This is a genomic window from Pseudomonas sp. RL_5y_Pfl2_69 (assembly GCF_963970465.1).
GTDB lineage: Bacteria > Pseudomonadota > Gammaproteobacteria > Pseudomonadales > Pseudomonadaceae > Aquipseudomonas.
Map to the genome: position 1 here is coordinate 173,014 of NZ_CAXAOU010000005.1, position 115,343 is coordinate 288,356.

General features: G+C 59.5%; 88 protein-coding genes and 1 riboswitch (2 of these 89 only partly in view). Of the genes, 36 read left to right on the plus strand and 52 right to left on the minus strand.

Going from position 1 to position 115,343, the window contains the following annotated elements:
* The 11 genes from AACY07_RS11000 to AACY07_RS11050 all read right to left on the minus strand — a co-directional run.
* A protein-coding gene (locus tag AACY07_RS11000; protein ID WP_019826237.1) for an adenylosuccinate synthase crosses the window boundary here: on the minus strand, positions 1 to 482 show its beginning. It extends 808 nt beyond the left edge of the window; only the first 482 of its 1,290 coding nucleotides appear in the window; its start codon is at positions 480 to 482; the stop codon falls past the left edge of the window.
* A gap of 54 nt (positions 483 to 536) precedes the next feature.
* Complete coding sequence (locus AACY07_RS11005) at positions 537 to 1,724, minus strand: ATP phosphoribosyltransferase regulatory subunit (RefSeq protein WP_339474802.1); 1,188 nt, start codon at positions 1,722 to 1,724, stop codon at positions 537 to 539.
* A gap of 416 nt (positions 1,725 to 2,140) precedes the next feature.
* A complete protein-coding gene (hflC, locus tag AACY07_RS11010) occupies positions 2,141 to 3,016 on the minus strand; it encodes a protease modulator HflC (RefSeq protein WP_133076640.1) in 876 nt (291 codons plus the stop codon).
* Complete coding sequence (gene hflK / locus AACY07_RS11015; protein WP_133076641.1) at positions 3,016 to 4,197, minus strand: FtsH protease activity modulator HflK; 1,182 nt, start codon at positions 4,195 to 4,197, stop codon at positions 3,016 to 3,018. The genes hflC and hflK overlap by 1 nt, the downstream gene beginning before the upstream one ends.
* A gap of 96 nt (positions 4,198 to 4,293) precedes the next feature.
* Positions 4,294 to 5,595, minus strand: coding sequence for a ribosome rescue GTPase HflX (hflX, locus tag AACY07_RS11020; RefSeq protein ID WP_133076642.1), 1,302 nt, complete (start codon positions 5,593 to 5,595; stop codon positions 4,294 to 4,296).
* 13 nt (positions 5,596 to 5,608) lie between these two features.
* Positions 5,609 to 5,869, minus strand: coding sequence for an RNA chaperone Hfq (hfq, locus tag AACY07_RS11025; RefSeq protein ID WP_016783304.1), 261 nt, complete (start codon positions 5,867 to 5,869; stop codon positions 5,609 to 5,611).
* Positions 5,870 to 5,959: 90 nt separating this feature from the next.
* Entirely contained in the window at positions 5,960 to 6,940 is a 981-nt protein-coding gene (miaA, locus tag AACY07_RS11030) for a tRNA (adenosine(37)-N6)-dimethylallyltransferase MiaA (protein ID WP_339474804.1), read from the minus strand.
* Entirely contained in the window at positions 6,940 to 8,853 is a 1,914-nt protein-coding gene (gene mutL, locus AACY07_RS11035) for a DNA mismatch repair endonuclease MutL (RefSeq protein WP_445261371.1), read from the minus strand. The genes miaA and mutL overlap by 1 nt, the downstream gene beginning before the upstream one ends.
* Positions 8,853 to 10,274 (minus strand): N-acetylmuramoyl-L-alanine amidase, encoded by a 1,422-nt coding sequence (locus AACY07_RS11040; RefSeq protein WP_219262197.1) that lies wholly within the window; start codon positions 10,272 to 10,274, stop codon positions 8,853 to 8,855. The genes mutL and AACY07_RS11040 overlap by 1 nt, the downstream gene beginning before the upstream one ends.
* Positions 10,275 to 10,276: 2 nt before the next feature.
* Positions 10,277 to 10,747 carry a tRNA (adenosine(37)-N6)-threonylcarbamoyltransferase complex ATPase subunit type 1 TsaE gene (gene tsaE, locus AACY07_RS11045; protein ID WP_339474805.1) on the minus strand — a complete coding sequence of 157 codons (471 nt, stop codon included), beginning with the start codon at positions 10,745 to 10,747 and terminating at the stop codon, positions 10,277 to 10,279.
* Positions 10,735 to 11,595 carry an NAD(P)H-hydrate dehydratase gene (locus AACY07_RS11050; protein WP_339474807.1) on the minus strand — a complete coding sequence of 287 codons (861 nt, stop codon included), beginning with the start codon at positions 11,593 to 11,595 and terminating at the stop codon, positions 10,735 to 10,737. Before AACY07_RS11050 ends, tsaE begins: the two co-directional genes overlap by 13 nt.
* 62 nt (positions 11,596 to 11,657) lie before the next feature.
* On the opposite strand from AACY07_RS11050, the gene queG reads away from it, so the two are divergent.
* On the plus strand, positions 11,658 to 12,725 hold the full coding sequence (gene queG / locus AACY07_RS11055) for a tRNA epoxyqueuosine(34) reductase QueG (protein ID WP_326397250.1): 1,068 nt from the start codon (positions 11,658 to 11,660) through the stop codon (positions 12,723 to 12,725).
* A 16-nt stretch (positions 12,726 to 12,741) separates the two neighbouring features.
* Here queG and AACY07_RS11060 read toward each other — a convergent pair whose 3' ends face one another.
* Positions 12,742 to 13,353: a trimeric intracellular cation channel family protein gene (locus AACY07_RS11060; protein WP_133076647.1), complete on the minus strand. Its 612-nt coding sequence runs from the start codon at positions 13,351 to 13,353 to the stop codon at positions 12,742 to 12,744.
* Positions 13,354 to 13,537: 184 nt separating this feature from the next.
* Positions 13,538 to 14,080 carry an oligoribonuclease gene (gene orn, locus AACY07_RS11065; RefSeq protein WP_133076648.1) on the minus strand — a complete coding sequence of 181 codons (543 nt, stop codon included), beginning with the start codon at positions 14,078 to 14,080 and terminating at the stop codon, positions 13,538 to 13,540.
* A gap of 106 nt (positions 14,081 to 14,186) precedes the next feature.
* Between orn and rsgA the strand changes: the two genes are divergently transcribed.
* Complete coding sequence (gene rsgA / locus AACY07_RS11070) at positions 14,187 to 15,218, plus strand: small ribosomal subunit biogenesis GTPase RsgA (protein WP_019826259.1); 1,032 nt, start codon at positions 14,187 to 14,189, stop codon at positions 15,216 to 15,218.
* Between the two features lie 107 nt (positions 15,219 to 15,325).
* Here rsgA and motB read toward each other — a convergent pair whose 3' ends face one another.
* Together motB and motA are read right to left on the minus strand one after the other, a co-directional pair.
* Positions 15,326 to 16,306 carry a flagellar motor protein MotB gene (gene motB / locus AACY07_RS11075; RefSeq protein ID WP_339474809.1) on the minus strand — a complete coding sequence of 327 codons (981 nt, stop codon included), beginning with the start codon at positions 16,304 to 16,306 and terminating at the stop codon, positions 15,326 to 15,328.
* Between the two features lie 3 nt (positions 16,307 to 16,309).
* A complete protein-coding gene (motA, locus tag AACY07_RS11080) occupies positions 16,310 to 17,161 on the minus strand; it encodes a flagellar motor stator protein MotA (RefSeq protein ID WP_219262136.1) in 852 nt (283 codons plus the stop codon).
* 152 nt (positions 17,162 to 17,313) lie between these two features.
* On the opposite strand from motA, the gene AACY07_RS11085 reads away from it, so the two are divergent.
* The 3 genes from AACY07_RS11085 to asd are packed head-to-tail and all read left to right on the plus strand — an operon-like array spanning position 17,314 to position 20,593.
* Complete coding sequence (locus AACY07_RS11085) at positions 17,314 to 18,852, plus strand: HDOD domain-containing protein (RefSeq protein ID WP_339474812.1); 1,539 nt, start codon at positions 17,314 to 17,316, stop codon at positions 18,850 to 18,852.
* Positions 18,853 to 18,889: 37 nt separating this feature from the next.
* Positions 18,890 to 19,717, plus strand: coding sequence for a rhodanese-like domain-containing protein (locus AACY07_RS11090; RefSeq protein ID WP_339474813.1), 828 nt, complete (start codon positions 18,890 to 18,892; stop codon positions 19,715 to 19,717).
* 9 nt (positions 19,718 to 19,726) lie between these two features.
* Positions 19,727 to 20,593, plus strand: coding sequence for an archaetidylserine decarboxylase (asd, locus tag AACY07_RS11095; RefSeq protein WP_339474814.1), 867 nt, complete (start codon positions 19,727 to 19,729; stop codon positions 20,591 to 20,593).
* 110 nt (positions 20,594 to 20,703) lie between these two features.
* Here asd and serB read toward each other — a convergent pair whose 3' ends face one another.
* A complete protein-coding gene (gene serB / locus AACY07_RS11100; protein WP_339474816.1) occupies positions 20,704 to 21,918 on the minus strand; it encodes a phosphoserine phosphatase SerB in 1,215 nt (404 codons plus the stop codon).
* A 132-nt stretch (positions 21,919 to 22,050) separates the two neighbouring features.
* On the opposite strand from serB, the gene AACY07_RS11105 reads away from it, so the two are divergent.
* Positions 22,051 to 23,601, plus strand: coding sequence for an AhpA/YtjB family protein (locus tag AACY07_RS11105; protein ID WP_339474817.1), 1,551 nt, complete (start codon positions 22,051 to 22,053; stop codon positions 23,599 to 23,601).
* Positions 23,602 to 23,669: 68 nt separating this feature from the next.
* Here the strand turns inward: AACY07_RS11105 and AACY07_RS11110 are convergent, their stop codons facing one another.
* The 9 genes from AACY07_RS11110 to AACY07_RS11150 all read right to left on the minus strand — a co-directional run bounded on the left by AACY07_RS11110 (position 23,670) and on the right by AACY07_RS11150 (position 32,897).
* A complete protein-coding gene (locus AACY07_RS11110; protein ID WP_219262140.1) occupies positions 23,670 to 24,374 on the minus strand; it encodes a PqiC family protein in 705 nt (234 codons plus the stop codon).
* Between the two features lie 179 nt (positions 24,375 to 24,553).
* The gene (gene parC / locus AACY07_RS11115; RefSeq protein WP_339474818.1) at positions 24,554 to 26,818 is read right to left on the minus strand and encodes a DNA topoisomerase IV subunit A; all 2,265 of its coding nucleotides are present in this window, start codon (positions 26,816 to 26,818) and stop codon (positions 24,554 to 24,556) included.
* An 11-nt stretch (positions 26,819 to 26,829) separates the two neighbouring features.
* A complete protein-coding gene (locus AACY07_RS11120) occupies positions 26,830 to 27,351 on the minus strand; it encodes a retropepsin-like aspartic protease family protein (RefSeq protein ID WP_339474819.1) in 522 nt (173 codons plus the stop codon).
* Positions 27,348 to 28,328 (minus strand): esterase-like activity of phytase family protein, encoded by a 981-nt coding sequence (locus AACY07_RS11125; RefSeq protein ID WP_445261372.1) that lies wholly within the window; start codon positions 28,326 to 28,328, stop codon positions 27,348 to 27,350. The genes AACY07_RS11120 and AACY07_RS11125 overlap by 4 nt, the downstream gene beginning before the upstream one ends.
* Positions 28,328 to 30,232, minus strand: coding sequence for a DNA topoisomerase IV subunit B (gene parE / locus AACY07_RS11130; RefSeq protein ID WP_133076660.1), 1,905 nt, complete (start codon positions 30,230 to 30,232; stop codon positions 28,328 to 28,330). The genes AACY07_RS11125 and parE overlap by 1 nt, the downstream gene beginning before the upstream one ends.
* Before the next feature lie 52 nt (positions 30,233 to 30,284).
* Positions 30,285 to 30,893 carry a YqiA/YcfP family alpha/beta fold hydrolase gene (locus AACY07_RS11135; protein WP_133076661.1) on the minus strand — a complete coding sequence of 203 codons (609 nt, stop codon included), beginning with the start codon at positions 30,891 to 30,893 and terminating at the stop codon, positions 30,285 to 30,287.
* 95 nt (positions 30,894 to 30,988) lie between these two features.
* Positions 30,989 to 31,804, minus strand: coding sequence for a 3',5'-cyclic-AMP phosphodiesterase (gene cpdA / locus AACY07_RS11140; protein ID WP_339474820.1), 816 nt, complete (start codon positions 31,802 to 31,804; stop codon positions 30,989 to 30,991).
* 32 nt (positions 31,805 to 31,836) lie between these two features.
* Entirely contained in the window at positions 31,837 to 32,289 is a 453-nt protein-coding gene (locus tag AACY07_RS11145; RefSeq protein WP_133076663.1) for a DUF1249 domain-containing protein, read from the minus strand.
* A complete protein-coding gene (locus AACY07_RS11150) occupies positions 32,280 to 32,897 on the minus strand; it encodes an NUDIX domain-containing protein (RefSeq protein ID WP_326427502.1) in 618 nt (205 codons plus the stop codon). Before AACY07_RS11150 ends, AACY07_RS11145 begins: the two co-directional genes overlap by 10 nt.
* Before the next feature lie 220 nt (positions 32,898 to 33,117).
* Between AACY07_RS11150 and AACY07_RS11155 the strand changes: the two genes are divergently transcribed.
* Positions 33,118 to 33,864, plus strand: a complete 747-nt coding sequence (locus AACY07_RS11155; protein WP_339474822.1) for an RsiV family protein — start codon at positions 33,118 to 33,120, stop codon at positions 33,862 to 33,864.
* Between the two features lie 103 nt (positions 33,865 to 33,967).
* On the opposite strand, the gene cytX is transcribed toward AACY07_RS11155, so the two are convergent.
* Positions 33,968 to 35,239: a putative hydroxymethylpyrimidine transporter CytX gene (cytX, locus tag AACY07_RS11160; protein WP_339474823.1), complete on the minus strand. Its 1,272-nt coding sequence runs from the start codon at positions 35,237 to 35,239 to the stop codon at positions 33,968 to 33,970.
* 141 nt (positions 35,240 to 35,380) lie between these two features.
* Positions 35,381 to 37,270: a phosphomethylpyrimidine synthase ThiC gene (gene thiC / locus AACY07_RS11165; protein WP_326397242.1), complete on the minus strand. Its 1,890-nt coding sequence runs from the start codon at positions 37,268 to 37,270 to the stop codon at positions 35,381 to 35,383.
* A gap of 154 nt (positions 37,271 to 37,424) precedes the next feature.
* A riboswitch (TPP riboswitch) is annotated at positions 37,425 to 37,530 on the minus strand.
* Positions 37,531 to 37,702: 172 nt separating this feature from the next.
* On the opposite strand from thiC, the gene AACY07_RS11170 reads away from it, so the two are divergent.
* The 3 genes from AACY07_RS11170 to AACY07_RS11180 all read left to right on the plus strand — a co-directional run bounded on the left by AACY07_RS11170 (position 37,703) and on the right by AACY07_RS11180 (position 43,938).
* Positions 37,703 to 39,139: a TolC family outer membrane protein gene (locus AACY07_RS11170; RefSeq protein ID WP_133076668.1), complete on the plus strand. Its 1,437-nt coding sequence runs from the start codon at positions 37,703 to 37,705 to the stop codon at positions 39,137 to 39,139.
* A gap of 120 nt (positions 39,140 to 39,259) precedes the next feature.
* A complete protein-coding gene (locus tag AACY07_RS11175; RefSeq protein WP_339474825.1) occupies positions 39,260 to 42,733 on the plus strand; it encodes a dermonecrotic toxin domain-containing protein in 3,474 nt (1,157 codons plus the stop codon).
* 14 nt (positions 42,734 to 42,747) lie between these two features.
* Positions 42,748 to 43,938: a hypothetical protein gene (locus AACY07_RS11180; RefSeq protein ID WP_339474826.1), complete on the plus strand. Its 1,191-nt coding sequence runs from the start codon at positions 42,748 to 42,750 to the stop codon at positions 43,936 to 43,938.
* Positions 43,939 to 43,940: 2 nt separating this feature from the next.
* Here AACY07_RS11180 and waaA read toward each other — a convergent pair whose 3' ends face one another.
* Complete coding sequence (waaA, locus tag AACY07_RS11185) at positions 43,941 to 45,218, minus strand: lipid IV(A) 3-deoxy-D-manno-octulosonic acid transferase (protein ID WP_326427505.1); 1,278 nt, start codon at positions 45,216 to 45,218, stop codon at positions 43,941 to 43,943.
* Between the two features lie 145 nt (positions 45,219 to 45,363).
* Between waaA and AACY07_RS11190 the strand changes: the two genes are divergently transcribed.
* From AACY07_RS11190 to AACY07_RS11205, 4 genes are all read left to right on the plus strand, one after another.
* On the plus strand, positions 45,364 to 45,696 hold the full coding sequence (locus AACY07_RS11190; RefSeq protein ID WP_094991926.1) for a DMT family transporter: 333 nt from the start codon (positions 45,364 to 45,366) through the stop codon (positions 45,694 to 45,696).
* Positions 45,697 to 45,888: 192 nt separating this feature from the next.
* On the plus strand, positions 45,889 to 47,064 hold the full coding sequence (locus tag AACY07_RS11195; protein WP_133076671.1) for an NAD(P)/FAD-dependent oxidoreductase: 1,176 nt from the start codon (positions 45,889 to 45,891) through the stop codon (positions 47,062 to 47,064).
* A complete protein-coding gene (locus AACY07_RS11200; RefSeq protein WP_133076672.1) occupies positions 47,061 to 47,873 on the plus strand; it encodes an aldo/keto reductase in 813 nt (270 codons plus the stop codon). Before AACY07_RS11195 ends, AACY07_RS11200 begins: the two co-directional genes overlap by 4 nt.
* Before the next feature lie 41 nt (positions 47,874 to 47,914).
* Positions 47,915 to 48,871 (plus strand): metal ABC transporter ATPase, encoded by a 957-nt coding sequence (locus tag AACY07_RS11205; protein WP_339474829.1) that lies wholly within the window; start codon positions 47,915 to 47,917, stop codon positions 48,869 to 48,871.
* Positions 48,872 to 48,991: 120 nt separating this feature from the next.
* Here the strand turns inward: AACY07_RS11205 and hldE are convergent, their stop codons facing one another.
* Positions 48,992 to 50,413: a bifunctional D-glycero-beta-D-manno-heptose-7-phosphate kinase/D-glycero-beta-D-manno-heptose 1-phosphate adenylyltransferase HldE gene (hldE, locus tag AACY07_RS11210; RefSeq protein WP_339474831.1), complete on the minus strand. Its 1,422-nt coding sequence runs from the start codon at positions 50,411 to 50,413 to the stop codon at positions 48,992 to 48,994.
* Between the two features lie 151 nt (positions 50,414 to 50,564).
* Positions 50,565 to 52,373, minus strand: coding sequence for a lipid A export permease/ATP-binding protein MsbA (msbA, locus tag AACY07_RS11215; protein ID WP_339474833.1), 1,809 nt, complete (start codon positions 52,371 to 52,373; stop codon positions 50,565 to 50,567).
* Between the two features lie 157 nt (positions 52,374 to 52,530).
* On the opposite strand from msbA, the gene AACY07_RS11220 reads away from it, so the two are divergent.
* A complete protein-coding gene (locus AACY07_RS11220) occupies positions 52,531 to 54,393 on the plus strand; it encodes an O-antigen ligase family protein (RefSeq protein WP_339474835.1) in 1,863 nt (620 codons plus the stop codon).
* Positions 54,394 to 54,437: 44 nt separating this feature from the next.
* Here AACY07_RS11220 and AACY07_RS11225 read toward each other — a convergent pair whose 3' ends face one another.
* From AACY07_RS11225 to AACY07_RS11255, 7 genes are all read right to left on the minus strand, one after another.
* Positions 54,438 to 55,058 carry a CatB-related O-acetyltransferase gene (locus tag AACY07_RS11225; RefSeq protein WP_339474837.1) on the minus strand — a complete coding sequence of 207 codons (621 nt, stop codon included), beginning with the start codon at positions 55,056 to 55,058 and terminating at the stop codon, positions 54,438 to 54,440.
* 15 nt (positions 55,059 to 55,073) lie between these two features.
* Positions 55,074 to 55,958, minus strand: coding sequence for a glycosyltransferase (locus tag AACY07_RS11230; protein WP_219262150.1), 885 nt, complete (start codon positions 55,956 to 55,958; stop codon positions 55,074 to 55,076).
* Positions 55,955 to 57,106, minus strand: a complete 1,152-nt coding sequence (locus AACY07_RS11235) for a glycosyltransferase (protein WP_133076679.1) — start codon at positions 57,104 to 57,106, stop codon at positions 55,955 to 55,957. The genes AACY07_RS11230 and AACY07_RS11235 overlap by 4 nt, the downstream gene beginning before the upstream one ends.
* Positions 57,103 to 58,545 (minus strand): PIG-L deacetylase family protein, encoded by a 1,443-nt coding sequence (locus AACY07_RS11240; RefSeq protein ID WP_339474839.1) that lies wholly within the window; start codon positions 58,543 to 58,545, stop codon positions 57,103 to 57,105. The genes AACY07_RS11235 and AACY07_RS11240 overlap by 4 nt, the downstream gene beginning before the upstream one ends.
* A 142-nt stretch (positions 58,546 to 58,687) precedes the next feature.
* Positions 58,688 to 59,584 carry an antimicrobial resistance protein Mig-14 gene (locus AACY07_RS11245; RefSeq protein WP_133076681.1) on the minus strand — a complete coding sequence of 299 codons (897 nt, stop codon included), beginning with the start codon at positions 59,582 to 59,584 and terminating at the stop codon, positions 58,688 to 58,690.
* The gene (locus tag AACY07_RS11250) at positions 59,584 to 60,714 is read right to left on the minus strand and encodes a glycosyltransferase (RefSeq protein WP_339474840.1); all 1,131 of its coding nucleotides are present in this window, start codon (positions 60,712 to 60,714) and stop codon (positions 59,584 to 59,586) included. The genes AACY07_RS11245 and AACY07_RS11250 overlap by 1 nt, the downstream gene beginning before the upstream one ends.
* Positions 60,698 to 62,455, minus strand: coding sequence for a carbamoyltransferase family protein (locus AACY07_RS11255; protein WP_133076683.1), 1,758 nt, complete (start codon positions 62,453 to 62,455; stop codon positions 60,698 to 60,700). The genes AACY07_RS11250 and AACY07_RS11255 overlap by 17 nt, the downstream gene beginning before the upstream one ends.
* Before the next feature lie 270 nt (positions 62,456 to 62,725).
* Here AACY07_RS11255 and AACY07_RS11260 point away from each other — a divergent pair, with 270 nt between their 5' ends.
* Together AACY07_RS11260 and AACY07_RS11265 are read left to right on the plus strand one after the other, a co-directional pair.
* The gene (locus tag AACY07_RS11260) at positions 62,726 to 67,015 is read left to right on the plus strand and encodes a membrane-targeted effector domain-containing toxin (protein WP_339474841.1); all 4,290 of its coding nucleotides are present in this window, start codon (positions 62,726 to 62,728) and stop codon (positions 67,013 to 67,015) included.
* Between the two features lie 150 nt (positions 67,016 to 67,165).
* The gene (locus tag AACY07_RS11265; protein ID WP_339474843.1) at positions 67,166 to 69,244 is read left to right on the plus strand and encodes a TonB-dependent receptor family protein; all 2,079 of its coding nucleotides are present in this window, start codon (positions 67,166 to 67,168) and stop codon (positions 69,242 to 69,244) included.
* A 109-nt stretch (positions 69,245 to 69,353) separates the two neighbouring features.
* Here AACY07_RS11265 and AACY07_RS11270 read toward each other — a convergent pair whose 3' ends face one another.
* From AACY07_RS11270 to glnE, 9 genes are all read right to left on the minus strand, one after another.
* On the minus strand, positions 69,354 to 70,796 hold the full coding sequence (locus AACY07_RS11270) for a lipopolysaccharide kinase InaA family protein (RefSeq protein WP_339474844.1): 1,443 nt from the start codon (positions 70,794 to 70,796) through the stop codon (positions 69,354 to 69,356).
* Positions 70,796 to 71,548 (minus strand): lipopolysaccharide kinase InaA family protein, encoded by a 753-nt coding sequence (locus AACY07_RS11275; RefSeq protein ID WP_339474845.1) that lies wholly within the window; start codon positions 71,546 to 71,548, stop codon positions 70,796 to 70,798. Before AACY07_RS11275 ends, AACY07_RS11270 begins: the two co-directional genes overlap by 1 nt.
* Positions 71,545 to 72,279, minus strand: a complete 735-nt coding sequence (locus AACY07_RS11280) for a lipopolysaccharide kinase InaA family protein (RefSeq protein ID WP_019825369.1) — start codon at positions 72,277 to 72,279, stop codon at positions 71,545 to 71,547. The genes AACY07_RS11275 and AACY07_RS11280 overlap by 4 nt, the downstream gene beginning before the upstream one ends.
* Positions 72,279 to 73,085: a lipopolysaccharide core heptose(I) kinase RfaP gene (gene rfaP, locus AACY07_RS11285; protein WP_339474846.1), complete on the minus strand. Its 807-nt coding sequence runs from the start codon at positions 73,083 to 73,085 to the stop codon at positions 72,279 to 72,281. Before rfaP ends, AACY07_RS11280 begins: the two co-directional genes overlap by 1 nt.
* A complete protein-coding gene (locus AACY07_RS11290; RefSeq protein WP_133076690.1) occupies positions 73,085 to 74,206 on the minus strand; it encodes a glycosyltransferase in 1,122 nt (373 codons plus the stop codon). The genes rfaP and AACY07_RS11290 overlap by 1 nt, the downstream gene beginning before the upstream one ends.
* The gene (gene waaC, locus AACY07_RS11295; protein WP_219262157.1) at positions 74,206 to 75,267 is read right to left on the minus strand and encodes a lipopolysaccharide heptosyltransferase I; all 1,062 of its coding nucleotides are present in this window, start codon (positions 75,265 to 75,267) and stop codon (positions 74,206 to 74,208) included. The genes AACY07_RS11290 and waaC overlap by 1 nt, the downstream gene beginning before the upstream one ends.
* Positions 75,268 to 76,302 (minus strand): lipopolysaccharide heptosyltransferase II, encoded by a 1,035-nt coding sequence (gene waaF / locus AACY07_RS11300; protein WP_339474847.1) that lies wholly within the window; start codon positions 76,300 to 76,302, stop codon positions 75,268 to 75,270.
* A 58-nt stretch (positions 76,303 to 76,360) separates the two neighbouring features.
* Entirely contained in the window at positions 76,361 to 77,284 is a 924-nt protein-coding gene (locus tag AACY07_RS11305) for a branched-chain amino acid transaminase (protein ID WP_019825360.1), read from the minus strand.
* A gap of 118 nt (positions 77,285 to 77,402) precedes the next feature.
* On the minus strand, positions 77,403 to 80,345 hold the full coding sequence (glnE, locus tag AACY07_RS11310) for a bifunctional [glutamate--ammonia ligase]-adenylyl-L-tyrosine phosphorylase/[glutamate--ammonia-ligase] adenylyltransferase (RefSeq protein ID WP_339474848.1): 2,943 nt from the start codon (positions 80,343 to 80,345) through the stop codon (positions 77,403 to 77,405).
* 383 nt (positions 80,346 to 80,728) lie between these two features.
* Here glnE and aceE point away from each other — a divergent pair, with 383 nt between their 5' ends.
* From aceE to msrA, 5 genes are all read left to right on the plus strand, one after another.
* Entirely contained in the window at positions 80,729 to 83,374 is a 2,646-nt protein-coding gene (gene aceE, locus AACY07_RS11315) for a pyruvate dehydrogenase (acetyl-transferring), homodimeric type (protein ID WP_133076695.1), read from the plus strand.
* 11 nt (positions 83,375 to 83,385) lie between these two features.
* On the plus strand, positions 83,386 to 85,023 hold the full coding sequence (gene aceF, locus AACY07_RS11320) for a dihydrolipoyllysine-residue acetyltransferase (RefSeq protein WP_339474849.1): 1,638 nt from the start codon (positions 83,386 to 83,388) through the stop codon (positions 85,021 to 85,023).
* 270 nt (positions 85,024 to 85,293) lie between these two features.
* Positions 85,294 to 86,679: an alkaline phosphatase D family protein gene (locus AACY07_RS11325; protein WP_339474851.1), complete on the plus strand. Its 1,386-nt coding sequence runs from the start codon at positions 85,294 to 85,296 to the stop codon at positions 86,677 to 86,679.
* 175 nt (positions 86,680 to 86,854) lie between these two features.
* The gene (locus tag AACY07_RS11330) at positions 86,855 to 89,548 is read left to right on the plus strand and encodes a putative bifunctional diguanylate cyclase/phosphodiesterase (protein WP_339474853.1); all 2,694 of its coding nucleotides are present in this window, start codon (positions 86,855 to 86,857) and stop codon (positions 89,546 to 89,548) included.
* A gap of 67 nt (positions 89,549 to 89,615) precedes the next feature.
* A complete protein-coding gene (gene msrA, locus AACY07_RS11335) occupies positions 89,616 to 90,263 on the plus strand; it encodes a peptide-methionine (S)-S-oxide reductase MsrA (RefSeq protein ID WP_133076699.1) in 648 nt (215 codons plus the stop codon).
* A gap of 109 nt (positions 90,264 to 90,372) precedes the next feature.
* Here the strand turns inward: msrA and AACY07_RS11340 are convergent, their stop codons facing one another.
* Positions 90,373 to 91,215, minus strand: coding sequence for a 23S rRNA (adenine(2030)-N(6))-methyltransferase RlmJ (locus AACY07_RS11340; protein ID WP_339474855.1), 843 nt, complete (start codon positions 91,213 to 91,215; stop codon positions 90,373 to 90,375).
* A 169-nt stretch (positions 91,216 to 91,384) separates the two neighbouring features.
* On the minus strand, positions 91,385 to 92,872 hold the full coding sequence (gene putP / locus AACY07_RS11345) for a sodium/proline symporter PutP (RefSeq protein ID WP_133076701.1): 1,488 nt from the start codon (positions 92,870 to 92,872) through the stop codon (positions 91,385 to 91,387).
* Positions 92,873 to 93,330: 458 nt separating this feature from the next.
* Here putP and putA point away from each other — a divergent pair, with 458 nt between their 5' ends.
* The gene (gene putA / locus AACY07_RS11350) at positions 93,331 to 97,284 is read left to right on the plus strand and encodes a trifunctional transcriptional regulator/proline dehydrogenase/L-glutamate gamma-semialdehyde dehydrogenase (RefSeq protein WP_339474857.1); all 3,954 of its coding nucleotides are present in this window, start codon (positions 93,331 to 93,333) and stop codon (positions 97,282 to 97,284) included.
* Between the two features lie 94 nt (positions 97,285 to 97,378).
* Here putA and AACY07_RS11355 read toward each other — a convergent pair whose 3' ends face one another.
* Entirely contained in the window at positions 97,379 to 98,317 is a 939-nt protein-coding gene (locus AACY07_RS11355) for a hypothetical protein (protein ID WP_339474859.1), read from the minus strand.
* On the opposite strand from AACY07_RS11355, the gene AACY07_RS11360 reads away from it, so the two are divergent.
* The 3 genes from AACY07_RS11360 to selO all read left to right on the plus strand — a co-directional run bounded on the left by AACY07_RS11360 (position 98,301) and on the right by selO (position 105,024).
* Positions 98,301 to 100,043, plus strand: a complete 1,743-nt coding sequence (locus AACY07_RS11360; protein ID WP_133076704.1) for a potassium/proton antiporter — start codon at positions 98,301 to 98,303, stop codon at positions 100,041 to 100,043. The two genes, AACY07_RS11355 and AACY07_RS11360, sit on opposite strands and share 17 nt — an antisense overlap.
* Positions 100,044 to 100,078: 35 nt before the next feature.
* Positions 100,079 to 103,426 carry a mechanosensitive channel MscK gene (gene mscK, locus AACY07_RS11365; protein WP_339474861.1) on the plus strand — a complete coding sequence of 1,116 codons (3,348 nt, stop codon included), beginning with the start codon at positions 100,079 to 100,081 and terminating at the stop codon, positions 103,424 to 103,426.
* A 134-nt stretch (positions 103,427 to 103,560) separates the two neighbouring features.
* Complete coding sequence (gene selO, locus AACY07_RS11370) at positions 103,561 to 105,024, plus strand: protein adenylyltransferase SelO (protein ID WP_339474863.1); 1,464 nt, start codon at positions 103,561 to 103,563, stop codon at positions 105,022 to 105,024.
* Between the two features lie 9 nt (positions 105,025 to 105,033).
* Here the strand turns inward: selO and AACY07_RS11375 are convergent, their stop codons facing one another.
* Positions 105,034 to 105,435 (minus strand): helix-turn-helix domain-containing protein, encoded by a 402-nt coding sequence (locus AACY07_RS11375; RefSeq protein WP_339474865.1) that lies wholly within the window; start codon positions 105,433 to 105,435, stop codon positions 105,034 to 105,036.
* Positions 105,436 to 105,440: 5 nt separating this feature from the next.
* The gene (locus AACY07_RS11380) at positions 105,441 to 105,728 is read right to left on the minus strand and encodes a type II toxin-antitoxin system HigB family toxin (RefSeq protein ID WP_339474866.1); all 288 of its coding nucleotides are present in this window, start codon (positions 105,726 to 105,728) and stop codon (positions 105,441 to 105,443) included.
* A gap of 304 nt (positions 105,729 to 106,032) precedes the next feature.
* On the opposite strand from AACY07_RS11380, the gene AACY07_RS11385 reads away from it, so the two are divergent.
* Positions 106,033 to 107,829: an SLC13 family permease gene (locus tag AACY07_RS11385; RefSeq protein WP_339474868.1), complete on the plus strand. Its 1,797-nt coding sequence runs from the start codon at positions 106,033 to 106,035 to the stop codon at positions 107,827 to 107,829.
* A gap of 52 nt (positions 107,830 to 107,881) precedes the next feature.
* On the plus strand, positions 107,882 to 108,322 hold the full coding sequence (trxC, locus tag AACY07_RS11390; protein ID WP_133076710.1) for a thioredoxin TrxC: 441 nt from the start codon (positions 107,882 to 107,884) through the stop codon (positions 108,320 to 108,322).
* Here trxC and AACY07_RS11395 read toward each other — a convergent pair.
* Positions 108,319 to 109,092 (minus strand): ParA family protein, encoded by a 774-nt coding sequence (locus AACY07_RS11395; protein WP_133076711.1) that lies wholly within the window; start codon positions 109,090 to 109,092, stop codon positions 108,319 to 108,321. The two genes, trxC and AACY07_RS11395, sit on opposite strands and share 4 nt — an antisense overlap.
* Before the next feature lie 304 nt (positions 109,093 to 109,396).
* On the opposite strand from AACY07_RS11395, the gene AACY07_RS11400 reads away from it, so the two are divergent.
* From AACY07_RS11400 to AACY07_RS11435, 8 genes are all read left to right on the plus strand, one after another.
* The gene (locus tag AACY07_RS11400) at positions 109,397 to 110,116 is read left to right on the plus strand and encodes a beta-ketoacyl synthase chain length factor (RefSeq protein ID WP_339474870.1); all 720 of its coding nucleotides are present in this window, start codon (positions 109,397 to 109,399) and stop codon (positions 110,114 to 110,116) included.
* Positions 110,092 to 110,904: a lysophospholipid acyltransferase family protein gene (locus AACY07_RS11405; protein ID WP_339474872.1), complete on the plus strand. Its 813-nt coding sequence runs from the start codon at positions 110,092 to 110,094 to the stop codon at positions 110,902 to 110,904. Before AACY07_RS11400 ends, AACY07_RS11405 begins: the two co-directional genes overlap by 25 nt.
* Positions 110,879 to 111,139 carry a phosphopantetheine-binding protein gene (locus AACY07_RS11410; RefSeq protein WP_133076714.1) on the plus strand — a complete coding sequence of 87 codons (261 nt, stop codon included), beginning with the start codon at positions 110,879 to 110,881 and terminating at the stop codon, positions 111,137 to 111,139. The genes AACY07_RS11405 and AACY07_RS11410 overlap by 26 nt, the downstream gene beginning before the upstream one ends.
* Before the next feature lie 9 nt (positions 111,140 to 111,148).
* Complete coding sequence (locus AACY07_RS11415) at positions 111,149 to 111,403, plus strand: acyl carrier protein (RefSeq protein WP_133076715.1); 255 nt, start codon at positions 111,149 to 111,151, stop codon at positions 111,401 to 111,403.
* Entirely contained in the window at positions 111,400 to 111,945 is a 546-nt protein-coding gene (locus tag AACY07_RS11420; protein WP_339474874.1) for a hypothetical protein, read from the plus strand. Before AACY07_RS11415 ends, AACY07_RS11420 begins: the two co-directional genes overlap by 4 nt.
* A complete protein-coding gene (locus AACY07_RS11425; protein ID WP_339474875.1) occupies positions 111,942 to 113,612 on the plus strand; it encodes an AMP-binding protein in 1,671 nt (556 codons plus the stop codon). Before AACY07_RS11420 ends, AACY07_RS11425 begins: the two co-directional genes overlap by 4 nt.
* A 188-nt stretch (positions 113,613 to 113,800) precedes the next feature.
* Positions 113,801 to 114,535 (plus strand): glycosyltransferase family 2 protein, encoded by a 735-nt coding sequence (locus tag AACY07_RS11430; RefSeq protein ID WP_219262171.1) that lies wholly within the window; start codon positions 113,801 to 113,803, stop codon positions 114,533 to 114,535.
* Positions 114,532 to 115,343 carry the 5' portion of an LpxL/LpxP family acyltransferase gene (locus AACY07_RS11435; RefSeq protein WP_133076719.1) on the plus strand. It continues 127 nt past the right edge of the window, so the window shows 812 of its 939 coding nt (coding positions 1-812); it begins with the start codon at positions 114,532 to 114,534; its stop codon lies beyond the right edge, outside the window. The genes AACY07_RS11430 and AACY07_RS11435 overlap by 4 nt, the downstream gene beginning before the upstream one ends.

Here is a 115,343-nt window from a genome sequence, read left to right on the forward strand (position 1 = left end):
TTGGCTTCAAAGCGCGGCATGTTCAGCAGATCGCCAACACGCAGGCCACGACGAGCAACCTTGTCTTCGTAAGCCGGGCCAATGCCGCGACCGGTAGTACCGATCTTCAGCTCGCCACGGGCCTTTTCACGCGCCTGGTCCAGCGCAACGTGGAAGGACAGGATCAGCGGGCAGGACGGGCTGATACGCAGGCGCTCGCGCACCGGTACGCCTTTCTCTTCCAGCTTGATGATTTCACGCAGCAGGGCATCGGGAGCAACCACGACACCGTTGCCGATCAGGCATTGCACGCCTTCGCGCAACACGCCCGACGGAATCAGGTGCAATACGGTTTTTTCGCCGTCGATTACCAGCGTGTGGCCAGCGTTGTGGCCACCTTGGTAACGCACTACAGCGGCAGCATGTTCGGTCAGCAGATCAACGATCTTGCCTTTGCCCTCATCACCCCATTGGGTGCCCAGGACTACGACATTCTTACCCATAACACTTGTCCTCATTCGCGCAAACTTGGTGCCGGCAGCCGCCGGCAGGAAAACTCAAGAAACCAGCGGCACTACTTGCCACAGGCCGTTCTGCTGAATCAATTGGCGGTCGCAGTCTGCCTCATGGGCCCCAGCCTGCTGTTGCCCAGGCAACGCCTGAACCACACGCTGACCTTCACTGCGAAGCTGGCAAACCTGCTGCCAGAGTGCCGCGTCTGTGCTGTCAGGCATCCAGATACCGCCAGACGGTAGCTCGACTTCAGCACGCCCCAGGGTCACCAGGGTTTTCAGATCGGTCGAGAAACCGGTAGCCGGACGGGCACGTCCGAAAACAGCACCGATATCGTCATAACGACCGCCCTGGGCGATGGAGTCCCCAACGCCCGGTACAAAGACCGCAAACACCACACCTGTGTGGTAGTGATAACCACGTAACTCACCCAGGTCAAAATACAGCGGCAACTGCGGGAAACGCACGGACAACCCCTCGGCAATCGCCACCAGGTCATCCAGAGCAGCCAGCACGGGGGCCGGAGCCTTTGCCAGACGCTCACGCGCAGCAACCAGCACTTCGCGGCCGCCACACAAACTAACCAATGCCTGAAGCATGCCTGCCAAATCAGCCGGCAAACCTTCGGTCAAGGCCGTTACTTCGTCGATCGCCTTGCGCTGCAGGGCGTCGAACAATTGTTGTTCCACTTCAACCGACAGGTTGGCCGCACGGGCCAGACCACGGTAAATACCAACATGCCCCAGGTCCATGTGCACATCCGGCACATCGGCCAGTTGCAGCATCGCCAGCATCAGGCTGATGACTTCAACGTCGCTGCTAGGGCTCGCATCGCCATACAACTCGGCACCCAACTGGATCGGGCTGCGCGAGGATGACAACGCACGCGGCTGCGCATGGAGCACGCTACCGGCGTAGCACAGACGGCTTGGGCCTTCGCGACGCAGGGTATGCGCATCAATGCGCGCCACTTGCGGCGTGATGTCGGCACGAAAACCCATCTGGCGACCCGTTTGCGGGTCAATAACCTTGAAGGTACGCAAGTCGAGATCCTGGCCAGCCCCTGTCAGCAGGGACTCCAGGTATTCGATATGCGGAGTGACGACGAACTCATAGCCCCAGCTCTGGAACAGATCCAACACCTGACGGCGCGCCACTTCGATGCGGGCTGCCTCAGGTGGAAGTACTTCTTCGATGCCATCTGGCAAGAGCCAGCGGTCTACCGTTGCCATTACGCCATTCCCCTATGATCCGGGCGGCCAGCCAGCAGGCGAGCCTTGAGTAAAGCAGAACGTGGCTGCGTCTTGAACGCGCACAGCAAAAAAGCCCAAGCGACAGGCTTACACAGCACATTCCTCGAAAAATCTGCCGATGCTGTAACAGCCATTCGGTCAATCAAACATGCAGACGCAAAAAAGCCGGGAATTTCCCGGCTGCCGCATCATACACCCGTTTTCTAAAAGGATCACCCCGCGAGGCCATTTGACCGCCCGGCGGAGTGAAAGCAGGGTCTGTGATGAACATGCCAACCCCTCTGAAAACAGTGTGGGAGCGGGCTTGCTTGCGATGGCATCAACTCGATTTATCAGACAGACCGAGTTGTTTGCATCGCGAGCTAGCCCGCTCCCACAGGTTTCAAGCGTTTTTACTACTGTGCAGGCTTGGATTTTTCCAGGTAGCGGAAGAAATCGCTGCTTGGGTCCAGAACCAGTACGTCGCTCTTGTTCGCAAAGCTTTCGCGGTAAGCGCGCAGGCTGCGATAGAACTTGTAGAACTCTTGATCCTGGCCATACGCCTTGGAGTAGATCGCAGCAGCCTGGGCATCACCATCACCGCGTGACTCTTCGGACTGGCGATAAGCCTCAGCCAAGAGTACGCGGGCCTGACGATCGGCGTCAGCACGAATGCCTTCTGCCAGCTCGTTACCCTTGGCGCGGTGCTCACGAGCTTCACGCTCACGCTCACTGCTCATACGCTCGAACACGCTGCGGTTAACTTCCTTCGGCAGGTCGATAGCCTTGACCCGAACATCGAGAACTTCGATACCCAGCTCTTTTTCAGCCATTTTGTTCAGCGATGCAGTCAGTTCTGCCATCAGCGCATCGCGCTCACCGGACACAACTTCGTGCAACGTGCGCTTACCGAACTGGTCACGCAGACCCGATTCGAGACGACGCGACAAGCGCTCGTCAGCAACCTGCTTAAGACCCGAAGTCGCAGCGTAGAAGCGACCCGCATCTTTCACACGCCACTTGGCGAATGCATCAACCATTACTGCTTTCTTTTCCAGCGTCAGAAAACGCTGAGTCGGTGCGTCCAGCGTCATCAAGCGGCCATCAAACTTGCGCACCTGGTTGACGTAAGGAATCTTCACATGCAGACCCGGCGGAACATCGTCCTGCACCACACGGCCAAAGCGCAACATAACGGCACGTTCGGTTTGCGAAACGATGTAGAAGCTGTTCCAGGCAACAATCGCCACGACAACGGCAACAATAAGGGCGATCAGCGATTTATTGCTCATCAGCGACTCTCCCTGGTACGCGGTGGTGTCGGCATTTCCGACTTGGCATGGGATGCCGAGTCGTTATTGCCCGCCGCAGCTGCCGAACCCGTTGCCGGGTTGCTGCCATTACGGCCTTCAATCATTTTGTCCAATGGCAAGTACAGCAAGTTGCTCTGGCCGTTTTTGTTGCCGGTCACGAGTACTTTGCTGGTGTTGCTGAAGACATCCTGCATGGTGTCCAGGTACAGACGATCACGCGTTACATCCGGAGCCTTGCGATACTCGGCAACCAGTTTGGTAAAGCGGTCGGCTTCACCCTTGGCACGAGAAATCACTTCATCACGATAGCCGTTGGCGTTTTCGATGATGCGCTGGGCCTGACCGCGCGCTTCCGGCACCACGCCATTGGCGTAGCTTTCTGCCTGGTTGCGGGCACGCTGCTCGTCTTCACGGGCACGGATCACGTCATCAAAGGCTTCCTGTACTTCACGCGGTGCCGCTGCGTTTTGTACGTTGACCTGAGTGACGGTGATACCGGTCTTGTAGGTATCCAGGAAGCGCTGCAAGCGTTCCTTGATGTCTACAGCCATCTGCTCACGACCTTCGGTCAACACCTGATCCATCGCCGTGGAACCCACGACGTGACGCAAGGCGCTTTCGGTAGCCTGTTGCAAGCTGACTTCCGGTTGATCAACGTTCAACACGAAATCACGCAGGTTGCTGATCTTGTACTGCACGGTCAGCGGTACTTCGACGATGTTCTCGTCTTCAGTCAGCATTTGACCCTGCTTGGTGTACGCACGCTCACGCGTCACGTTCTCCATGTACTTTTTATCGAACGGCGGGAAGTAGATGTTCAGACCCGGCCCAACGGTGTCGTAGTACTTGCCCAGGCGCAGCACGACGGCTTGCTCCTGCTCATCGACTACATAAACAGCGCTGTACAGCCAGGCAGCCGCCAGTACGACAAGGCCGATGCCGAGCAGGCCGTAACCGGCGCCCTTGCCATTCGAACCACCATCACTGCCGCTACCGCCAGTACGTTTTTTCCCACCACCGAACAACCCATTCAGGCTTTCCTGCAGCTTTCGGAAGGCCTCGTCGAGATCTGGTGGTCCCTTGCGGTCGCCATTATTAGGGCGTTTGCCACCCCAAGGATCTTGATTATTCGAGTTGCCACCCGGCTCATTCCAAGCCATAGCGCTCTCCATCTGATAAAGCAAAGACGCGCCCACGGCGCGCCGACCAATGCTACAGAATGCCTATCACAGCGGCACAGCCGCTTTGCGAGGCTTTTATTGCAAAGTGTGTTCTTCGATGAATTCCAGCGGCTGCATCCCTTCGCGGCTGACCAAGCGGTTCAACTCGGCTCGCGGCAGGCGTACGTCCAACAGACTGGAGCCCTCATCGTCATGCTCTTCCTTTTGCACAACCCCCAGTTCGAAGAACTGTGCACGCAGTCGAGCAAAACGTTGCGGCAAGCGCAAGGTGCCAACAAACAAATCATTGCCCAGCAACTCGGCGATGGCCTGTTCAAGCAACTCCAACCCTTGACCATCACGGGCCGACAACCAGACCCGCTGCGGCTTGCCATCGGCATCACGCTGGATCTGCGGCTCGACACCTTCAAGCAAATCGATTTTGTTGTAGACCTCGAGAATCGGCAAGTCCTGCGCACCAATTTCGCCCAGCACCACCATCACCTGCTCGATCTGAGCCATGCGCTCAGGTTCGTGCGCATCAATCACATGCAGCAGCAAATCGGAATTGCTCGACTCTTCGAGCGTAGACCGGAAAGCTTCAACTAGCTTGTGCGGAAGATGGCGAATGAAGCCCACGGTATCGGCCAGTACGATCGGCCCCAGATCGCCCAGATCAAGGCGGCGCAAGGTCGGATCGAGCGTGGCGAACAACTGGTCAGCGGCGAATACGTCAGAGCCGGTGACCTTGTTGAACAGCGTGGATTTGCCGGCGTTGGTATAGCCCACCAGCGACACCGTAGGAATATCGGCGCGCTGGCGGCCTCGACGGGATTGCTCCCGTTGACTGCGGACTTTTTTCAGGCGGGCTTTGATCTGGCTGATGCGTACACGCAACAGACGGCGGTCGGTTTCGAGCTGGGTTTCACCCGGCCCGCGCATGCCAATGCCGCCACCCTGACGCTCAAGGTGAGTCCAGCCACGCACAAGACGCGTGCTCATATGGTCAAGCTGAGCCAGTTCGACCTGCAGCTTACCTTCATGGGTACGGGCGCGTTGAGCGAAGATATCGAGAATCAGCCCGGTACGATCAAGCACGCGACACTCGAAAACTCGTTCGAGGTTACGTTCCTGACTGGGCGTGAGCACGTGATTGAAAATCACGATGTCTACCTTCTCGGCCTTGACCAGGTCGCGCAACTCCTCGACCTTGCCACTGCCAATCAGGTATTTGGCCGATGGCCGATGACGCGGCACGTTAAAAAACGCGACGGTATCGGCGCCAGCCGACACAGCTAACTCCTGGAACTCCTGCGGATCTTCGCGCGCCTCAGGGTCCTGTCCTTCCAAGTGAACGAGGATTGCTCGCTCACCACCACCGTGGCGCTCAAAGAACAAAGGATGCTCCTATTTAGGCGTTACCTGGTTCAGCGTCTGCCAGATCCGATTCAGTTGCGCTAGGCAGACGAATTGGACGTACTGGTACGACTGTCGAAATTGCGTGTTTGTAAACCATTTGGCTGACGGTGTTTTTCAGCAGAATCACGAACTGGTCGAAAGACTCGATGGTCCCCTGCAGCTTGATCCCGTTGACCAGGTAGATGGAAACGCCAACCTTCTCTTTACGCAAAGTATTCAAGTAAGGGTCTTGTAGCGAATGCCCTTTTGACATATGCCGCACTCCTGTAAGGATAAAAAATAGAAACAAAAATTAGATGACCGCTGTCGCCACATCCATAGGATAGACGGCATTTGCCAAGACTCAGCTCAATATGGAGACCGATTCCAGGTATTTCAAGGCTCGTGGCAGATTGTCGCAGTCCAGACTGTCCAGCCAATGCAGGTCGTCCCAACTGCGCAACCAGGTGAACTGACGCTTGGCCAGCTGGCGCGTGGCAATGATACCGCGCTCCTGCATCTGCGCCGCTGTCAGCTTGCCGTCCAGGTAATCCCAGACTTGGCGGTAACCTACAGCACGTATAGACGGCAACCCGGCATGCAGGTCACTTCTATGGCGCAGGCTTATGACCTCGTCAATGAACCCCTGTTCCAGCATCTGCCCGAATCTTAGTGCAATTCGCTCATGCAGCACCTGACGGTTCGCCGGAGCGATGGCCAGATTCGCGACAGTATAGGGCAATTGGCTGTGCCCAGAAGCCGCTGCTTTAGTCGTTTGCTCAGATTGTTTTTGCCGGTGGGCCGTCACACTCATGCCGCTGACCCGATAAACCTCCAGCGCCCGCGTCAGACGCTGAGGATCATTGGGGTGAATCCGCGCTGCAGACTCCGGGTCGATGGCCGCCAGCTGGTCGTGCAAGGCTTGCCAGCCAAGGCGTTGAGCCTCTTCTTCAAGCTGCGCACGCACCTCGGGATCGGCCGGGGGCATGTCTGCCAGGCCGTCGATCAGTGCTTTGTAATACAGCATGGTGCCGCCCACCAGCAGCGGAATATTGCCGCGCGCGGTGATCTCGGCCATTGCCTTGAGTGCGTCGCGGCGAAAATCAGCCGCCGAATAGCTCTCAGCCGGGTCGAGAATATCGATCAACTGATGAGGGTGGGCAGCCAGAATTTCTTTCTCCGGCTTGGCCGTACCGATATCCATACCGCGATAGACCAGTGCCGAATCGACACTGATCAGCTCGCACGGCAGTACCTTGGTCAGCTCGATGGCCAGATCGGTCTTGCCGGCAGCCGTCGGCCCCATCAGAAAAATGGCCGGGGGTAAAACGTTGGAACCTGTCATCAGCGACCGCGCAAAAAGAGTTTGTCCAAGTCGTCCAGGCCCATTTGGGTCCAGGTGGGACGACCATGATTGCACTGACCACTGCGCTCGGTGTTTTCCATGTCACGCAACAGGCCGTTCATTTCCGGGATCGCCAAACGGCGATTGGCCCGGATCGCACCGTGGCAGGCCATGGTGCCAAGCAGCTCATTGAGATGCGCCTGAATCCGGTCACTGGTGCCGTATTCCATCAGGTCGGCCAGTACGTCATGGACCAGGCGCTGAGCCTCAGCCTGCTTGAGCAAGGCAGGGATCTGGCGGATAGCCAGGGTTTCCGGGCCAAGGCGCTGCAGCTCAAAGCCCAGGCGCTGGAACCATTCGGCGTGCTCTTCTGCACAGTCGGCTTCACGCTGACTGACCGCAATCGATTCCGGCACCAGCAGGGGCTGACCGCTCAAACCTTCGCTGGCCATGGCGATTTTCAGGCGCTCATACATGATGCGTTCGTGGGCCGCGTGCATATCCACCAGCACCAGTCCCTGGGCGTTTTCGGCAAGGATATAAATGCCCTTGAGCTGCGCCAGCGCAAAGCCCAACGGCGGAATATCACCCTGCCCGTCCGGCAAGGGTGCAGCATTGGCCTCGGGCAATGGCGCGAAAAACTCGCGATAGGCATTGCGCGCTTCTTCGACAGGAACCGAAGGCGCCGAAGACTGCGGCCGGTACTGATACTGATAACCCGCCCCGGCACCCGAGCCTGCGACATGCTGACCAGGCGCCGCTTGCGGCTGCTCCAGTACGTTGGCTGCCAGGCGCATTTCACCTTGCGGACCAAACTCACCGGCGTCGAGCCCCGTAGGGCGTTCGGCACCGGGCACAGGCGCAGGAGCGGCCAGTTGGTCTTCCGGACGCACATCACCCAAGGCGCGATGCAACGTGCCATACAAAAAGTCATGCACCATGCGCCCGTCACGGAAGCGCACTTCGTGCTTGGTCGGGTGGACGTTGACGTCGACGACCGAAGGGTCGACTTCAAAAAACAGGACAAAGGTCGGATGACGACCGTTGAACAGCACATCGCGATAAGCCTGGCGCACCGCATGGGCCACCAGCTTGTCGCGTACCGCACGGCCATTCACATAGAAATACTGCAAGTCAGCCTGGCTGCGCGAGAAAGTCGGCAGACCCACCCAGCCCCACAAATGCAGGCCATTGCGCTCGATCTCGATCGGTAGCGCCTGCTCCAGGAACGCCGAGCCGCACACCGCCGCCACACGTCGGGCGCGGGCAGTATCGTCCCGGGCTTCATGCAGATTGAGGATGGTTTTACCGTTGTGTCGCAAATTGAACGCCACATCAAACCGGGCCAGCGCCAGGCGCTTGATCACTTCTTGCAGATGATCGAACTCGGTTTTTTCGGTTTTAAGAAATTTTCGCCGCGCCGGGGTATTGAAAAACAGGTCACGCACTTCAACCGAGGTGCCGACTGGATGTGCCGCCGGTTGCACCCGAGGTGCCATGTCGCGGCCTTCAGTCTCGACCTGCCAGGCCTGATCGGCACCACGGGTGCGCGAAGTCAGGGTCAGGCGGGCAACGGAGCTGATGGAAGCCAGGGCCTCACCGCGAAAACCCAGGCTCATCACCCGCTCAAGGTCTTCAAGATCACGAATCTTGCTCGTGGCGTGACGCGCCAGTGCCAGCGGCAAGTCGTCGCTGGAAATACCGCTGCCATCGTCACGCACCCGCAGCAGCTTGATCCCGGCCTGCTCCACATCCACGTCAATGCGCTTGGCGCCCGAGTCGAGGCTGTTTTCCAGCAACTCTTTGATCACCGATGCCGGACGCTCAACCACCTCGCCAGCAGCAATCTGGTTGGCCAGGCGCGGGCTGAGCAGTTCAATCCGCGCGCTGCTGTTCAAGACGCCGTCACTCATTATTGAGCCGCCAGGGCGGTGGCCGGAATGTTCAGGTTTTGGCCGACTTTAAGCTCATCGGTTTTCAGGCTGTTGCTCGAACGCAGCGTCGCCACACCCACTTGATAACGCACGGCAATCATCGCCAGCGTTTCGCCGGGACGGACCGTGTGTTCACGGGCGCCCTGGGCAATTTTGCCCGTGTCACGCAGCCAGGCGATATACGTGCCCGGTGGCGGGTTTTGCTGGAAGAACTGACGCACGCCGCTGCTGATCGAACGCGCCAGCGCTTGCTGGTGGCTGCTCGACGCCAGTTTCGAAGCTTCGTTGGAGTTCGAGATAAACCCGGTTTCGACGAGGATCGATGGAATATCCGGCGACTTGAGCACCATAAACCCGGCCTGCTCCACGCGCTGCTTGTGCAGCGGTGTCACCCGACCGATGTTGCTCAAGACCTTTTGCCCCACGTTCAGGCTGGACGTCAGCGAAGCCGTCATCGACAGATCGAGCAATACACCCGCCAGCATGCGGTCCTTGTCGTCAAGGCTCACATTGCCCGCGCCGCCGATCAAGTCAGAACGGTTTTCGCTGTCTGCCAACCAGCGCGCAGTCTCGGAAGTCGCACCGCGCTCGGACAAGGCAAACACCGAAGCACCAAAGGCGGCCTTGGACGGCGCGGCATCGGCGTGGATCGACACAAACAGGTCGGCACCCTTTTTGCGGGCGATTTCGGTACGGCCACGCAACGGAATAAAGTAGTCGCCGGTGCGCGTCAGCTCAGCCCTGAAGCCTTTCATGCCATTGATCTGGCGCTGCAGCTCTTTGGCAATTGCCAGCACCACGTCTTTTTCCCGCTGGCCTGCAGAGCCCGAGGCCCCCGGGTCTTCACCGCCGTGGCCGGCGTCAATAACCACCACCACACTGCGTTTTCCGCTCGGAATCGGCGGCAACTTGACGTCAGGCTGGGCCGGAGTGACCGGAACCACAGGCACCGTCGCCACATTGGTGGCAGGCAAGCTCGGAGAGAGGTCGGCACCCTGGTCATACAGATCAACCACCAGACGGTTGCCGTACTGGGCATTCGGCGCCAGCACGAAGCTCTTCGGAGTCACCGCCTTTTTCAGGTCGATCACCACGCGCAAATCCGTGGGGGTACGTTGCGCCGAACGCATGCTGGTAATAGGCGTATTGGCGGTTTGCACATTCAACGGGCCGGCCAGGGTCGCACCATTGATATCAATCACCAGACGGTCAGGGGCTGTCAGCGTAAACACGCTGTGCTGCACCGGGCCGGTCAGATCAAAAACCAGTCGTGTGTTGTCCGGCGCCCGCCACAAACGTACGCTTTTGACCTGTGTCGCCGCCAAAGCGTTGACCGCCATGACACTGAGCAACACACCCACCACACTTACTAACGCGCGAAAGCGCATACCAAACCCCATCATTATTTGTATTCCGGTGCCAATGCGGCACACCAAGACTCGCCACGTGAACCTTGGGGCGTCAGCTTCAGCAAACGCCCGGTGTTGTGCGGGCTAATGGTAATGGTCAGGTCAGGCTTTGGCAAAAAGCCTGTACCTTTATCGGGCCATTCAATCAAGCATAGGGCGTCTTCGTCGAAATAATCGCGAATCCCCATATATTCGAGCTCTTCCGGGTCGACCAGACGGTACAGATCAAAATGAAAGGCGCGAATATCGCCAATTTCATAAGGCTCAACCAACGTAAAGGTCGGACTTTTAACCGAGCCGGTGTGCCCAAGGCCGCGAATCAAGCCTCGTGACAGGGTGGTCTTGCCCATCCCCAGATCACCGTCCAGAAAGATCAGGCCATGACCTTGAGTCACGGTCGCCAGGCGCGCGCCAAAGGCGGTCATTGCCTCTTCATCGTCCAGTTGCAGTGTTATTTCGTGCACGGTGCGTGTTCCTCCAACAACTGACGAATGACTGGAATCAAATCACTGGCCGCCAGCCCACGGCCCAATTGTCCCTGTTGTTCTCCGGCGCGGGCATGCAGCCACACCGCCAGGCACGCCGCATCGAAGGCGCTCATGCCCTGGGCCAGCAGCGCGCCAATCACGCCTGCCAGCACATCCCCCAAACCGGCCGTAGCCATGGCCGGGTGTCCCTGATTGCAAATGGCCAATTCACCTTCCAGCCCTGCAACCAGAGTGCCTGCTCCTTTAAGGACGCAGACCACTGAATATTTTTTAACCAGCGCTCGGGCCGCTGCCGGGCGATCTGCCTGTACTTGCCCGGTACTGATGCCCAACAACCGCGCGGCTTCGCCCGGGTGCGGGGTGATCACCGAGCCGGAGGCCAGCCCAATGACTGCGTTGGACAACAGATTCAGCGCATCGGCATCCCACACCTGAGGCATTTTTGCCTGCGCAGCAGCCGACAACAGACTACGCCCCCAGGGGGCCTGCCCCAAACCCGGCCCCACCACGACCACCGAAGCCTGCGCCAGCACACCCATCAACTGATTGGCTGACGACACGCCAAGTGTCATCACTTCAGGCACCTGCACCAGAGCGGCCGCCACGTGCTCGGGACGCGTGGCCAGTGATACCAGGCCAGCGCCACAGCGTAGTGCAGCCTGGGCACTCAGGGTAATCGAGCCGCCAAACCCGCGATCCCCACCCACCAGCAGCACATGGCCAAACTGGCCTTTGTGGGCGCTTGGGGCCCGCACAGGCAGTCGCGGCAGGTTATCTGCACGAAGGGCTTTGGGGTCGGCTAAAAGGTGTTTGGTCTGCGGCATACGTGTCGGGCTCCGATGTCTGGCAGAATTATACGCATCTCAGCTCCGGTTTCTCTTGCCTCATGCCTGCTATTACTGCCGACCTCCCTGCTCTCGCTCAGTCCATCAAGGAATGGGGCCGCGAGCTGGGCTTTCAACAAGTCGCCATTGCCGGCCTCGACCTTGGAGAACACGAACACCATCTGCAACGCTGGCTCGACGCTGGCTACCACGGCGACATGGACTACATGGCTGCCCACGGCAGCAAGCGTTCGCATCCCGAAGAACTGGTCCCCGGCACATTGCGCGTGGTGTCCCTGCGCATGGACTACCTGCCCGGCGACACCCACATGGCGCAGCTGCTGGCCCAGCCTGAAAAAGCCTACGTGTCGCGCTACGCCCTGGGTCGCGATTACCACAAGCTGATCCGCAAGCGCGTGCAGCAACTGGCCGACCGCATCCAGAAGGACATCGGCCCGTTTGGCTTTCGCGCCTTTGTCGACAGCGCCCCGGTCCTGGAAAAAGCCATTGCGCAGCAGGCTGGCCTGGGCTGGATCGGCAAAAACACCTTGGTGCTCAATCGCAAGGCGGGCAGCTATTTCTTCCTGAGCGAGTTGTTTGTCGACTTGCCGCTGCCGGTCGATCCTCCCCACGAGACCGAGCACTGCGGACGCTGCACTGCCTGCCTGGACATTTGCCCCACCAATGCCTTTGTCGGCCCCTATGTACTGGATGCGCGCAAGTGCATTTCGTACTTGACCATCGAGCTGAAAACCGCGATCCCCGAAGAGCTGCGCTCAATGATCGGCAACCGGGTGTTCGGGTGTGATGATTGCCAGATTGTCTGTCCGTGGAACCGTTTTGCCCGCACGACGGCAGAAGGCGACTTCAAGCCAAGGCACAACCTGGACAACGCCGGGCTGGCCGAGCTGTTCATGTGGGATGAAGACACGTTCCTGAGCAGCACCGAGGGCTCCCCTCTACGCCGGGCAGGGTACGAGCGCTGGCTGCGCAATCTGGCAGTGGGGCTGGGCAATGCGCCGTCGACGATCCCGGTGCTTGAAGCCTTGAAGGCGCGGCGCGACTACCCGTCCGAGCTGGTGCAGGAGCATGTGGAGTGGGCGCTGGCACAACACGCCAAGCGCGCCTGACCACTCCCGCAATTGCTTAATGCTCGTCGTTGTAAACGAACTTGGGCATTTCCCAGTTAAAGCGGATCGCCAGCAAACGCAGCAGTAGCCCGCCGAACAAGGTCACGAAAATAGCCTGCTCGTTGGGCATTTCGAGCCAGGTACACAGCAAGAAACACCAGGCTGCGGCAAACGATACGCTGGCGTACAACTCGCGACGGAAGATCAGCGGGATGTCATTGCAGAAGATGTCCCGCAGGATGCCGCCAAATACCCCGGTAATGACCCCGCTCACCGAGGCCACCAGCATGCCCTGGCCCATTTCCAGCGCAGTCATGCAACCAATCAGGGTAAACGCTACCAGCCCCAGGGCATCGAGCACCAAAAACAGCGAGCGCAAATGGCGCATCAGTGGCGCGATAAAGATCGTCACCAGCGCGGCAAAGGTAGTCAAGACCAGGTATTCCGGGTGTTTGACCCAGGTCAGCGGGTAATGCCCCAACAGTACGTCGCGCACCGAGCCGCCGCCTAGCGCCGTGACACAGGCAATCAGCACCACGCCGAACCAATCCATGCCCCGACGCCCGGCAGACAGCGCCCCGGTCATGGCTTCGGCAGTAATGGCAACTAAATAGAGCATCAGCAACATGGCAGCGATCCTTGCAAGAAGGCGCGCAGTCTACTCTCAGTTGGCATTGGCACCAAAAGGGGGCAGCAAATACTGTTCTTTGTGGGAGCGGGCTTGCTCGCGATGGCTTCGCTGCGGTTCGGTAGATGTACCGAGTCGCTTGCATCGCGAGCAAGCCCGCTCCCACAGGGGGATCAACGGCAACTTAGAACTTGATGAAGTGCTTGCGGTAGTGCTGCAGTTCGGCGATCGACTCGCGAATGTCGTCCAGCGCAAGGTGCGTGCCTTTCTTCACCAGGCTGTCGCGCACTTCAGGTGCCCAGCGCGCGACCAGTTCCTTGAGCGTCGAAACGTCCAGGTTGCGGTAGTGGAAGTAGCTTTCAAGCGCTTTCATGTGGGTGTACAGGAAGCGGCGATCCTGACAGATGCTGTTGCCGCAGATCGGCGACTTGCCTTTGGGTACCCACTGCTCAAGAAACGCGATGGTTTGCGCCTCGGCTTCGGCCATGGTGGTGGTGCTGTCTTTGACGCGCTGGGTCAGGCCACTGCCACCGTGGGTGCGGGTGTTCCATTCGTCCATGCGGGCCAGCACTTCATCGCTGTGGTGGATGGCGATGACCGGACCTTCAGCCAGGGTATTGAGGTTGCTGTCGGTAACGATGGTGGCCATTTCGATAATGACGTCGTTGTCAGGGTCCAGACCGGTCATTTCCAGGTCGATCCAGATCAGGTTCTGCGCGTTTTGCATAATGGCCTCCAGTGCTTGGTTGCGCAGTTTAGCTTAGGCGTGCAGCCCTCGTGCTAAACTCGCCTGCGTTTTACCCTTCTTATCGTTTTATCAACACGGAACACCCATGGCCAAACGCCAGCTCAATCGTCGTCAGAATTGGCGCATCGAAAAGATCCAGGGCGAGCGCGCTGCCCGCGCCGCCAAACGCGAATCCAGTGCCGTCGAAGCGCTTGAGGGCGGCGATTTAGGCCCCGAGCAACTCGGCCTGGTGATCGCGCACTTTGGTGTGCAGGTCGAAGTCGAAGCCCAGGAAGGCGAGCTTAAAGGCCAGATGTTCCGCTGCCACCTGCGCGCAAACCTGCCCGCACTGGTGACCGGCGACACGGTTGTATGGCGCGCCGGGAACCAGGGCATCGGCGTCATCGTCGCCCAACTGCCGCGTAAAACCGAACTGTGCCGCCCGGACAGCCGTGGCCAGCTCAAGCCGGTCGCTGCCAACGTCGACATGATCGTGATTGTGTTCGCGCCCATGCCCGAGCCCCATGCCAACCTCATCGACCGTTACCTGGTCGCTGCCGAGCACGCGGGGATTCGTCCGTTGCTGCTGCTCAACAAGGCTGACTTGATCGACGATCAAAACTCACCGGCGCTCAATGCGTTGCTGGGGGTTTATCGCCAGCTGGGTTATCCGGTGCTGGAAGTGTCGGCGCATCACGGTGATGGCATGCAGCAGTTGCAAGCGCAACTGGACGGCCATATCAGCGTGTTTGTGGGTCAGTCGGGCGTGGGCAAGTCGTCCTTGGTCAACAGCCTGCTACCAGAGGTCAACCTGCGGGTCGGGCCGCTGTCGGAAGTCTCGGGCCAGGGCACGCACACCACTACCACGGCGCGGTTGTTCCACTTCCCGGGTGGCGGCGAGTTGATCGACTCACCGGGTATCCGCGAGTTCGGCCTGGGCCACGTGAGCCGGGCCGATGTCGAGGCGGGCTTTATCGAGTTCAACGACTTGATCGGCACCTGCCGCTTCCGCGACTGCAAACACGACCGCGAGCCAGGCTGTGCATTGTTGATGGCCCTGGAAGATGGCCGCGTTCAACAGCAGCGCATGAACAGCTATCGCTCGATCATTGCCAGCTTGCCCGAGTCGAGCTACTAAGCCCCCTATCAACTTCCGTGGGAGCGGGCTTGCTCGCGATTGCATCGCCTCGGTGAATCAGGTGTTCCGAGTCGCTTGCATCGCGAGCAAGCCCGCCCCCACCTTTTTTACGGTGCCTTGTCGTCAAACAGATTCAGCTTCTGGCGCTCTTCATGCATCGGCAGCGGCTGTTTGTCGGCGGGCAACTGGATCGGATCGATCGCAGCCTTGGGCAACTCCTGGGCCTTAACCGGCTCCACGCCCTGCTCACCTTCAATCGCCTGCTGGGCCTTTTTGGTCAGCACCACGATGTCAATTCGACGGTTGATCGGGTTATAGGGGTTGGCCTTGTCGAACAGCACTGACGACGCATACCCCACCACCCGCGCAATCTGCGCATCAGGGTAGCTACCCGCCACCAGGGCACGCCGGGCCGCATTGGCACGGTTGACCGACAATTCCCAGTTGCCGTAATCGCCACCTCCCGCATAGGGCATGGCATCGGTGTGGCCGCTGATGCTGACTTTGTTCGGCACCGCTTTGATGGTGTCGGCCATGGCCAGCAGAATATCTTCGAAGTAAGGCTTTAGCCGCGCGCTACCCACATCAAACATCGGGCGGTTTTCGGCGTCCATGATCTGGATCCGCAAACCGTCCGGAGTGATTTCAAACAGCAACTGATCCTTGAATTTACGCAGCTGCGGGTTTTCTTCGACCTTGTTCTGCAACTCCTGAAGCAGCAGTTCGAGACGTTCTTTCTCGACTTGCTCCGCCATGTTTTCAACCTGATCGGCATCGACTTTGATCTTGTCGGGCTGAGGCTGCAGTTTCTCTTCGGGATTGAGGGTGTTGTCCGGCGCCAGCGCAGGCGTGCCGCCCAGGTCGATGATGTAAGGTGTGCCGCTTTCGCTGAAACCAATCGGGTCTTTGAAGTAGCCGCCAATGGCGATCTTTTGCTCTGGCGTGGCGGCCGTCATCAGCCACATCACCAAAAAGAACGCCATCATCGCCGTGGCGAAGTCAGCAAAGGCAATTTTCCAGGCGCCACCGTGATGGCCTGCGGCGTAGCGCTTTACGCGCTTGATGATGATGGGCTGGTTGTTTTCCATAAATCAGCGACCGCGAACCACTTGTTCAAGCTCGGAAAAGCTCGGTCGATGCTTGGGGTACAGCACTTTGCGACCGAACTCGACGGCAAGCGACGGCGGCATGCCCGAGGCCGAGGCCACCAGGGAAGCCTTGATCGACTCGTAAACGTTGATTTCTTCCTTGGCATCGTGGGCCAGGGACGTCGCCAGCGGACCGAAGAAGCCATAGGCAGCCAAAATACCGAAGAACGTCCCCACCAGCGCGGCACCAACGTGCATGCCGATGGCGGCCTGATCGCCCTCACCCAGCGAGGCCATCGTCACGACAATACCCAGCACCGCCGCCACAATGCCGAAACCGGGCATGCCGTCGGCGATCCCGGTCACGGCATGGGAAGGATGCTCCAGTTCTTCCTTGAGGTTGAAAAGCTCCATGTCAAACAGCCCTTCAAGCTCGTGGGGCGCCATGTTGCCCGACGACATGATGCGCAGGTAATCGCAGATAAACGCCGTCATGCGTTCATCCTTGAGGACAGTGGGGTACTTGGAGAAGATCGGGCTGGCGGCCGCGTCTTCAATATCGCTTTCGATGGCCATCATGCCTTCGCGGCGACTTTTATTAAGAATCTCGTAAACCAGCCCCAGCACTTCCAGATAAAAAGCGTGGGAGAAGCGTGATCCAAACATGCTGAGTGATTTCTTGATCACGTGCATGGTCATGTAGCCGGGGTTGGCTTGCAGGAACGCGCCAAAGGCCGCCCCACCGATGATCAAAACCTCGAACGGCTGAATCAGCGCACCGATTTTGCCGTGGGAAAGCACGTATCCGCCAAGCACACTCGCGAACACGACAATGATGCCGATAATTTTAGCCATAGATAAAAAGTACTTACTGAGTCGGGTTCAAGGTCATATTCCAGCGAAGCTAAAACTCTTCTTCTCCTTATCGGCGAATCTGCGCCAGACTATAGCCGGCAAAGCCGAAAATCCATTCGACCTCCACAATCGATGATGATCGCGTTCCCCTAATGGCCAACGAAACCTGCGCACCGACATCAACACCCACTACTCTGGATGCCTGGGTATCACTCCTGGACGCTGTTGATTTGCCGATCCCGCAAAACAGCCATGAGCGCGTATTCAAGACGATCAACGACAGTCGCCGCTCATTGCGCGAAATTGCCGAGGTCATGCAGGACAGCCCGGCGCTGGCACTCAGGCTGATCCGCGAGGCCAACCAACACGTCCAGAGCAGCCTGAGCGAGCCTGCCGAAAGCCTTGAAGTGGCCATCAACCGCCTGGGCCTCAAGCGCACCCAAGTGTTGCTCGAACGCGTACCCGCACTGGCGATCGAAGACATCCCGATGGCCTATCGACAAATCCAGCTCATCAGCCAGCACGCCGCACAACAAGCTATCGGGCTGTTCGGCAATCGCCTGGCGCGCCTCTGGCAAGAAATCTACTGGAGCAGCCTGCTGTTTCTGTCGCCGTTATGGGCGTTGGCGCTCACTCACCCGCTGCTGCTTGAAGCCTGGGAGCGACGGGTGATCGAGCAAGGGGTATGTGCCAAAAAGGTCGAGCTGGAGCTGTTTGGTGTTCCGCTGTTTGATATCTGCCGCACGCTGGCCGAACTCTGGCGATTGCCCGCCTGGGTGATGCAGGGCTATACGGTCATCACCGACGAGCGCCGCACGCTGGTCAAGGTGCTGCACATTGCCCGCGACACTCATCATCCGCTGCGCCAGCAACAGCACCTGGACGCCGATCCCGAGCTGCGCCGCTGGTTCAACCAGCCCGCCAACAGCGTGCTGCTGGCCAACTGCCTGGCGCTTTCAGCGCAACAGGCATGGGACACGCCGCACAACTTGCGCTGGCAGTACGTCACCAGCCTGTACCTGCAAATGCCGCTGGATGACATACAACAGCAAGTGCACCAGCACGCGGTAAACAGCGGGCGCTATCACTCGATGCCAGAACTCTGGCACCCGGCCCAGGCGCTGCTCTGGCCATGGGATGCACGCCGCACCCGCCACAGCTCGCTGGCCGCGCCGCCCCCCTCGGCCGAGGCGCTGGCGGCGTGGCGCAGACATTGCGGGCAATTGCTCGAGCAACCCAGCGCATTCAGCAACCCGGTGCACCTGACCACTTGCGCCCGCGAAGCCCTGCTGGCGTGCGGCATGCGCCGAGTGATGCTGCTGACACCCGACAAGACCTCAACCGCCCTGAGCGTGAATCAGATAGCCGGACTGGCAAAGACAGCCTTCGACCTGAACATCGCCATCAACGAGAGCACCGCACTCCAGCGCTTGATGGCGCAACCGGCTCAGGTACGCCTGACACCCGAGAACAATGGCGTCATATCCGCGGTTTTACCCTACAGCCTGCGCAGCCTGTTCCCTGGCGAGCATCTACTGTTACGCTCCCTGAGCAACAACGGCCGCGTGGTCATGCTGGTACTGGCAGACCAGGGCGGCGGACCCTTTTCGGAAACCAGCGTGCAGGCATTCGGCAAAACGGCCCAATGCATCGAGAAAGCCCTGAATAGCTTTAGTAGTCGCGGGCGCTAGCGCTACAATCCCCCCTTTTTTGCTCTGGAGGCTTCACATGCCTGGCTTCTCTGGCTTGCCGTTAGTGATTGAACCAAGCGACCTGTCCGCCCGGCTCAACGCTCCCGAACTGATCGTGGTCGACTTGACCAGCGTCGCGCGTTACGAAGCCGGGCATATTCCGGGGGCTCGCTTCGTCGACCCGAAGCGCACGCAACTGGGGCTGCCACCGGCGCCCGGCCTGCTGCCGACCCAGGCGGCGCTCGAAGCGTTGTTCGGCGAGTTGGGGCACAACCCCGATGCGGTCTACGTGGTGTATGACGACGAAGGCGGCGGCTGGGCCGGGCGCTTTATCTGGCTGCTGGATGTGATCGGACACAAGGCTTATCACTATCTGGATGGCGGCATTCATGCATGGACAGGTGACGGTTACGCCGTCAGCCAGGATGTACCCGCTGCAGCCGGTGGCCCGGTGGCACTGACCCTGCACGATGAACCCACCGCAACCCGCGAGTACCTGCAAAGCCGTTTGGGCGCCCCGGATCTGGCGATCTGGGATGCCCGCAGCGAAGCCGAATACACGGGCGAAAAAGTACTCGCCGCCAAGGGTGGGCATATCCCCGGCGCGAAGAATTTTGAATGGACCGCAGGCATGGATAAAACCCGCAACCTGCGTATCCGCACTGACATGGCGCAGATCCTCAAGGATCTGGGCATCACGCCAGACAAAGAAGTGATTACCCACTGCCAGACTCACCACCGTTCTGGCTTTACTTATCTCGTTGCCAAATCGCTCGGTTATCCGCGCGTCAAAGGCTACGCCGGCTCTTGGGGCGAATGGGGCAACCATCCCGATACCCCTGTCGAGCTGCCTGTAAAAAATTAAGGACCTTGAATGAAAACGCGTTTGTTCCTCCTCAGTCAGTACCTGTTGCCGCATCACCTGCTGTCACGCCTGGCCGGCTGCATTGCCGAGTGCCGCGTGCGCTGGTTCAAGAATGCATTCACAACCTGGTTCGCCAAGCGTTACCAAGTGGACATGTCCCAGGCACTGGTTGAAGACGTTACCGCCTACGAGCACTTCAATGCCTTCTTCACCCGCGCCCTGAAAGACGGCGCCCGCCCGCTGGATCAAGCTCCGGGCGCCGTATTGAGCCCTGCCGATGGCGCTGTCAGCCAACTGGGCCCGATTGAACATGGTCGCGTGTTCCAGGCCAAAGGCCACAGCTACAGCGTGCTGGAACTGGTGGGTGGCGATGCCGCTGTGGCAGCACAGTTCATGGGCGGCGACTTTGCCACCATCTACCTGTCACCAAAGGATTACCACCGCGTACACATGCCGTTGGCAGGCACCTTGCGCGAGATGATCTACGTGCCGGGCCGCCTGTTCTCGGTTAACCAGACTACCGCCGAAAACGTGCCGGAGCTGTTTGCCCGCAACGAGCGTGCCGTGTGCATCTTTGATACCGAACGCGGCCCGATGGCCGTGATTTTGGTGGGTGCCATGATCGTGGCGTCGATTGAAACCGTATTTGCCGGCCTGGTCACGCCGCCTAAACGCGAGCTGAAAACCTTCCGCTACGACGAAGCTGCACGTGCGCCGATCCACCTGGAAAAAGGTGCCGAGCTGGGTCGCTTCAAACTGGGTTCGACTGCAATCGTGCTGTTCGGTGCCGATCAAGTGAAGTGGGCTGAAGGCCTGGCGGCGGGAACGCCGGTGATGATGGGGCAAGGCATTGGCGCACCGGCTCACGCCGAATAAACCCGACGCCTGACCCTGTGGGAGCGGGCTTGCTCGCGATGCCATCAACTCGGTGAATCTGATTTACCGAGGCGCTGCTATCGCGAGCAAGCCCGCTCCCACCGTTCGTTTTAGCCCTGGCTGTTACGGTCGCGCTGGCCCAGCAGGTACAGCACACCATCCAGGCCCAGAGTCGAAATGGCATGTCTGGCCGATTTTTTAACCAGCGGCTTGGCGCGGAATGCCACACCCAGCCCGGCAATTGCCAGCATCGGCAAGTCGTTGGCACCATCACCGACCGCAATGGTCTGCTCCAGGCTCAAGCCTTCCTTTTGCGCCAGCTCACGCAGCAAGTCCGCCTTGCGCTGTGCGTCGACAATCGGCTCAACTGCAACACCGGTCACCTTGCCATCCACCACTTCCAGCTCGTTGGCGAACACATAGTCGATGCCCAGCTTCGCCTGCACCTGCTTGGCAAAATACGTGAAGCCGCCCGACAGGATGGCGGTCTTGTAGCCCAAGCGCTTGAGTTCCGCGAACAGCACTTCGGCGCCTTCGGTCAGGCGCAGCGAGGCACCGATGGCATCCAGCACGCCCACATCCAGACCTTTGAGCAGCGCCATGCGCTCCTTGAAGCTGGCCTTGAAGTCCAGCTCACCGGCCATGGCGCGTTCGGTGATTGCAGCCACCTGGTCACCCACGCCCGCAGCCTTGGCCAACTCGTCGATCACTTCGGCTTCGATCAGGGTCGAGTCCATGTCGAACACCGCCAGACGGCGATTGCGGCGGAACAGGGTGTCTTCCTGAAGCGCGATATCTACACTCAGCTCTTGGGCCAGGTTGAAGAAATCGGCACGTAGCGCATCAATATCCGCAGGCTCGCCGCACACACGCAGTTCGATGCAACTTTTGCTCAACTGCGTCGGGGCGTCCAGCGGTACACGGCCAGACAAGCGATCAGTCTGTTCGATGTTCAAACCGTGCTGGCTGATCACCGATGTCACGCGCTGCAACTCATGGGCAGTCACCTGGCGGCTCATCAGCGTCACCACATGACGGGTCTGGCTTTGCTCATTGACCCAGCGCTGATAATGCTCTTCGCTGATCGGGTCAAAACGCAGTTGCAGCCCCTCTTGGGCGATCAATGGCTGCAGGTCTTTGAGCACCGCCGACACCAGCTCTGCTTGTGGAATTTCCACCAGAAAACCCAACGACAAAACGCCATGGATGGCGGCCTGACCGATGTCGAGAATATTCACACCATTGCTGGCCAATACACCGGTAATGGCCGCAGTGAGACCCGGACGGTCCTCACCTGTGATGTTTATCAGGACGATTTCGCGCAAGGCACACCCCCATTCGCTAAAAAAAACGCATTCTACCCACTTTCAGTGACCATCGGGCACCGCCAAGGCTTTGCCGCCTTCAGGCTGCTCGCTATACTGCGCACCAACTTAACGGACTAAGAGCCGCGCTCAGTGAACCGGCCATTGCCTGTCAAAACCGATAATTTCTTCCTGCTGATCTTCCGGGCCCTGCGTGATCGCCGCGTTCCGATTGCTCTGCGTATCGCCAGCCATAACGTGATTCTGGTCGCCCTGGCGCTGGTCATTTATGCCGTGGTGATGGGACTGCAATTCAAGCAGGCCATGCACGAGCAGGCAGATGCCCTGGGTCAGAGCCTGACCACACAAACCGCCACCTCGGCGACCGAGCTGCTGGTGTCCAATGACATCCTCAGTCTCAACGTGCTGCTCAACAACCTGACCAAAAACCCGCTGGTGGCCCACGCGGCTATCTACAGCGTCGATAACCGCATCCTCGCCGAAGCCGGCCAGCGCCCTAAAAACGGCTTGCTGGGCGAAACCGAAGGCGTGTATCAGACCAAGATCACCTTTCAGGATGTGACCGCCGGGCATCTGCGCATCAGCCTGGACATGCACCAGTTTGAGCAGCCGATGACCATCAGCCTGCAGAGCATGGGTATTTTGAGCGCCATTCTGCTCGCCCTGGCCCTGGCCTTGAGCTTGCGACTGGGACGCCACATCACCACGCCGCTGCTGCAATTGCGGGTATGGTTGCGCGAGCCCGATCCTTACACCCCGGCCATTCAGCGCCAGGATGAAATCGGTGATCTGGCCCGCCAGCTTCACAGCCGCCTCGCCCCTGCGGCGCCAGAGCCGGAACCCGAGCCAGAACCGGAAGAAGACTACGACGACAGCGACTACGAAGAAGCCGAAGACAACGAGCCGACCTTCGAAGTGCGCTACCTGAGCGATCCGACGTTCGATGAAGCGCCTGCTGCGCCTGCTCCCAAAGCCGCTCCCCGGCAGTTGGTCAGCACCGCAGAAGACGAAAACGACGACGAAGACCCGTTCGCTGACTTGCGCGACACCAGCACAGCCACTGCTGCGCCGATTGCGCTGGCCAAACCAAAACAGGTCGTATCCGCTGCGCCACAGCCAAGCGCCGTACTGGCGGTGCAGCTGGGAGCACAGGAACAACTGCGTCGCCTGCCCCGCGCCCGCCTGATGGAACTGCTGGAGCGCTATCGCGATTGCCTGAACCAGGCAGCTTCGCTGTATCAAAGCGAGCTGCATACGCTCAACGATGGCAGCACGCTGATGCTGTTCCATAGCGAAGACAGCGGCGACGATTACCTGACCAACGCCATTTGCTGCGGCGAACTGCTGCGGGCCCTGGGTCACGCCTTGCAGATCGAAGTCGCGGACAGCGGCATCACCCTGCAATTGCAACTGGGTCTGGTGCTGGGCGAAGGACTGAACGGCATGAGCCAGATTGATTTGCTGCTGACTGAAGTCGCACAGGACGCCCTGGCGCTGTCGCAACACAGCCGCAACTTGCTGCTGGTGGAGCGCAAGATCAGCGACGATCCGCTGATCCGTCAGCGCGCCCGTATCCGCCCGATTGCCAGCCCTGAAGGTGCCTGCTGCGTCGAGCGCCTGATGGAGCCTTATCCATCCATGCTTGAGCGCCAACTGGCACGGATGCATGAGAATCGTGGCTGACGGCTTGCTCCCGTAGAGGCAAAAAAAATCCCGCACATGTGCGGGATTTTTTGTTTCGGGTTACGGCCTCAGAAGCGAAACACTTCCATATCCGTACGGATCGGTGAAGCCATCGGAATTCGAGGCTTCTCCGCACCCTGCTTCGGTGCAGCCTTGGTCTCGGGCTTGCGCATCTCAACCAGCGGCGGCTGGTTGGCCAGTGGCTTGAGCGCCACGGCCAATTGCTCGCTCAGCTGTTGCAACAACTGACCTTGAGCCTTGACCTGATCCGCCGTGCTGCCCCCGTGTGGCTGCTCCAGGTGAACAATGCGGTTGTCACGCACCTGACCGCGACGGTCGATCAAACGCCATTGCGCATCCAGCACCGCAGGCAGGTTCTTGCCCGAGTCCAGGCGAGTGATCGACAACAGCACCTGCACATCCGGGCTGAAGCCCGCCGTAGCCGGTGCCAGGACAACCCGCTGGCTGTCCAGACGCCACGCCAATTGACGTACCAGAAGTTGATCGATATCCGAAGACAGGCTGCCAGCCCATCGACCATCAGTGGCCGCACTCAGACTGCCATCGGGCTGACGTTGCAGCAGGGTTTCACGCTGCAGGTAGTCGGCCACGCTGATCGGGCCAAGTACCACGGCCATGCCTGCGCTTTGCGCGGGCTGGCCCGGGGCGCCGCTGTCCAGCTGGTACAAGGCCGCTGGCTGGTGCGTGGTGCACCCCGCCAGACCCAGCACACCGGTCAGCAACGCAATTAAAGGAAGGCGTAGAACGTTCATCATTCCATCCAGGTGGCCGCCATAGGGCCAGCCACAGTGTGATTCTCGAAAGGTTTGCAAAGCACATTGCCATAAGCCGTGCAGCAAACGCGGCATATCATCCGCGAATATTGGACCTGACTCCAGCGTTGTCGCGCCGATCTGCGCGTAAAAACCCAGATCGGGGGCGCTAAACAGCCTTAATTGGACGTTTCTACCAACAAGGCATCCACACGCTGGAAACCACGGGGCAGCTTATTGCCACGACGGCCGCGCTCGCCTTTGTAGTGCTCCAGGTCGTCAGCCTTGAGTGACAGTGTGCGCTTGCCGGCCTGCAATACCAGCGTGGCGTTGTCTGGCAGCACGGCGAGGTCGGTCACGTACTCTTCACGACTGGCCACGCGCTCACCGGAAATACCGATGATCTTGTTGCCTTTGCCTTTGCCCAGTTGCGGCAAGTCGCTGACTTTGAAAATCAGCAGACGACCTTCCGTGGTCACGGCCGCCAGCCAGTTGTGCTCGCGATCTGCCACAGGTCGTGGCTGCATGACTTGCGCCCCTTTAGGCAGGCTGAGCAGCGCTTTACCGGCTTTGTTCTTGGCTTGCAGGTCTTCACCCTTGACCACAAAACCGTAACCGGCGTCGGACGCGATGACGTACAGCGCATCGTCTTCAGGCAACAGCACGCACTCGAACGTCGCACCCGGCGGCGGGGTCAGGCGCCCGGTCAACGGCTCGCCCTGGCCACGGGCATTGGGCAGTTTGTGAGCAGGCTCAGAGTAACTGCGCCCGGTCGAGTCGATAAACACCGCGAACTGGTTGGAGCGTCCGGAGGCCGCTGTCTTGTAGCCATCCCCTGCCTTGTAGGACAGGCCGGTAGCGTCAAGGTCATGGCCTTTGCCGCAACGAACCCAGCCTTTTTCCGACAGTACAACTGTGACGGCTTCAGTCGGGACCAGCTCGTTTTCAGACAGGGCCTTGGCTTCAGCACGGGACACAATCGGCGAACGACGGTCGTCGCCATAGGTTTCGGCATCGGCCAGCAACTCGGTACGCACCAGCTTTTTCAGCTTGGTTTCGCTGCCCAGCAAGGTTTTCAGCTTGGCTTGCTCTTTGCGCAACGCATCCTGCTCGGTGCGCAACTTCATCTCTTCAAGGCGGGCCAATTGGCGCAGACGCGTGTCGAGGATGTAGTCAGCCTGGATTTCGCTCAGGGCAAAGCGCGCAATCAGCTCGGCCTTGGGATGCTCCTCGGTGCGGATGATGTGAATCACTTCATCGAGGTTCAGGTAGGCGGTGAGCAATCCGTCCAACAGGTGCAGGCGGCGCTCGACTTTATCGAGGCGGAACTGCAAGCGACGGCGTACGACATTGACCCGGAATTCCAGCCATTCCACCAGCAAGGCGCGCAGGTTTTTCAGTTGCGGCTTGCCGTCCAGACCAATGATGTTGATGTTGACCCGGAACGTGGACTCAAGCTCGGTCACGGCGAACAAGTGTTGCATCAGCTCGTCGAGATCGACTTTGTTATTGCGCGGAATGATCACGATACGGCACGGGTTTTCGTGGTCGGACTCGTCGCGCAGGTCGGTGACCATTGCCAGCTTGGTTGGCTTGGCCTGCATCAGGGCCGCGATCTGCTCCAGTACTTTGGCGCCCGATACCTGATGGGGCAGCGCAGTGACCACAATGTCGCCGTCTTCGATGTGATACACGGCACGCATGCGCACCGAACCACGGCCGGTCTGATAGATCTTCAGCAGGTCGGCACGGGGGGTGATGATTTCAGCTTCGGTCGGGTAGTCCGGGCCCTGGATGTGTTCGCACAGCTGCTCGACCGTGGCCTTGGGCTCATCGAGCAAACGCACGCACGCGCTGGCAACTTCACGCAGGTTGTGCGGCGGCACGTCAGTGGCCATGCCCACGGCAATGCCGGTGGTGCCATTGAGCAGAATATTGGGCAAGCGCGCAGGCAAAACCGCAGGTTCGTCGAGGGTCCCGTCAAAGTTGGGCACCCAGTCCGCCGTGCCCTGGCCCAGTTCGCTGAGCAGCACTTCGGAATAACGGGACAAGCGCGCTTCGGTATAACGCATGGCCGCGAACGACTTGGGATCATCCGGCGCACCCCAGTTGCCCTGGCCGTCGACCAGGGTGTAGCGGTAGCTGAACGGCTGCGCCATCAACACCATCGCTTCGTAGCACGCCGAGTCGCCGTGGGGGTGGAACTTGCCGAGTACGTCACCGACGGTACGCGCCGATTTCTTGTGTTTGGAATCAGCGTCCAGGCCCAACTCGCTCATGGCGTACACAATGCGCCGCTGTACGGGCTTGAGGCCGTCGCCGATGTGCGGCAAGGCCCGGTCCATGATTACGTACATGGAGTAGTTGAGGTAGGCCTGTTCGGTGAAGTCGGCCAGTGACCGGCGTTCTACGCCGTCCAGGCTGAGATCAAGGGAGTCGCTCATGCGGACCTCATTCAATTCGTTGTCTGGCGCAGCAGCATGGTGCCGCCGCGCTGGGTAAATTCAAGTTTTTTCAGCGCACTCATGCCCAGCAGCACTTGTTCGCCTTCAAGCCCTGGAGCAGCCACTGCACGCACGTCGCGCAGCACAATGGCGCCCAGTTGCAGGCGGTCGATGCGGGTCTGATAGCCCTGAGTGCGACCATTGGCAGTGTTCAGCGTCACAGGGACACCTTTGGGCAATGCCAGTTGCCTGGCCAGCTCCACCGGCACCGCCACATCGGTGGCGCCGGTATCGAGTAAAAATTCCACCGGCACGTTGTTGATCCGGCCGCTGGCAACAAAATGACCCTGGGCGTTGCCGAGCAGTTTGACTTCGATATAACCCTCGCCCTGTTGCGAGGAGACTTCGGTGTTGGGGTTTTCCTGACGCTGTTCCCAGCGCCCGAAAAACTGCGCAGCCAGATACAAACCGGCGCACCAGGCCACAATCATAAAGACCCGACCCACACCTTTACCCGGCGCTTGCTCGCTCATGACTTGGCACTCCAGCCACCTTGCGGGGCAGCAAAGCGCCAGACAATGGGGCGTTTTTCGCCATCGGCGCGTACATGGTTGCCGTTATCGACGCCGATCCAGGCACCTTGGGCATCCAGGCTCAAGGCCTCGGTATTGCCATAGCCACTGTTGTATAGCCGGTTGTCGGTCAATGAATCGTTGGCAAACGACCAGCAGCGTTCGATTTCACCTGTGTCCAGGGTACGACGACAAATGCGGTAGGCCATGCGTTCAAGGGTGAACAGCTTGCCTTCGAACAGCGCCAGGTCGGCAAAATCCTTTTGCTGCGCCTTGGCCTTGAGTTGTGGCGGCGCCTGTTCAAGGCCCCCTTCACTCATCAAGACGCAACCGTTTTCGCAGTCCCACACACTCTGCTTTTTGCGGATCGTCAGCAAGCCGCGGCGCTCGCGCTCGGCCGCCAGCCAGATCTGGTTGCCCTGCGGGTTGACGGCGATACCTTCAAACAGCGCATTGAAATGCAGCAGCATGCCGCTGGCCCGGGCCTGACGGACCAGCGAAGGGTCGATCTTGAGCCACACCGGTTGGCCTGCCGGCGGAACTTGCAACACCGCCGCATGGGCTTCACTGACCACATAACGGTTGCCCGCGTCGTCGCAGCTGATGCCTTCAAAATCCAGATTGCCGCCGCGCAACGGGCTAATGGCTTTACCCATCATGCGTACACCCCACGGCAAACCGCTTTCGGGCGGCGGCGGAACATCGATGTTCAGGGCCTCGGCGCTCCATTCGGGGTAGCGCTGATCAAGACGATAAATCTGATCGTCATCACGATCGGATACCGCCCACAACTCACCCGAACACAGGGCCAGGCCAGACAGGTTGCCACCTCGCATGCCTTCTACCGGATGCTCCGACTGCATGACCAACTCTGGCCAGGCAGTGGCCATTACTGGCGCAGCACCCAACCAGAGCAGCCCCAGCAAGGCACTGCGCATCAGGTCAGCACCTGCGCCAGGTTGCCTTTGGATTCAAGCCAGGTCTTGCGGTCACCGGCGCGTTTCTTGGCCAGCAGCATGTCCATCATCTCTGACGTGGCGGCGAAGTCTTCAAGGGTCAGTTGCACCAAGCGACGGGTGTTTGGGTCCATCGTGGTTTCACGCAGTTGCGGCGGGTTCATCTCACCCAGCCCCTTGAATCGCGTGACCTGTGGCTTGCCGCGTTTTTTCTCGGCGACCAGTCGGTCAAGGATGCCATCACGCTCGGCTTCGTCCAGGGCGTAGAAAATCTCCTTGCCCAGGTCAATGCGGTACAACGGCGGCATCGCCACGTAAACGTGACCGGCGTCCACCAGCGGACGGAAGTGCTGAACGAACAACGCGCACAGCAAGGTGGCGATGTGCAGACCGTCGGAGTCGGCGTCGGCAAGGATGCAGATTTTGCCGTAACGCAATTGGCTCATGTCAGCCGCGCCCGGATCGACACCGATCGCGACGGCGATGTTATGGACTTCCTGACTGGCCAGGACTTCGCTGCCGTCAACTTCCCAGGTGTTGAGGATCTTGCCGCGCAACGGCAGGATCGCCTGGAATTCCTTGTCTCGTGCCTGCTTGGCCGAGCCGCCTGCGGAGTCACCTTCCACCAGAAACAGTTCAGAACGCATCGGGTCCTGCCCGGCGCAGTCGGCCAACTTGCCCGGCAAGGCCGGCCCCTGGGTAATCCGCTTGCGCTCGACCTTCTTGCTGGCCTTGAGCCTGCGCCCGGCGTTGTTGATTGCCAGCTCAGCCAGTTGCATGCCCAGCTCGGGGTTGGCATTGAGCCACAGGCTGAAGGAATCCTTGATCACACCCGATACAAACGCCGCCGCTTCACGGGAGGACAGACGCTCTTTGGTCTGCCCCGAGAACTGCGGCTCCTGCATTTTCATCGACAGCACGAACGCAATGCGCTCCCACACGTCTTCGGGCGCCAGCTTCACGCCGCGCGGCAGCAGGCTGCGGAACTCGCAGAACTCGCGCATCGCATCGAGCAAGCCCTGACGCAGACCGTTGACGTGAGTACCGCCTTGAGCCGTGGGGATCAGGTTGACGTAGCTTTCCTGAACACTGTCACCGCCTTCAGGCAGCCACAGCAAAGCCCAGTCGATGGCTTCTTTATTACCGGCCAGGCTGCCGCAGAACGGCTCATTGGGCAGGCGTTCAAATTCGCTGACCGCGTCAACCAGGTACGAGCGCAGACCGTCTTCGTAATGCCACTCGACCTTTTCGCCGGTGTTTTTGTCTTCAAAGCTGACCAGCAGCCCCGGGCACAGTACAGCCTTGGCCTTGAGCACATGCTTGAGGCGGCTGACCGAAAACTTGGGCGAGTCGAAGTACTTCGGGTCCGGCGCAAAGTACACGCTGGTACCAGTGTTGCGCTTGCCGACCGTACCGATGACTTCCAGATCGGTCGCTTTATAGCCATCGGCGAAGGTCATCTGGTATTCGTTGCCGTCACGCTTGACCTTGACCCGAACCAGTGTCGACAGCGCGTTGACCACCGAAATCCCCACGCCGTGCAGGCCGCCGGAGAACTGATAGTTTTTGTTGGAGAACTTGCCACCCGCGTGGAGCTTGGTGAGGATCAGCTCGACACCTGACACGCCCTCTTCAGGGTGGATGTCCACAGGCATGCCGCGCCCGTCATCGCTGACTTCCAGCGAGTGATCGGCGTGCAGGATGACTTGCACCGACTTGGCGTGACCGGCCAGGGCTTCGTCGACACTGTTGTCGATGACTTCCTGGGCCAGGTGGTTGGGCCGACTGGTGTCGGTGTACATGCCGGGGCGTTTGCGCACCGGGTCGAGGCCCGAGAGGACTTCGATGGCGTCGGCGTTATAAGAGCTAGCGCTGGGAGTGGCCATAGGGTCTCGTCGTTAGTCGTAAATGAAAAATAAGGGCCATTCGACGGGTGCCTCAGAGGGCCGCGAAGTCGATGGTTTGAAACTGTTCGGCGCCAATCCCTGCAAAATTCAACAGATCAGGCAGTTGCTGGGCAAAACCTTGATAACTGTGGTCACCGCCCGCCTGAATACGCAATGTACACGCCGCGTAGTACTTTTCAGCGTAGCGGTAGTCCAGGGTTTCATCGCCAGTTTGCAACCACACCTGATACCGCTGCGGGTCTTGGGGGGCTGCCACTTCGAGTTCGGCCAGGGCTTGAACGTGATCGTGGGTCAATTCCCAGGTTTGGCCGCTGTAGTGGTTGGTCTGCGTGCCCAGATAACCGTCGAACATCCGATGCGGGCTGACGGCCGGGTTGACCAGCAAGGCCTTGAGGCCATGTTGTTCGGCCAGCCAGGTCGCATAGTAGCCGCCGAGCGAGCTGCCTACCAGCAATGGGCGGCCCAGCTGGCTGATTGCGGCCTGCAATTGGGCCATTGCCTCACGCGGATGGTGGTGCAAGGCAGGCACCCGCAGCTGCTCGGCAAGCCCCATGCGCTGCATCACCGAGATCAACTGTGTGGCCTTCTTGGACTCGGGGGCACTGTTGAACCCGTGGATATACAAGATGGAACCCGACATGCGATGACCCCCGAAGACACATTAAGCTGAACACAGCATCAAGAAAGACGCGCAGTTTAGCCTGACTCAGGGGCAATGACTCGCTTCAAGATATTTCAGTAATTGTTGGCGCTGTAATCCGGCTCGAACGAGAAATCAGCCAGGCGTGACACGCCGGTTTGCAGCGTGCCATCAGGCTGCAAGCGCAACCAGCGATAGCCCGGGGCCTCGTTGCTGACCTTGAAGTCCGGGCTGGCGACAGCAAACTGGATGCAGGTCGAGGGCGATGCCAGCAACCGGACACCGTTGCGTTGCTGATCGAACGGCTGGTGGACATGCCCCCAGAGCACCGCCCGTGCTTGTGGATAACGGTCCATGACCGACCAGAAATCCTTGGCATTGCGCAGACCGATCGGCTCCAGCCATTGGCAACCCACCGAGACCGGGTGGTGATGCAGGCACACCAGGTGATGGCGTTCGGGGGCTTCGCTCAAGGATTGCGCCAGCAGTTGCAACTGGTCGTCTTCCAGATAACCGGGGGTGGAATGGGGCACTGCCGAGTTGAGCAACGTAATGCGCCAATTGCCGATATCGACCACGGGCTCAAGCAGACGGCTTTGCACGGCAGCTTCGCGCATCTGCGCAACTTGGTCATGATTGCCAGGGATCCAGCGGGCAACGCCGCCCAGCGGTGACGTCATCCTGCGAAAGTGCTGATAGGCCTCGACGCTGCCGTCCTGGGTCAAGTCGCCCGTGGCCAGAATGCCGTCGATGTGCGGTTGTTCGGCGCGAGCCAGATCGATCACCTGCTGCAGGCTTTGCGCAGTCTTGAGGCCGAGCAGGGAACCGTCTGCGTCAGCAAACAAATGGCTGTCAGACAGCTGCACCAGCAGCACCGCATCTTCGGTGGTCAGCGTGGATACATTCGGCAAGATGACTCTCCCGGGGGGTGTTGATTTCAAGGCTAGCGTACTTCTGCGTATTCATGCCCGCATGCCAGGCAATGGCTGAGCCACTCACCCAGAAACACATTGAGCTGGGCTTTTTCGTCGGGCTGGTGCATGGCGATGTTGGGATACGGGTAGATACTGCGAAAGCGCCGGGCGTGCTCGGCAGCAACGACTTCAGCCATGCGCGCATCGTGATAAACCTGAACCTGCAACTCGGGCACCGGCAACCACGGCAAGCTGTGTTCCTGACGGATGCGCAGGGTGCTGGTGTACGGGCAATCGAGGATCACCTCAAGCGTCAGCACGCCCAGCATCTGGTCCCCCTGAGTCACGGCAATCCGGCGCGGGCCAGGTTGCTCGCGCATTTCAGGCAACAAACGCATCAGGCGCGCATAGTTGGCCTCGCAGGCAGCCTGCAAACCGATCAGATCGACTCGATAACGATCGCGAACCCCATTTACGACCATAACCCCCTCACTTCAGCGCGATTAAGCGCCAGCCATTGCAGGGCAATAATGCTCGCTGCATTGGAAATACGTCCATCACGTACAGCTTGCAGCGCATCTTCGTACGCCCATACCGTTACACGAATATCTTCTGCCTCTTCTTCCAGCCCATGCAAGCCCCCCACACCCAAGGTGCTGCAACGCCCCAGAAACAAGTGAACAAACTCGGTGCTGCCCCCCGGCGAAGGGAAATAGCGGGTGATGGGCCACAGTGACGAGAACGTAAGACCGGCCTCTTCTTCGCCTTCACGGTGAGCGACTTCTTCGGGCACTTCAGCCTTGTCGATCAGCCCGGCCACCAACTCGATCAACCAGGGCGTCTGGGTCTTGCCCAGGGCGCCGACCCGGAACTGCTCGATCAGCACCACTTCATCGCGCTGGGGGTCATACGGCAATACACATACCGCGTCATGGCGCACAAACACTTCACGACTGATCTCACGGCTCATGCCACCGGCAAAGAGTTCGTGACGCAGGTGCACGCGGTCCAGTTTGTAAAAACCCTGATAACCGTTCTCGCGCTTTACGATCTCAACGGCACTTGGCGTGGCCTTGGTGATGTCAGTCATTGCAAACCCCTTACTGGCGAATTTCACCGGGGTGGCCCTCGGCATCGCGCATCCTAACGCGCCTGCGCCTGCGGATGCAGCCTCTTTTATGACGCGGGGATAGACGGATCGCCTGCAAAACAACTCTAATTGACTCTATCAAGCTTAGTGGCGAACCGATGCCCATGCTGGCAGTCGAACCACCATAATTTTCTCTTTCTTTCGACGATGAAGGACGACCATGTCGCTTTTAAAGTTTGCCTCCATGACTTGCATCGCCCTGACCCTGGGTGCTTGCCAAAGCGTGTTTCAACCTTCGGCACAAAAGCCGCTGGCGTTTACCAATGACGCCTCGGAGCAGGTCAAATCCGGCTGCACTGGCCCGGACTGCCCGCTGGTGAATATCGACACCCTGCACTTTGCCGATGCTCCCAACCTCGACGCGCTGATCGAAAACCGCCTGTTGAAGATGACCGTAAACTCGCCCGACGACAAACTGGCGCCATCGCTCAACGCGTACCGCGAGCATTTCCTGCGCACAGCCGACAGCCGCAACAGCACCTACTTGCAAGCCAAGGTACGCGAGGAGCATGACGGTCTGGTGATTGTCGAGTTGTCCAGCTACCTGGACACCGGCGGCGCTCATGGCATGCCGGGGCGCGGCTTTATCAACTACTCGCGCAAAGAGCAGAAAGAAGTGACCTTGCAGGACATGCTCTTGCCGGGCCAGGAGCAAGCCTTTTGGGGGGCTGCAAAAGTGGCCCACAACAACTGGTTGATCAACAGCCATTACAGCAGCGACCCGGAATACGTCAAAAACTGGCCGTTCCAGAAAACCCCTAATGTGGCGTTACTCAAGGACAACGTGGTCCTCAAATACGACGTGTACAGCATTGCGCCGTACTCTGAAGGTCATGTTGAACTGAAGATCCCGTACTCGCGCCTGAACGGGATTCTGAAACCGGAGTGGTTCCCGGGCCGCGGGTAATCACCCCATATCCCGTGGGAGCGGGCTTGCTCGCGATGCAGACAGCTCGGTGCATCTGGACAACCGAGTTGCCGCTATCGCGGGCAAGCCCGCTCCCACCAAGTCATGCAACCGCTTTTGAGCGCCCTGCCACCCACTGCAACAACCCCGCCAGCAGCAACGCCGGCAACGTCGCGCCCACATCAGGCATAAAGTTCGCCAGCAGGTGATAAGTCACCACCCCGCCCGACCATGCCAGCAAGGTCGTCCAGCGCAGCAGGGTCGGTGCGACCCGGGCACTGCGTTTGCGCAATATAAAATGATCCACCAGGACCACCCCGAACAATGGCGCGAACACCGAGCCAATCAGCAGCAGGAAGTTCTGGTACTGCGCCAGCGGCGCAAAGCAGGCGATCAAGGTGCATACCACACCGATAGCCAAGGCCAGATGCTCGACTTTCAAACGCAGCAACATCCCGCCGGACACCGCCGCCGAGTGAATATCGGCAAATGCGTTTTCGGACTCGTCGAGCAAGATCAGCAGCAGTGGAATCCCCAGGCCTGCCCCCGCCAGCGCCAACAGCAGCGCATTCACTTCACCGCTCGGCGCAAACGCCAGGGTGTAGGCCACGCCCAGGCTCATCAGCCAGAAGTTACCAATAAAGAAGCCCAGTGCCGTACCGCCAAACACACTGTTGGCGCGCTTGCCGAAGCGCGAATAATCCGCAATCAACGGCAACCACGACAGCGGCATGGCAATGGCAATGTCAAAACCCACGGCAAACGGCAGTGAGCCATCGCCCTTTTGTGACCACAATTCGGGCAGGTCGGCCTTGGCGAACAAATTCCAGGTCAACCAGATGCAAGCCGCCAGCAGCAGCCAGATGCCCCATTTGCGCAAGACCTTGCGCACAAAGGTCAAAGGCCCGCTGACCGCAAGCAGCGTGGCCAGGGCGCCGAAAAACAGCGTCCACATCAAGGGGTTGTTCAACCAGCTGCCTTCACTTAAGGCCCGTGCACCCAGCAGGCTGGCCGCATCGCGCATCACAATGATTTCGAACGAGCCCCAGCCGATCAGTTGCAACACGTTGAGCACGGCAGGGAGCATGGCGCCGCGGCTGCCGAGACTGAGTTTCAGCGCGGCCATTGACGACAGCCCGGTGTCGCTGCCGATCACACCGACCGAGGCCAACAACGACACGCCGACCAGCGTGCCGAGAAAAATCGCCAGCAATGAACCCGAAAGGCCCAGCCCCGGCGCAAGCAACGCGCCGGTCTGCAACACCATCAGGCCTATGCCGAGGGAGAACCACAGGGAAAACAGATCTCGACCGCCGAATACGCGCCGGTCCTGAGGGACAGCAAGGTCGGGAGAGTAGGTACTGGGTGTGTTCAATGGGTTGAATCTCACAAATAGAGAGTTGCCTGAAAGCCCTGTGGGAGCGGACTTGCTCGCGACAGAGTCGACACGGTTACACTCAAAGACCGTGACGTCTGCATCGCGAGCAAGCCCGCTCCCACAAGGGAACTGCTCACATCACACTTTTTTGTACAGCTGGCTGCCTTCCTGCTTGAAGCGCTCGGCCTGTTCGGCAAGGCCCTTCGCAACATCCACATCGATGGCATCGATGCGCTGGTTGGCGGCGTAGATACGGACTTCCTGGGTGATTTTCATCGAGCAGAATTTCGGCCCGCACATGGAGCAGAAATGCGCGACCTTGGCCGAGTCCTTGGGCAAGGTTTCATCGTGGTACGAGCGGGCGGTGTCCGGGTCCAGACCAAGGTTGAACTGGTCTTCCCAACGGAACTCGAAGCGTGCCTTGCTCAAGGCGTTGTCACGGATCTGCGCACCCGGATGGCCCTTGGCCAAGTCGGCGGCGTGGGCCGCAATCTTGTAGGTGATGATCCCGGTCTTCACGTCATCCTTGTTCGGCAACCCCAAGTGTTCCTTGGGCGTGACGTAGCACAGCATGGCGCAACCGAACCAGCCGATCATGGCCGCACCGATGCCCGAAGTGATGTGGTCGTAACCCGGTGCAATGTCGGTGGTCAGCGGGCCGAGGGTGTAGAACGGCGCTTCGTCGCAGCACTCCAGTTGCTTGTCCATGTTCTCCTTGATCAACTGCATCGGCACGTGACCGGGGCCTTCGATCATGCATTGCACGTCGTGCTTCCAGGCAATCTTGGTCAGCTCGCCCAGGGTTTCCAGCTCGCCGAACTGGGCCGCATCGTTGGCGTCGGCAATCGAGCCCGGACGCAGGCCGTCGCCCAGCGAGAAGCTGACGTCGTAGGCCTTCATGATTTCGCAGATTTCGTCGAAATGGGTGTAGAGGAAGTTCTCTTGGTGGTGCGCCAGGCACCACTTGGCCATGATCGAACCGCCACGGGACACAATGCCCGTCACACGCTTGGCGGTCAGCGGTACGTAGCGCAGCAGCACGCCGGCGTGGATGGTGAAGTAGTCGACGCCTTGCTCGGCCTGTTCGATCAGGGTGTCGCGAAACAGCTCCCAGGTCAGGTCCTCGGCCACGCCGTTGACCTTCTCCAATGCCTGATAAATAGGCACGGTGCCGATCGGAACCGGCGAGTTGCGGATGATCCACTCGCGGGTTTCATGGATGTGCTTGCCGGTGGACAGGTCCATGACCGTGTCCGAACCCCAGCGAATGCCCCAGGTCAGTTTGGCCACTTCTTCTTCAATCGAAGAGCCCAGCGCACTGTTGCCGATGTTGCCGTTGATCTTCACCAGGAAGTTGCGGCCAATGATCATCGGCTCCAACTCAACGTGGTTGATGTTGGCCGGGATGATGGCGCGACCGCGGGCGATTTCTTCGCGCACGAATTCGGCGGTGATTTCTTTCGGGATGCTGGCGCCGAAGCTGTGGCCAGGGTGCTGCTGATCCAGCAGACCTGCCGCCCGGGCTTCCTGCAGCTTCATGTTTTCGCGGATGGCGACGTATTCCATCTCGGCGGTGATGATGCCCTGACGCGCATAGTGCATCTGGGTAACGTTGGCACCGGCCTTGGCCCGACGCGGGTTTTTGACGTGGGCAAAACGCAGTTTGGTCAGCTCTGCATCCTCCAGGCGCATTTGCCCGAAGTTCGAACTCAAGCCCGGCAGGCGCTCGGTATCGTCACGGTCATCGATCCAGGCCGAACGCACATCGCCCAGGCCTTTGCGCACGTCAATTTGCACAGACGGGTCGGTATACGGACCCGAGGTGTCGTAGATCAATACCGGGGCGTTCACTTCGCCGCCAAAATCGGTGGGGGTGATATCCAGGCTGACTTCACGCATCGGCACCAGAATGTCCGGGCGCGAACCCTGTACGTAGACTTTTTGCGAGCGGGTAAACGGCTTGACCGACTGCTCATCGACCTTGGCCGAATCACTGAGGTTGATCGCGTTTTTTGGTTTTGTACTCATCACGGCTCTCCAGACTGCATCCAGGCGGATTGTCGGAGGGAGAACCTGAAAAATGTACGGATGCACCCAAGGACTGGGTGCTGAGCGACGGCCTCGAACAACTGATCATTTTTTGACCAATTGATCCCGGACAGCACTCAAGAGGACTCGCCGGGAGACGAGAAATCTTGTTCCCTACGCAGGCGTTAACCTGATCAGGTTCAACGGGATCCGAAATTATTCGATCTCAGCCTCATAGCAAGGCACCCCGACAAGAACCCGGCCAGTCTAGACAAGAGTGAGGCAGAACGCCAATCCCACAATTAATGCAGTGATGAAAGGCGTAACAATGGCATTGTTGCAAGGTGCCACCACTACTACACTCGCTACGGCTTGAAACCGCGAATCGGGCTCGGGCACTTATTTTTCGCAACCTTGAACTAGGGATCGCTCATGCTGCGCAAACTATCACTGGCTATAGCCGTGTCTTGGGCGACCAGCGCAATGGCTCTGGATACAACCGCCCCATTGTCCAGTCAAAACGGGTTGGTCAGCGTTTACCACGAAGCGGTAGACAACAACGCTGACCTGGCTGCAGCCCGCGCCAATTACGCGGCTCAAAAGGAAGTGGTGCCCCAGGCCCGCGCCGGTTTGCTGCCCAACCTGTCCGGCGGCGCCGAGTCGAGTAATGTGCGCACCGCCATCGACCAGCCTTCGTTGACGACCACCCGCAGCGCCGTGGTGTACCAGGCCACGCTGGCACAACCGATTTTCCGGATTGATCGCTGGTTCCAGTTGAAAGCCGCCGAGTCCATCAACGAGCAGGCCGCGCTGCAACTCTCGGCCACCGAGCAGAATTTGATCCTGCAGAGCGCCAACGCCTATTTCTCGGTGCTACGCGCCCAGGACACGCTGGCCGCGACCAAGGCCGAAGAAGCCGCCTTCAAGCGCCAACTGGACCAGTCCCGGGAGCGCTTTGACGTGGGCCTGTCGGACAAGACCGACGTGCTGCAATCCCAGGCCAGTTACGACACAGCACGGGCCAACCGGATGCTGGCTCAGCGTCAGGTAGAAGACGCCTTTGAATCCCTGGTCACCCTGACCAACCGCCAGTACAACGCGATTGAAGGCATGCGCCACACCTTGCCGATCCTGCCGCCGATGCCCAATGACGCCAAGTCCTGGGTCGACACGGCCGCACAGCAGAACCTCAACCTGCTGGCCAGCAATTACGCGGTCGATGCCGCCGAAGAAACCCTCAAGCAGCGCAAGGCTGGCCACGCGCCAACCCTCGATGCCGTCGCGCAGTACAAGACCGGGGACAACGACGCCTTTGGCTTGAGCAACCCCAATGCCCTTAACCAGCGGTATGGCGGCGACGTGTCGCAACGCAGCATTGGCGTGCAGTTGAACATCCCCATCTACAGCGGCGGCCTGACCAGCTCGCAAGTGCGTGAGTCGTACTCGCGCCTGGACCAGACCGAACAGCAGCGCGAAGCCTTGCGTCGCCAGGTGGTCGAAAACACCCGCAACCTGCACCGGGCGGTGAACACCGACGTTGAGCAGGTACAGGCGCGCAAACAGTCGATCATCTCCAACCAGAGTGCACTGGAAGCCACGGAAATCGGCTACCAGGTGGGCACGCGCAACATCGTCGACGTGCTCGACGCCCAGCGCCAGCTCTACAACTCGGTGCGTGACTACAACAACAGCCGTTATGACTACATCCTCGACAACCTGCGCCTCAAGCAGGCAGCGGGAACCTTGAACCCTGGCGACCTGGACGCACTGTCGCGCTACCTCAAGGCCGACTACAACCCGGACAAGGACTTCCTGCCGCCCGACCTGGCCAAAGCAGCCGAAGCCAACTTGCGCTCACCGGGCAATTAAGCCAGCCCCTCCCGCAGGGGGGGATTCACAGAACTATCCAGCTACCACCCCTCCTTGTGAGCACCAGAAGTTAATACGGCACCGGTCGTGTGACCTTCTGGCACTCTCAAGGAACCCCCTATGACAACGCCCCATCTCGCCCCTGCACAAAACGCCGTTCGGGAACAATTCGCCAACCCGCCCTCACTTGAATCTGTCACCCGGCAAATGCTCGCGGCGGCCATTGCCCAAGAGTACCCCACCCTCAAAATTGATCTGGCCCGCACCCGTCTGGCCGTCCCCCGGCCTCAAGGGGGCTGGGACTTGCAGCCATTCATGCCCAAGGTGCTGGATTACCTGGGCACAGGCGCCGAACTGGATCTAAGCCCGATCAACACGCAACCCTACTACCTGACCGATGACGCTCCCGACTGGCTCAAGCCCGAAGAGGGCGAGCTGGATATGCGCGTCATCGAGCGCCTGGTCAAAGAGCTGACCTGGCGCCTGCCCATTGGCCTGCAAAATGCTTTGAGCAACTTTTGGTCAGAACCGGCGGATACCGGCGTCAGCCGTTGGCAATGGCTCAGCGATGTGCTGAAAGACACCCTGCGCATCGGCGCCCTCCAGCAATCCGACCTGCCTCAGACAGCCCGTGAGGCCATCAACCAAGTGATCAACGCCCCCGAACTTGAAGAGCGTGTCCGTCAACACGCACAAAACGCTGTTCACGCTTACTGGCTCAAGGCCACGCTGGTGAATGCAGGCGAGACCCGCTCCGGGATGAGTTCACGAATCGTCTTGGTGACCCCGGAGCACATACTCGTGTGCAATGCCAACGGCAAGACCCTGACCTATCGAAATCAGGATTCATTGGGCCGGGGCTGGGCCCGAAAGATCAGCCGGTCCTTCAGCGTTGACGAAATCCGGCTTGAACAATATGAGCTCGACGGCAATGTATTCGACGCCGCCAGCGCTGCCCTCCTTAACCGGCAGCTGGAGAGTATTGGCTTGCTTGAACTGCCTTCCAGCGTCGGTTGGCAGGCGCTGGACAAGGTATACAGGCATATCACCGAGCCCTCCCGCTATTTTGTCGCCGCCCCTCAAGCCAATCTGCGCACCCTTGAAACCCTCAAGCAACACTTGCCCGACTGGCTGAAAAACGCGAGTGCTGCCGATCAGGCCCGCTTTCGCCAGTACAGCCTGACCTTGGCCGCGGCGAAAAAAAACAGCCAGGGCCGGACCTACCTGTCCGACATCAGTACGCTGCGTGCGTACGCCGCCGATGTGCTGCATCAAAAAATGCGCACCGATCAACTGCAATTTGAGCTGGACACGCCCGTACACGCGCTCAGCGAGCTGTTGAGCCCCGACGAAATCGAGCTGACCTTTCTGACAGTCGCCGGGGCTTATGGCACCTTGGGTGTCGTGGAGCCCGTGACCATGAGCCTGACCGACCTGGCCCTGAAAAACCTGATCGGTCGTCCCAAAGGCACGCTGAGCGTGCGCCACCATCTGGGTCTGGACCTTCCCCAGTGGCTGACGCCCGATTACATCACACGACGCGGCGGCCTGATTGAACAGGTCAACATCGGCAAAGCCTACCCCGAGCGCCTTGAAAGCTTGCTGCTGAGCAACACACCCGACGCCCAGGCGCGCGAAAAACTGTTCGCCGAGCACCTGCGCGCGCAACTGCCACTCCAAGCCCTGGAACTGTGCCTCAAGCAAGAAGGCTCCATGACCACCCTGGGCGCCAGTTATGTCGCTGCGGTGGTGCAAAATCGCGCCGCCGATCGCGTGGTCGAGGGCGCGCCAGTGGTGATCCGTCACCTGGCGCTGGTGCGACAGCCCGAAGCGGTGCCGGACATCGTCAACAACATGTTCATCATTGAACCCGCCAACGTTGAACATGGCCCGCATGTGCTGTACCGCCCGCTCTACGCCCCCTCCTTGCTGGAATTCAGCACCCGTGACGCCTTGCTGGACGCTATCGCCGAGCCCGGAGAGCTGCAAGCCAGCGTCATCACCTGGTTAAGTGACAGGGCCCGCCCGATCTACGACCACGGAGGTTTCAAGGAACCCCACTTTGTGCGTTTTGGCCTGGGTAGCGAATACGACCCCATTGAAGCGCCCAAGCCCGCGCTGCTGGCCGTTAACGGCATCAGCGACGAGTTGCTGCAATACCTGAACAACGGCCAATTGATGCAGTTCCTGTACGGCTGCAATGCCAGAGCTCTGGTGGAACAGGCCAACGCAGAATCGGTGACCAACAGTGAAAGCCGCTGGGCCGTGCTGCTGGAGGGTGGCGGTCTGATTTTCAACAGCCTGCTGATGCTGCCGGCGGTGCCGGCGCCCCTGATGGTGACGGGCGGGTTGCTGGGCCTGATGGGCCTGGCCAGCCAGACTATCCCTGCACTCGCAAGTAATGACCCGACCGTCCGGGAGCAGGCCGCCGCCGACATACTGCTCAACGTCGGGCTGTTGCTGCTTCACGAGGCTCCCGGTTCCCGCAGCGTACTCACGGCACTGCCCACCGGGCTGCGGACGCAAGCCATGCGCCCGTTTACAACCCTGCGCGTGCCGCAGGTCTGGCCCGAGCCAGCGCCGCCTCGCGTTATCTCCGGCAGCGTGGCGCTGCCCGGCCAATTGCCCAACGCAGAAAGCGCCGTGCTGGATTTAAGCTTCGCCAATGCCCGCAATCAACTGACACCCAGCCAGCGCGAACGGCTGGCCGGCTTCAAGGTGACGCGTCCCCCTGCGCTGCCGACCGCACACCCCGACGGCCCCCGCAAGGGGCTGTATTACCTCGACCGGACCTGGCATGCCTTGATCGACCAGAACCTGTACGCCGTCGATGTCGACCCCGAAGGCACGGCGGTCATCGTGTCCATCACCGATCCCCGCCACCCGGGCCCCAACCTGCAATCGGACCGCCATGGCAACTGGTCGCTTGATTTGCGATTACGCTTGCTGGGCGGTATGCCGCCCAAGCGCATCGCCGCCTTTCAACAACACAGGGCGCTGCGGATAACCCAGCTGGGCAATGATCTAAAAGATTTTTTCCCTCGGGAAATACCTCTGCAAAAAGCCGTTGAAATCACTCACATGGCCCTGAAAAGCGCTAGCGCAGACCCCCGTTTCACCGAGCAACAGCTGGCCAGCCTGCGCGAAAAACTGAGGACAGCCCTGCACGCCGAATTGAGCGCTTACCAGACACTGCTGGCCAGCAACCAGGAACGCATCGAGCTCAAGATCCCCTTTCACGAAAGCATCGTGGTGTCCTTGCTCGAAAAGTCCTTCGACAACCGCAGTTTTTCCATGGCCATTTCGGCAGGCGAGCAGAGCGCACTGATGCAAAAGTGGGCGCAGTTCACCACCCCGGGGCCCGGCCAAGAAGCGGCGGCTGAAGCCGATCGGGCAGGCTTCGCCCAGTTCATGCATGAGCAAGTGGCACTCAACCAGGCCACCATCGAACGCATAGAACAAAGAAACCACTACCTGGAAGAACTGTTCAACCTCAGCGAAGCCGGGGCCACCGTTGCCGGTAAACTGGCCCTGGAGATTCCCGCCGACGCGCACACCAGCCTGAGTCTCAAAAGCTTCAGCTGGACTGCCTGAAACTGTCCAGTTCCATGCCCTTGGCAGGCAGCATGGTAGAGGGCAGCCTGGACCTCACGATTGATCCGCTTAAAGAGCATGTACACACCCATAACCAGCTCAACCTTCTGGAGTTCGACGCCAGCAAGCGCCTCGAAATTCTGGGCAGTCTGGTGGAGTGCTACGGGCAGGCGCTGGATGCCTTGCAAGGAATTGGCATCGTTTACGGCGATGAACTAAACCTCGAATACTTCAACCAGCTATCTGCCCTGGTCACCGATCTTTACCAGGACGTCACCCGCCAACTGGCGGCCGAAATCAGGCCACCGGCTCAACCGCCAGCCAAGAAGCCACGCAAACGCACACCTTCGACTGCGGGCGTGAGACCCAAAAAAATGATCAGTGTGCGAGGCAAAGGCAAGTTGATTGGCGAGCTAAGACCCGCCGACAGCGAATGGCACAAGGAGGTCATTGAAGTCCGTTCTGACTACGACAAACACCTGCTCTCAACCTACTTGCAACATGGCGACGAATGGGTCGAAATCACGGCCGATCACCCCGCGCCAGCACCGCACACCCGACCTCTCAACGTCATCAAAGGCGATGCGCGCAAGCTGTTCAGCCAATTCGAAGGTCATCTGCGCAAGGCCGGGCAGTACAAGGCCCTGTCCCGTCACCCCCAGGAGGTCGAAGAACTGCTGACCCACGAAGCCCAAAAACTCGACAAACTGGCCACCGAAATGCACGTCGCCTTGCAAGCACAGCCAGACGACGCTCGCCTGCAGGACGATCAAACCCTGGTCGACAGGATGCGCAATGCGGCGCAGCAGATGGTGACTGAAGGCAAGGCCATGCGCATTCAGTTGAGCCTGGAACTGCCACCGACCCATGGCAACCTGCAGTACCTGATTGATCAGGAGCTGGTCCAGATTGCCGGTCTTGGCAGGCGCATCCAGTTAACGGGCGAGCGCCGGGACTTTATCCAGGAATATGCCATCAACGACCGTAGGGGTGAGGCGCTGTGGTATGCCCACTTTCACTATGCCGAGGCCGACACCTTGAAGCAGAACTATACCGTGGCTCATTTGAAGACCAAGGCACAACGCACGCTCAGCTATTGGTCGCAGCTGGCCAATGCAAAAAGCGGACAAGCCATTGTCAACGTCCACCGTGGCCAGATCGGCCGGCCACTGGCAGAACGCTGGTTTCTGCCAGTGGCCCAATAGGCTCAGCGCGCCATCAAGCGCGCCAGGCCGTCGAGCAATCGCTGCAAGGCGCCCTGATTGAGCTGCATGACTTTGAGGCCTGCCTCAGCCATGCGCTGTGCGTCTTGCGGCAACTCAAACAGGCGCTGCACGGCGAGGGCCAGACCTTGCGCATCCTCGACCTCTTCCAGGGCTGCGGCTTCGCGCAGCTTGGCGGCAATTTCGAGAAAGTTGAACAGATGCGGCCCGCTCAGCACGGGCTTGGCCAGCGCCGCCGGTTCCAGAAGGTTATGCCCGCCGTTGGGCACCAGGCTGCCACCGACAAAGGCGCTGTCTGCCAAGGCATACAAAAACAGCAATTCACCCATGGTGTCGCCCAGCAGCACTTGGGTTTGAGCCGCAACCGGCTCACCGCTTGAGCGGCGCACGGTGGCAAACCCTTCGCGCTGGCACAATTGGAATACCGAATTGAATCGTTCAGGATGACGCGGCACCAATATCAGCAGCCCATTGGGGTAACTGGCGAGCAATTGACGATGGGCCGACAACACGATCTCGTCTTCGCCCTCGTGGGTGCTGGCAGCAATCCACACCGGACGCTCTTGCGCCTGCCATTGCTCACGCAACGCTCGGGCTTTGATCAGTAGTTGAGGATCAATACTGAGGTCGAATTTGATCGAGCCGGTGACCTCAACGCATTCAGGGCGCGCGCCCAGGAGCCGAAAACGCTCAGCCTCGGCCTCGGTCTGCACGGCGATCAGGCTCATTTCTTCGAGCATGGGCCGGGTCAAGCCCGCAAACCGCGCATAGCCTTTGGCCGAACGTGCAGACAACCGGGCATTGGCCAGCGCCACCGGGATCCCGCGCTTGGCGCACTGGTGGATATGGTTGGGCCACAACTCGGTTTCCATGATCACGCCAAGCCTGGGCTTGACCCGATCCAGAAAGCGCGCCGCCGCCCACGGCAAATCGTAGGGCAGGTAGCAATGCTGAATGCGCGGCTCGTTTGCGAACAGCGCCTGGATCCGCTCGGATCCGGTCGGCGTCATGCAGGTCACGGTGATCGGCAACTGTGGATAACGCTTGAGCAGCTCGCGAATCATTGGCGCGGCGGCAATGCTCTCGCCTACAGATACCGCATGTACCCATATCCCGCCCGGCTGCATGACCGGCAGGTTCAAGGCAAAACGCTCGCCAATACGCCGGGCATAGGCTGGCGCCTTGCGCGCCCGCAGCCACAAACGAATCGCCACCAGCGGCAGCCCCAGATGAAACAGCAAGGTGTAGAGAGTTCTATTCATGGGCAGGGAGTTTACTTGAAAAAGTATTCACGATGATGGCACCGAATAGCCCCTTCCCTGTCGCAACCAGAACGCACTACACACTTTCACAACTACTAGAATGGCTAGCTGTTAAATTGCCCCGCACCACACTCAGGACTCCACCATGAACGCCTACTACTATCTGGCCATCGCCATTTGCGCCGAAGTGATTGCAACCGTCTCCATGAAAGCGATCAAGGGCTTCAGCACGCCATTGCCTCTGATTCTGGTGATTGCCGGCTACGCCACTGCGTTCTGGATGTTGACCCTGGTGGTTCGTACCATCCCGGTAGGCGTGGCTTACGCCGTGTGGGCAGGCATGGGCATCGTGATGGTGAGCATCGCGGCACTGTTTATCTACGGGCAAAAGCTCGATGTGCCTGCCATGCTCGGCATGGGCCTGATTGTGTTGGGGGTGGTTGTTATCCAGCTGTTTTCCAAAACCGCGGGGCACTGAAACAGCCCACCCTGTAGTCGCTGACGAGGAACGAAGGCTGCGAGCTCTTCCAGATCAAGAGCTCGCAGCCTTCGTTCCTCGTCAGCGACTACCCAGGCAAGTTGCGTCTGCCATAGAGTATTTACAGGTCAAGGCAGGTTGAAGATCAGACTGTATACTTGCGGTCTTTGTCTTTAAACGCTGAGGTCGCTCATGCCATCTGTTATTTCCACCGACGTGCTGATTGTCGGCGCTGGTGTTGCCGGCCTCTGGCTCAATGCCCGCCTGCGACGTCAGGGGTTTTCCACGATTGTGGTCGAACGTGAAAGCCTGGGCGGCGGTCAGAGCGTGAAATCTCAGGGCATCATTCATGGCGGCGCCAAGTACGCGTTGCATGGCGCCCTGACCGGTGCCTCTGAAGCCATCGCCGATATGCCCCGGCGCTGGCGTGAAGCCCTGGCCGGTGATGGCGAACTGGATCTGAGCGGCGTGCGCCTGCTCTCCGAAGCCCATTACCTGTGGTCACCCGGCACGCTGGCGGGCAACCTCACCAGCTTCTTTGCCAGCAAGGCCGTACGGGGCCGGGTCGATCAAGTCAAAGGCGACCAATTGCCCCCCGCCCTGCAAGACCCGCGCTTCAAGGGCAAGGTCTATCGCCTGGCGGAGCTGGTGGTCGATGTTCCCAGCCTGATCGAGCGTCTGGCCGAGTTGGCGGGCGACGGCTTGCTGGCCGGCCAGACCATTGAACCCCTGTTTGAAAACAACGAGCTGATCGGCCTGCGGGTCGACGGACGCGACATTCATGCCCAGCGCATTGTATTGAGCGCAGGTGCAGGCAATGCCGAGCTACTGGCCAGTGCCGGTATCAGTGTTCCAGCCCAGCAACTGCGTCCATTGCACATGGTGCTGGTCAAGGGTCCTAGCCTCAAACCGCTCTACGCCCATTGCCTGGGCGGTGGCCCCAAGCCGCGCATTACCGTCACCACCCACCCGGCCGCTGATGGTGAATGGGTATGGTACCTGGGCGGAGACATCGCCGAAGCCGATGGTGTTGCCCGCGAACCTGCCGAGCAAATCGCCGTTGCCAAAAAAGAGCTGGGCAATTTGCTGCCGTGGGTCGATCTGAGCCAGGCGCAATGGGCCACGTTGCGGGTCAACCGCGCCGAGCCTGCGCAGTCGGGCCTGGTGCGCCCGGACAACGCCTACCTGGCGGATCAAGGCCGCCTGTTGGTGGGTTGGCCTACCAAGCTGGCACTGGCACCTGACTTCTCGGATCGCGTGATCCAGGCACTGGAAAACGACGGTATCAAGCCGGGCAATGCCCCAGCCCTACCTGCGCTACCGCGCCCGCCTCTGGGCAAGACCGCCTGGGAGCAACTGTTGCCATGAGCCAGCCAACCCTGCACGAACTTCATCGACCGCTGGGCAGTACCGGCCTGCTGGTCTCGCCACTGGGCCTTGGCACCGTGAAGCTGGGCCGCGACCAGGGGGTCAAGTACCCCAGCGGTTTTCAGATACCGGGGGATGACGAAGCGCGAATGCTGCTCAAGCTCAGCCGTGACCTGGGCATCAACCTGATCGACACCGCGCCCGCCTACGGCCGCAGTGAAGAACGCCTGGGCCCGCTTTTGCGCGGCCAACGCCAGGACTGGGTGATTGTCAGCAAAGTGGGCGAAGAGTTCGTCAACGGCCAGTCGAGCCATGATTTCAGCGCAGCCCATACTCGGCGTTCGGTGGAGCGCAGCCTGCAACGTTTGGAAACGGATTTCATCGATCTGGTCCTGGTGCACTCTGACGGCAATGACCTTGCGATTCTCAATGAGTGCGAGGTCTACGAGACCCTTGCCGAACTGAAACGCGAAGGCAAGATTCGCGGCTTCGGCCTGTCGGGCAAAACCGTTGAAGGCGGGCTCAAGGCCCTGGAAACAGGCGATTGCGCGATGGTCACCTATAACCTCAATGAGCAGGCCGAGCTGCCTGTTATCGAATTCGCCGCGGCCCACGGCAAAGCCATTCTGGTCAAAAAAGCATTGGCCAGCGGGCATGTTTGCTTGAGTCCGGGGGTTGATCCGGTACGCGCCAGCTTCGAACTGGTATTTGGCCATCACGGAGTTGCCAGTGCTATTGTCGGCACCATCAATCCGCTGCACCTGGCCCATAACGTGGCGACGGTTGCGCAGGTACTGCGTAAAACCTGAAGCTGGCTATGTGGTCGACCCCGACGCAAGAAGGAGCCAAGATGCCGCGCATGCTGATCCGCAAGAACCCCAGCGACTTCAAAACCCTGCCGTTGTATGTCGAAGCCACACCTGAGGGGCTGAGCTATCAAAGCGTCGGCATGCCGCTGAACTTCACGCAAACCCTGCAAAAACGCCGACCGGTGAAAGTGGCCAACAATGAGCGCTTTTCCCTGGAACTGGCAAACCTTGGGGTATCGGTGCGCTTGACCTTGCATTGGCAAGGCCGCGACTACTGGGTATTGGTGCGCCAGCGCAGACAGGATCGGGGCGATGTGGTGCTCAAGCTGATTTCAGGCTATGTGCCAGCCCATGAGGTCAACCTGCCCCTGCATACGGCGATCCAGGAAATTGCCGAAGAGTGCTTGCTGGAAACCCCCGAAGGCTGGCTCAGCGGGCGCTTCAACGAAACGTGGCTACCGGCCCCCTATGCAGCCGCCCTGCATTACCGTGAAGCCCTGCCCTTTCGCCTGACGCCACTGTCTGGAGCTGCGCGGCCCGTACGCTGTGGCAGCCAGCCCCTGCTGGAACGACCACGGGCCTACGTGCATTTACCGACGGCGTCACTGCAACTGATTTACGACCTGCGCCTGGAGGTCCCCAAGGAAGCCAAGTCCCTGAGCCTGTTTCATGTCGACGAGCGACTGGAAGGCGATCAACTGGTCGCGCGCCTGGACCGCAAGCACCCGGACCTGTACTTGATCCCGCTGACCGATGGCCAGCCCTGCGCCGAGCTGTACACCCTCACCAAAGACCAATTGCACCCTGCCAGTACCCGGGGCGTGCGTCTGGCCGAGAGCTTTGCGCCTCAGGACGGTTGGGTGGTACACGACGAGCGGATTCACTGGAAGGATTGGGTCAAGCAGCAAGGCTTGAGCCCGCCGACACCGGAGTCCAGGCTCAAGCGCCTGACCGGCAGGGCGCGGCAGATATTCAGAAAGGTCGTGAAGAAGGTTTAAACCCGGAGCAATGCACGTGTGGGAGCGGCCTTGCTCGCGATACAGTCGACGCGGTCTTCAGAAAAACCGGGGCGATCTTATCGCGAGCAAGCCCGCTCCCACATTGCATCCGCTTGATCGTTACTGACCGCGAATCTTCTCGACAATCGCCGTGGTCGAGCTGTTTTCAACCAGCCCCAGCACTTTGACCGTACCGCCATAAGCCGCCACGATATCGGCACCGACCACTTGATCGATCCCGTAATCACCGCCCTTGACCAGTACATCCGGCTTGACCTGGGCCAGCAGGTTCTCTGGAGTCGCTTCAGGGAAGCTGATCACCCAGTCCACCGCGCCCAAACCCGCCAATACGGCCATACGCCGGTCAACGCTGTTGATCGGGCGACCAGGGCCTTTGAGGCGACTCACTGAAGCGTCATCGTTGACCGCAACGATCAGGCGATCGCCCTGGGCCCGCGCTTGCTCCAGGTAGGTCACATGACCGGCATGGAGGATGTCGAAGCAACCATTGGTGAAGACGATTTTCTCGTTATGTGCCCGTGCATCTTCGATGGCCTGTAACAGCTGATCGAGGCTCAGAACACCACGTTCAGAACCTTCGGAGCGCTGAATCGCCCGGCGCAGTTCCGGCGCACTGATGGCTGCCGTACCCAGCTTGCCGACAACAATACCGGCCGCCAGATTGGCCAGCGCCACGGCGTGGGGCAGTTCTTCACCGGCAGCAATGGCGGCGGCCAGGGTCGAAATAACGGTATCGCCAGCACCTGTAACGTCAAACACTTCACGTGCCCGAGCGGGCAAGTGCATGGCTGCAAAGCCCGGACGCAACAAGGTCATGCCATGCTCGCCACGGGTCACCAGCAAGGCCCCCAGATCCAGATCAGCCATCAGCTTGGCGCCTTTGGCCACCAGGTCAGCCTCATCGGTGCAGCCACCGACAATGGCTTCGAACTCGCTGAGATTGGGCGTGATCAGGCTTGCACCACGGTAGATAGAGAAGTCCTTGCCCTTGGGGTCAGCCAGAACCGGAATACCTTTGGCCCGCGCAGCCTGGATCAACACCTGATGGTTTTTCAGGGCGCCTTTGCCGTAGTCGGACAGCACCAGCACCTTGATGCCTTCGAGCAGGTTTTCAACTTCGGCGCCCAACGCCAGGGCGTCAGTGGCGAACGGTTCTTCGAAGTCGATACGCAGCAGTTGCTGGTGACGGCTCATGACCCGTAGCTTGACGATGGTCGGCTGGTGCGCGATTCGCTGGAACAATGCACGAACACCGGCGCCTTCAAGCCGATTGGCCAGGCTGTCGGCGGCTTCATCGTCGCCGGTCACACCGACCAATGAGGCAGGCGCACCCAGTGCGGCAATGTTGAGCGCAACGTTGGCAGCGCCGCCCGGGCGGTCTTCGATTTGCTCGACCTTGACCACCGGCACCGGCGCCTCAGGCGAAATCCGTGAGGTCCCGCCATGCCAATAACGGTCGAGCATGACATCGCCTACCACCAAGACAGGGGCTTGATCGAATCGCGGCATGGACAACTTCATGGAGATCCCACATACAAAATGAACAGGGGCGCGATATTAACACAGGGTGAACGCAGGTCCGTTCACGGTATTAATCGCAGCGAATGAGAATCAGGCAGAGCGAGCGCGTTGTGTCGCCGCTACCGAAGACTCCGGCAGCGGCGACACCCTGCTAGGCGATATCGCCCGAGGTTTGAGGCGCATCAAGGCCCATCGAGTGAAGGCGCGCGTAGTAGCCGTTTTGCGCCATCAGCTCGGCATGGGTACCGCGCTCGACAATCTGGCCCTGATCCATGACCAGGATCAGATCGGCTTTCTCGATGGTCGTCAGGCGGTGAGCGATCACCAGCGTGGTACGGCCTTTCATCACGTGGTCGAGTGCTGCCTGGATATGGCGCTCAGACTCGGTATCCAGCGCCGAGGTGGCTTCATCCAGAATCAACAATGGCGCATTCTTGAGCAACGCCCGGGCAATGGCCAGACGCTGGCGCTGACCGCCGGAAAGCAGCACGCCGTTCTCGCCGACCTGAGTGTCCAGGCCTTGTGGCAATTGCTCGATAAAGTCCATCGCATAGGCATCACGCGCCGCTTTTTCGATATCGGCACGGGGGGCACCCGCCAAATCGCCATAGGCAATGTTGTTGGCCACGGTGTCGCTGAACAGGGTCACATGCTGAGTTACCTGGGCAATATGACGGCGCAGGTTAAGCAGGCGGTAGTCCTCGATATCAACACCATCGAGCAGAATTTCGCCCGACGTGTGGTGATAGAAACGCGGAATCAGGTTCGCCAGTGTTGACTTGCCGCTACCGGAACGCCCCACAAGCGCCACCATCTGCCCTGGTTCGGCCGTGAAGGTCACGTCCTTGAGCACCTGACGATCGGTGTCCGGGTAGGTGAAGTTCAGGTTACGCACTTCAAGACGACCGCTGACGTGGTCGCGCTCAACAGTGCCGGTGTCGACTTCAGGCTGCTCATCCAGTTGCTCAAAGATGCTTTCAGCACCGGCCACACCCTTCTGGATCGTCGAGCTGACTTCAGACAGCTGGCGAATCGGCTTGGGCAACAAACCGGCCAGGGTGATGTAGGCAATCATGTCGCCCGCCGAAGAGTCGCCGCGCAGGTAAAGCACCAGGAACATCAGGACGCCCATGGCCACGTAGATGACCAGTTGCAGCATCGGGGTATAAATCGCCCCGGTACGGGTCATGCGCAGTTGCTTGTCAGTGTTGCTCTGACTGGCTTCCAGAAAGCGCTTTTGCTCGTAGGCTTCACCGCCAAAACTGCGTACAACGCGATAACCCTGGATAGTTTCCGAGGCGACGTGCGTCACGTCACCCATCGCTACCTGGATCTTCTTGCTTTGCTTGCGGAATTTTTTGCTGGCCGTGCTCACCATGACGGCAATCAGCGGCAGGATCGCAACCATCACCAGCGTCAGGCGCCAGTTCATCCACAACAACGAGCCAAACAGGAACACAACGGTCATGCCTTCACGGATGACGACCTTGATCGCATCGGTGGCAGCGCCGGTGACCATGGTCACGTTGAAGGTGATACGGGAGATCAGGTGGCCCGAGTTGTGCTTGTCAAAGTAGCGATTGGGCAGTACCAGCAGGTTATTGAACAGCTGAACCCGCAAGTCATGCACCAGGCCCAGAGACACCTTGGCCAGGAAGTAGTTACCCAGGAAGGAACCCAGGCCCTGCCAGGCGGCGATCAATACGATCAGTATCGGCACGACCTGCAACAGGCGCAGATCACGCAAATAGGGAATAGTGGGGAACAGCACTGCATCCGGATTGGACAGGCCATCGACGAAATACTTGAGGATGTAACCAAGCATTGGCTGGGTCGAAGCGAAAATAAGAAACCCGAGGATACTCAGCAGGAAAAGGCCGACATAAGGCCGGACATAGCTGAGCAGGCGCAGATATATCTTCAAGCTCGATTCGCTTGTGCTGGGGCTGGATTCGGTCATATCACGCGGCGGTTAGTCAAAAAGGATGCTGACTTTATCACAGCTTCTCTGGTGTACTGACTGCCGCTTGAGCCCCAGCCTCCCAGGGCAGTAAAAACGACACTTCAGGGCCAGTACGCTAGTATGGCCGTCCAAAACCTGGAATGAACCTTTCAGCATGCAATTCAGCTACTTAAATTATTCAAAGCAGCGGGTGTTTGATTTCATCTGCCTGTGGCTACTACCTGTCGGTCTTTTATTGCTTCTATCCGACCTTTATTTTCTGCCAGGACGCAGTCTTCATCACAAGTTGTATTACGGCCTGTTCAGTATTCCGACCCTTATCGCGATCATCTTGCGGCCCAAAGAGCTGAAAGAGATTCTGCGTGACCCGATAGTCCTCGGCTTCATGTTGTTTGCCGCCTGGGCGATGGCCAGCCTGATGTGGACCAACGGCGAAGAAGACTTCATGGGTTCGCTCAAGCCGGCCTTGCACCTGCTGATGCTGTTCTGGGGCTGCGCGCTGCTGACCCGATACCGCAGTGAAAGCCTGCAACCGGTGTTCTTCGCCGCTGCTGTGATTGCCTTGGTCGCGACTGTCTATAACCTGTACATGTTCATCAGTCATTTCGCCCCGGAAGACCGGATGATCGGTGCCGGCGCATTCGACAACCCGCTGCTGAGCTCCCACGCCTTCGGCTTCTTTTGCATTTACTGGCTCACCCTGGGCATGACCTGCAAGCGCCCGCAGATCCTGTTTATCGCGATCCCTGCTTTTACCATCATGTTCGCTGCACTGCTGGCCACCGGCTCCAGAACCCCTCTGGTCGCAGTGGTCATGGCGATGGTGTGGCTGAGCTTTATCTGCTGGAACCGTCGTTCACTGGCGCTGATGAGCATGCTGGTTGTGGGCGGTATCGTGGTGATGGCGCTGTTCTCCGAAATGATCATGAGCCGCGGCAGCTCATTCCGTTTTGAGCTGTGGCAACTGGTACTGGAGCAAATCAAGCTGATGCCATGGATCGGGCATGGCTACGAGTCGACCCTGAGCCTGGACCCGGGTGCGGGCTTCTTGCTGAGCGAACCACACAACTTCGCCCTCGGCGTGCTGTATTACACCGGTATTCTGGGCTTCACGCCCTGGCTGTTCATGCAGGTCTGGGGGCTTTACAGTAGCTGGCGCCATCGCGTGCAACCGCTGTTCATCCTGGCGTCTGCCTGGCTGGTGTACGGCATTGGTGCCGGCCTGACCGAAGGCGGCGGCATACTGCCAAGGCCGAAAGAACACTGGTACCTGCTGTGGATTCCCCTGGCCCTGATTGCTGCTCTGAGCATCAACCAGCGCCTCAAGACTTTGCGCGACCGACCTGTTCGCAACCTTTCCCAGGCGGCGTTCGACACCCTTCAGGCCCATGCGCAGGTAATTGAAGAAGATGGTCTGGGCCCCAAAGTCCTGCGCCTGGAAAACGGCAACTTCCTCAAGCTGTTCCGTGGGCGGCGCTGCTATACATCCGGCAGTTTCAACCCTTACTCCGAACGTTTTGCCGTCAACAGCGAGCGCTTGCAGGACATGGGGATTGCCGCACCGAAAATCCTGGACCTGTATCAACTGAAGGATGGCAGTACGGCTGTGCTGTATCAGCCGCTGCCGGGCCAAACCCTGCGTCAGGTCATGCAGTCGATGGGTTCGCCCGCGGTTCGCCAGGCACTGGTGGAGCGTTTCGGCAAGTTCCTGGCGGTACTGCACGACAAGGGCATTTACTTCCGCTCGCTACATCTGGGCAATGTGCTGCTGATGGACGATGGCGAGTTCGCCCTGATCGATATCGCCGACATGCACCTCTACCCTTCGCCGCTCAGGATCGCCTTGCGCCAGCGCAACCTGCGCCACATGCAGCGTTACCCCGAAGATCGCCGCTGGTTGTTCGAAGAACAACTGCAGGCGCTACTCGACGGCTACGCCAGCCTGGCCGACCCGGTGGCCGTCAACAGCCTGAGCCAGCAAATCAAACAGCTGGGCACGGCAAACGCTGCAACCTGACACATCAGCGGAGCGCCCTCGGGCGCTCCCGACCACGGCCGCGATCAGTCCTGACGCTGACGGGCCCAGGTCAAGAAGCCTTCAATATCGTCACTGCACAACTGGCCGACCGCTTGCTCGATATCGGCATCCGGCCATTCCCACCAGGCAGTTTGCAACAAGGCCAGGCGCTGCTCCTCAGGGAACCTCCAGCGCAGGAACTTCGCCGGGTTGCCACCCACCACTGCATACGGTTCAACATCACGCGTCACCAACGCACCGGCCGCCACAATGGCGCCGTGGCCAATGGTGACACCCGACAGCACGGTGCTGTTGGAGCACAGCCACACATCACTGCCCACCACCACATCGCCACGGGTGCCGTTGTAATCGGTAATGTGCTGCGCCGCCTTGAGCATCGCCGGAAAGGGATACGTTGTTACCCAGTCGGCGCGATGGTGCCCACCCAAAAATATATTCACCCCTTCGGCAATCGAGCAAAAAGCCCCGATGCGCAGGGTCGAGCCTTCTTTCCAGTCATGCACCAAGGGCAGACCATAGCTGCCACGACCCATTTCGTAGTCGGGATAGCACTGCTTGAAACGGGCAACGCCCCGCTCGATTTTCGGTAATTTACGGATTGCCCGCTTGGCGCGCTTCTCCCGAAAACGTTCAATCCAGCCCATGGTGCACTCCCCGTCTCAGTCTTTTTCCAGCGGTGAAAAATACAACCGCCCCAAGCCTCGCCAGGTTTTACCCGTCCAGTGCCTGAACGGGATCTGTGCCAACAACTCACGGGCCAGGGCACGATTGCGGTTGGCCGTTTTCAGGAACATGGAGTTGAGAAACTTGTAGCGCACCTCGTCATACAACGGATGGTCACTGAAGAGCGCATAAATGCGCAAAATACTGTCGATCATGAACCGATGGTTCTTGTACGAGTTGGTGGCGTGCTTGCGATAGCGCGCCATCACCACGTTCAGGCCGTCGATAAAGTACCCGGCGTGGGTAATTTTCAGCTCGATGTACAGATCTTCAAGGCGAATGGCCGGATCAAAGCCCCCCACCTTGTCCAGCGCTTCGCGGCGGATCATCAGGGTTGGCGCTGGCGGATAAGGCTTGCGCTCAAGGAACATGTCATCGAAATCCAGACGCCTGAACGGCACGTCACGGCGCTGGCGCTTCTCCGGGAAGAGGTTGCCGTCGGCATCGATCAACTCGATATTACCCGCGCAAATACCCACTTCGGGCTTGCCATCCATGTACGCGACCTGCACCGCAATGCGGTCCGGCATCATGATGTCATCGGAGCCGAACGGCACAATCAGGCTGCCCTTGGCACGGGCAATCGCGCCATTCAGGGTGTTGGTCAGACCCTGATTCTGCTGTACCCGAAAGTCGAAACCATGCACCGCCTGCAAGCGCTCAATGCGCTCGACGCTGTCATCGGGCGAACCGTCATCGACCACCAGCAACTCAATATTGGGATAGGTCTGATCCAGAACACTCTGAATGCTCTGCTCGATATAGGGCCCGTGGTTATAGGAGGCGATGATCACCGTTACCAAGGGTTGCGAATCTGTCATGGGTGCTCCTTGCGTGCCTGGCTCAAGCCAGAGTCGATCAAATCCAGATACTGCTGACGGAACACTTCAATGTCGTGGTGCTCCTGCAAGTAGCGATACGCCTGTTCACCCTTGGCCTGCAGCGCCTGATCCGACAAGGCCAGGTACTCATCCAGCGCGGCGGTGAGTGTCGCCACATCACTGGGCTTCACGGCCAGGCCGCCAGCGCCTTCAATCAGCGGCAACATGGCCGGCACATTGGTTGCGATCACAGGCAAATGCCCGCTCATGCCTTCAAGCAGCGCCAACCCCAGGCCTTCTGCCAGCGAAGGCATGGTCCAGATATCGAAGGCGCGCACGTACTGCAGTGCGTTCTCCTGGAAACCCAGCAAGTGCGCACGGCCAGTGAGGCCCAACTGCTCGATCTGTTCGCGCAAGCGCGACTCTTCACGCCCGGCGCCAATGATTGCCAGCTGCGCTGTCGGGTATTTGTCTTTCAACGTGGCGAAGGCTTGCAGCAAGAAACGATGGCCCTTGATCGGCACCAAACGTCCCAGAGCACCAATCATCCGTGCATCCTGATCCAGGCCGAGCTGTTCACGTGCCTGCTGGCGTGGCAGCTGCAAGGCTTCGGCTTGCTCGATGTCGATGGCATTGGTAATCGCGTAAGTATTTTGCTCGGTGAAACCGCACTTGCAGTCGAGCAAGTACTGTTTGACCGCAGGTGACACGCCTACAAAACGCCATGCCTTGTCGATCAGGCGCTTGGCCTGGCTGCGACGATAGAAGCGGTCGTACTCACCAAATCCGTGGGAAATGCCCACGCACAGCGGGATTTTCAGCCAGCGGTTGAGTTGCAGCATCATGTTCACGGGCTTGAAACGGTTGCAGATCACCACATCAAACTGCTCTTTACGGCAGAACTTGTACAACGCCCACATGGCGCGCAGGCGCATGCCCTTGAGCGACTTGTCGCTGAACTCGAAATACACCGAGTGATCCGCCTTGCTCACCGGCTCGCCCGGGCCCGGACGCCCACGCAAAAAGGCCGCCGTGATTTCGTAGCGCTCTCGGGGGAGCGCGCGCACGATCTGCTCGGCGAGATCGGCAAAGTCATGGGATTTGACGTTGTAATCGGGCTGCAATTGCAAAACCTTGGAACGCTTCATAAGTCTCCCTGATGAAACCCGGTTGCATCATGTTCTTTCACTATCCAAAACAGTTCGTGACGCCGAACCGCTTTACGGAAGAATTCATTTTCGCCATAAGGCGAGGGCTTTCTACCTGCCAAGAGCTGCTGTATCGACCGCCGCACCCTGCGCTTGAGCGCGGCCCGGGGTTGCAGGTCATGCATCATGCCCAGCGCCATCGCCTTGTCGCGCTGCTGCTCAAGGGTCAACGCCAGGCTGCACGGTCGCAGGCTGAGCGAGGCATCGAACACCGGCGGCAAGGCAATGCCATCACCGCTGTTGCCCATCGGCCAACGATCGTTGTCATGCAGGTGGTTGGCGTAGCCGAGCACGGTGGACGGCTGCCATTCAAGACCCTCAAGGGCTTCAATCACGGCGGCATGGGCACAGATATGGTCAGGATGAGGGTCGATTGCCGGGTGCGGCAGCACGATCACTTCAGGGCGAGCGCGAAGGATCAACGCCCGCAAGTCAGCCAGCAGGTTATGCCAGGTCGGGGCGCCGTCCAGATCACCGGGCAGCGGGAACGGGTTGAATTGGCGGAACACGCGAATGTCGCTCAAGTCAGCCTCTCGCGAAGCCACAGGTTGATCGGGGGCCGCCTGCATGGCGGGCAATTGCAGGCAAAAATACCCCAACTGCGCGCAACGGTCTTCAGGTACGCCGGCCCAACGCGGCACGACCATGCTGTCCCAGGCGCGCAAGCGGCCTTTGAGTCGGGCTGCGTCGGCGCGTTCCAGCCCCATCTGCTGATAATGCCCGGCTTCGATTTCACCGGCGGTCAGGGTCACAATCCAGGCTTCCCTGGCCTGACTGTACAGCCCGAAAGCAGCAAGCTCGGCGTCATCGGCATGGGGAGCGATCACCATCACGCGCTGGTCGCGGTAATCGGGCTGGCGAAAAACCCACAGGTGCGGCTGACCCATGACGCGGCAAAAACGACCACGCACATGCAGTGCGTCATCGACCAGGGCCGAGCAGCAACCACTGATATTCAGATAGCGCAGGCCATTGACCCCACGCTCGAAGGTTTGCCTGTCCGCAGAGTCGCTGCCCGACAGTTGTACATACGGATCAAAAAACCGCCCCAGCCAGCCACTTTTGATCGTGATCGCCAGAATCAGGGTTTCATCGCCATCCAGTATCAACGGCTGATCAACCCTCAGCTTGTCGCCCTCAAGGCGTACCGCCGGTTGCTCAGCGTCGGCAGCAAAGTTGTACCGGTAATCGTCCTGGGCCGAATAGAACAAGTGATCGGCAAACCAGGCTTCGTGGGCTACCCAGCCCAGCACCGCCAACACCGGGACCAGCCACCAGGCCAACAGCACACCGCTGGCAATCAGCACCAGCAGGCCTATCAGCAGGCTAATGCGCTTGTTGCGCCGGTGGCGCTTGAGGAGCTGTTGTTTGCGACTCATGGGCTGGCTCATGACTTGGCTCTTGTGATTGAACTCCCGCGGGAGCGAGCCTGCTCGCGATGCAGGCACTACGGCATGTCAAAAAAACGCAGTGATACCATCGCGAGCAAGCCCGCTACCACAAGGTTTGTATGCGTATGTTTCAGACCTTGAACACGGGCACCGGGTTACACCAACGCTCTTTGTACTCACGGTCAGCCCGGCCAAACGAAAAGCGCAAAGGTTTGTCGACGCTGCGGGCCTGCTCCCAGGCTGACTGGGTATTGATAAAGCTCAACACGCTGCCAGGGCTGAATTCGCGGGTCTGAGGATCGACGCCACCATTGACGTACTCCACGCTGATCCACTCCGGGGACTCGGCTCGGTACACCAGTTGAATCGCAATCGGCGCATCATTGAGGAAAATCACCGAACCGATCAACAGTTCACGCAACAGTTCGATCACTTCGGCCATGCGTTCGGCACCGGTGGCGACAAAACCCCAGCGCCGCAGGAACAAATCGCAATAGATGCTCGCCAGCTCAACGCTGGAAAACTCCGAAACCGGGCGCACAACGCCGCCGGCCTCCTCCAGCAAACGCAATTCGCGGCGCTGGTTGTAGCGAAACTTTTTCGACAATTCTTCGGGCGTGCGGGCCATCGCCAACTGCTCGGCCTGAGGCTTCAGGGTGCTGAAGCGGCCTTCATTGAGCTGTGACAGATAACGCCCACGGTGACGCAACGGCGCTTGAGCATCCGCAGCGGCGGGCAGGATCAGTTCGGCATTGCCCAGATCGAACAGGCCTTTTTTGCCGTGACGCTTGAGCACATCCTTGGACAAGGCCAGGTCGCGCCCCCAGGTCGGGATCGCCGCCTGCAGTTCGCCGCCTTGCTCCCAGGCCAGATACCGCACCGGGATACCCGCCAACTGCGCCAGGCGCTCAACCACCAGCGGATGGGTCGCCACGCTGCCACCAAAACGCTGCCAGGCACCGGCATAGGTGTCAGCATCCACAACGCTCCAGCCGCGCTCGCGCCAGCCTTGAAATCGATTGAGCATCAGGACTCCGCAGTCAGGTCGGTGACTTGCGCCAGGCGCCAGAAGGTATCGCGCACTGCTTCATCGCTGAAGCGCTCATGCAAGCGTTCCAGCATCAGCTCGGCACAGGCCAGGCGCTGCTCGTCATCGAGTCGCGCCAGGTGCTGCAGGCCCTGAGCCAGATGTTCGGCATCGCCCAGTGGAAACAGAATGCCCACACCCTCGACCACTTCTTTAGCACCGCCACACGCGGTGGCCAGCAACGGCACGCCCGCGGCCATGGCCTCAAGCAGCACCATGCCGAACGGTTCGTGATCGGAGCTCAGCGCAAACACATCAAACGCCCGGAAATAGCGCCGTGCATCGGGTACCTGACCCAAAAACAGCACCTGCTCGCCGACCCCGAGTTCATTGGCCAGCGCTTTGAGATCTTGCTCCAGACGGCCCTTGCCCATGATCACCAACTGACTGTCAGCAGGCAGATTGGGCAACGCCGTGGCAAAACCGCGAATCAGCGTAGCCTGGTCCTTGTCCGGATGCAGGCGACCGACGTTGCCGACAATAAAACCATCGACCGACAGCCCCAGTGCTTCACGCGCCGGAGTGCCTGACAATTGATCGGCTTGAACGGTATCGATATCGATGCGGTTATAAAGCGTGTTGATTCGACCGGTCGGCCACTTGGGCAGGCACTGGCGCATGTCGTCGCGCACCGCATCCGAAACACCGAGCAGGCTCAGGCGCTTGCGAAACAGGTGGGCGAACAGTTTTCGGCTGCGCCGCTCATAGTCGCCAAAGGCATGATGCACACCGATCACCGGCAAACCGGTGGCCAACAAAGCGATATAAATCGGCTTGAAGCGGTGAGCAATGCAAAAACTGAAAGGGCGCGAAGCTGCGATCTTGCGCAGCCTGGCGATGGCGCCCAGCTTCAGGCCACGGATGGCCCTGGAGCTGAACTCCATGAACAGCACTTCATCAGAGCCACAGCCTGCAGCTACTTCAGGGTCGGCCGCCCCGGTCAGAAAGACCGTGGTGACCTTGTACCCGGTGCCGGAAAACAGGCTGGCGTACTGGCGTGCGCAGTCCAGAAACGGCCCGTCATAGCCGTGGCAGAACTGCAGCACATGACGCTCAGTCGAGCGATTCATAAGTCTCGGCGCCGTCTTTAACTACCAAAATATCTTCCATGATCAGGTACTGCAGATCGGAACCGAAGAACATGTTCAGCGCGTCCGTCGGCGAGCAGACCATCGGCTCGCCACGACGGTTGAGCGACGTGTTCAGCGACACACCGTTACCGGTCAGCACTTCGAGCGCCTTCATCATGTCGTAGTAACGCGGGTTGTATTCGCGCTTGAGCACCTGGGCACGCGAGGTGCCATCTTCATGGACAACCTCTGGCACGCGGGTTTTCCACTCGTCCGACACTTCAAAGGTGAAGGTCATGAACGGTGCCGGATGATCGACCTTGATCATCTGCGGGCCAACGGTGTCGAGCATCGACGGGCAGAAAGGCCTCCAGCGCTCGCGGAACTTGATCTGTTCGTTGATACGGTCAGCCACGCCTTCGCTGCTCGGGCAACCGATGATCGAACGGCCGCCCAATGCACGCGGACCGAACTCCATGCGGCCCTGGAACCAGGCCACCGGGTTGCCGTCGACCATGATCTTGGCGATCTTCTCCGGGGTGCCTTCGATCTTGCGATACGCAGGCTTGCCAGGGTGACGGGCACAGGCCGCGATCACATCTTCGTTGCTGTACGCAGGGCCGAGGTAGACGTGCTCCATCTTCTCGACCGGCACGCCGCGAGCATGGGACACATAGGCTGCCGCACCCACCGCCGTACCGGCATCGCCGGACGCAGGCTGCACGAACAGCTCCTTGACTTCAGGACGGGCAATGATCTTCTGGTTCAGCTTCACGTTCAACGCGCAGCCGCCCGCAAAGGCCATCTTGCCGGTCTCCTTGAGGATGTCACCCAGGTAGTGGTCGATCATTTGCAGCGACAGTTTTTCAAACAGCGCCTGCATGCTGGCCGCGTAGTGGATGTACGGCTCGTCGGCGATATCGCCTTCGCGCTTTGGCCCCAGCCACTCGATCAGTTTTGGCGAGAAGTAGAACCCCTTGCCTTTTTCTTTGTAACGACGCAGGCCGATCACGTTGGCGTATTCGGTGTTGATCACCAGTTCGCCGTTTTCAAACGAGGCCAGACGCGAGAAATCGTATTTGCTGGCGTCGCCGTACGGCGCCATGCCCATGACCTTGAATTCACCGTCCAGCATCTCGAAACCGAGGAACTCGGTGATCGCGCCGTACAGGCCGCCCAGGGAGTCAGGATCGAAGAATTCCTTGATCTTGGTGATCTTGCCGTTTTCGCCGTAGCCGAAGAACGTCGTGGCGTATTCACCCTTGCCGTCGATACCCAGGATCGCGGTTTTTTCTTTGAAACCCGAGCAGTGGTAAGCGCTGGAAGCGTGGGCCAGGTGATGCTCAACCGGTTCGATCTTGATTTTCTTCGGGTCAAAACCCAGTTGCTCAAGGCAGAACACGATCTTGTTGCGATAGCGCTTGTAGCGACGGTTGCCCATCAGGATCGCGTCAAGGGCGCGGTCCGGGGCGTACCAATAACGCTTGGCGTAGTGCCAGCGCGCCTTTCCGAACAAGCTGATCGGAGCGAACGGGATCGCTACCACATCAACGTCAGAAGGTTTGATACCCGCCTGCTCAAGGCAAAATTTTGCGGATTCGTAGGGCATGCGGTTCTTTGCATGCTTATCACGCACGAAGCGTTCTTCTTCAGCCGCCGCTACCAGCTTGCCGTCGATATAGAGGGCTGCGGAGGGATCATGGCTGAGGGCGCCGGACAGGCCAAGAATCGTCAATGCCACTGGATTAGCCTCTTTGGAATGCAGGCAGGCGGCGGGCGCCTGAACAAATAATGTGCCCCTCGCCAGGCGAGAAACAGCTAAAGAGCGGGATTATAGCGTAAAGACACCGCAAATGACCCAGCGCGATTTGCCACGCCCAGCCGCGCCAGGTCTGCTCGTAAAAGACACGGTACTCCAGACATATGTAAGCCCACCCCCACCCGCCGTTGGGATTTCCTGTGATCACACCGTCGCGTGCGACCCGCACGCTTCACTCAACAGGAAATCAGCATGCCCAGCCACCTGGAACACTTCAAAGGCTTAGAAGCCGAATGGACAAAGTTTTCTGACACTTTCCCGGATCTCGCACTCTCGCTAGACCACCGACTAAGGATGTTTTTCCCACAACTGCCCGTAGAGGCCTGCACCGACTTCCTCTACGTCAACTACGAACGGGCAGCCGAGCCGTGCCAGTCGCCCGTTATCGTCAGCCAAACCCTGAGCATGCTGATCGAGCAGTGCCACCTCACCGGCCAGGTGCCGACCTTTGTGCAAAATACAGCCCGCGTTTACAGCTATGCCTACACCCTGGACGAGCAAGATCTGGTCGCAGAGATCACCGTGCCACAACTCGAAAAATACCTCGAGTTCACCACGCGCAGTCTTGAACTATGTGTGAGGGATGCTCACCGTGACTACTGGCAAACGCCCCATGAGGAACTCGACTCCCTTACCCCGAAAAACTGGCTGTCACGCTTTGCCCTGAACCTGATCCTGTCTGAAGCAACCCTGCGCCATGAAGACAGAACCCTCAGCCCGCAAGCCATGAGCGCCATCAATCAGGTGCTCTCCCTGCCTGAACAGCCATCAACGCCAGGCGCCTACGGGTTTTACACGCTGACCTTGCATGGCCGGGCCCCTCAGCCCGCCTCGCTGTTGCACGGCGTGTTGGTGATCACCACCAGAGAGTTGCCGCGGGCTTCTGCCGACCCTCTGGACACCCGCATCGTGCAAGACCAGACCCTGCGCACGGTGGTGCTCTACACCCCCAGCACCGGGCTCGAAGCCTTCACCTCACTGGCAGCGCTGACCCAAGAGTTGAGCGCGCGACTCAAGGACGGGCGCCAGCGGGAGGCGTTACTCGATTGTGTGCTGGCAGAAGAACGTATCGGCGCACTGGCCTTTGAGCAAGTGGACTACAGCCCGGTGCCTGAGCAGCAAGTAAAGACGTTTTACAGCGAGCAACTGATCGAAAAACAGAAGCGCGACATGCGCCATGCCTGGGCATCCATGCGCACTGATCAGCCAGGCGCCACGCTTGAGCAACTGGTCGAGATGGTCGATCAATCCCTGAATTCAAGCCTGCCCATCAAGACCGCCAGCCTGTTGCGCGCCCGCTATACCCGGCTGCTGGAAATTCAGCTGCCCGAGTGGCTCAAAACAGCCTCTGAGGCCAACAAAACCAAATGGCGCCTGGCGGTCGAGCGCCTTAACCATGAGCGCGAGGCTTCAGAGGCTCCCGACACCGAACCCCTGGCAGACATCGGGCAAATCAACACCCTGCTGGGTTACGCCAGAACCCGGCTCAAGCAACAGATCAAAGCCGATCACGGCATTGATATAGACCCCGATGCGCTTTTCATCTCGACCACCGAAGCGCTGCAAACCGGCGCGGTGATTAACCCGATCACAGGCTCCGGGTTCGCCGCTGGCGCCAGCGTGGACCGAACCGGACCTACCATCACCTACAGGACCACACGACGCAGCCTGAGTGAGTTGGCGCTGTCCAATGTGGGCATATGGGATGTGACATTTGCCCTGACAGCTCAGGTCAAGGATGCCCACGGCACCCCCCACCCCACTCTCACCAGCAGCTACCTCAAGACCTTGGTACGCCAGCTCGATATTGGGCAGAACTACAAAGCCAGGCTCAACCATCTGCTGGTCAATTCCCCTCAGGCACGCTGGCGCAAGGAACATTACGTTGCCCTGCGCGCCGCACAGCTGAACCTGGACCTGCTGGAAGCCAGCATGGCGGGCACTCTGGGTGCCGAGCAGGCGGCATGGGTTGAGGCGGCACTGGATTACCCCGTTGAAAGCAGCCGCCCGCTGGTCAACGGCGCGCAGATCAAAGTCCACCTGTTGATGCTGCGTTACAAGCCACTGCCGGGCGCGCTGGTGTTCACCTCTACCGGATCGACCGACCTCGTGTGCTACTTGCCAGGCGCCCCCGACCAGCACTGGTTTGTCACTGTGCCTTCGCGCAACGAGCTGGGTCGAATCCTGTCCCGTGCTGATTTACGCACCTACGTGATGCGCCGCGTAACCACTGCCCAAAAACCGTACATCAAGCCACTGATCGAAGCGGGACTCAGCCAGAGCAACGTTCAACTGCAACCGATCAGCCATCACCTGCTTGAGGCGTCCTACGACACTGAAGCCTTGCATGCCATTCACGAGGCCGACGATCAATCGACCTCCACCTGGGAAAGCAACCTCAACACCGCCAAGGAAGCAGCCTTGACCGTGATTGATGTGGTGTCCTTCGTGCTGCCGACCAAGGTGCTGCTGCCCATCGCACTGGCACGGTTCATCTACCAGATTTATCAGGGCGTCGATGCCTTGCAGCGCGATGAAGGGCACGAAGCCCTGTTGCACTTCGTGGAGTCCATCACCCACCTGACCGACGGCGCGTCGGACTTTGCCGGCTCTGCGGTGTTTGGCCGTTCCATCCGCCAGCGTGCCAGACAGCCCGCACCAACGCTGAGTCCCGGCGCGGCGAGCCGTCACGCGGCAACAGGGCTCACCCTGCGCAGAGGTGACGAATACGGTTCTGGAATCTATGAGTTCAGCACAATGGGCGCAGGATCAGCTCATCACTACCTCAAAGACCGGCAGGGCACGCTTTACCCCTGCCGATACGACATCCTGGATGAGCGCTGGCGCGTAATTGATGAGCGCAAACCGGATGCGCGCAGCAGCCTCCCGGTGCGCGAGGTATCGGCAGGGATATGGGATGTGGACCCGACAACACCGTTGCTCAAAACCGGGATTGAGCGCGTGATCGAAAGCGCCCGTATCAGCAGCGTCAATCTCGACAGCCTCACCCCTGACGCCCAGGGCGTCTACCGCGTCAGCCACAACCGGTATATCCAGCAAGACGGCGTGGTGTTTGAGGTGTACAGCGGCTGGCTCGGCCGTCACTGGTATTTGCAACTGCCCGCAGGTTCAAGCAGCGGCGTCAGCGGCAGTCACAAACTGCGGCGTACAAGCGGTTATTGGGAAATCAAACACCGCCTGGCCGACAACACCAAACGCTGGAGCCCTTTGCTGGGTGACAGCACTCACTTGCCTGAAGCCGTGCCTGACGTTATCCACAGCGCCTACGATTTGCCTTATGAGTACAAAGCCAAAGTTCAGGATCTGGTCAAGAACAACAAGGGCTTACTGGATGCCAACTGGATTTCGCCTAATCCGGACATCACCCGCACCAGCCAGTTTTTTTCAAACTTCAGGCTCCGATTACTGGCCGACGCACGGGCTTTCTTGGCCACAAAGCCCGCAAAACCCCGTGTCACTCGCCCCGTCGTTCCAGCGGATACAAGCCCGCAGGACTTGTTCAAACACCTTTATGAGCACACCGATGGCGTCGTAGTAGGCGAAGTCCACTCCAATCAATCAGGTAAAAAACTGCTCACCACCCAAATGAGCAAGCTCGCTGAACTGGATGTGAAAGTGCTGTACCTGGAGCACCTGCAAACTGATTTTCATCAGACCTTTCTCGACGAGTTCTTTAAAACCGGAAAAATGCCGATTGTTCTGGATGAGTTCCTCAAAGCCCAGGACGCGGGTCATGGGATCAATCCCGCAAGCCCCCACACGTACAGCACGCTGGTGCGCGAGGCCAGGCGACATGGCATCGAAGTCATCGCCCTTGATTGCGCGGCCAGTTACAACCACAGGGGCCTGCACCCCGGGGCCGGTGGCCTCGCCAGCTCACCTGCCGACGTTATTCGCTATGAAATGTTCAGCTACTTTGCGTCACAGACAATCCGCGCGGACCAAGCAAAATCCGGTGCTCGCAAATGGATTGCCTTCACCGGCAACACCCACGCCAACACCTACCAGGGCGTGCCAGGCCTGGCAGAGCTTGAGGGCGCGATCGGCGTACGGGTATCCGACGTCTTCCCCGGCACCAGCCGCGGGGTGCGCATGAATACGGGGGAAGTCGTGCCAACGGATTACAGACACCGCGACTTCACCTTCTTGAAGAACGATTACTGGCTGCAAATGGATATTGCCGGCACCAAACCGCAAATCCCTGCGCTGTCCCCGACCCAGAACAATCAACGGCTCACCGCACCCGGCATGTTCAGGTTTGAAAGCGCCACGCCGGACGGCGCACACCTGATCCATCGAGCGAGCAACCACGAAATGGTGCACACCCCGGTGCAAACAGACCCTGGCGGCCAGTTTTATATCGAGCGAGCCAGCTGGATACCCGTCCACCAGAAACGTTACGACCGCCTGCAAGATCTGATAGAGAACTTGCGGGACATGAACATGACGCAGATGCAATAACCCTTCACCTGCACACGAGGGCGATCCGATATCGCCCTCGTTGCCCGGTTTTACTGGATATCCCGCCCTCAGCCGCTAAACTGCGCGCCCTCTGCTAGCCTCATCCCGTTGCCCTGGACGGGTCGCGTCACACGGAACCCCGATTTGCCCATGAAATATTTCGTACCTGCTCACGTTGCCCTGTTACTGCCTGGCCTCTGCCTGACACCCATCCTCAGCGCAGCCCCCCTTGAACTGGACCCCAGCGTCATCACCGGCTCGCGCAGCACCAGCCCGAGTTTTGACCTGCCGTACTCGGTCGACAGCATTAACCAGGAGCAAATCAAGGATGGCCAGCTAGGCATCAATGCCTCCGAGGTGCTGTCCCGCGTGCCAGGGCTGGTGGTGCAAAACCGTCAGAACTACGCCCAGGATCTGCAGATCTCGTCCCGTGGCTTTGGCGCCCGCTCGGCGTTTGGTGTACGTGGCATCAAGCTGATTGCCGATGGCATTCCAGCCAGCACCCCGGACGGCCAGGGGCAGGCGGCGACCTTCAACCTCGACACCGCCGAGCGCATTGAAGTACTGCGCGGCCCGGCAGCCACCCTGTACGGCAGCAACGCCGGTGGCGTGATCCAGATGTTCTCCCGCGACGGCGAAGGTCCGCCGCGCATTGGCGCTGAAACCCTGATCGGCAGCGACGGCATGAACAAGAACCACCTCACCGCCGAGGGCGCCACGGATGACGTGGGCTTTGTGCTTGACGCCTCGCGCATGGACACCGACGGCTACCGCGACCACAGTGCCGCTCGCCGCGACCAGACGTTTGCCAAGCTCAACCTCAAGCCCGATGAAGACAGCAAGCTGGCGCTGATCTACAGCAGCCTTGAGCAGAACGGCACGCAAGACCCGCTGGGCCAAAGCTGGGCCGCCTACAAGGCCGACCCGCGCTCGGTAACGCCAAACGCCCTGACCTACAACACCCGTAAAAGCATCGACCATCAACAATTGGGGATGAACTACGAGCGCTATATCGGCGACGCGACCCTGCAGGTCAATGCCTATACCGGCACCCGGAGTGTGATTCAGTATCTGGCGATCCCCAAAGGAACGCCGGGTAACGAACAGGGCGGCGGCGTCGTTCAATTCGATCGCAAGTTCTACGGCGGCAGCCTGCGCTGGTTGCAACCGGTGTATGGCGTGCCTGGGGACCTGACCCTGATCGGTGGCCTGGATTTCGACCAGAGCCAGGACAGCCGTCACGGCTATAACAATTATCTGGGCAACCAATTGGGCGTCAAAGGCGCACTGGTGCGCGACGAAGTGGACACCGCCCGCAGCCTCGACCCGTATGTGCAGGCCAACTGGGCGCTGGACAACTGGACCGTGCAGGCCGGCTTGCGCTACAGCACCATGGAAATGGACGTCGATGATCAATTTTTGAGCAACGGCGACGACAGCGGCACCAAACGCTATGAAAAAGCCACGCCGTCGATGAGCGTGATGTACGCCTTCACTCCAGAACTGCACGGCTATGTCAGCGCGGGCAAGGGCTTTGAAACGCCGACACAGGCCGAATTGGCGTACTCGCCCAGCGGTCGAGGCTTTAACTTCGGCCTCAAGCCCTCCGAAAGCACTCAATACGAGATGGGCCTGAAAGCCCAGCTAAACAACACACGGATCAACGCGGCGGTGTTCCAGATCACCACCGAAGATGAACTGGTGGTTGCAAGCAATACAGGCGGACGAACCACCTACCAAAACGCCGGCCGAACCTTGCGCCGGGGCTTTGAACTGGGCGTAGAAAGCCAGCTGGCCGAGCATTGGACCTCAACCCTGGCCTATACCCGTCTGCAAGCGACCTACGACAGTGACTTTGCCAGCACCAAAGGCACGGTCGACAAAGGCAACTACTTGCCCGGTGTTCCACAGACCACGCTGTTTGCCGAAGTGAACTGGAAACCGGTGGATTGGCTCAGCACCGCCGTTGAAGGCATGTACCGCAGCAAGGTGTATGTCGAAGACACCAACACCGCCAAGGCAGCTCCGGCCTACACCGTATTCAACTGGCGGGCCAAGTTTGAGCAGAAGGTGGAACACTGGACCTTCCACCAGACGTTGCGCCTGGACAACCTGCTGGACCGTCAGTACGTGGGTTCGGTGATCGTGGCGGACGGTAACAGCCGCTTCTACGAAGCCGCGCCGGGACGGTCGTGGTATGCCGGAGCCGGAGCCCAGTACAGCTTCTGACAGCACGGGCACGCTCCTGTGTGAGCGGGCTTGCTCGCGATGGCATCAACGCGGTCAGCCTGACAGGCCGCAGCGCTTGCATCGCGAGCAAGCCCGCTCTCACAAAGTCTTAGCCAAGGTCTTTGGGCAAGCGCCCGTCAATCAGCTGATACAACGCACTGTCCACCGGCCAGTTGCGCATGAAGCGCGCCCGGTCACGGGCGTAGGCGGTGGCGAAACTCCTCAGGCTGGCGTGCTGGCACATCGAGTCCAGATCGATCAATGCCCAACGGCCATCATCCCAGAACACGTTATGCCCCTTGAGATCACCGTGACTGATGCGCTCGCGGATCAAGTCGGCAAATAGCTGATCCAGCGCCTGAAGTTCGGCTTCCGGCGCATCCCCCCGCTCAACATAGGGCGCAAAACGCTCGATGATGTCCGGCCCCGGCAAAAACGCTGTCACCAGATACGCCTTGCCCCGCAACCACAGAAAACGGGTTTCCAGCAGTGCCAGCGGCTTGGGCGTGGCAATGCCCAGTAACGCCAGTCGATTGCCCTCGCGCCATGAGTGCCAGGCACGGCTCGGGCGCCAGAAGCGTTTAAGCCAGTGGGCAAAACCCTTGATGTTGTAGCGTTTGACCACCAGGGTGCGGCCCGCCACTTCAACCTTGCCGACACTGGCCGCGCCACCGGTTTTATACAAGTGGCCCTGATCCAGCAAGGCATCGGCGTGAGCCAGAACCGGCAGCATCGCGGGCTCTTCTTCACGGCGAATCGCACGCAGGACAAAGGCGGTGCGCTCAACGCTGAACAACGAGCAGTCGCGACCCACCTTGTTCAAGAAATCATTCAGGCGCCAGGCACGAACCTTCTCGATCTGCTTGAGCAGCGCTTCGAGCGGCAAGGCGTGCTCACCATTGCTGAGCAGGTAATGCACCAGCAATTCTTCGATAAATGGCTCAAGGCTTTTAGGCAACTGAGCGAAGAACACGCCGAGGTTTTCCAGGACTTTTTGTCGCGACAGCGGCTTGCCGGCTTCTTCGACGCAAATACCCGCGCCATCGATCAAGTACAGTTTGGCGCCCTGACGCAACAGGTTGTCCAGGTGCAGGTCTTCCTGCCACAGGCCCTTGAGGTGCATCTGGCCAATGGCAGCCAGCGCCTGGGCCAGTACGGCCACTTGCTCATCTGCCAAAACCGGCAACGACTGCACCGCGCCCCAGGCGTCACCCAGGCTCTCGGCATTTTCCAGAAACTCGAACAGCAACCAGCCGCCCTCGCCTTCCTGCAAACCATCAGCCAGCAACTTCGGCGTGGTCAAACCCTGATCAGCCAGCAGGCGCACACCCGTCAACTCTCGCTGGAAGTTGCGCGCAGCCTTGCTCCCAACCATCAATTTGGCCAGCACCGTACGCCCGCGCCACACCCCGGCGCCTACGTAACGCTGCCCGGGCAAAACCCGCAACAAGCTCAGCAGTTGCAATTGCGCAGGCCCGGCCGCGTCGGCCAGTTCGATACTCAGCGGCAAGCCCGGCGCACGACCCGCCTTTTGCAGTTCGGACAAACGCATCAGCGCGCTCCCTTGTGGCTGCGACGCACGTTCAGTCGCGCCAGCCAGGCATCCACCAGACCACTGTCGACAGGCTGATCCAGATAGGCAGCGAGCAAGACCCGCACCTCGGCATCGCTCCAGGCATGGGCACGACGCAGCAACGGCTCGATGTCCTTGACCCGATCACGCTGGCCCAGCAACAAGGGCCGGGTTTTCTCCAGATCGATCAATTGGGCGCGATAACCCAAGCCGTCAGCCTGCAAGAAAATGTGCTTGGGATAAAAGCAGCCATGCACCTGACGCGCAGCGTGCAGGCGACGCGCCAACAGGCCGCATTCACGCAAAATTGCCTGCTGCTGCTCAGGGGTCAGTTGCGGCCATTGTTCAAGCAACGAATCGAGGTCATTCCAGCCATCCAGCGCACGGGTCATGAGCACCGCGCGATGTTCGCCAGGCACTTTTCGCTCGCCAAAAAACACCGCTTCCAGCGCCGGAATACCCATTTGCTGATAACGCTGAATATTACGAAATTCGCGGGCGAAGCTCGGCTCGCCGAATGGCCGGTGCAGGGTACGGGTCAGGTAGTTGCTTTGACGCTTGAGGTAAAAGCCCTGGCCTTCGAGGTCCATGCGAAACACGCTGCTCCAGCCACCACCGCTGGTGTTGGGCTCGTCCACGGCTTCCAGTTGCACAGCCCACAGCGCATCGAAGTCGGCCAGTCCGTTGCGCTCAAGCAAAGCCCGATCCGCATCCGCTAAAAAATCAGTCATTCCCGGCCCTCAAAAAAACGCACGATATGGCGAACACGTTCCTTGTCCGCCGCATTGAGCGTAGTGCGCCCGGTGTATTGGAAATAAAAACGCAAACGCTGGGTGTAGGACAAATGGTACTTGGCCACTTTGTCGAGGCACGCCAGGTCTTTGGTGATGCGGTATTTGAGCCAGAAACCGCGCCAGAAATCACCGTTCGGGCAGTCGATCAAAAACAGCTTGGGCTGATCGTCGACCAGCAGGTTTCGCCACTTCAGATCGTTATGGGTAAAGCGGTGGTTGTGCATGATCCGGGTGCATTTCGCCAACTGGCGGCTGACGCAGTCGACCCAGGCACGGTCCTTGAGCAACGGATCATGGTGGTCTGCCAGTTCGGACAAATCGCGGGTATTGGGCAGCTCACGGGTGATCATGGCGCCACGGGAGTAGGCAAAGCCACTGCGCTCAAGGCCCCATGCCACGACTTCGGCGGTGGGAATGCCCCACTTGTCGAAACGCTTGAGGTTCTGCCATTCGGATTTGACCCGAGGGCGGCCCAGATAGCGACGCAAGCCCTTGCCCGCACCGGTATAGCGCTTGACGTAATAATTGACGCCATCGCGCTGCACACGGATCACTTCCGAAAGAGGATCGCGGGTCAGGTGCTCGCCCTGGAGGGCAAATACCGCTTCCAGACTGCCAAAATCAGAAGCGAGTGCGCTGTAAGCGGGTTCAAGATTCCAACCCGCCATTACAGTGCATCCCCATAACGTAGTTTGCGTTCATAAAGCTTGCTCGCCTTGCCTTCCAGCCACGCCAGCAGGCGGGCTTCTTCGCGCAGGATCTGACGCAGCGGCATCTGGAAGTAACCCCGCAGGAAGCGCAGCTTGTCCCGTTGGGTCAGGCCAATGTCCAGTGCCGAAAAGTACAGCGCGGCCAGGTCCTTGTTGCGCCAGCGTTTGCTGATGACCGGTCGAACCTGGGCACGGTGCAGGTCAATGACCGACAGGCGGAAATCCTTGGCCGTGACCGGTTTGTCGGTGTGCAACAAAAAGTGGCAGATGTAGCAGTCGCGATGGTTAACCCCGGCGCGGTGCATCATGCCGGTCATGCGCGCCACTTCGGCGATCAGTCCATGCTTGAGGGCTGGCTGTGGCGGCTGCTTGATCCAGTTGAGACTGAAGTCTTCGAGGCTGACCGTAGGTGCCAGCTCTTCGGTGATGATGAACGAGTGCTGCCCCGCCGGATTACTGCCCTTTTCGCCATACGCGACGGCGGTCATGGTGGGTACGCCGACTTCGTGAAGACGCTTGATAGCCCGCCATTCCTGGCCCGCGCCCAGCACTGGCAACTTGGCCGTGAGCAGGTTTTTGAACACCTCACCCCAGCCAATGCCACGGTGGATTTTCACAAAATAACCGCGGCCCTCGACTTCAGTACGCAAAGTACGTCGGCCATCCAGTTCGCGGTAAACCTCGCCCTCCAGGCGCTCGACTTCGGTGAACGCATCGCGTCCTGCCCACAAGCTCTTGAACGGTTCGGCAAGAATCAGTTTCATCAGTGTTGCTCCGCCAGAATCACATCCGCAGCGTGCTGCGGCATGCTGTAGAGGTCGGCCGTCTGCGCGTAGGCCAGGCCGTTTTGGCTCCAGGCCGCGCGCGCAGCATCGTCGGACAACATGTGTGTCAGGTATTCATTGAGTTGCGCCTGCTCGAACGGCTCGTCCAGTACACGGCCGCAATCGGCGTCGCTGATGTAATGGGCGTAGCCACAGACGGCGCTGACCAGCACCGGCAACCCTGCCACCAGCGCTTCAAGCAGCACGGTGCCGGTGTTTTCGTTATAGGCCGGGTGAATCAACAGGTCAGCGCCCAGCAGGAAGCGCGGGATATCGCTGCGCCCCTTGAGGAACTGCACGTGATCGCCCAGCCCCAGCGTGGCGCTCTGTAATTGAAAGACTTTGGGATCGTCCTGGCCAATGACAAACAGCCTGGTGCGCTTTTTAAGCTCGCCCGGCAACGCCGCCAGGGCTTTAAGGCTGCGATCGACGCCTTTGGTCTTGAACCCGGAACCGATCTGCACCATCAGCAGGTCGTCGTCTGCCAGGTTGAATTCACGCCGGAACCCGGCGCGAATCTCGGCCGCATTGGCGGGCGCGCGACGGTCCAGGGCAATGCCCGGCGGCAACAGGTGGAAGCGCTCAAGCGGCGTATCGTAATGCTTGATAAACAGCGGCTGCTGGACTTCGGAAATCATCAGGATTTCAGTCTTGGCGTTCTTGTCGAACACCGCCCGCTCGTATTCGGCAAAGTGTTTGTAACGCTTGAAGAAGCGATAGAACGAATGGCGCAGGTTTTGCGCCTTGTCTTCAAAACAGCCGTCGGCCGCGTAGTACACGTCCAGCCCCGGCATTTTATTGAAGCCGACGAGGCGGTCCACCGGGCGTTTGGCCAGGTCGGCCTGCATCCAGGCGAGCATTTTTTCGTTGCGGGTATGGTTGTGGAACGCCTTGACCGGCGCCACCAGCACTTCAAAACCGGGGGGAATGTCACCCTCCCAGATCATGGTGTAGACGCGAATTTGATGGCCGCGTTTCTGGCACTCCAGCGCAATGCGCATGAAATCGCGTTGCAGCCCGCCAAACGGGAAATATTTGTACAGCACAAAAGCCAGTTGCATCAGCGCAGTTCCTCAGCCAGTAACAACGTGCTTAATCGACTCGCGACACGCTCAGGGTTCAAACGGGTGAAGCACAACGGCCACTCGTTTTTCAGATCAAACCGCTGCTGGTCCTGTGCAGTCGGAGTGTAGGTGCATTTTTTCTGCAGGCACGGTGCGCACGGAAAATCGCTGGCCAGGTGGATTTGCACCTTGCCATAAGCACCGGTCAGGCCCGGATTGGTGGGGCCAAACAGGGAGATGGTCGGCACATCCAGCGCCGCCGCCAGATGCCCCAGCCCGGTGTCGACCGCGACACAGGCGCTGGCGCTGGCCAATACCTTGGCAACCCCCGCCAGATTCAGCTTGGGCAGCACCACTGCGTTGCTCAGACCGCTGGCAATGCGCTCGGCACGGGCCTTCTCTGCCGGGTTGCCCCAGGGCAAACGCACTTCGACACCCATGTGCCCCATCCGCAGGGCCAGGTCACGCCAGTACACTTCGGGCCAGTGCTTGGTGTCCCACGTGGTGCCGTGCAAGAACAATACGTAAGGCTTCTTGCGCGGTAATTCAATCAGGCGCTCAACGTCGAGGCCATAATCACCCAACCCTTTGGGCAGGTCGTAGCCCAGCGCCACGGCAAACAATTGGCGTAAACGCTCGACCGCGTGCTGCCCGCGAGCCACCGCCAGACGCCGCTGATAAAAGCGGCTGGCCAGCGGTTCACGGGCAGAGTCTTTATCCAGACCGGCCACCGGGGCGTTTACATAGCGGGTCAGCCAGGCACTTTTGACCAGGCCCTGGGCATCGATCACCAGGTCGTATTGCTCGGCGCGCAGGCTTTGCTTGAAGCGACGCCACTCACCGCTCTTGATGGTTTCCCAGATATTTTTGCGCCAACGGCGAATCGCTACCGGAATAACCTTGCCCACTGCCGGGTGCCAGGTCGGAATTTCGGCAAAGCCTTCTTCCACGACCCAGTCAAACGTGATGCCCGGAATCGCCCGCGCCGCATCGGTCAACGCGGGCAAGGCATGGATCACATCCCCAAGGGATGAGGTTTTGACCAACAGAACGCGCACCTAGTTGACCTCGACCGGTGAGCCCTGCAAACGCTGCAAGGCTTCAACCACAGGCTGCGGCATCAGTTCGCGCAGGCAGTTGTAGTGGCCAAAGCGGCAGGTGCGATCAAAACACGGGCTGCACTCGAGCCCCAGGCGCACGATTTCGACCTTGTCGGCCAACGGCGGGGTAAAACCCGGCGATGTGGAGCCGTAGACCGCCACCAGCGGGCGGTTCAGCGCAGCAGCCACGTGCATCAGCCCGGAGTCGTTGGACACCACGGCATCGGCGCACGACAGCAAATCAATGGCCTCGGCCAGCGAGGTCTCGCCGCTCAGGTTGACCGACTCTTCACGCAGCCCGGGGATCAACCGCGAGCGGATGTCTTCGCCCACAGCGTGATCGTTTTTGGAGCCGAACAACCACACCTGCCAGCCTTCGCGGATCTTTTGCTCGGCAACTTTGGCGTAGTGCTCGGACGGCCAGCGCTTGGACTCGCCAAACTCGGCACCCGGGCACAGCGCCAGCACCGGGCGGTCCAGTTCCAGGCCAAATTTTGCCAGTGCGCCGGCACGGCTTTGCGGATCGATCTGCAAGGCCGGGCGCGGATAAGGCCTGGGCAGGTCGGCACCCGGCTCATAGGCCAGCGCCATGAAACGCTCGATCATCAACGGGTAGCGTTCTTTGTCGAGCTTGCGCACATCGTTGAGCACGCCATAACGAAACTCGCCACGCCAGCCGGTGCGCTTGGGGATGCCCGCAAAGAACGGCACGAGGGCTGATTTCAGCGAGTTGGGCAGCAAGATTGCCTGATCGTATTGGCCCTTGAGGGACTTGCCGATCTTGCGTCGCGTGGCCAGTTCAAGCGCGCCGTGGCCGAGCGGAAAGCTCAAGGCCTTGCGCACTTGCGGCATGCGCTCAAGGATGGGCCGGCTCCACTCGGGGGCCAGCACATCGATTTCGCACTGCGGGTGGCGCTGCTTGAGGCACTGAAACAGTGTCTGCGCCATCACCATGTCACCGACCCAGCTGGGCCCAACGATCAAAATATTCATAAGTTTCCATAAACAAGCAAGGGAGGCATTCGCCTCCCTGCTGTAGTGCCATATCGCTTTATTTGACCAGTGTACGCCACTCTGGGTGATCCGTTGTCTTGCCGGTCACCAGGTCGAAATAGGCTTTTTGCAGTTTTTCGGTGATCGGGCCACGGCGGCCGATACCGATATGACGCCCGTCGACTTCGCGAATCGGCGTCACTTCAGCGGCAGTGCCGGTGAAGAACGCTTCGTCGGCGATATACACCTCGTCGCGGGTAATGCGTTTTTCAACAAACTTGTAACCCAGCTCGGTGGCCAGGGTCAGGATCGTGCTGCGGGTGATGCCGTTCAGGCAAGCCGTCACGTCCGGGGTGTAAATCACGCCATCCTTGACCAGGAACACGTTCTCGCCCGAGCCTTCGGCCACGAAACCTTCCGGATCCAGCAACAGCGCTTCGTCGGCACCGCCGGAAATCGCTTCCTGCAGGGCCAGCATCGAGTTGATGTAATGACCGTTGGCCTTGGCCCGGGTCATGGAAATGTTCACGTGGTGACGGGTAAAGGAGCTGGTGCGCACCTTGATCCCGACTTCCAGCGCTTCGGCACCCATGTAGGCACCCCAGCTCCACGGCGCGATGATCACGTGGACCTTGAGGCCAGTGGCGCGCAGGCCCATGGCTTCGGATCCGTAGAACACCATCGGGCGGATGTAGGCGCTGTCGAGGTTGTTTTCGCGCACCGCAATGCGGGTCGCTTCGTTGATTTCGTCTTTGCTGAACGGGATCTTCATGCCCATGATGTGGGCCGAATCGAACAGGCGGTCAGTGTGCGCCTGCAAGCGGAAAATCGCCGCGCCCTGCGGGGTTTCGTAAGCGCGTACACCTTCAAACACGCCCATGCCGTAGTGCAATGTATGGGTCAGCACGTGCGTCGTAGCATCACGCCACGGCACCAGCTTGCCGTCATACCAGATCACACCATCACGATCAGCCATCGACATCATTACGCTCCTCAAAGAATCCAGCACCCGCGCCACGAGGCGTCAGGCAAATTGGACGGACCTTATGGACCCGCCGGATACGTTCTTACAGCTTTAACTCTGTACTTAAGCCAGCGAACTAGCTCAATCCCAGCTCGGACCATATGCGTCGCACGTGTTGACGTTCGACCACAAGTTGATCCCCCGTGACCACGCCGGCCTCCTTTTGCAAGGCTTGACGGTGGGCGACGGTGCGAAAGGCCTTGTAAGCCTCGCGCAACAGGTTGGCATCAGTGGCGGGCATCAGCCCGACCTGCTCCAGCCCTTCCAGAATGCGGATGTTATCGGTGTAGCGCAGTAACGCCGGATGTTCCCTGGACCACGCCAGGGCCGCGTATTGCACCATAAATTCAATATCGACGATACCTCCGGCATCTTGCTTGAGGTCGAACGGCACCGTGGCCTCGAAGGCGTTTTCAGCCGTTCCGGCAGCCGTTATCCGGGTACCAAGATTGCCACGCATTTTGGCCCGCATCTCGCTGACCTCCTGGCGCAAGACAGGCAGGTCGCGCTCACGCCCCAGCACGCTGGCACGTACTTTTTCGAACGCACTGCCCACTTGCTTGCAGCCCACCAGCACCCGCGCCCGCACCAGCGCCTGATGCTCCCAGGTCCAGGCCTCGCTTTCCTGGTAGCGCTCAAAGGCGCCAAGGGAACTGACCAGCAATCCCGATGCACCTGAGGGACGCAGGCGCATATCGACGTCATACAGCTGCCCGGAGTTGGTCTGGGCCGTCAGCAAGTGAATGATGCGCTGACCCAACCGGGTGAAAAACTGCGCGCCATCAATCGGCTTGGCGCCATCGGTTTCGGCATTCGGGTCACCGTCGTGGATAAACACCAGGTCCAGATCCGAGCCGTGTCCCAGCTCGATTCCACCCACCTTGCCGTAGCCAACAATAATAAAGCCGGGGTCGCACAAGCTGCCGTCCGTGCGCTGGGGCGTTCCGTACTTGGCCACCGTCTGGCGCCAGGCCAGCGCCAGCACTTGCTCCAGAATCGCCTCGGCCAGCCAGGTCAGGTAATCGCTGACTTTCATTAAAGGCAGGCTGCCCGCGATTTCCGAGGCAGCAACCCGCAGGCGGTGGGCCAGCTTGAAGTTACGCAAGGCCTCCATCTGCTGCTCAAGATCGTCCTCGGGGATACGTGTCAGGCGCTCACGCAACTCGGCCGCCAGTTCCGGCGCCAGGGGCGGCTTGAACAGTCGACGCTCGTTGAGCAACTCATCGAGCAACAACGGGAAGCGGGTGATTTGTTCGGCGATCCACGGGCTCGCCGCGCACAGCGTCAATAAACGCCGCAATGCGTCGGGGTTTTCGGTCAACAGCACTAGATAAGCCGAACGTCGGGCCACCGCCTCGACCAGCGGCAACACCCTCTCCAGTACCAGATCGGGGTTGGCGTGCTCTACGGCCTGGGCCAGCAAACGCGGGATAAACGCATCCAGGCGCTCGCGCCCCAAACGCTGCATGGCGCGCAATTGCGGACTGGAACGCAGGGCCGCCAGCTGCTTCAAGGCTTTGGGGGCATCAACAAACCCGGCCTCTTCCAGCTGGACACAGGCAGCGGCGTCGTCCTGGACCTCCTCCCACAACGGCAACCACTCTCCGCCTACGATCAGTTCGCCTTCATCGATGACCTCTTCCTCATCAGGGTCGGCGATGACCTGACGGAAATGCCAGTCGATGCGACCGCGCCACGCCATTAATTGCTCGTGGAATGCCGCCCAAGTGTCAAACCCCATAATAAATGCAATGCGCGCCTGATCCTGCTCGGTGTCGGGCAGCATTTGGGTCTGGCGGTCTGCTATGGCCTGGATCGCGTGCTCGGTGTAGCGCAAAAATTCATAGCCTTCGCGCAGCTCGTTAACCACTTCGCCCGGCAAATACCCCTGACCTTCCAGGGTCGTCAGCACTTTAAGCAGCGGGCGTTGCTGCAGGCTGAGGTCACGGCCGCCGTGGATCAGCTGGAATGCCTGGGCGATAAACTCGACTTCACGAATCCCGCCCGCCCCCAGCTTGATGTTGTCGGCCATGCCTTTGCGCCGCACCTCCTGCTGGATCAGCTGTTTCATGGTGCGCAGCGCTTCAATTGCCGAAAAATCGAGGTAGCGTCGGTACACGAACGGGCGCAGCAAACTGAGCAGCTGCGCACCCATCGCCTGATCACCGGCCACGACCCGGGCCTTGATCATGGCGTAGCGTTCCCAGTCGCGGCCTTGATCCTGGTAGTACTGCTCCAGCGCATTGAAGCTCAGCACCAATGAGCCGGACGAGCCGTACGGGCGCAAACGCATATCGACGCGAAACACAAAACCGTCGACGGTCACCGGGTCCAAGGCCTTGATCAGGCGCTGACCCAGGCGGATAAAGAACTCCTGATTGTCCAGCGGGCGCTTGGCACCCACCGTTTCGCCGCCTTCGGGGTAGGCGAAAATCAGGTCAATGTCCGAAGACAGGTTCAGCTCTACGGCACCCAGCTTGCCCATGCCCAGAATCACCATCTGCTGCGGCTCGCCACTGCGATGCCCGGTGGGCGTGCCGAACTGCTGGCAATGACGTTGGTACAACCAGCGATAAGCCTGATCGATACTGGCATCGGCCATGTCCGACAGGTCGCGGCAGGTTTCAATCAAGTCGGCCTGGCGGTTGATGTCACGCCAGATAATCCGGATCTGTTGACGGGTGCGCTGGCGGCGCAGTGCACGGCCCAGCTCGTCATCGGTGGCTGCAGCCTGCGCCGCAACGCTGATCTGGGCACACAACTCGCCGGGGGCAAAGCTGCGGTCCAGTTCGCCTGAGCCCGCAAGCTCAAGCAACATCAAAGGGTCACGTAATGACTGTTCTATAAAGAAGTCACTCGCGGCACTGACCCGGTTAAATGCCAACCAGCGCTGCGCCGACCAGTCATCAAGCCCCTGCTCGCCCTCAAGCCCGGCGACCGCCGTGCGCCAGGATTGCTCGGCGCGACTGGCCAATGGCTGTAAAAGACCTGGAATGGGTACTAGCGACGGGAGGCTCATGGTCTATCCTTGATCGGCGATGGTGTTGCCGAGTACGGTGACAGGAAGAAACAGCGGTTTAATCCGACTGTCGAACAAAGGTTATAAATAGCTGTAAGCGCATATTGTTTAGCATCCAGCCTGCGCACATAAGGCTGAATGACGAGAAACACACCAACAATATCGATTTTTCGCACAACCAAACTGATGGCTATCAGGACCAATCCTGTAGTTTTACTACTGAGTCACACACTCGAAAGGCTGAAATGGCCGACGATTTGTAGTAAAACTACACGCCGCTGGAATCAACCTCCGGCCATCCAAGAATTTATGTCGTCTGCCCACAAGGCCAGTCGCAAACTCAGGCAACCGATTCTGGAAGCCTATCCGCCCTGGAGCAAGCCATGCAAGACCTCGATCCCGTCGAAACCCAGGAATGGCTGGACGCCCTGGAATCGGTTCTCGACAAAGAAGGCGAAGACCGCGCTCACTACCTGATGACCCGTATGGGTGAGCTCGCTACCCGCACCGGTTCGCAGCTGCCGTATGCCATCACCACGCCTTACCGCAACACGATTCCTGTAACCCACGAAGCACGCATGCCTGGCGACCTGTTCATGGAACGCCGCATTCGCTCGCTGGTTCGCTGGAACGCCATGGCCATGGTGATGCGCACGAACTTGAAAGATTCTGACCTGGGCGGTCATATCTCCAGCTTCGCTTCCAGCGCAACCCTGTATGACATCGGCTTCAACTACTTCTTCCAGGCCCCAACCGACGAACACGGCGGCGACCTGATCTACTTCCAGGGTCACACCTCGCCAGGCGTTTACGCCCGTGCGTTCATGGAAGGCCGGATCACCGAAGAACAAATGAACAACTTCCGCCAGGAAGTAGACGGTCAGGGCCTGTCGTCCTACCCGCACCCTTGGCTGATGCCTGATTTCTGGCAGTTCCCGACTGTATCGATGGGCCTTGGCCCGATCCAGGCGATCTACCAGGCTCGCTTCATGAAGTACCTGGAAGCCCGCGGCTACATCCCGGCAGGCAAGCAAAAAGTCTGGTGTTTCCTGGGCGACGGCGAGTGCGACGAACCAGAATCCCTGGGCGCGATCTCCCTGGCCGGCCGTGAAAACCTGGACAACCTGATCTTCGTTATCAACTGCAACCTGCAGCGCCTTGATGGCCCGGTTCGCGGCAACGGCAAGATCATCCAGGAACTCGAAGGCGTATTCCGCGGTGCTCAGTGGAACGTGACCAAAGTCATCTGGGGCCGTTTCTGGGACCCACTGCTGGCCAAGGACGTTGACGGTATCCTGCAACGTCGCATGGACGAAGTCATCGACGGCGAGTACCAGAACTACAAAGCCAAAGACGGCGCGTTCGTACGTGAACACTTCTTCAACACGCCAGAACTCAAGGCGATGGTTGCTGATCTGTCCGACGACGAGATCTGGAAACTCAACCGTGGTGGCCACGACCCGTACAAGGTCTACGCGGCGTACCACGAAGCGGTCAACCACAAGAACCAGCCAACCGTCATCCTGGCCAAGACCATCAAGGGTTATGGCACCGGCGCTGGCGAAGCGAAAAACACGGCGCACAACACCAAGAAAGTTGATGTTGAAAGCCTGAAGCTGTTCCGTGACCGTTTCGACATCCCGGTCAAAGACGACGAAATCGAAAACCTGCCATTCTTCAAACCTGAAGCAGGCAGCGCTGAAGCCCGTTACCTGAGCGAGCGCCGCACTGCACTGGGCGGTTTCGTTCCTCAGCGTCGTGCTCTGAGCACCAGCATTCCGACCCCGCCACTGGACACCCTCAAGGCCATCCTTGACGGCTCCGGCGACCGTGAAATTTCCACCACCATGGCTTTCGTGCGCATCCTGGCGCAGCTGGTCAAGGACAAGGAAATCGGTCAGCGCATCGTTCCGATCATCCCGGACGAAGCCCGTACCTTCGGTATGGAAGGCATGTTCCGCCAGTTGGGCATCTACTCGTCCGTCGGCCAGCTCTACGAGCCAGTCGATAAAGACCAGGTGATGTTCTACCGCGAAGACAAAAAAGGTCAGATCCTCGAAGAAGGCATCAACGAAGCAGGCGCCATGAGCTCCTTCATCGCCGCCGGTACTTCGTACTCCAACCACAACCAGCCTATGCTGCCGTTCTACATCTTCTACTCGATGTTCGGCTTCCAGCGTATTGGCGACCTGGCCTGGGCCGCTGGCGACAGCCGCACCCGTGGCTTCCTGATCGGCGGCACCGCCGGGCGCACCACGCTCAACGGTGAAGGCCTGCAGCACGAAGACGGTCACAGCCACATCCTGGCCGGTACCATCCCGAACTGCCGCACCTTTGATCCAACCTACGGCTATGAGCTGGCGGTGATCATTCAGGACGGCATGAAGAAGATGACCGAAGAGCAACAGGACGTCTTCTACTACATCACCGTGATGAACGAGTCTTACCAGCAGCCAGCCATGCCGGCCGGTGTCGAGGAAGGCATCGTCAAGGGCATGTACCTGCTCGAGGAAGACACCAAGGAAGCGGCGCACCACGTTCAGCTGATGGGCTCCGGCACCATCCTGCGTGAAGTCCGTGAAGCGGCGATCATCCTGCGTGAACAGTTCAACATCGGTGCTGACGTATGGAGCGTTACCAGCTTCAACGAACTGCGTCGCGACGGCCTGGCCGTCGAACGCAGCAACCGTCTGCACCCGGGCCAGAAGCCTAAGCTGAGCTACGTTGAAGAGTGCCTGACTGGCCGTAAAGGTCCGGTCATTGCCTCTACCGACTACATGAAGCTGTTCGCTGAACAGATTCGCCAGTGGGTACCGGTCAAGGAATTCAAAGTGCTGGGCACTGACGGTTTCGGCCGCAGCGACAGCCGCAAAAAACTGCGTCACTTCTTTGAAGTAGACCGTCACTTCGTGGTGTTGGCAGCCCTGGAAGCACTGGCTGACCGTGGCGATATCGAACCTAAGGTGGTTGCAGAAGCCATCGTCAAGTTCGGCATCAACCCGGAAAAACGCAACCCACTGGACTGCTGAGGAGAATATTTGTGAGCGAACTCATTCGAGTACCTGACATCGGCAGCGGCGACGGTGAAGTCATCGAGCTGTTTGTAAAAGTCGGCGACCGTATCGAAGCCGATCAGAGCATCCTGACGCTGGAATCGGACAAGGCGAGCATGGAAATCCCTGCTCCTAAAGCCGGTATCGTCAAAAGCCTGAAGATCAAGCTGGGCGACCGCTTGAAAGAAGGCGACGAATTGCTGGAACTGGAAGTCGAGGGCGCCGCTGCGGCGCCTGAAGCTGCAGCCCCTGCAGCGGCTCCGGCCGCAGCCGAGCAACCTGCTGCTGCCCCTGCTGCCGAGGCCCCTGCGGCCCCGGCTGCACCTGCCGCTGCCACCATCCAGGACATCCATGTCCCGGATATCGGCTCGTCGGGCAAGGCCAAAATCATCGAAGTCCTGGTCAAGGCCGGCGATACCGTTGAGGCTGATCAATCGTTGATCACCCTCGAATCCGACAAGGCCAGCATGGAAATTCCATCGCCAGCCGCCGGTGTGGTTGAGAGCATTTCGGTCAAGCTGGATGACGAAGTCGGCACTGGCGATTTCATCCTCAAGCTCAAGGTTGCCGGCGCTGCTGCGCCAGCCGCTCCAGCCCAGGCTGCTGCTGCTCCTGCTGCGGCAAAAGCTGAAGCGCCTGCTGCTGCCCCGGCACCGGCCGCCAAAGCCGAGGCAGCACCTGCCCCGGCCGCCGCGCCTGCACCAAAGGGTGCCAAAGTTCACGCCGGCCCGGCCGTGCGTCAACTGGCCCGCGAATTCGGCGTCGAGCTGAGCGCGGTCAGCCCAACCGGCCCACACGGCCGTGTGATCAAGGAAGACGTGCAGGCTTACGTCAAAACCATGATGCAGAAGACCAAGGAAGCTCCGGCTGCAGGCGCTACCGGCGGTGCCGGTATTCCGCCAATCCCGGTTGTGGACTTCAGCCGCTTCGGCGAAGTTGAAGAAGTGGCCATGACTCGCCTGATGCAAATCGGCGCGTCGAGCCTGCACCGCAGCTGGCTGAACATCCCGCACGTGACTCAGTTCGACCAGGCTGACATCACCGAGCTGGAAGCCTTCCGCGTCGCGCAAAAAGCCGTCGCAGAAAAAGCCGGTGTGAAACTGACCGTACTGCCTCTGCTGCTCAAGTCCTGCGCGCACCTGCTCAAGGAAATGCCGGACTTCAACAGCTCGCTGGCGCCAAGCGGCAAAGCGATCATCCGCAAGAAGTACGTCAACATCGGCTTCGCCGTTGACACCCCGGATGGCCTGCTGGTCCCTGTGATCAAGAACGTTGATCAGAAGAGCCTGCTGCAACTGGCTGCTGAAGCGGCTGCGCTGGCTGCCAAGGCCCGCGACAAGAAGCTCACCGCAGACGACATGCAAGGCGCGTGCTTCACCATTTCCAGCCTCGGTCACATTGGCGGCACCGGCTTCACGCCGATCGTCAACGCACCGGAAGTGGCGATCCTCGGCGTTTCCAAGGCAACCATCCAGCCTGTCTGGGACGGCAAAGCCTTCCAGCCGAAGCTGATGCTGCCACTGTCGCTGTCCTACGATCACCGTGTGATCAACGGCGCTGCTGCTGCACGCTTCACCCAGCGTCTGAGCCAGTTGCTGGGCGACATCCGCACGATCCTGCTGTAAGCCCCGCCCCGGCCTTCCTCACCGAAGGCCGGGGTAGCGCACTGTTTTCCGAGCGCCACGCTCGTACCTCAACCCCGCCATTTGGCGGGGCTTTTTTTTGCCTGCGATTTAGCCATTCCCATGCACACAATCTCCCACCACTCGCACCAGCGCCGCACTACAACCCACGCAGAATCAAGGAGTGGGTAGCTTCCCCCTGCGACTCCTACGGTTAACCAAAGGACTTTAACCGCGCGACAAATAGCGCCTTACATCAGAAAGGATTTCGATGTGAACAGACCTACCGTAGGCCCGATTCTGGGATTTACCACTGCACAACACGCCCGTATTTTTGTACGCGGCGCATCCGATAAAAAAAACGCTGTATTCGCCGGCATCCGGCATCGAAAGGTCGGTCAAAGCCAGTGGTCAGCAGGCGTGTATTCAAGGCTGAGCACTGAGTTCGACATGTCCGACACTCTGGTCCTGAGCGGGCTGAGCGCCGACACCCGCTACGAATACCAGGCGGGCTGGTTCTCCACCGAGCGCCAGGACCACACACCCGAAACCGTCAAGCAGATCCCGCTCAAGTGGCCGCCACACCTTTACACCTTCAAGACCACGTCCAACCAACCCAACCGTATACGTCGCTATGTCACAGGCTCGTGCCGCTACCTCAGGCTGACGGCAGGCATACCTTCGGCCCCCGAACTGGGGGACAGAATCTTCAGCGCCATTGGCTCACTGAACCAGCAGCGGCCCCTCGATGCCGTCGTGATGACCGGCGACCAGGTGTATGTCGACGACCTGAATGTCCTGTTGCCAGACCGAGAATTCGCTGCCATCAGCAAAAAATACCAGGCGGCGTTTTCACAACCCCATATCCGCAACCTGATGTCGGGCACGCCGACCTACATGATGCTCGACGACCACGAAATCGAGGATAACTGGCCAGCCAATCAGAACAACACTGATCGAAAGCTCTACAACAACGCCATGACGGCTTATGAGATCTATCAATGCAGCCACGGTCCCGCACACGGACTGCGGCCCGATGGACGCATCAACCGCGATCTGAAGCACTACTGGTACTCGTTTGGCGACGGCGATATCGACTGGTTTTTCATGGACTGCCGCACTGAACGCACCCTGTCCGGCAATGCCAAAAGCATGATTGGCACCCAACAGGAATACGCACTGATGAAATGGCTGATCAACAGCACGGCCAAGGTGAAGTTCATCGTCAGCAGCGTCATGTTCATGCCCGATCAACAGCGCGGCGATGACGGCTGGAAGGCATTCGCGGCGCAGCGCAACCGGATACTTGAAACCATTCGCTCCAACGCCATCAAAAACGTGGTGTTCGTCTCCGGTGACATTCATGGCTCTCTTACTTGCCAACTGCGCCACAGCAAAAGCCCGGGGTTTGTCGTACACAGCATCGTGTCTTCACCCTTGTGCAATACCAAGCTGCTGCCGTATGCCAAAGCCAGTGACCTGATCGTCAACGGCCCCCTGACGACGATCGGTACAGGCACTTACTCGCTTACGCTCACCAGCCGAGTGGTGAGCGAGGACAACTTCGCCTGCATGACCATTGAAGGCCAGAAGCTCCAGGTCGATTTTCACAATAAAAATGGCCAAATCATCGAGTCAACGACCATTACGCTGACATAAGTGCTAAACCTTGTGGGTCGGCCTGCAGAAATCTGTTGGCCGGCCGATAAGCCCCTATAGCACTTAGCCTTTATGTTCACTTGTCAGCGCCGTGAGCATGATGCAACCTTGCCGCAAACCACAGAAACAGGGTGACAGCCCGTGCGCAATCCGCATTTGTGAAGCGAGTGCCCCAATGAAAAGCCAACCCGATGCTGCCCCGCGGATGGCAGCCGAGGTCGTAACCCAGCTCCCCGTGCCTTCCAGACTTGGCATGCTGCGTTTCGAACGGCTGAACGAAGCCAGCTGGGCCATGCTCTACCTCGACCCTCACTGCGAACGCCAATTTGGTGTACCCGCGGCAGAGCTGTGCGCGCTGGTTGGCTCGCCCTATGCCAGCTTGATGGAGCCCCAGGCCCGCTATCGGCTGCACGATGCCATTGAGTACCAGCTCAGAACCAGCCACCACTACGTGGTGCATTACACCTTGCACACCGCTCTCGGCCCACTGAACCTGATGGAGCTGGGCGAAGCGTACAAGCAGCACAACCGTCACTTCTTGCGCGGCTACCTGCTGGCGGTTGAAGACAGCGCTGCCAGCCCGTTGCCGGCGCCTGTGGCCGAGCTTGAGACCCAAAACAGTCGCCTGCAGATCGCACTGGCACTCAATCAGCGCGCCCAACACGATCAGCTCCAGCACCTGGAGCGCGTCCGCGCCCAGCAGGATTTAATCCTGCGTCTGGCTCGTCACCGGTACAGCCAGCACAACTCGCTGCAAGAAGCCGCCGAACTGATCACACGCAGTGCCTGCGACATTTATCAAATCGACGGGGCCAGCCTGTGGAACCTCGAAGGCAGCCAGTTGGTGCCGGTTTCGGCTTTCCAGCACGCGACCCAGGCCCACATCGCGCAAGATATCTTCGACGCCAGCCTCTTCCCCGACTACCTCGAAGCCTTGCACACCAGCCGCTCGATCGACGCTCAGAATGCCAGCCGCGACCCGCGTACCCGCAAGCTGGTGGAAAGCCTGGGGCGATGCGAAGCCAGTGCCATGCTCGATGCGGGCATACGCATCGATGGGCAGGTCGTCGGCGTCCTGTGCCTGGAACAAATCGGCAAAACCCGCATCTGGCAGGCGGATGAGATCGCCTTCGCCGGTGAACTGGCCGACCAGTTTGCCCAGGTCATCAACAACCACAATCGACGGGCCGCCACCAACGCCCTGCGCCTGTTCCAGCGTGCGGTCGAGCAAAGCGCCAACGCCTTTTTGCTGGTCAACTGCGACGGCGTGGTGGAATACGCAAACCCCAGCTTTACCGCCATCACCCAGTACAGCACCGAGGAAGTTCAGGGCCACAAGCTGTCCGAGCTGCCCGCGCTGGAAAACCTCAGCGAATTACTCTTCGATGCCCATTCAAGCCTGAGCAATGGCAACAGCTGGCAAGGTGAGTTCAAAAGTCGTCGTAAAAACCTGGAACCCTACTGGGGCCAGATGTCGATCTCCAAGGTCTATGACGACAACCGGGAACTGACCCACTACATCGGTATTTATGAAGACATCACCGACGCCAAGCTGGCGCAGCAGCGTATCGAGCGCCTCGCTTACACCGACAACCTGACCAATCTGGGCAATCGCCCGGCTTTTATCCGCAGCCTCGACGAGCGTTTCGCCCGCAACAGCAGCACACAGGTTTGCCTGTTGCTGGTGGACATCGACAACTTCAAACGCATTAACGACAGCCTCGGCCACCAGACCGGTGACAAGCTGCTGATCAGCCTGGCCCGCCGCCTGCGCAACAGCCTGAGCCCCAGCGACGGTCTGGCGCGCTTTGCCAGTAATGAATTCGCGGTGCTGCTGGACGACACAGACCTGGTGACCGGCCAGCAGATTGCCAGCCAACTGCTGATGACCCTCGACAAACCGATGTTCGTCGACAACCAGTTGATCAGCGTTACCGGCTCGGTCGGCGTGTCCTGTGCCCCCTTGCACGGCCGCGACCCGCAAACCCTGATGCGCAACGCAGGCCTGGCGCTGCACAAGGCCAAAGCCTGCGGCAAGCATCAGGTGCAAGTGTTCACTGAAGCCCTGAATGCCGAAGCAAGCTACAAGCTGTTTGTCGAAAACAACCTGCGCCGTGCCCTCACGCAAAATGAACTCGAAGTGTTTTATCAGCCCAAGCTGTGCCTTCGCACCGGGCGATTGCTGGGCATGGAAGCCCTGCTGCGCTGGAACCACCCCAAGAACGGAATGATTCGCCCGGACCAGTTCATCAGTGTGGCCGAAGAAACAGGGCTAATCATTCCCATCGGAAAGTGGGTCGCCCGCCAGTCCTGTCGAATGAGCAAGCAACTGAGCCTGGCCGGACTGGGTAATCTGCAAGTGGCGATCAACGTCTCACCCAAGCAATTTTCCGACCCGGACCTGGTGGCTTCGATTGCCAGCATCCTCAAGGAAGAACAGCTCCCGGCCGCACTGCTGGAGCTGGAACTGACCGAAGGCTTGCTGCTGGAGGCCACCGATGACACCCGTCTGCAACTCGATCAGCTGAAGAAGCTCGGCCTGACCCTGGCAATGGACGATTTCGGCACCGGCTACTCTTCGCTCAGCTACTTGAAGAAATTTCCGATCGACATCATCAAGATCGACCGCAGCTTCATCAAAGACATCCCCGACAACCAGAACGACATGGAGATCACCTCCGCCGTGATCGCCATGGCCCACAACCTCAAGCTCAAAGTGGTTGCCGAGGGCATTGAAACCGCTGCACAGTTGGCATTCCTGCGCCGCCATCGTTGTGATGTGGGTCAGGGCTATCTGTTCGATCGCCCGATCCCCGGCAGCGAACTGATAGAAAAGCTCAAGCGTTACCCCCGTGGCCCCGTGGCCTGACAGCGCGGCAACACTCGGGCACACTAGCGGCCTGACTTCCTACACTCTGACTGAGAGGACTTGAACCATGGTCTTGCGCTCGGAAATCCTGGTGAATAAAAACGTGCTCCCTACTAAAGAACAAGCCCTGCCGGGCCGCGACACCCACGTACAGCTGCCGGAAACCCACTACGTCACCGGCGAGCCGCTACTGGGCCCGTTTTCGAAGAATGTGGACTTTGCGATTTTTGGCCTGGGCTGTTTTTGGGGTGCAGAACGCAAGTTCTGGGAACGTGAAGGCGTGGTCAGCACCGTTGTGGGCTATGCGGGCGGCTACACACCAAACCCGACTTACGAAGAAGTCTGCTCGGGCCTGACCGGCCACACTGAAGTGGTGCTGGTGGTCTACGAACCAGAAATCGTCAGCTACAAGCAATTGCTGGCCATGTTCTGGGAACTGCATAACCCGACCCAGGGCATGCGCCAGGGCAACGACATCGGCACCCAGTACCGCTCGGTGATCTACTGCACCACCCCTGAACAACTTGAGCAGGCACTGGAGAGCAAAAAAGTGTTCCAGGCTGAACTGGACAAGGCTGGCCTGGGCACCATCACCACTGAAATAGAGCAGGCGCCTACGGTCTACTTCGCCGAGGCATACCACCAGCAATACCTGGCGAAAAATCCGCAAGGCTATTGCGGCATTGGCGGCACCGGCGTGACCTGCCCGATTTGATGTAGCACAAAAAACAGTGGGAGCGGGCTTGCTCGCGATGCAAGCGACTCGGTGTTTCTGTTACACCGCATCGCCTCGATCGCGAGCAAGCCCGCTCCCACATTGGTTTTCAGCTATTTTCCGCGATCAACCATTCCATCTGCCAGCCACCCTGGGTTTGCCCCAGTTTCTTGGCCAGCCACGGCAGCAGTTCACGCAGTTCTTCTTCCAGACCCCAAGGCGGATTGGCAATCGCCAAGCCCGAGCCATTGAGGCTGTTGGGCGTGTCCAGTGGATGCACGAACAATTCGACCTGCAGCAGTTTCGGTGCGCCTGAACCCGCCAGGTCCTGATAAAAACGACGCAACTGGCGCTTGTCCTTGATCGGATACCAGATAGCCACCACGGTCTGACGCATACGGCTGATCGCGTCTTTCAACGATTCCGCGCAGCGTTTCATCTCGTCCAGCTTCTCGAACGGCGGGTCGATCAACATCAGCCCGCGCTTCTCGGCCACCGGCAGCAGCGCCCGCGGCACATGCCAGCCTTCGCCCAAATGCACGGCTACACGGCGATCGCCTTTCATGTTGTCTTTGAGCAACACACCGTCTTCGGGGTGTTTTTCGTTCAACAGCACGCGATCCTGGGAACGGGTCAGGCGACGCGCCCACTCCGGCGAACCCGGGTAATAGCGCAACTCGCCATCGGGGTTCATCTTGTGCAGCACTTGCATGTAGTCATCCGTCACTGCAGGCAGGTCTTTCTGGCCCCACAATCGTGCGATGCCTTCCAGATACTCACCCGTACGGCTGGCCTGATCGCCCTTGAGGTCGTACAGACCAATACCGGCGTGGGTATCGAGGTAGGCAAAAGGCTGCTCTTTGCGCGACATCAGGGCGATGAGGCGGGTCAAGACGATATGTTTGAAGACGTCGGCATGGTTGCCGGCGTGGAAGGCGTGACGATAGTTCATGGTTGCTCCTGCGCAGGGGGCGAAGTTTACCTTGTACACAACCTGACGTCAGGTGGCAGGCCGTTTTTCCGAGATACGGTGAGCAAGGCCCAGGCAAAAAAAACGGCCCGTCTCACCTGGAGACGGGCCGTTTCAGTACACCTTCAAGTCAGCGCATGCGCTTACCCGATCAGTGGTTCTGCTGGAAATCCTTCTCGGCAGCATTGAAGCGCTCAACCATGCCCTTGCTTGGGCCTTTGCCCGCAAGGCTCACCAGCACGATGGCCAGGCTGGCCAGGATGAAGCCCGGGATGATTTCGTACAGGCCGAACAGTGCGAAATGCTTCCACACGATCACGGTAAACGCACCCACCAAAATACCGGCCAATGCGCCATTACGGGTCATGCCTTTCCACAGTACCGAGATCAGTACCACTGGACCGAACGCAGCACCAAAGCCTGCCCACGCGTAGCTCACCAGGCCCAATACACGGTTTTCCGGGTTGGAAGCCATCGCGATAGCGATCAAGGCAACCACCAGCACCATGATCCGGCCCACCCATACCAGCTCAAGCTGGGAGGCGTTTTTGCGCAGGAAGGATTTGTAGAAGTCTTCGGTCAGTGCGCTGGAGCACACCAGCAACTGGCAGCTCAGGGTGCTCATTACCGCAGCCAGAATGGCCGACAGCAGTACACCGGCAATCCACGGATTGAACAGCAACTTGGCCAGTTCGATGAACACGCGCTCAGGGTTTTCGTTCACAGGACCTGCCACTTCCGGGTGAGCCGAGAAGTAAGCGATACCGAAGAAACCCACAGCCACCGTACCGGCCAGGCACAGGATCATCCAGGTCATGGAGATGCGACGTGCGTTGGCAATCGACTTGACCGAATCAGCGGCCATGAAACGCGCCAGGATGTGGGGCTGGCCAAAGTAACCCAGGCCCCAGCCCATCAGCGAAATGATGCCGATAAAGGACGTGCCCTTGAGCATGTCGAAGTTGCTTGGGTCGTTGGCCTCGATGGCCAGGAACGTCGTGTCTACGCCGCCAGTGGCCAGCAGTACGATGATGGGCGTCAGGATCAGCGCAAAAATCATCAGGGTGGCTTGAACGGTGTCAGTCCAGCTCACGGCCAGGAAGCCGCCGATAAAGGTGTAGGCAATGGTCGCCGCAGCGCCGGCCCACAAGGCTGATTCATAAGACATGCCGAACGTGCTTTCGAACAGACGGGCACCGGCCACGATGCCGGAAGCGCAGTAGATGGTGAAGAACACCAGAATCACGATGGCCGAAATAATCCGCAGCAAGCCGCTGTGGTCTTCAAAACGGCTGGAAAAGTAATCCGGCAGGGTCAGCGCATCACCGTTGTGCTCGGTCTGCACCCGCAGGCGACCGGCAACAAACAACCAGTTCAGGTAAGCACCGGCCACCAGGCCGATGGCGATCCAGCTTTCCGACAGACCGGACATGTAGATCGCGCCCGGCAAACCCATCAACAACCAGCCGCTCATGTCGGAGGCGCCAGCAGACAATGCAGTGACAACGCTGCCCAGGCTGCGGCCACCGAGAATATAGTCAGAAAGGTTGTTGGTGGAGCGATAGGCCATGAGGCCAATCAGCACCATTGCCGCGATATAGATCACGAACGTGATCAGGGTTGGGTTACTAACACTCATTGATAAAGCCCTGGCATTGTTTTTATGTTTAGCGGCGGTCTGGCCGTACGCTCACAAACGTCCTGTTTGAGACGATCAACCTTGCCGCGCATTTATGACTGATGTTTCCCCAGGAAACCCATCAGCCGATGAACCCGTCTTTTAGCAGGTTGCACCTTGGGCGCGAATGCTATGCAACAAACCAAATAAGGTGCAACCAGTTTCTACCGCACAAGTTGCACCTTGTCGCCATTTCGCCTCAATTCGGTGTTTTTGCTTCTTTTCGGAGCTAAAACCGCGCAAAACCAATTAAAAAGCACCACGTCAGTGCGACCGCAGCACCCTGTTCAAAAATTCCTGACGAAGCGTAGAACAATCCGCAAAAAAACGGGTTGCACTAGGTTGCACCTCTTTCAGCGCAGCGCTAATCTTGCCGCCAGCTGCTGCCACGCAAATGTGGCACCCATGAGGATAAAAATATGGCTACCACCACCCTTGGGGTCAAACTTGACGACCCTACCCGCGAGCGCCTCAAGGCTGCCGCGACCTCGATTGATCGCACGCCTCACTGGCTGATCAAGCAGGCAATCTTCAATTACCTGGAAAAACTCGAGGGTGGTGCAACCCTGACCGAGTTGAGCGGTATCCCTGGCAGCGCCAGCGATGACGCCGACGACGTGCACGCCGATCACGCGCATCAGTGCTTCCTGGAATTTGCAGAAAGCATCCTGCCCCAGTCCGTACTGCGTGCCGCGATCACCTCCGCTTATCGCCGCCCGGAACCCGAAGTGGTCCCGATGCTGCTGGAGCAAGCGCGCCTGCCAGCCCCGATGGCCGAAGCCACCCAGACCCTGGCCGCCTCGATTGCCGAAAAACTGCGCAATCAGAAGAGCGCCGGTGGCCGCGCCGGTATCGTGCAAGGCTTGCTGCAAGAATTCTCCCTGTCGTCCCAGGAAGGCGTGGCGCTGATGTGCCTGGCCGAAGCGCTGCTGCGTATCCCGGACAAAGGCACCCGTGACGCCCTGATCCGCGACAAGATCAGCACCGGCAACTGGCACCCGCACCTGGGCAACAGCCCTTCGCTGTTCGTCAACGCCGCGACCTGGGGCCTGTTGCTGACCGGCAAGCTGGTATCGACCCACAACGAAGCAGGCCTGACCTCCTCCCTGAGCCGCATCATCGGCAAAAGCGGCGAGCCGATGATCCGCAAGGGCGTCGACATGGCCATGCGCCTGATGGGCGAGCAGTTTGTGACCGGCGAAACCATCGCCGAAGCCCTGGCCAACGCCACGCGCTTTGAAGCCAAGGGCTTTCGCTATTCCTACGACATGCTCGGCGAAGCTGCACTGACCGAACATGACGCCCAGAAGTACCTCGCGTCCTACGAGCAAGCCATCCACTCGATCGGCAAAGCGTCCCACGGCCGTGGCATTTACGAAGGCCCGGGCATTTCGATCAAGCTGTCGGCCTTGCACCCGCGCTACAGCCGCGCCCAGTACGAGCGCGTCATGGACGAGCTGTACCCGCGCCTGCTGTCGCTGACCTTGCTGGCCAAGAAGTACGACATCGGCCTCAATATTGACGCCGAAGAAGCTGACCGCCTCGAAATCTCCCTCGACCTGCTGGAGCGCCTGTGCTTCGAGCCGCAACTGGCAGGCTGGAACGGCATCGGCTTCGTGATTCAGGCTTACCAGAAGCGCTGCCCTTACGTGATCGACTACGTGATCGACCTGGCTCGCCGCAGCCGTCATCGCCTGATGATCCGCCTGGTGAAAGGCGCGTACTGGGACAGCGAAATCAAGCGTGCCCAGGTCGAAGGCCTGGAAGGCTATCCGGTCTACACCCGCAAGGTGTACACCGACGTGTCCTACCTCGCTTGCGCGAAAAAACTGCTGGCCGTACCCGAAGCCATCTACCCGCAGTTCGCCACTCACAACGCCCAAACGTTGTCGGCGATTTACCACATCGCGGGTCAGAACTACTACCCGGGCCAGTACGAGTTCCAATGCCTGCACGGCATGGGCGAACCGCTCTACGAACAGGTTGTAGGTAAAGTTTCCGAAGGCAAGCTGAACCGTCCGTGCCGTGTGTACGCTCCAGTCGGCACCCACGAAACACTGCTGGCTTACCTTGTTCGACGCTTGCTGGAAAACGGTGCGAACACCTCGTTCGTTAACCGCATCGCCGACCACACCATCGCGATCCACCAGTTGGTGGCCGACCCGGTGAGCCAGATCGAGCAGATGGCCACGGCCGAAGGCGGCTTCGGCCTGCCGCACCCGCGCATCCCGCTGCCGCGTGACCTGTACGGTAGCGAACGCGCCAACTCCAGCGGCATCGACATGTCCAACGAACACCGCTTGGCATCGTTGTCCTGCGCCTTGCTGGCCACAGCCCACAACGACTGGAAAGCCGCGCCGATGCTCGGTTGCGATTCCAGCAGCGAAACGCCTGCGGCGGTACTCAACCCGGCCGACCTGCGTGACGTGGTGGGTTATGTGCAAGAAGCCACCGTTGAAGACGCCGACAACGCTATCCAGTGCGCCCTGAGCGCCGCACCGATCTGGCAGGCCACCCCGCCCGCCGAACGCGCTGCGATCCTGGAACGCGCCGCCGACCTGATGGAAGGCGAGATCCAGCCACTGATGGGCCTGCTGGCCCGTGAAGCTGGCAAGACCTTTGCCAACGCCATCGCCGAAGTGCGCGAAGCCGTCGACTTCCTGCGTTACTACGCGGTACAGGCTCGCAACGATTTCACCAACGATGCCCATCGCCCGCTGGGCCCGGTGGTCTGCATCAGCCCGTGGAACTTCCCGCTGGCCATCTTCAGCGGCCAGGTGGCTGCGGCACTGGCTGCTGGCAACCCGGTACTGGCCAAACCTGCGGAACAAACCCCGCTGGTGGCTGCCCAGGCCGTGCGCATCATGCTCGAAGCAGGCATCCCGCAAGGCGTGCTGCAGTTGCTGCCGGGCCGTGGTGAAACGGTTGGCGCACGCCTGGTCGGCGACGATCGGGTCAAAGGCGTGATGTTCACCGGCTCCACCGAAGTTGCACGATTGCTGCAACGCAACGTGGCAGGCCGCCTGGATGCTCAAGGCCGTCCTATCCCGCTGATCGCCGAAACCGGCGGCCAGAACGCCATGATCGTCGACTCCTCGGCGCTGACCGAACAAGTGGTTATCGACGTTGTGTCTTCAGCCTTCGACAGCGCCGGTCAGCGTTGCTCGGCCCTGCGTGTACTGTGCCTGCAGGAAGACTCGGCAGACCGCGTCATCGAAATGCTCAAAGGCGCCATGGCCGAATCGCGCATGGGTAATCCTGAACGCCTGAACGTAGACATTGGCCCGGTGATCGACGCCGAAGCCAAGACCGGGATCGAGCAACACATCCAGGGCATGCGCGACAAAGGCCGCACTGTTTACCAGATGGCCATTGCCGACATCGAAGAATGCAAGCGCGGCACCTTCGTCATGCCGACCCTGATTGAACTGGAAAGCTTCGACGAACTGGAACGCGAGATCTTCGGGCCCGTGCTGCACGTGGTGCGCTACAAGCGCAAAGACATCGACCAGTTGATCGCACAGATCAACGCTTCGGGTTACGGCCTGACGCTGGGCGTACACACCCGCATCGACGAAACCATTGCCAAAGTGGTCAACAACGTCAACGCCGGTAACGTCTACGTCAACCGCAACATCGTGGGTGCCGTGGTCGGCGTGCAACCGTTCGGCGGCGAAGGCTTGTCGGGCACAGGCCCGAAAGCCGGTGGCCCGCTGTACCTGTACCGTCTGCTGTCGACCCGCCCGGGCAATGCGATCGAACAATCGTTCGCCAAGGTCGATGCCATCAGCGCGCCGGATACCCAGGCTCGCGAAGCCCTGAGCAAACCGCTCAGTGCCCTGCACACCTGGGCAACCGGCAACCAGCAACCGGCGCTGGCCGAACTGTGCACCGAGTACGCTGCGCACTCGCAAAGCGGCATCACTCGCCTGCTCAACGGCCCGACCGGCGAACGCAACAGCTACGCCATTCTGCCGCGCGAACACGTGTTGTGCCTGGCTGAAGTGGAAAGCGACCTGCTGACCCAACTGGCTGCCGTACTGGCCGTGGGCAGCACCGCGGTACTGCCGCAAAGCGAACTGGCCAAAGCCTTGTACGCCCGTCTGCCAAAAGAGGTGCAGGCACGCATCACCCTGGTGGCTGACTGGACCAAGGACGACGTGATCTTCGACGCCGTCCTGCACCACGGTGACTGTGATCAGTTGCGTGACGTGTGCAAGCAAGTGGCCCAGCGCGCAGGCGCCATCGTTGGCGTGCAAGGTCTGTCCCAAGGCGAAACCAACATCGCCCTGGAACGCCTGGTGATCGAGCGCGCACTGAGCGTCAACACCGCTGCTGCTGGCGGTAACGCGAGCTTGATGACCATCGGCTGATGGTTTGATCGGGCAATAAAAAACCGGGCACCCGAAGGGGTTGCCCGGTTTTTTTATGCGTTGAGGCTTTGCAAACGTAATAGAGGGCTCAGACCTAGATACTCATCGCGGTGCAAAAAATCACAATCCAACCTAACCATAAGTAGCTAAACACCCCTGCCCAGATACCGTTGGCAAACGACAGGGTCGAATTACTATGGCCTTCGGGGTCGGCTTCCAAAAAGTTGATAGCTCTCTGTGCACCTGCCAGCAAAAAACCGACTACACACAAGAACATGAGGTTAACGGCAAGTAGCCACCCAGGAATAAAGGTGGCATTACCTATAAATGAAAAAACAATGGAAGTGACTGTTATGGAAAATATCAATGTTCCACGCACGACTGGGGACCATGTATAAGCCAGCCCCGACTCACTCAGTGACTTTTGGACTTTCGAGAACAAAGAGAAAATCATTAACGCCCCGAAAAAAGTACGAACTGCCGGCCAAATATTGATTCCAGTCGCCAACCGATACTGCTTCCAGTTCTCGTAAAACCAGACAATCGAATAAAGCCCCATCGTCATAAAATACAGAACCATGAATTTCTTCACGGAAATCACAAAGAACGTGTGCGCACTCTGAGCAGGTGTTGATTCTTCTGAGTCAGGATTATCTTTTTTCAATAGAGATAACGGCATTTTTTCGCCCCGCAGAGTTAAATTGAGGCGGAAGTAGACAAAATAAGCCCAACAATGAAATGCAGTCCGCATCTCGTAATTTCGTCGGAAGATGCCCTGATACCCACCATACTGTGCACATGCCGGTATCCAACCATCGCCGCTAGCCATGTCAGAAATGAAAAGACACTGCGCCAAAGCATCAGATGCAGCGTGCGAAGCGTGCTTGGATTTGGAAGACAGCCACCCCGCACAAAACCTTTTTGACAGCCCGCCAATAACGCAGGTTAGAATCGCTGGCACGCAGACTGCATGAGCCGTTTGCGCCCTGTCTTTTGAGCTTTCTGGAGTACTGCCTTTGAATGCGACGACCATCAACAGCCTGTTCTTGATCGGCGCGTTGCTGGTAGGTGCAAGCATTCTGGTAAGTTCTCTGTCCTCGCGTCTGGGCATCCCGATTCTGGTCATCATCCTTGCGGTGGGCATGACAGCGGGTGTCGATGGCGGCGGCATTATTTTTGACAACTACCCCACCGCCTATCTGGTGGGCAACCTCGCCCTCGCGGTGATTTTGCTCGACGGCGGCCTGCGTACGCGGGTCTCCAGTTTCCGCGTGGCGTTATGGCCTGCGCTGTCGCTGGCGACCGTGGGGGTAATGATCACCACCGGGCTGACCGGCATGATGGCCGCCTGGCTGTTCAACCTCAATTTGATCCAGGGCCTGTTGGTGGGCGCTATTGTCGGTTCGACCGATGCCGCAGCCGTATTCTCGCTGCTGGGCGGCAAGGGCCTGAACGAACGGGTCTCGGCCAGCCTTGAGATCGAATCCGGTAGCAACGACCCGATGGCGGTGTTTCTCACCGTCACCCTGATCGACATGCTCGCCAGCGGCGAGACCGGCCTGCACTGGAGCCTGCTGCTCAACCTGCTGAGTGAGTTCGGTATCGGCGGTGCTGTCGGGCTGGCTGGCGGCTGGCTGATGCTGCAAATGGTCAACCGCATCAACCTGGCCAACGGCTTGTACCCGATTCTGGTCATCGCAGGCGGCCTGGTGGTCTTTGCCCTCACCAACGCCCTGCACGGCAGCGGCTTCCTCGCGGTATACCTGTGCGGCCTGGTGATCGGCAACAGCCCGATCCGCAGCCGTCACGGCATCTTGCACATGCTCGACGGCATGGCATGGCTGGCCCAGATCGGGATGTTCCTGGTGCTGGGCCTGCTGGTCACGCCACACGACTTGCTGCCGATCGCGATTCCGGCCCTGGCACTGGCCTTGTGGATGATCCTGTTCGCACGCCCACTGTCGGTCATGGTGGGCCTGCTGCCCTTCAAAGCGTTCCATGGACGCGAGAAGGCCTTTATTGCCTGGGTGGGCCTGCGCGGTGCGGTACCCATCATTCTGGCGGTGTTCCCGCTGATGGCCGGGCTGCCCAATGCGCAGCTGTATTTCAACCTGGCGTTCTTTATCGTGCTGGTGTCCCTTCTGGTGCAAGGCACCAGCCTGCCCTGGGTCGCCAAGCTGCTCAAAGTGACCGTACCCCCGGACTTGGCACCGGTCTCGCGCTCAGCCCTCGAAGTTCACGTGACCAGCGAGTGGGAACTGTTTGTTTACCGCCTCGACGCACAAAACTGGTGCATCGGTGCGGCCCTGCGTGAACTGAAAATGCCCGAGGGCACCCGTATCGCGGCCCTGTTTCGCGATCAGAAACTGCTCCACCCGTCGGGTAGCACCACCCTCGAAATTGGCGATTTGCTCTGCGTCATCGGTCACGAACACAACTTGCCAGCCCTGGGCAAACTGTTCAGCCAGCCTCCGAGCCGTGGCCTGGATCTGCGCTTTTTTGGCGACTTTGTGCTCGAAGGCGACGCCCAGCTGGGCGCTGTGTCGGCGTTGTATGGCCTCAAGCTGGACGGCATCGACCCCAACATTCCGCTCAGCAGCTTTATTGCGCACAAGGTCGGCGGCGCGCCGGTGGTCGGCGATCAGGTGGAGTGGAACAACACCATCTGGACAGTCGCCGTGATGGAGGGGAACAAGATAGCCAAAGTGGGCGTCAGATTCCCCGAAGGAAGTGCACCGGGGCCCGGGCTGTTCCTCTAAACTCCAACTTTCTGACCTTTGTCTGACCGGTATCTATGCCAACTCTGCGCACGTTCATCGCAACAGTCCTGCTCGGTCTGAGCCTTTGTGTCGGCACGCTACACGCGGCCGAACCGCCTACCTCCGAATCGGTGCAGCAAAGCCTGGACAAAATTGCTGATCGCAAGCTGCCAGATGCAGACCAGAAAGCACTGCAGGCAGTGCTCCAGCAAACCCTCACCCTGCTGGACAACAAAGCCGATTACGAACAGCGCCTGAACGACGTCAAACAACAGCTCAGCAATGCGCCGCGCCAGACCAGCGAAAACCAGCGTGAACTGGCCCGCCTCAAGGCCAGCAAAGCCCTGCCGGTGGCCCAGCGCTACAGTGATTTGGCCGTGCCGCAGCTGGAGCAAATGCTGGCTGAACGCACGACCCAGCAGGGCGAACTGCAAAAAGCCCTGGCCATTGCCAACAGCCAGAGCATTGCCGCACAAACCCGCCCGGAAAGGGCTCAGGCCGAAATCAGCACCAGCCAGACGCGTATCCAGCAGATCAACAACATCCTGAAAACCGGGCGTGACAATGGCAAATTGCTCACCCCGGATCAGCGCAACCAGCTCAACGCCGAAGTGGCCTCGCTCTCCGCACTGATCGCCCTGCGCCGCCAGGAGCTGGCCGGTAACAGCCTGCTGCAAGACCTGAGCGGCAGCCAGCATGACTTGCTGCTGGAAAAAACCACGCGTCAGGATCAGGAAATCCAGGAGCTGCAAACCCTGATCAACCAGAAGCGTCTGGCGCAGTCACAGCAGACCGTGACCGAACAATCCATCGAGGCGCAAAAGTCCGGCAGCAGCAGCCTGCTGGCGACCGAAAGCGCGATCAACCTCAAGCTTTCCGACTACCTGCTACGCAGCACCGACCGTCTCAATGAAGTCACCCAGCAGAACCTCGAAACCAAGCAGCAACTGGACAACGTCACCCAGAGCGATCAGGCGCTGGACGAGCAGATCAACGTGCTCAAGGGCAGTTTGCTGCTGTCCAAGATTCTCTATAAGCAGAAACAGGCCCTGCCGCGCCTGCAGAAAATGGACAAGAACCTGGCAGACGAAATCGCCGATATTCGTCTGTATCAGTTTGAAATCAACCAGCAACGGGAGCTGATCAGCAACCCGACGTCCTACGTCGACAACCTGCTGTCGACCCAGCCTGCCGATCAAGTCACGCCTCAACTGCGCAAGACCCTGCTCGAACTGGTCAACACCCGCAGTGACTTGCTGGACCGCCTGAATCGCGAGTTGAGCTCCCTGCTCAACGAATCGATCACGCTGCAACTGAACCAGAAGCAACTGCTCAGCACCGCCCAGAGCCTGCGTGCCACGCTGGACGAGCAAATGTTCTGGATTCCCAGCAACAAGCCCCTGGATCTGGAGTGGCTGGAAACTGCCCCGCGCCAGCTGGAACAGCAAGTCACCACCCTGCCGTGGGGCTCCAGCGTCAGTGAGCTGGCAGAAGGCCTGGTGCAGAGACCGCTGTTGTTCCTGCCGTTCTTGCTGGTGGTGGCGGCCTTGCTGTGGAAGCGCAGTTACCTCTACAGCAAATTGAACAAAATCCATCAGGACATTGGTCACTTCAAGCGCGACAGCCAATGGCATACGCCACTGGCCATTCTGATCAATATCCTGCTGGCGATGCCTATTTCGCTGGCTCTGGCGCTGTGCGGCTATGCCCTGCAAACCGATGCCCGAGGCATGAACGCCAATACGGGCGCGGCCCTGATCCAGATGGCCGAAGCCTGGCTGGTGTTCTACACCGCTTACCGGATTCTGGCGCCAGGTGGCGTGGCCGAACTGCATTTCCGCTGGGAAAAACCGCTGGTCGCGTTCCTGCAGAACTGGATTCGCAAGCTGGGCTTTGTCGTCCTGGCCCTGGTGGCCGTAGTCGCCTTTGCCGAGCAACAACCCGCTGCTCTGGCCGATGACGTACTGGGCATCCTTGTGGTGTTGAGTTGTTATGCCGCCATGGCCTGGTTGCTGTGCCGCCTGCTGCTCAACGACTTCGAGACAGCGACAAAAGCCTATCGCCTGCGCAAATTGCTCGGTTTTGCCTTTGCGCTGTTGCCGCTGGCATTGTTCGTTGCCGTCTGTTTTGGCTACTACTACACCGCGCTCAAACTCAGCGACCGACTGATCAACACCCTCTACCTGCTGATGCTCTGGCTGGTGGTCGAAGCGGCCTTCGTGCGCGGCCTGGCGGTGGCGGCACGGCGCCTGGCCTACCAACGCGCACTGGCCAAACGCCAGGCGGCCAAGGAAGCCGGCGAAGGCAACGACATCATCATTGAAGAACCGACCCTGGACATCGAACAGGTCAACCAACAATCGCTGCGCCTGATTCGCCTGGCCCTGCTGGCGGGCTTTATCGGCATTTTGTACTGGGTCTGGGCCGACCTGATCTCGGTCTTCTCCTACCTCGACAACATCACCCTGTACGAGTACACCAGCGGCACCGGCGCCAACATGAGCATGGTGCCCATCAGCATTGGCGACGTGATCGGTGCACTGGTCATCATCGGCATCAGTATTGCCCTGGCGCGCAACCTGCCCGGGCTGCTGGAAGTGCTGGTGCTGTCTCGCCTCGATCTGGGCCAGGGCAGCGCCTACGCCACCACCACCTTGCTGACTTACGTGATCATCGGCGTAGGCTTCGTGTCCACCCTGTCGACCCTGGGTGTGAGCTGGGACAAGTTGCAATGGCTGGTCGCCGCGCTGTCGGTGGGCCTGGGCTTTGGCATGCAGGAGATTTTCGCCAACTTCATCTCCGGGATCATGATTCTGTTCGAGCGCCCGGTGCGGATTGGCGACACCATCACCATCGGCAACCTGTCGGGCACTGTGAGCAAGATCCGCATCCGTGCGACCACCATCACCGACTTCGACCGCAAAGACATCATCGTCCCGAACAAGACCTTTATCACCGGGCAACTGATCAACTGGTCCCTGACCGACACCATCACCCGCGTCACCCTCAAACTGGGTGTGGACTACGGTTCGGATCTGGACCTGGTAAAAAGCCTGCTGCTCAAGGCTGCACAAGAGAACCCCCGTGTACTCAAAGACCCTGAGCCGCACGTGTACTTCCTCAACTTCGGCGCCAGCACCCTGGACCACGAACTGCGCATGCACGTCCGTGACCTGGGCGACCGTAACCCGGTGATCGACGAGGTAAACCGCTTTATCAACCGCGAGTTCAAGAACCACCACATCAACATCTCGTTCCAACAGATGGAGGTGTACCTCAAGAACTTGCAGGGTCAGGAATACAAGTTGGTGCCCGTAGGGCCGGAAGTCCCGCCCGAGCCGACACCACCCCCGCAAAAGCCGCAGTTGGGCAAACTCGACTGACTCAAGGCTGATGCAACCTCTGTGGGAGCTGATTTGCCTGCGATGCAGGCGAATCGGTTTAACTGGCCAAGCCCGTTGATACCATCGCGAGCAAGCCCGCTCCCACCCTTGAACATGCTTACTGGAGACGGTCATTGAAAGCCCTCGACGAACTGACTTTTGATAACCGTTTCGCTCGACTGGGTGACGCGTTTTCAACTCACGTGCTGCCCGAGCCCATCGACGCACCGCGCGTGGTGGTTGCCAGCGATGCCGCCATGGCGCTGCTTGACCTCGACCCGACCGTGACCCAGGACCCGGTGTTCGCCCAGCTGTTTGGCGGTCACACCCTGTGGGCCGACGCCGAACCCCGCGCCATGGTCTATTCCGGTCATCAGTTCGGCTCGTATAACCCGCAACTGGGTGACGGCCGCGGGCTGCTGCTGGGCGAGGTCTATAACGAGGCGGGCGAGCATTGGGACTTGCACCTCAAGGGTGCCGGCATGACGCCCTACTCGCGCATGGGCGATGGTCGCGCCGTGCTGCGCTCATCGATCCGCGAGTTTCTCGCCAGCGAGGCGCTGCACGCGCTGGGCATTCCCAGCAGCCGCGCCCTGTGCGTGATCGGCTCCGACACCCCGGTGTGGCGTGAAACCCAGGAGCGCGCGGCCATGGTCCTGCGCCTGGCGCCCAGCCATGTGCGCTTCGGGCATTTCGAATACTTCTACTACACCAAGCGCCCCGAGCAGCAAAAGCAATTGGGCGAGCATGTACTGACCCTGCACTTTGCCGAGTGCCTGGAGCAACCCGAGCCCTATCTGGCGATGTTCCGCGAGATCGTCGAGCGTAACGCCGAGCTGATTGCCAAGTGGCAGGCCTACGGTTTTTGTCACGGCGTGATGAACACCGACAACATGTCGATTCTGGGCATCACCTTCGACTTTGGACCGTTCGCCTTCCTCGACGACTTCGACGCCAATTTCGTCTGCAACCACTCAGACCACGAAGGGCGTTACTCCTTCAGCAATCAGGTGCCTATCGGCCAGTGGAACCTCAGCGCACTGGCCCAGGCCCTGACGCCGTTTATCAGCGTTGAGGCCCTGCGCGAAACCCTGGGGCTCTACTTGCCGCTGTATCAAGCGCACTACACCGACCTGATGCGCCGCCGACTGGGCCTGACCACCGCCGAAGACGGTGATCAACAATTGATCGAAACCCTGTTGCAACGGATGCAAGGCAGCAGCATCGACTACACCCTGTTCTTCCGCCGCCTGGGCGACTTGCCAGCAGAGCAGGCCGTGTCCCGCCTGCGTGACGAATTTGTCGACCTCAAGGGTTTTGATGAATGGGCAGCACAGTACGTTGCCCGGGTCGCCCGTGAAGGCGTGAGTGATGAAAGCGCACGCCGTGAGCGCATGCACCGGGTCAACCCGCTGTACATCCTGCGCAACTATCTGGCGCAAAAAGCCATCGATGCCGCCCAAGCCGGGGATTACAGCGAAGTGCAGCGCCTGCACAACGTACTGACCCGACCGTTCACCGAGCAACCGGGCATGGAAACCTATGCCGAGCGCCCGCCTGAATGGGGCAAGCACCTGGAGATCAGCTGCTCGTCGTAATGCAAAGCCTCAGATAAACATATCCACAGGCACGTTGAAGTAGTCCGCCAGCCAGCGTATCTGCCGAACGTTGAGCTGGCGCTTGCCGCTGAGGATTTCGGACACCACCGATTGGGTACCCACGCCCGGCAAGTCGCTTTGAGTCAGCCCGTGCTCCTGCATCACCGAGCGCAACACATCGACACCACTGACCTTGGGCATCGGCCGATGCTCGAGGTCGTAGGCTTCAACCCAGTCACCGATGATGTCCACCAGGCTCATCAAGGGGTGACTCTCATCGTCGCCAATCAAGTCGGTCAACCCGTCGAGGGCTGCGACCAACTCATCGTAATCTGCATCGGTTTTCGGTTTGCGCAGTAAAGGCGCCACGAACTTCCAGTGTTCTGCCGCCAGTGCGATCAATGCGTTCATTGTGCTTACTCCTTCCAATTGCCCTTGTCATAGTCACTGTGATCGAGCACATGACGAATGTAGAGGCGCTGTACCCGATAACGCACCACGGCGATCAGTCGCAGCTTGTTACCTCCAATATTGAAAACGTGAAACAAACCGACCTTGTCGGTAGCAGGGAAAAACGACCTTAAGGCGGCAAAGTCCTGGGGGTTGAGGACCTTGATCTTGCGATACCACTCATCGAGTGCGCTCGCCGATTGCGGCCATTGTGTTTTCGCTTCCCAAATACGCTTGGCTGTTATCACTCGCATGCAACGTCCCTATCGCATCTTGCTATGGAGGTTAAGTCAGGGATCAGCCAATCGCAATATGCGATAATCCGCCCCTGACCAATGGTGCTGTCGCTGTCTCGCTTCAAAGCCTAGATAAGGGCTGCGCAGCCGGCTCAGGACTGTATGAGCAAATACGTCGCCTCGTCCTGCCATAACAAAATCGCATATCAACCTGCCTAAACAGTCTTAGACGAACTAACCCGCCCTGATTATGGTGACGCCCGCGCGGCGGCTCTGGCCTGCCCGATACCTCATACGAGATTCGTTGCATTAAGGAAGACCCATGTCCTGGGACTCGCTCCCCCTGCTGTTTGTTGCCGCTCTGCTGGTGTGGTTGTTGGTGTCGTTTGTGCGCGAGAAGTGGAGCGCCGATGTCGTAGCCGCCATTGGTGTTGCCGCCCTGCTGGTCACGCAGATTCTGACGCCCCACGAAGTGTTGAGTGTGCTCAGCAACTCGGCTCCTGCCACAATTGCCTGCATGTTTGTGCTCTCGGCCGCCCTGGAGCGTACCGGCTGCATTGATGCCCTGGGCAACTGGCTGGGCAACCTGGTAGGCGACAAACCGCTGCGGGTGCTCGGCGGACTGATGATTACCGCGCTGGTCATTTCGGCGTTCCTGAACAACACCCCTGTGGTGGCCATTTTGACGCCGGTGGCGATTGCCCTCGCCAAGCGCTCCCACAATTCGCCGTCCAAGCTGCTGATCCCGCTGTCTTACGCCACGGTACTGGGCGGGATGCTGACGATGATCGGCACCTCGACCAATATCCTGGTGGACGGGGTTGCACGCAAAGCCGGGCTCGCACCCTTCGGCATGTTCGAAATCACTCAGGCCGGGCTGATGTTTGCCGCCGTGGGTTTTGTGTACCTGATGATTTTCAGCAACCGCCTGCTACCTGATCGCGACAGCCTGTCCAAGCAATTGCGCCCGGACCTGACTCGCACCTTCATGAGCGAACTGCTGGTGCCCCACCATTCGCCCGTGATCGGAAAAACCCTGACTGAAGCCAATCTCAATGGTGGCAGCGGCCTGCAAGTCCTGAAGATTTTCCGTGACGAGCAAGAGCTTTCCACGCCAGAGCCCACCACCCAGTTGCGCAGCGGCGATCGCCTGGTGCTGCACGGGCAGGTACAGAACGTGGTCGAGCTGCGCGAAAGCGGCGTGCTGGCCTTCAACCGTGGTGATGCGTTCGAAACCATCAGCAACCACGACGTGATCCTGGCCGAAGCCATCGTGGGCCGTAACTCGCGCTACAGCCACCGCCCCATGCGCGACCTCGACTTGACGGCGCGATACGGCATTGCAGTGCTCGCGGTGCATCGCCAGGACGAAAACATTCAAGGCAACCTCGACGATCTGCACCTGCAATTTGGCGATGTGATCCTGGTTGAGGGCACGCCCAGCCAGATCCGTCGTTTCGCCGAAAATGGCGACTTGATCAGCCTCAATACCGTCCTGGAGCGCGCTTATCGCCGCGACAAAGCACCGATTGCGATTATTTCGACGCTGGCGGTGATGATTCTTGCGGCGCTGGAAGTCATGCCCATCGAAGGGCTGGCACTCATCGCCGCAGTGACGGTAGTCGCCACACGCTGCCTGGATGTGCAGGACGCTTACAAGGCGGTGGACTGGAAAATCCTGAGCCTGATTTTCGGCATGCTGGCCATCAGCATTGCGATGGAAAAAGTCGGCCTGATCAATTTGGTGGTCAACCAGACCATGGCCGCCATCCCCAATGCCGGACCGCTGTTGATGCTGGGGTTTGTCTATTTACTGACCAGCCTGCTCACCGAGATCCTCTCCAACAATGCCGTGGCGGTATTGCTGACGCCGATCGCAATTGGTGTAGCGCAACAGATGGGTGTGGACCCCAGACCTTTCGTGGTGGCCGTGATGTTCGCTGCCAGCGCCAGCTTCGCAACGCCGATTGGCTACCAGACCAACACCTTTGTGTATAACGCAGGCGGGTACAAATTCAGCGACTTTTTGCGCATCGGCATCCCGCTGAATGTACTGATGCTGATAGTGGCAATGCTGGTGATTCCCTGGATCTGGCCGCTGACGCCAGTGGCGGGTTGAGCAATCATCTGCTGAACTGCACGCTCATGAGCCCCCTTGTAGAGAACGACCGATGACCGAACCGCTGCTGATTCCCTGCCCACACTGCAACGGCCTTAACCGTATTCCCGCAGAGCGCATCGGCGAGCACCCCAAATGCGGGCGCTGCAAGAATGCGGTACTGCTCGCCAAGCCCTTCGATCTTAAACAAACCGACTACCCCAGCCAGATCAAGGGCGACCTGCCGCTGCTGGTGGATGTGTGGGCCGAATGGTGCGGACCGTGCAAAGCCTTTGCCCCGGTATTTGAACAAGCCGCCAGCCAACTGATCGGCAAATGCCGACTGGCCAAACTTGACAGTGAATCCAATCAACAACTGGCCGGACAATTGGGGATCCGCTCCATCCCTAGCCTCATCCTGTTTAAAAATGGCCGCGAAGTCGCTCGCCAGAGCGGTGCGCTGCCGTTGCAGCAACTGACCGCCTGGCTGCGCAGCCAGGGCATCAGTGCCTAAGCGTTCTGATCCAGATAATCGTGCAACTCAACAAACTGTTGAGTGAGTTTGTGCCGCGGGTCGAAGTGGATCAAAGGCTGACAGGCCTGGTGCGACTCGCGCATCCGCACGGAGCTGCTCAGGTACATCGGCAGCACCGGTAGCCCTTCAGCGATCAACTCATCGAGCATTTGCTGGGGCAGGCTGGCCCGGGCCTGGAACTGATTGACCACAATGCCTTCGACCAGCAGGTCTTCGTTGTGGTCTTCTTTCAGTTCTTCGATTTCAGCCAGCAGCCCGTAAAGCGCCTGACGCGAAAAACTGTCGCAATCAAATGGAATCAGCACGCGATCACACGCGATCAACGCCGAAACGGCGTAAAAGTTCAATGCGGGAGGTGTGTCGACATAGATGCGGTCATAGTCTTCGGACAATTCTTCAAGCAGTTTTCGCAGCTTGTTGATCTTGTGCTTGGCTTCAAGCTTTGGCTGCAAATCAGCCAGTTCGCCCGTGGCGGTGACAACGTGCAAATTTTCAAAGGGTGTTTCGTAAATATCGACACGGTTTTTTTTCGAACCGATCCCGGCTGACAAACTGTGCTTGAAGAAGTCGGCAATCCCCATCGGGATATCGTCGCCCGTGAGTCCGGTCAGGTATTGAGTGGAGTTGGCCTGGGCGTCCAGATCCACCAGCAACGTCCTGTAGCCCTCGCTGGCACTGACCGCAGCCAGATTGCACGCGATGCTGGATTTACCCACACCGCCTTTTTGGTTGAACACCACGCGACGCATTTCAAAACCTCCGTGTACCAATGTGTCCCCGAGTGTAGATTGCCTTTGTGCGGCTTAGCTACCTCGCAGAGAAATGCCTTACATCTATTAGAGATTTAACCGCAATAGTCGTCGAACATATCCGCCATATGGGAAGCATTAGTCTTATATTTTTCAGATCACGCAAAAACCATACTTGAAATGTAAGCAATATTTGCTACAAGCCAACTGCACCGGGATAATGTCGCCATTCTGTATCAGGTGTGGCATCGACTGATGCCCACTTTCGCATCAAGGAAGCCTGCAAGGGCGGGATGAAACTCCAGTGATCAATTTCAATATCGCCGCGTGGCGCGCCTGGGCTCCGGGCCTCGACAGCGTGGCCGATTGGCAAGCCTGGAGCCAGCAACCCAGCGTACTCGCCGCCAGCAACGCAGCACCTGATGTCTCGTTTCTACCCGCCATGCAACGCCGTCGCCTCAGCCGCCTGGCACGGATGGCATTCAGCGTCGGCTGGCCACTGGCACAAGGCCACGAGGCACTGCCACTGGTCTTCGCCTCACGCCACGGCGAAACCCCGCGCACATTCGACATCCTCAGCGACCTCGCTGCCAGCCAGCCCCTGTCCCCGACACAATTCAGCCTCTCGGTGCATAACGCGGTCATTGGCCTATGGTCGATCATGCGCGGCGAAACCAGCGAGATGACGGCCATTGCCGCTGCCGGAGATGGCCTGGAGCATGGCCTGATCGAGGCCTGCGCGCTGTTGAATGAAGGCGCGCCCGCCGTACTGCTGATCATCACCGAAGAGCAACCGCCGCACGCCTACGCCCAATGGATTAATGATGTGCCCTTTCCTTACGCCGTCGGCCTGCTGCTGACCCCCGGGACGCAATGGCAGGTCTCCCTCGCAAGCACGACCACCGGCATCGAAAAAGCCCCGTGGCCCCATAGCCTGAACCTGTTGCGCCACCTGTTCGATGGACAGGCGTCATTCCAGCACGCCTGGAAAGACCGCGTATGGAACTGGCAATACAGCCTGTGAGCGAGCACCGCGATGCTTATGTCTGGCGCCTGATCGCCACGGCGATCAGCTTTACACTGTTCGGTCTCGGATGCCTGTGCCTGCGGGTCGTGATTTTCCCGGTGCTCGGTTGCCTGCCCGGAAACGCCGTTCGTCACCGCGAACGTGCCCGTGCAACCGTCAGCCGGCTGTTCTGGCTGTTTATCCGCACGATGGCCCGTATGGGCGTGCTGACCTACGACGTACAAGGTGCCGAACGGCTCGGGCGACCCGGGCAGATGATCATTGCCAACCACCCGTCGCTTATCGACGTGGTTTTTTTGATCGGCCTGGTAAGAAACGCCAATTGCGTGGTCAAAGAGAGCCTTTGGCAAAACCCGTTTACCCGCAGCCCCGTGCGCGCCACGCAGTACATCAGCAACGATGGCAGCGTCGACATGCTCGATAACGCCGCGCGAGCGCTGCAGGAAGGCCAGACCCTGATCATTTTCCCGGAGGGCACCCGCACGCAGCCGGGCACGGCACCTGCCTTTCATCGCGGCGCCGCCGCGATAGCACTGCGGGGTGCGAAAATCCTCACCCCGGTGGTGATCAAAGTCAGCCCCACCACGTTGACCAAGGCTGAACCCTGGTACCGCATCCCCTATCGACGCGTGCACTTCAGTATTCGTGTCGGTGCCGATATAGATCCAGACACCTTTACCGCGCTTGGCCCGCCGCCTAAAGCCTCGCGCCTGCTCAATGACTTCGTGCATGACTACTTTATTAAGGAGCTCGCCACAGATGAGCGATCTGAAACGCGACATTAAACAGCTGATCATCGATGCCCTGGGCCTCGAAGACATCAGCGTCAGCGACATTGGTGACGAACAAACCCTGTTTGGCGATGGCCTGGGGCTGGATTCGGTCGACGCACTTGAGCTGGGCCTGGCGATTCAAAAAACCTACGGCATCAAAATAGACGCCGATGCCAAAGACACTCGCAATCACTTTTCCAACGTGGCCAGCCTTGCGGCTTTTGTCACGGCCAAACAGGCAGCCTGAGACCGAACCATGCAAACCCGTGACGACATTTTCAATACCCTGCGCGACGCCCTGGTCGAACTCTTCGAACTGGAGCCCGAGCGCGTCACCCTGGACGCCAACCTGTATCAGGACCTGGAAATCGACAGCATCGACGCCGTTGACCTGATCGACCACATCAAGCGCAAAACCGGCAAAAGAATCGCCGCTGAAGAATTCAAATCGGTGCGAACCGTCAATGACGTGGTCGAGGCAGTTTATCGCCTGGTTCACGCTGACGCATGAGTCGACTGATTGGCCTTGGGCTGCTGCTGGCGGGCCTGTTGTACCCCTTTGCGGTGTATTTCGGCATGGCCCATTTCGCCCCATGGCAGTTTGCGTTACTGCTTGGCGGCCTGTGGCTGGCCCGTGCCCTGACCGGAGAACGGCGCCCCGGCAGCCTGTGGATGGCGGTCGTTGCACTGGTGTTCTGCGGCCTGCTGGCGCTGTTCAACAGCCCGGCACTGTTGCGCTGGTACCCGGTCCTGATCAGTACGTTCATGCTCTGCCTGTTCGGTCTGAGCCTGAAGTTCGGGCCACCGATGATCGAGCGCCTGGCCCGGTTGCGCGAGCCGGTATTACCCGACATCGCAATTGTTTACACACGGCAGGTGACCAAGGTCTGGTGCCTGTTTTTCATGCTCAACGGGTTAGTCGCAGCCAGTTTGACGCTGTGGGCGCCGCTGAGCTGGTGGACGTTGTACAACGGCCTTATCGCCTACGGGCTGATGGGGCTGCTGTTTGCCATTGAATGGCTGATACGACAAAAGGTAAGAGGCCGGGCATGAATTGGATAAAACTTGAGCAGCTATTGCTCAAGGGACACGCAGAGCGCCGCGTTACGGTTGACCCTGCGCTGAACCACGACACCCTCTGTGAACAGGCCTTGCGCCTGGCGGGCGGCCTGCAACAGCGAGGCGTGCAGCACATTGCCGTGCACCTTGAGGACGCTGGCGAACTGGCAGTGGCTTTACTCGGTGCGTGGCGCGCCGGCGTCAGCGTGCTGCTGCCTGCCGACCTGCAAGCCCAAACCCGTCAGCGCTGGGATGACCGGGTTGACCTGTGGATAACTCAAAACGACCAACTGCAAGCCTTGTACGCCGATGCAGTGCCGGCAGCAGAACTGGATCTGGACAAGTGCCAGCTCAGCCTGTGCACTTCGGGCTCAAGCGGCGAACCCAAGCGCATCGACAAAAACCTGCGCCAGATGGCCAACGAAGTCCAGGCGCTGGAACAGCTGTGGGGCGCCGATCTGGGTGATGCGTGCATCATTGCCAGCGTGGCTGCACAGCATATTTACGGTCTGCTGTTTCGCGTGTTGTGGCCCCTGTGCGCAGGCCGCACCTTTGTCCGCAAGCAACTGGCGTTCCCTGAAGACATGCAGCGCGCCAGCCGCGAGCATTCATCATTCGCATGGGTCGCCAGCCCTGCCCTGCTCAAGCGCATGGCCGACAACCTGGACTGGCCCGCCCTGAGCCTGGTACGCCGGGTTTTCTCGTCGGGCGGCGCCTTGCCTGCAGAGGCGGCGCAAGGGTTGTTCGAGCGTCTGGGCCAGTGGCCGACCGAAATCCTTGGCAGCTCGGAAACCGGTGGGATCGCGTGGCGTCAGGGCCCAAACCTGTGGCAGCCATTTGCCGATGTGCAACTGAGCCAGAGCGAAGATGGCGCCCTGATAATCGCCTCGGCGTACTTGCCCGCGGGTCATATCGAACAGACTGCCGACGCGGCTCGCATCGAGGCCGATGGTCGTTTCGAGTTGCTCGGGCGCCTGGATCGCATCGTCAAACTGGAAGAAAAACGCATCTCCCTGCCCATGCTCGAGCACGCACTGATCAACCACGACTGGGTGGCTGAAGCCCGCCTGGGCGTGGTCAACGAAAACCGTGCGTCCCTGGGCGCCTTGCTGGTACTCAGCTCCAGCGGTCTGTTTGCCCTGCGTGAACACGGTCGCCGCGCCCTGACCCAAACCCTGCGCCAGCACTTGAGCCAGCACTGCGAAGCACTGGCCTTACCCCGTCGCTGGCGCGTGTTGCGCCAGATGCCACTCAACAGCCAGGGCAAGCTGCCCCAGGCCCAGGTCGATACGTTATTGCTGGCACCCCGGCCTAAAATGCCCGAGGTGCTGAGCCAAGCCGAACATGACGGCCAGTGGACCCTCAACCTGTCGATCCCGCCAGACCTGGCCTACTTCAGTGGTCACTTCCCCAAAACCCCGGTACTGCCGGGCGTGGTGCAAGTGGATTGGGCAATGGCACTGGGTCAGCAACTGCTCGACCTGCCGCCGCGTTTTGCCGGGATGGAAGTGCTCAAGTTCCAGCAACTGGTACGCCCAGGCGACGCCATCGAACTGACCCTGCGTTTCGACCGTGAGCGCAGCAAGCTGCACTTCGCCTACCGCAACGCGACGGCGCCCTGCTCCAGTGGCCGCATCGTGCTGGAGCCCGCCTGTGAATAAGTTATCTGACGCTGCAAATCGCCCCGTAGCAGCTGCCGAAGGCTGCGTCCGGTTGCGAAGCAATCGTAAACCGGCTTGCACGATTTTCATGACAAGCCAAGGCGCCAGACTTTACGGCGGCTACGCCACCGGACGCAGCCTTCGGCAGCTGCTACAAAGAGTCCGCATTGGCCTGGAGATAGCCGCCCATGCATAACCCCTGCGCTGTGATTCCGGTGTACAACCACGAAACCGCCGTGCCGGCCGTGGTCGACGCCCTGCTCGCCGCCGGCTTGCCCTGCGTGCTGGTTGACGACGCCAGCAGCCCCGCGTGCAGTGCCGTTCTCGAACAGCTTGCCCAGGGCGAGAACACTTTCCTCATCCGCCTGGCCATCAATCAGGGCAAGGGTGGCGCGGTCATGGCGGGGCTGCGGGAAGCCGCCAGGCTGGGCTTCACCCACGCCCTGCAAGTAGACGCCGACGGCCAGCACGACCTGCGCGACGTCGCGACCTTTATGCAGGTGTCGCAGCAAAACCCCCAGGCGCTGATCTGCGGTTATCCGCAATACGACGACAGCGTACCCAAGGGCCGACTGTATGCGCGCTACCTGACCCACGTGTGGGTGTGGATCAACAGCCTGTCGCTGCAGATTCCCGACTCCATGTGCGGTTTTCGGGTCTACCCGCTGACGCCGACGCTGGCGCTGATCAATTCGGTCAAACTGGGCAAGCGCATGGACTTCGATCCCGAGATCCTGGTGCGCCTGGCGTGGCGCAACCAGCCCATGCGCTGGCTGCCGACCAAGGTCCATTACCCCCAGGACGGCCTCTCGCACTTTCGCCTGTTCCATGACAACGCGCTGATTTCCGGTATGCACACCAAACTGTTTTTCGGCATGTTGATCCGTTTGCCGAGCATCCTCTGGGGGCGTTTCAAAGCATGAGCGAACCTCAACAGCATTGGGCTGACCACAAGGAGCGCGGCAGTTTCCGGCTGATGAAGCTCACTGCGTTCGGCGTCAAACTGCTGGGCCGACGCCTGCTCAGCCCGGTGCTCTACGCCATCGTGCTGTACTTCTTTGTCTTCGGTGGCCGTGCCCGGCGCAGCATCTGGCAGTACCAGCAGCGGTTGGCCGACTGGAGCGGGAAAAGCGACCTGCGCCCCACCCGCAGACGGGTGTTCGGGCAGTTCATGGCCTTTGCCGATGCCCTGCTCGACAAGCTCGACGTGTGGAACGGGCGCCTCAAGATCGAAGACATCGACATCATCGACCCCGCCCTGCTGCGCAATCAGTTACGCGGCGAACGCGGCCAGATGTTGGTGGGCGCACACCTGGGCAACCTCGAAGTGTGTCGCGCACTGGCCGAGCTGGGCGAACAGGTGACCATGAACGTGCTGGTGCACACCAAACACGCCGAACACTTCAACCGCCTGCTGGGCGAAGCCGGGGCCAGCCATTTACGGCTGATTCAGGTCAGTGAGCTCAACCCGGCAGTGATGCTGCAACTCAATCAACGCCTGGAAGACGGCGAATGGCTGGCGATTGCCGGTGACCGGGTTCCGCTGCATGGCGGGCGCAATGTCGAGGTCGACTTTCTCGGCCATCCAGCCGCATTCCCCCAAGGCCCGTGGCTGTTGGCCGGGCTGCTCAAATGCCCGGTCAACCTGATGTTTTGCCTCAAGCACGAAGGACGCTACCGGGTCATCCTCGAACCCTTCACTGACGCCGTACTCTGGCGGCGCAGCGACCG

Excerpts from the sequence above, each read along its gene's own strand:
- AACY07_RS11005 (WP_339474802.1), bottom strand. The coding sequence starts at position 1,724 with ATGGCAACGGTAGACCGCTGGCTCTTGCCAGATGGCATCGAAGAAGTA.
- hflC (WP_133076640.1), bottom strand. The coding sequence starts at position 3,016 with ATGAGCAATAAATCGCTGATCGCCCTTATTGTTGCCGTTGTCGTGGCG.
- hflK (WP_133076641.1), bottom strand. The coding sequence starts at position 4,197 with ATGGCTTGGAATGAGCCGGGTGGCAACTCGAATAATCAAGATCCTTGG.
- hfq (WP_016783304.1), bottom strand. The coding sequence starts at position 5,869 with ATGTCAAAAGGGCATTCGCTACAAGACCCTTACTTGAATACTTTGCGT.
- miaA (WP_339474804.1), bottom strand. The coding sequence starts at position 6,940 with ATGACAGGTTCCAACGTTTTACCCCCGGCCATTTTTCTGATGGGGCCG.
- mutL (WP_445261371.1), bottom strand. The coding sequence starts at position 8,853 with ATGAGTGACGGCGTCTTGAACAGCAGCGCGCGGATTGAACTGCTCAGC.
- AACY07_RS11040 (WP_219262197.1), bottom strand. The coding sequence starts at position 10,274 with ATGGGGTTTGGTATGCGCTTTCGCGCGTTAGTAAGTGTGGTGGGTGTG.
- AACY07_RS11050 (WP_339474807.1), bottom strand. The coding sequence starts at position 11,595 with ATGCCGCAGACCAAACACCTTTTAGCCGACCCCAAAGCCCTTCGTGCA.
- queG (WP_326397250.1), top strand. The coding sequence starts at position 11,658 with ATGCCTGCTATTACTGCCGACCTCCCTGCTCTCGCTCAGTCCATCAAG.
- AACY07_RS11060 (WP_133076647.1), bottom strand. The coding sequence starts at position 13,353 with ATGTTGCTGATGCTCTATTTAGTTGCCATTACTGCCGAAGCCATGACC.
- orn (WP_133076648.1), bottom strand. The coding sequence starts at position 14,080 with ATGCAAAACGCGCAGAACCTGATCTGGATCGACCTGGAAATGACCGGT.
- rsgA (WP_019826259.1), top strand. The coding sequence starts at position 14,187 with ATGGCCAAACGCCAGCTCAATCGTCGTCAGAATTGGCGCATCGAAAAG.
- motB (WP_339474809.1), bottom strand. The coding sequence starts at position 16,306 with ATGGAAAACAACCAGCCCATCATCATCAAGCGCGTAAAGCGCTACGCC.
- motA (WP_219262136.1), bottom strand. The coding sequence starts at position 17,161 with ATGGCTAAAATTATCGGCATCATTGTCGTGTTCGCGAGTGTGCTTGGC.
- AACY07_RS11085 (WP_339474812.1), top strand. The coding sequence starts at position 17,314 with ATGGCCAACGAAACCTGCGCACCGACATCAACACCCACTACTCTGGAT.
- AACY07_RS11090 (WP_339474813.1), top strand. The coding sequence starts at position 18,890 with ATGCCTGGCTTCTCTGGCTTGCCGTTAGTGATTGAACCAAGCGACCTG.
- asd (WP_339474814.1), top strand. The coding sequence starts at position 19,727 with ATGAAAACGCGTTTGTTCCTCCTCAGTCAGTACCTGTTGCCGCATCAC.
- AACY07_RS11110 (WP_219262140.1), bottom strand. The coding sequence starts at position 24,374 with ATGAACGTTCTACGCCTTCCTTTAATTGCGTTGCTGACCGGTGTGCTG.
- parC (WP_339474818.1), bottom strand. The coding sequence starts at position 26,818 with ATGAGCGACTCCCTTGATCTCAGCCTGGACGGCGTAGAACGCCGGTCA.
- AACY07_RS11120 (WP_339474819.1), bottom strand. The coding sequence starts at position 27,351 with ATGAGCGAGCAAGCGCCGGGTAAAGGTGTGGGTCGGGTCTTTATGATT.
- AACY07_RS11125 (WP_445261372.1), bottom strand. The coding sequence starts at position 28,328 with ATGCGCAGTGCCTTGCTGGGGCTGCTCTGGTTGGGTGCTGCGCCAGTA.
- parE (WP_133076660.1), bottom strand. The coding sequence starts at position 30,232 with ATGGCCACTCCCAGCGCTAGCTCTTATAACGCCGACGCCATCGAAGTC.
- AACY07_RS11135 (WP_133076661.1), bottom strand. The coding sequence starts at position 30,893 with ATGTCGGGTTCCATCTTGTATATCCACGGGTTCAACAGTGCCCCCGAG.
- AACY07_RS11145 (WP_133076663.1), bottom strand. The coding sequence starts at position 32,289 with ATGGTCGTAAATGGGGTTCGCGATCGTTATCGAGTCGATCTGATCGGT.
- AACY07_RS11150 (WP_326427502.1), bottom strand. The coding sequence starts at position 32,897 with ATGACTGACATCACCAAGGCCACGCCAAGTGCCGTTGAGATCGTAAAG.
- AACY07_RS11155 (WP_339474822.1), top strand. The coding sequence starts at position 33,118 with ATGTCGCTTTTAAAGTTTGCCTCCATGACTTGCATCGCCCTGACCCTG.
- thiC (WP_326397242.1), bottom strand. The coding sequence starts at position 37,270 with ATGAGTACAAAACCAAAAAACGCGATCAACCTCAGTGATTCGGCCAAG.
- AACY07_RS11170 (WP_133076668.1), top strand. The coding sequence starts at position 37,703 with ATGCTGCGCAAACTATCACTGGCTATAGCCGTGTCTTGGGCGACCAGC.
- AACY07_RS11175 (WP_339474825.1), top strand. The coding sequence starts at position 39,260 with ATGACAACGCCCCATCTCGCCCCTGCACAAAACGCCGTTCGGGAACAA.
- AACY07_RS11180 (WP_339474826.1), top strand. The coding sequence starts at position 42,748 with ATGCCCTTGGCAGGCAGCATGGTAGAGGGCAGCCTGGACCTCACGATT.
- waaA (WP_326427505.1), bottom strand. The coding sequence starts at position 45,218 with ATGAATAGAACTCTCTACACCTTGCTGTTTCATCTGGGGCTGCCGCTG.
- AACY07_RS11190 (WP_094991926.1), top strand. The coding sequence starts at position 45,364 with ATGAACGCCTACTACTATCTGGCCATCGCCATTTGCGCCGAAGTGATT.
- AACY07_RS11195 (WP_133076671.1), top strand. The coding sequence starts at position 45,889 with ATGCCATCTGTTATTTCCACCGACGTGCTGATTGTCGGCGCTGGTGTT.
- AACY07_RS11200 (WP_133076672.1), top strand. The coding sequence starts at position 47,061 with ATGAGCCAGCCAACCCTGCACGAACTTCATCGACCGCTGGGCAGTACC.
- AACY07_RS11205 (WP_339474829.1), top strand. The coding sequence starts at position 47,915 with ATGCCGCGCATGCTGATCCGCAAGAACCCCAGCGACTTCAAAACCCTG.
- hldE (WP_339474831.1), bottom strand. The coding sequence starts at position 50,413 with ATGAAGTTGTCCATGCCGCGATTCGATCAAGCCCCTGTCTTGGTGGTA.
- msbA (WP_339474833.1), bottom strand. The coding sequence starts at position 52,373 with ATGACCGAATCCAGCCCCAGCACAAGCGAATCGAGCTTGAAGATATAT.
- AACY07_RS11220 (WP_339474835.1), top strand. The coding sequence starts at position 52,531 with ATGCAATTCAGCTACTTAAATTATTCAAAGCAGCGGGTGTTTGATTTC.
- AACY07_RS11225 (WP_339474837.1), bottom strand. The coding sequence starts at position 55,058 with ATGGGCTGGATTGAACGTTTTCGGGAGAAGCGCGCCAAGCGGGCAATC.
- AACY07_RS11230 (WP_219262150.1), bottom strand. The coding sequence starts at position 55,958 with ATGACAGATTCGCAACCCTTGGTAACGGTGATCATCGCCTCCTATAAC.
- AACY07_RS11235 (WP_133076679.1), bottom strand. The coding sequence starts at position 57,106 with ATGAAGCGTTCCAAGGTTTTGCAATTGCAGCCCGATTACAACGTCAAA.
- AACY07_RS11240 (WP_339474839.1), bottom strand. The coding sequence starts at position 58,545 with ATGAGTCGCAAACAACAGCTCCTCAAGCGCCACCGGCGCAACAAGCGC.
- AACY07_RS11245 (WP_133076681.1), bottom strand. The coding sequence starts at position 59,584 with ATGCTCAATCGATTTCAAGGCTGGCGCGAGCGCGGCTGGAGCGTTGTG.
- AACY07_RS11250 (WP_339474840.1), bottom strand. The coding sequence starts at position 60,714 with ATGAATCGCTCGACTGAGCGTCATGTGCTGCAGTTCTGCCACGGCTAT.
- AACY07_RS11260 (WP_339474841.1), top strand. The coding sequence starts at position 62,726 with ATGCCCAGCCACCTGGAACACTTCAAAGGCTTAGAAGCCGAATGGACA.
- AACY07_RS11265 (WP_339474843.1), top strand. The coding sequence starts at position 67,166 with ATGAAATATTTCGTACCTGCTCACGTTGCCCTGTTACTGCCTGGCCTC.
- AACY07_RS11270 (WP_339474844.1), bottom strand. The coding sequence starts at position 70,796 with ATGCGTTTGTCCGAACTGCAAAAGGCGGGTCGTGCGCCGGGCTTGCCG.
- AACY07_RS11275 (WP_339474845.1), bottom strand. The coding sequence starts at position 71,548 with ATGACTGATTTTTTAGCGGATGCGGATCGGGCTTTGCTTGAGCGCAAC.
- AACY07_RS11280 (WP_019825369.1), bottom strand. The coding sequence starts at position 72,279 with ATGGCGGGTTGGAATCTTGAACCCGCTTACAGCGCACTCGCTTCTGAT.
- rfaP (WP_339474846.1), bottom strand. The coding sequence starts at position 73,085 with ATGAAACTGATTCTTGCCGAACCGTTCAAGAGCTTGTGGGCAGGACGC.
- AACY07_RS11290 (WP_133076690.1), bottom strand. The coding sequence starts at position 74,206 with ATGCAACTGGCTTTTGTGCTGTACAAATATTTCCCGTTTGGCGGGCTG.
- waaF (WP_339474847.1), bottom strand. The coding sequence starts at position 76,302 with ATGAATATTTTGATCGTTGGGCCCAGCTGGGTCGGTGACATGGTGATG.
- AACY07_RS11305 (WP_019825360.1), bottom strand. The coding sequence starts at position 77,284 with ATGTCGATGGCTGATCGTGATGGTGTGATCTGGTATGACGGCAAGCTG.
- glnE (WP_339474848.1), bottom strand. The coding sequence starts at position 80,345 with ATGAGCCTCCCGTCGCTAGTACCCATTCCAGGTCTTTTACAGCCATTG.
- aceE (WP_133076695.1), top strand. The coding sequence starts at position 80,729 with ATGCAAGACCTCGATCCCGTCGAAACCCAGGAATGGCTGGACGCCCTG.
- AACY07_RS11330 (WP_339474853.1), top strand. The coding sequence starts at position 86,855 with ATGAAAAGCCAACCCGATGCTGCCCCGCGGATGGCAGCCGAGGTCGTA.
- msrA (WP_133076699.1), top strand. The coding sequence starts at position 89,616 with ATGGTCTTGCGCTCGGAAATCCTGGTGAATAAAAACGTGCTCCCTACT.
- AACY07_RS11340 (WP_339474855.1), bottom strand. The coding sequence starts at position 91,215 with ATGAACTATCGTCACGCCTTCCACGCCGGCAACCATGCCGACGTCTTC.
- putP (WP_133076701.1), bottom strand. The coding sequence starts at position 92,872 with ATGAGTGTTAGTAACCCAACCCTGATCACGTTCGTGATCTATATCGCG.
- putA (WP_339474857.1), top strand. The coding sequence starts at position 93,331 with ATGGCTACCACCACCCTTGGGGTCAAACTTGACGACCCTACCCGCGAG.
- AACY07_RS11355 (WP_339474859.1), bottom strand. The coding sequence starts at position 98,317 with ATGGTCGTCGCATTCAAAGGCAGTACTCCAGAAAGCTCAAAAGACAGG.
- mscK (WP_339474861.1), top strand. The coding sequence starts at position 100,079 with ATGCCAACTCTGCGCACGTTCATCGCAACAGTCCTGCTCGGTCTGAGC.
- AACY07_RS11375 (WP_339474865.1), bottom strand. The coding sequence starts at position 105,435 with ATGAACGCATTGATCGCACTGGCGGCAGAACACTGGAAGTTCGTGGCG.
- AACY07_RS11380 (WP_339474866.1), bottom strand. The coding sequence starts at position 105,728 with ATGCGAGTGATAACAGCCAAGCGTATTTGGGAAGCGAAAACACAATGG.
- AACY07_RS11385 (WP_339474868.1), top strand. The coding sequence starts at position 106,033 with ATGTCCTGGGACTCGCTCCCCCTGCTGTTTGTTGCCGCTCTGCTGGTG.
- trxC (WP_133076710.1), top strand. The coding sequence starts at position 107,882 with ATGACCGAACCGCTGCTGATTCCCTGCCCACACTGCAACGGCCTTAAC.
- AACY07_RS11395 (WP_133076711.1), bottom strand. The coding sequence starts at position 109,092 with ATGCGTCGCGTGGTGTTCAACCAAAAAGGCGGTGTGGGTAAATCCAGC.
- AACY07_RS11405 (WP_339474872.1), top strand. The coding sequence starts at position 110,092 with ATGGAACTGGCAATACAGCCTGTGAGCGAGCACCGCGATGCTTATGTC.
- AACY07_RS11410 (WP_133076714.1), top strand. The coding sequence starts at position 110,879 with ATGAGCGATCTGAAACGCGACATTAAACAGCTGATCATCGATGCCCTG.
- AACY07_RS11415 (WP_133076715.1), top strand. The coding sequence starts at position 111,149 with ATGCAAACCCGTGACGACATTTTCAATACCCTGCGCGACGCCCTGGTC.
- AACY07_RS11420 (WP_339474874.1), top strand. The coding sequence starts at position 111,400 with ATGAGTCGACTGATTGGCCTTGGGCTGCTGCTGGCGGGCCTGTTGTAC.
- AACY07_RS11425 (WP_339474875.1), top strand. The coding sequence starts at position 111,942 with ATGAATTGGATAAAACTTGAGCAGCTATTGCTCAAGGGACACGCAGAG.
- AACY07_RS11430 (WP_219262171.1), top strand. The coding sequence starts at position 113,801 with ATGCATAACCCCTGCGCTGTGATTCCGGTGTACAACCACGAAACCGCC.